This is a genomic window from Nocardia sp. NPDC050175 (assembly GCF_044459885.1).
Taxonomy (GTDB): domain Bacteria; phylum Actinomycetota; class Actinomycetes; order Mycobacteriales; family Mycobacteriaceae; genus Nocardia.
This window is the reverse complement of the sequence record NZ_JBITJI010000001.1, coordinates 402,694-518,036: the sequence shown is the minus strand read 5'-3', so window position 1 is coordinate 518,036 and position 115,343 is coordinate 402,694. Positions and strand designations below refer to the sequence as shown.

Below are 115,343 nucleotides of genomic sequence, written 5' to 3'. Positions count from 1 at the left end.
TCTCGTCGAAAAACCGTTGCAGCTCACCGCTTTCGGGAGCGGTCATGGGCCTCTGCTTTCCTTGCCGAGTGTGCTTCACGAGCCGGTGAATGCCGGTTTCTCTTTGGCCAGGAAGGCCTTTACCGCGGCCGCGTGGTCGGCGGTGCGGCCGAGGTGCCGTTGTGCGGCGAGTTCCCGGTCCAAGGCGTCGGACAGTCCTGCCGCCGACGCGGCGATGAGCGACTTGACCTGGCGGTAGGCCAGTGTCGGCCCGGCTGCGAGTTGCGTGGCGAGATCCGTTGCCGCCGTGCGTACTTCCTCGTTGGCGACCACGCGGTGCACCAGACCCCAGTCGAGGGCTTGCTCGGCCGAGATACGGTCGCCGAGCAGCATCAGCCCGGCTGCCCGGCTGCTGCCGAGGGCCTCGACGAGCGCATAGCTCAGGCCGGAGTCGCTGGCCAGGGCGATGCCGGTGAACGCCGTCGAGAACGTCGTCCGTGTTCCCGCGACGCGAATGTCGCCTGCCAACGCGATACCGAGCCCAGCACCCACACAGGCGCCGGGGATCGCGACGACGACCGGCACCTCCAACGATTTCAGCGCCCGAATGAGCGGGTTGTAGTGCTCGCCAACGGTATCCATCGCAGTCGCCGGATCGGCCTCCAGCGCGGCGACATGCTCGCTCAAATCCTGTCCGACGCAGAAGTTCTTGCCCTCGGCGGTGAGAAGTACCGCGCGCACGTCAGGGTGCTTGGCGGCCGCTGCCACCGCGTCGAGGAACGTCGACTTCGTTGCTACGTCGAGCGCGTTGTGCGCCGACGGCCTGGCCAGCGTAATGGTGGCGAGCCCGTGTGCTATCTCCAGTCGTACTGTCATCGCTTCTCCAGAAAGGCGGTCATGCGCTGGTATTTGTCGTCGGTGTCGAACAGCACCGCCTGCGCGATATCGTCGGCCCACGGGTGCACGCCGGGCGCGTCGACGATCGTTTTGGTCAACCGCAGGGCGAGGGGCGATTGACGGGCGATGCGATCGAGGAGTTGGTGTGCCACCGCGACCGGGTCCTCGACGATGTCGAGAATCAAGCCGGTGCGCAGCGCGGTCTCGGCGTCGAGGGTGCGTCCGCCCAGCAGCAGCTGTTTGGCGACCGACATACCGACCAGTGCTGGCAGCCGGTAGCTGGCCCCGGCGGCGGCCATGATGCCGAGTCCCGGTTCCGGATTGCCGAATACCGCTGTCGGAGAGGCGATTCTGATGTCGCAGGCGTAGGCGAGTTCCGCGCCACCGCCGAGCGCATAACCGTTGACCGCGGCCACGGTGGGCAGCGGCAGTTTGGCGATGCGGTCGAACAGATTTCGGTTGAGGCCCGCGAGCGCGTCATCGCGAGTGCGTGCATGTAGCTGGTCGATGTCGGCGCCACCGGCGAAGTGCTCGCCACGGCCGGTGAGCAACAGCAACTTCGGCGTTCGTTCGATGGCCGCGCAGATGTCGTGCAGCTCGGCGATCATCCGCGCATCGATGGCATTGCGCTGCGTCGGCCGGTCGAGGGTGACCACGAACCGGTCCGGCAATTCTGTGCTGGCGATGCTGCGCACGGTCTGCTCCTGACCCGGGTTGTCCTTCATTAATAACCGAACATTCGGTAGGTTGGCAAGGGTTGATCGGGCCCTTGACTCGGAAGATTTCGTCAGCTGGGAGGATGTGGAGCATGACGAACGCGCGCGTGACTCGCCGGACCGGGCTGCCCGGGCGTCCGGGATACGACCTGGATTCGCTCCTGGCCGTCGCGGTGAAGGTGTTCAACGAGAAGGGTTACGACGGCACCAGCATGGACGCGCTGGCGCGCGGTCTCGGCATCACCAAGTCGTCGATCTATCACCACGTGTCCGGCAAGTCCGAGCTGCTCGAGCTGGCGCTCAACCGGGCACTCAACGCGTTGTTCGCGGTCACCACGGAGGAGCGGGCGGTGACCGGTCCTTATATCGGCCGGCTCGAGTACCTGGTTCGCCGCAGCGTCGAGATACTTTGCGCCGAATTGCCGTACGTCACACTGTTGCTGCGGGTACGCGGGAACACCGCGGTGGAACGCCGTGCGCTGGCCAGGCGGCGCGAGTTCGACGATTTCGTCAGCGGTCTCGTGGTCGAGGCTGCCGCGGAGGGTGACCTGCGGCCCGGTATTGATCCCGCGCTGACGGCACGGCTCGTCTTCGGCACGGTGAACTCGCTGATCGAGTGGTACCGGCCGCGGGCGGGGGCGTCCTCCGCGGATCTGGCCGATGCTGTCGTCGCTCTCGTCTTCGACGGTCTTCGCCGCACCTGAGCCACACCCGCACGGAGTCTGCTGTCGATGTCCGCTGCTTGACAACGATCGCCGCCTGAGGGGATCGTAATTACCTACCGAACGTACGGTGGGATGGAGATCTTGTGAGCAGACTCTTGGCAAGCTATGTGCAGGGCAGCTGGTTCAGCGCGGCCGATGCGGGCACGCCGCTGCTCAGCGCCATCGACGGCGCGGAGGTCGCCCGCATCTCGTCGACGGGGCTCGATCTCGCGGGCGCGGTCGATTACGCGCGCACCGTGGGCGGTCCCGCGCTGGCGGCGCTGACCTTCCATGAGCGCGCGGCCCTGCTCAAGCAGCTGGGTCAGACATTGATGGCGGGGAAGACGGAGTTCTATGAGGTCTCCCGGCTGACCGGTGCGACCAAGCGCGACTCCGGGATCGATATCGACGGTGGCATCGGTACTTTGCTGAGCTATGCGAGCAAGGCGCGTCGCGAATTGCCCAACGACACTGTGTATCTCGACGGCGCGGTCGAGCAACTCGGCAAGGGCGGCACCTTCTTCGGCCAGCACATCTACACCAGTCGCCGTGGGGTGGCGGTGCAGATCAACGCGTTCAACTTTCCGGTCTGGGGTTTCCTCGAGAAGCTCGCGCCCGCGTTCATCGCCGGGATGCCCTCGATTGTCAAGCCCGCCAGTCAAACTGCGTACCTGACTGAGCTCGTGTTCCGGCGCATCATCGAATCCGGTGTGCTGCCAGAAGGTTCGGTGCAGTTGCTGTCCGGCAGCGCCCGTGGCCTGCTCGACCACCTCGGCGGTCAGGACTCGGTCGCCTTCACCGGATCGGCGGACACAGCCGCGACACTGCGCGCACATCCCAGTGTCGTCGGCGCGGGTCTGCACTTCACGGCCGAAGCGGATTCCCTCAACGCCTCGGTACTCGGGCTCGACGTGACGACCGGCGATCCTGAATTCGAGCTCTACGTCAAACAACTCGTCACCGAGATGACCGCCAAGGCCGGGCAGAAATGCACCGCGATCCGTCGCGCATTCGTCCCGGCGGCCCTGGTCGACGCCGTGATCGATGCGACGAAGGCGCAGCTGGCGAAGGTTGTCGTCGGCGATCCGGATGTCGAGGGCGTCACCATGGGCGCGCTGGCCAGCCTGGAGCAGCGCGACGAGGTGGTGAAATCGGTTCGGGGACTGACCAAGTCGGCGGAGATTGTATTCGGTGATCCCGAATCGGTGGATGTCGTCGGAGCGTCCGCGTCGTCGGGCGCCTTCATGTCACCGATTCTGTTGCGTAGCAACGATAAAGCCGCGACCGAGCCGCACGAGATCGAAGCGTTCGGCCCGGTGGCTACGGTGCTCGGTTATGACAATGCCGACGAATTGATCGACCTGGTCGCCCGCGGAAAGGGCAGTCTCGTCGCCTCGGTCGTCACGAAAGATGCGGCCATCGCGCGCCAGATCGTGCTCGGCCTCGCGCCGTACCACGGGCGCATCCTCGTGCTCAACAGCGAGGATGCGCGCGAATCGACCGGTCACGGTTCGCCGCTGCCCGTACTGGTACACGGTGGTCCCGGCCGTGCAGGCGGTGGTGAGGAGCTCGGTGGTATTCGTGGCGTGCTGCACCACATGCAGCGCACCGCGATCCAGGGCACGCCGAATGTGCTTACCGCAGTGGGGAACAAGTGGGTCGACGGCGCGGACCGCAGTACCGGTGACGTCCATCCGTTCCGCAAGAACCTCGGCAAACTCCGGCTCGGCGACACCATCGTCGGCGGTCCACGTCAGGTGAGTCGCGCCGACATCGAGCACTTCGCCGAGTTCACCGGCGACACCTTCTACGCGCACACCGACCCGGTAGCCGCCGCCGCGAACCCACTGTTCGGCGGCATCGTCGCGCACGGATACCTGGTGGTATCCCTCGCCGCCGGACTGTTCGTCGACCCGGCACCCGGCCCGGTCCTGGCGAATTTCGGGGTCGACAACCTGAGATTCCTGACGCCCGTGAAAGCGGACGATTCGCTCACCGTGACGTTGACCGCGAAGCAGATCACGCCACGGCAGAGCGCTGACTACGGTGAAGTGCGTTGGGATGCAGTGGTTGTCAACCAGAACGACGCGGCCGTCGCCACCTACGACGTGCTGACGCTCGTTGCCAAACCGGAGGAATTATGACCTTTCGTATTGCCGTTTGCTACGGCAAGCCGGAGAACCCCGCAGCATTCGACGAGTACTACACCTCCGTGCACATCCCGCTCGCCCGGGCGGTGCCCGGTCTCACCGAATTCACCTGGGGCAAAGTGACTTCCGTCGACGACAGCGAGCCCCCCTGCTACCTGGTGGCGAGCCTGTATTTCACCGACGAGCAAGCGCTGAAGGCAGGCATGTCCTCACCCGAGATGCTGGCCGCAGGCAAAGACCTGCGCAACTTCGCCACCGGCGGCGTCACCATGTTCACCCAGGAAGAACAGTCCGTCAGGTGAGTGAGCACGCCTTGGACAGCGCCAGAGAGATATTCGAAGCCGACGTCGCATCGCGGCTACTGGGCATCGAAATCCTGGCGCTGTCCGCAGGCCACGCTCGAACCACGATGACCGTCACGTCATCGATGCTCAACGGCCACTTCATCACCCACGGCGGCTACATCTTCCTAATCGCCGACACCACCTTCGCCTTGGCCTGCAACAGCCACGGCAAACCGAATGTCGCAGCCCGCGCCGACATCCGCTACCTACGCCCAACAAAGGCCGGCGACATCCTCATCGCAGACGCCGTCGAACGAGCCCGCTTCGGCCGAAACGGAATATACGACGTCACCGTAACCACCGGCAACCAGATCGTCGCCGAATTCCGCGGCGACAGCAGAGCAATCCCCGCCCGCCCCGCCAACAGCAGAATCCGCACCTTAACTCGGGATCGGCACTCGGAATAGGGCCCTATTCCGAGTGCCGATCCCGAGTTAAGGTGCAGATCTTGGGGATACCGGGTTTGGGGAGCACCTCGCGGGTGTGATCGAGCACCGAAACCGCCGCCGCCCGCCCCGCGCTTGTGAAGCAACCACAGCCAGCTCACCACACTCGCTAGCCCCTTGCCCGCAGCACACCCACTTGACGCGCGTTGCATGCTCTTGACGCATGCTGCAACCTACGTCAAGAGCACACTTCGTACGTCAAGTCGCCGGGACGCCGATGGAGTGCACATCCGATGGGGGCTCGCAACGTAACCACAAGCCGATGACCGCCTCGGGAACTGGCCGCCGTGCACCTGGCCTGCGCCTAAGCCGGGTACCCCACCTGACGTGCTCAGCACTACTCACGGGAGGACGTGGATAGGTCTTCAGCTTCTGTGAACTGTCGGCGTGCGGAGTCCTAAGAAGCACTTGCCCGGATAGGTGGACGTTTCCGGTGGTTGGGGATTGGGTGTTTGTTTGTTGGACTACGTATTCGGGATCTAGTTGCTCTTGGTCGCGGTCAGGGCGTACAGAAGTGGAATTCGGGCGTCGGTGGGGGGTAGTTGCCACCAGCCGGTTTGGGGGTCGCGGATCATGCGGTCGAAGCGGGGCCAGGGGAGTTGTTCGGTTTCGCGGAGTTGGGTGATGGTTAGGCCTGCGTTGATGAGGGCGGTGACGACTTCGCCGACGCCGTGGGCCCATTCGTGGACCGGGGCTGCGTCGGCGGGGAGGGCGGGGCCGTCGGTGTAGGTGTGGGTGCTGTCGTGTTCGACGGGGCCGCGGCCTTGGAGGTAGTCGTTGCGTAGCAGCAGCTCCTGCCGGTTCGGGTCCGGCTTCGGGCCCATCGAGGTGAGGATCGGGTGGAATTCCACGATGTAGGCCAGGCCGCCGGGTTTCAGTAGCTCGGCTACTACCGCCGCCCACCGATCGAGGTCCGGCAGGTAACACAGCGAGCCTTTGCCGATGTAGACGATGTCGAATCGGCCGGTGCCGAGGGCCGTCTTCGCTTCGTACACATTGGATTTGACGTAGTTCACGTCGACGCCGTGGTGCTGGGCGATGCGGCGGGCGTGTTCTACGGCCTGGCCGGAGAAGTCTAGGCCGACGGTGCGGGCGCCGCGGCGGGCGAATTCGATTGTCTCGGTGCCGAGGTGGCATTGCAGGTGGACCAGGTCGCGATCGGTCAAGGGCCCCAGGTCATCCCATTCGAATGAGGCGAACCACCATTGCGCCGGGGTGCTGCCGTCCGCGCCGTAGAACTGGGAGGCCGCGTGGATGGGAGTGCGTGCGTCCCAGTTGCGTTCGTTGGCTCGCATCAGTTCGACAGTGCCGGAGTCGAATTCGCTGTCCATCAGTCCCCTTGCCTCGTGCCGCTCCGCCGGGGGCGGCGCAGCTGCTCGCTGCTCTTCGTCCGGATCCGCCCTTCGATTCGAATCACCGTCCGGACAACGGATACCACAGTCGATCTGATCTTCGCCGACCATCGGATCAGTCGGGCGATGCCGAATCCGCCACCGGCTCGGTGACGAGTCCGAAATCGGCGTCGTGGCGTTCTTGGCCCTGCACCACCGCGTTCTCGATGAGCGCCGCGCCGTGTTCCTCGCGCAGGATCATCGGGTCCGAACGCACGCCCTTGTACAGCGCCATGCACAGCAATCCTATGACCAGCATGAACGGCAGTGCGACCACCGTGGTCAGCGCCTGCTCCAATGCATTTGGCGATGGCTGCGCCGAACTGTCACCGATACCAAGCGAATCCACTTCGGTTACGCGATCCGCGTCACGTTGCCGGGGTGGCGTTGTGTTCGAGCGGTGTGGCCAGGATCAGGTCGAGGAGCTCGCCGAGCGTGTCGACCTGGGCGGGGGAGAGTCCGTCGAAGGATCGGTGTTGCGTCTTGCGGACCCGGCGCGCACCTTCGGCGCGGATCTCCTCGCCCTTGGCGGTGAGGCGGTGGCGGACGGCGCGACCGGGACCTGGGACCCGCTCGATGAGGCCGCGGTCGACCATTCGCGTCGCCAGCGTCCCGAAGGACTGGTCGGTCTGAAAGGTCAGCTGTGCCAGGTCATGCAGCGAGGCGTCGGGGTGTTGCTCGAGGTGTCGCAGCGTGTCCCATTGCACCAGCGAAACGCCGAGGTCGGCGAGTTCGGCGGTGAAGGCGCGGTGGTGGCGGTGTTGCACCCGCTTGATCGACAAGGCTACCGATTCGATCGAGGTCATAGTCCGATCCTAGCTCAGCTTGTTTATATCAATATGCTTGTATAAGGTTCTTTATATGAACTCGTCGATCACCCGCACTGTCAACGTCGAACTGCCCGGACTCGGCAGTGTCGCGATCCGCCTCAGCGAGCGAGGGGAGGGGCGCCCGGTTCTGCTGCTGCACGGTGGGGCAGGCTCCGTCTCGGTCACCGCCTTCGCCGATCGCTTCGCCGCGGAGCGGCATGTCCGCGTCTCGACCCCCACTCATCCCGGCTTCGATGGCACCGAGCGACCCGAATCGCTCACTGCCATAGGCGAACTCGCTGCTCTGTATGCTGCACTGTTGGACACCCTGGATCTCACGGATGTCACCGTTGTCGGTAACTCCGTCGGCGGCTGGATCGCGGCCGAACTCGCGCTGCTGCACCCGGATCGGGTGTCCAGCGTGGTTCTCGTCGACGCCGTCGGTATCGAAGTGCCTGATCACCCGATCATCGACTTCTTCGTCCTCGACATCTCCCAGGTCGCGGACTTCAGCTATGCGGATCCCGACACCTATCGGATCGACCCGGCACAGCTCAGTCCGGCTGTGCTGCAGGTGATGGCGGCGAATCGCGGCACGCTTCAGGTTTATGGCGGGTCGATGGTCGACCCGACGCTGCGTGGCCGGCTGCCCGAGATCACCTTGCCGACCCTCGTCATCTGGGGCGACGCCGATCGCGTCACTGAACCGGAGAATGGCCGCGCCTTCGCCGACGCCATCCCCAACGCTGAATTCGTCATCATGAAGGACACCGGGCATCTTCCGCAGATCGAATCCCCGGCGGAGCTCATCCCGCTGCTGTGGGACTTCGCTGACGCACATGCGGTCGGCAAGCCCGTCGCCTGATCCGGTCGGTCTCGCCGCCCGATTCATCCGCCCGCAGGCCGCGAACTACGTCAACTGACGGATTCGAACGCCGGTTGTGCCCACGAGGGGCGGCATCGGCATTGCTCAGATCGCTTGTGCGGTAGGGAGAATGGTGATCTCGGTAAGGTGGACGTGCTTGGGGACCGCGGCGAAGAAAGCGACCGTTTCGGCGACGTCCGCGGACTGGAGCACGTCGATCTGCGCGATGAGGTCGGCCATGAGCTGGCTGGCCCTACCCGCATGGGTGCAACGCACCTAGCCCCAGCCGCCCGTGCCCCTCGGCGCTAGCGGTCCTTCTTGCTCGGCTTGGGCTGGCTGGGAGTGACCTTCGGCCGTGCCGGCATTTGCTTGGTCTGCCCGCCGGACTGAAAGACTGACCCGCGCGACTCCGCGGCGGCAGCCTGCGTTTTCCCGGTGCCTCGGTTGAGATGGATAGTCATGCGGGCTCTCTTTCGTTGAGCTCGGCAGTCAGCGCGCGGAATTGTCGAGTTGGTCGATGGTGGCGTTGGAAGGGCGACGGGTGCGCTGTAGGTCCTTTGCGACGGCTTCGGCGTCGCGGAGGACGCGAACGGTGTTGTGCCAGGTTAGTTTTCCGATGTCGGAGTCGGACCAGCCACGGTCTAGGAGTTCGGCGATCAGGTTCGGGTAACCGGCGACGTTGTCCAGGTGGGAGGGGAGGTAGTTGGTGCCGTCGAAGTCGCTGCCGAGGCCGATGTGGTCGATGCCGACCATCTCGCGCAGGTGATCGATATGGTCGGCGACCATCGCTACGGTCACCTGTGGGCGTGGGTGCGTGGCTTCGAAGGTTTGGCGGCATGCTGTTGCTTCGGGGGACCAGTCCATGCGGTGGAAGCCGTTGGCCTGGGCGTATTCGTCGGCTGCGGCGGCCCAGTCCTTGGCGGCGGGGAGTAGGAAGTAGCCGACGAAGGCGGCCATTGCTACGCCGCCGTTGGCGGGGAGGGTGGCCAGGACGTCGTCGGGGATGTTGCGTGGGTGGTCGCAGAGTGCGCGGGCGCAGGAGTGCGAGAAGATCACGGGGGCTTCGGAAATCGTGATCGCCGCGCGCATGGTGTCGGGGGAGACGTGGGACAGGTCGACGAGCATGCCGACGCGGTTCATCTCCCGGACCACCTCGGCGCCGAATGCGGTGAGCCCGCCCGCTTTTGGTTCGTCGGTGGCCGAATCTGCCCATGGCACATTGTCGTTGTGCGTGAGGGTCATGTACCGCACGCCCAAGCGATGCAGGGCGCGTAGGGTCGCGAGCGAGTTGTTGATGCTGTGGCCGCCCTCGGCACCGATCAGCGACGCGATCCGGCCCTCGGCGCGAGCGGCCTCCATTTCGTCGGCGGTACAAGCCAATTGCAGCTGATCCGGGAACCGGTCGGTCAGCGCCCGGACGAAGTCGATTTGCTCCAGCGTCGCGCTGACGGCGGCATCCCCGGCCAAGTTGCTGGGCACATACACCGACCAGAACTGCGCACCGACCCCACCGGCGCGAAGCCGATCGAGATCGGTGTGCAGCCGTCCGCTCTGATCCGATGCCAGATCGACCGCGTCGAGATCGTAGCCAGCCTCGATCCGCATGGCCCACGGAAGATCGTTGTGCCCGTCTACCACGGGGGTGTCGCGGAGGATGGCGTGCGCACGAGCGAGCAGAGGAGAAGTCACGACTCCGTTCTATACGTGCGCCGCAACCCTGTCGAATGCGTCGGTCGGAGGGGGCCGGATCATTTGTCCCGCAGGCCGATCACCCTTGGGGGCAGGCGTTCGCGCTGTGTGCCGGGCAGATTCGCTCGGTGTTGGTCGTCAGTTGTGTGAAATCCGCCGCGCCCCTGTTCCAGCCGGCCAGCGAGGACTTGAACTCGATCAGTGAACCGCTGCTGAAGCCCTTCTTGGTGTGCATCGAGATGACGAACGTGAGGTCGACGGACTGCTCGCTGCCGGTGCACGCCGGCACCTTCCTGTTGTCGTCGGACTTCCCGTCACCGTTGCTGATCGTTGTGGCGGTGACTTCGATCTAGTTGTCCCGCCCTGCGGCGCACGACCGACCAGGGCAGCTCGAGGAGCGATTCGTTGCCGCCGTGCGCGAGGATTGGTCAGGTCACCGCATCGGCCGCAAAGGAAAGGGATTGCATTGCTTGGCCTTTGGGGTTACCGCTACCGTCGGCTTACTGATTGTCGTAGTGCGGCAACGCTTTCCTATCCGGCTGAAGTCGGCCCGGCCGTCGCCAGTGGAAGGGGCGCGGGGGAGAGCCAGGGCAGCAACCATGCGACGTCGCCGTCTTCGATGTCGGTCTCGCAGGTGGCGCAGTAGCGCCGGTCCTGGCTGATCTGACCGCAGGGTGTGTGCACGGTTTGCGCCATGGTCGCGGGTTTCGTGGGGTTGACGAACTCGCAGGCCCACTCCGACAGGGCCTCGAAGACGGGGCGCAGGGCGACGCCTGCGGGGGTGATGACGTAGTGCTGGCGGGTGCGGTTGCCGTCGAGGTAGGGCTGTTTGGTCAGTAGTCCGGCGTCGATGAGGCGTCCGAGGCGGGCGGACAGGATGTTGTCGGCGATCCCGAGATCGCCGCGGAGCTGGTCGAAGCGGGTCTGGCCGAGCACGGCGTTGCGCATGATCAGCAGCGACCATCGGTCGCCGAGGACGTCGGCCGCGCGCCCGATCGGGCAGGGGCCGGATGACGTGTCTTTGCCGGGCATCGCGCGCCTCCTTCGGTTCTTGGCTTGCTACTTGCAAGTGACAAGTAGCCATGTTAGCGTCCGATATCTGACTTGCAAAGTACAAGTCAGATCATCCGGCCGATCGGCTGTAGAAAGGGAAGCGTTCTCATGACGCACAACATCGACGGTTCCGTCGTCCTCATCACCGGCGCCAACGGGGGACTCGGGCAGGAGTTCGTCGCTCAGGTCTTGGCGCGCGGCGCGAGCAAGGTTTATGCCAGCGCCCGAAAACCACGCGGGTGGAACGACTCTCGCGTTGTGCCGCTCGCCCTCGACGTCACCGACCATGCCTCGGTCGCGGCCGCCGCCGAGATCGCGGCCGACGTCACCATCGTCATCAACAATGCGGGTGCCAGCACGCCGGGCGCGCTGTCCGAAGCCACGATCGACGATGTCCGCGGCCTGTTCGACACCAACTTCTTCGGCGCCCTCGATGTCGCATCTACATTCGCGCCGATACTGCGCCGCAATGGGGGCGGGGTGCTGGTCAATGTGCTGTCCGTGCTCAGCTGGATCGGCATCGGCAACGCCTACAGCGCCTCGAAGGCGGCCCTGTGGTCGGCGACCAACTCGCTTCGCCTCGAACTCGCGCCGCACGGAACGCAGGTTGTCGGACTGCACCTCGGCTACACCGACACTCCGATGACGGCCCGCCTCGACGTACCGAAGAACGACCCGGCCGACATCGTGCGCATCGCGCTCGACGGCGTCGAAGCGGGCGAACTCGAAATCCTCGCCGACGACATCAGCGCGCAGGTGAAGCACAATCTCTCGGCGCCGATCGAAACCATGTACCCACAGCTGGTCGCGGGCTGATCCACTGGTCAACTCCTGCACTTGATGGTTTGCTGTATGTTGCCTGCCACGCTATGAGATGACGCTGTAGCTGGTTTGTTTCCTCCCGGGCCGAGTGCGACGAAGGGACCACGATGAGCACAGAACTTTCTACCGCCAACCCGATCTCGCCGTCATCGGCACGGGTCAGGGCGCTCCCCGCGATCGACCGGGACAGTGAGGCAGGCCGCGCGGCGCGAGCGCGTGCGCCGCGAAGGTCTGCGGGAGAGTGGAATCCGAGTGATCGCACGATGTCGGCACTGGGCAGGTTGCAAGCCCAGGAAGCGGTGCGTGACCCCGAGTTGCTTCCGTTGCGGTACGCCAGGATGTCGTCGTCGGCGTGGGCCTATCTGCGCGGCGCGGCGGCGGTGATGGCCGCGGACCTGGCTACTCGCGAGCATTCCGGATTGACGGTGCAGATGTGCGGGGATGCCCACATCCTCAACTTCGGGTTGTGGGCATCGCCGGAACGGCAATTGCTCTTCGACGCGCGCGATTTCGACGAGACACTGCCCGGCCCGTTCGAGTGGGACCTCAAACGTCTCTGCACGAGTGTGTATGTGCTCGCCGCCACCGAGGGCATCGCGACAGCGACGGCTGACGCTGCGGCCGCGGCGGCGGTCGATGGCTATCGGTCGGCTATGCGCCGTTACGCCGAACTGGGTGAGCTGGAGGTGTGGTACGACCGGATCACCGCGGATGTGCCGTTGCAAAACCTCACCTCACAGTTCGCCAAAGACGCGAAAAAAACAATCGGCAAGGAGAGCAAGAAGCGCTCGCAAGAGGGTACGGCTCGTCAGTTGGTCACCGAAGAGAACGGGCAGCGTCGTATTGCCGAAGACCCGATCAAACGTCGCCACGTCGACCTCACCGATGCGGATGAGATCAGGGTGTACGAACAAATCTTCGAGACCTATCTGGCATCGATCCCACCCCATCTGATTCGGCTCGTCGGGCGATTCTCCCGGCTGGATACGGTCCAGCAGGTGGTCGGGGTCGGGAGCGTCGGCATGCGCGTCTACCTGCATCTCATGGAAGGCGACAGCGGGGAGTTGGTGTTCTTCCAGATGAAGCAGGCCACCGCCTCTGTGTACGAGGAATTCCTCGGCGCGAGCGTGTTCGGCAACCACGGCGAGCGGGTCTCTGTCGGCCAACGGTTGATGCAATCCGCGAGCGACATCTTTCTCGGTCATGTACGCGTGGACGGGATCGATTACTACACTCGACAGTTCCGCGACATGAAGATAATTCCCAGTGGTAGTCAGATCGCGGGCTACTTGCCGCAGTTCGCCGAGACGTGTGGCGCCGCACTGGCAAAATCACACGCCCGCAGCGGCGAGCCCGAGGCGATCGACGCGTATATCGGAAAAGGTGCGGCGTTCGCCGCTGGGATTCTCGACTTCGCCCGAGGGTACGCAGCGCAAACTCATTCCGATCACGCCGATTTGGTGCAGGCTATCGCGGCGGGCGACGTGAAAGCCGCTGAGCGGGGCTGGTGATCGTTGTCGCGTCAGTCTGCTTGGCGCGTAAACCCTTCACCGGTCGAGTGCGGCCGCCATGCGGTCGAGGTCGGCGAGGAATTCTGCGCGACGCTGCGCGGGTACGGCGTCGGCCATGCGCTGATCGATGGCGTAGACGGCGGCGCGTGCCGCGGCGAGGCGGCGGTGGCCCTCGTCGGTGAGGTGGGCGGGCAGTGCGCGACCGTGATCGGTGGTGGCCGGTCGGGTCAGCAGGCCGGAGTCCTGTAGTCCGCGCAGGACGACGTTCATCGACTGCCGGGTAACGAAGGTGCCGCGGGCCAGCTCGGCATTCGACAAGCCGGGGCGCTGGTCGAGGAGTTCGAGGCAGGCGTATTGCGGGACGGTCAGGCTGTATTCGCGCAGTGCGCTGTCCATTGCGCTGCGCAGTGCGGCGGCGGCGCGCTTGAGGCGGTAGCCCATGCGCTCGGTCACGTCATCGGTGCGGGGCCGGTTGGCGAGCGTTCCATCGTGCATGTCAGGAGTTTGACATATGAGCGCGGCGATGCCTACTCTTTCATATGTCAAAGTCCTGACATGCATCACGATCCTAGGGGTACATATGACCGTCAGCGGGCCCGATTTCATCGCTCTGCAGGTACGCAAAGTCGACGCTGCCGCCGCTTTCTACGAGGAACATCTCGGACTGCGCCGGGCACCTGTCTCGCCGCCCGGCGCCGTGGTGTTCGCTACCGAACCGGTTCCGTTCGCCGTCCGTGAGCCGCTGCCGGGAGTCGATCTCGATGCGGTCACCCGGCCCGGCCTCGGTGTCGCCCTGTGGTTCCGGACGACGGACGCGCAGGGACTGCACGACAGGCTGCACGCCGCCGGTATTCCTATCGTCAAGGCGCCCGAGGACGGCCCGTTCGGCCGGATGTTCACCTTCATCGGCCCGGAGGGCTACGCGATCACCACGCACGAAGGCTGACCGAAAGATAGTGCCGTGGACGAATATTCGATCGGATAGTTGCGAATAGTGTTGCCGCCGAAGCCTGCTGGCCTGACCGCTGAATCATCTTCGGCGGCAAGGAAATCAGTCAAGAGGTCGAGTAGTTGCGTGGTGCCGTCCAGCGGAATGATGTGCCCACAGTCGGGGATCACGTGGCCCACAAGGTTATCGGTGATCGGGCGCAGTTGACGCTCGAGGGCGTCGCCGACGGGGTTGGCGCCGATGGCCATGGTGGGGACGGTGAGCCTGCCGGTCGCGACGGCTTGCTCGATCTGGCGGGCGCTGGTTGGCATGGCTCGGTAGTAGGAGAACGCGCAGCGCAGTGCGTCGGATCCGGTGTAGGCGGCGACGAAGGCGTCGCGGATCTGATCGGGTACGCCGCGGCCGTGGGTGCCCGTGGTGAGAAACCAGTCGATGTAGTCGGATTCGTTTCCGGCGAGCACGGTTTCGGCGAGGCCGGGCACGGAATGGAACCCGAACCACCAGGGCGCGCCACCGGCCAGGAAGCCCTCGGCGCCGGGTAGCGCGCCCAGTAGCGATTCCATGAGTGCGAGCCGTCGCACTCGCTCGGGGCGGCGCATGGCCAGTAAGAACGTAGCCGGAGTGCTCGCGTCGATCGCCACGATTGTCGCGGTAGGCTCGTCGAGTGCGTCCAGCAGTCCTTCGACATCGGTCGCCAGGTTGTCCGCGTCATAGCCGTCGGTCGCGCGGGTGGCCGCGCCGAGGCCGCGCAGATCCGGTGCGATGACTCGATGCTGTTGGGCGAGTGGGCCGATCACCTCGCGCCACAGTTGCCAGGTGTGGGGGAATCCGTGCAGTAGCAACACCGCGGGGCCTTCGCCGGCGATCGCGACTTCGGTTCGGATGCCGTTGGTTGCGATGTGCCGCATCGCGATAGCGGGCAGCGTCACTTGATCCTCCTGGGTGGTAACTATCGGTTACCAACTGAGGCTAGGTAACGTGGATTATGGTGCCAAGAAGGCACTTTTACCTCAGGTGGTGAGTTCCAGGTGACTACCCGTTCGGTCGGTGCGCGCGGAGATCTGTTCGATCCGAAGTGTCCGACGCGTCAGCTGCTGGACCGTCTCGGCACCAAGTGGGTGTCGATGGTCGTCAAGCTGCTCGCCGAGGCCGCTCCCGGCGAGGTGCGTTTCGCCGAGCTTCGGCGTCGGATGCCCGGCGTCTCGCAGAAGATGCTGTCGGTGACCTTGCAAGGTCTGACCCAGGACGGTCTCGTCGCCCGGCGGGTGGAGCCGACGGTGCCGCCGCGCGTGCACTATCGGCTCACCGACTTGGGTCTGTCACTCGAGGTGCCACTCGCCGCGCTGCGGGCGTGGGCCGAGACGCATATGGCCGATATCGACCGAGCACTCGCCTCGGAGCCTCCGCCGCGCTGATCTCTGCTTCGTGGAGGCCCGGTCGCGACGCCCAACGGCGCTCGCATGATTGCGTGCTACTCGGACGGGGCGGTGTTCGAGCACATCGAGATCTGAAAACCCTGACGCGCGTTGCGATTCCAGTCGTTTGCCGTGGCGCTGGACAGGGGGCCGGTAGGGGCAGCGAGTCAGCAGCCGACCGGACCCGGATGCCGTACCGTGGAGGGTAGATCCCTGCCTGAAGGGCAGCCGAGTGACGACCCTGCCCGGTGGATGTCGGAGACACCTACTTCGAGACGATGGGCTGAGGCGATAGCGGTGGTCAGAGTGCTCGGCGAGACGCGGCGCGGCAGCGACTCGGCTGGTTCCTGGGAGGCTCAATTGGCCGCCCCGTCGGCAACGTTGGTCGGCATGGTCGAGGGATACGGCGCCTACCACGAGCAGTCGCGGGCACCGGTGGTTCGCCGGGAACTGCCTGAACCCCGCCTGGTGCTGGTGTTGAGTCTCGCGAGCGGGTTGTCGTTGTCGCGCGGCTGTCGGTCGCTGAGCCCGGATGGACCGTCGGCGGCGCTGGTAGGAGTGGGGCAGCAACCCATCGTCGCGCGTCATCACGGTAGTCAGACCGTGCTCGAGGTGCGGCTCAGTCCGCTGTCGGCGGAATGTTTGTTCGGGGTGCCCGCCGGGCAACTGGCAGACCAGGTGGTCGACCTCGCCGAGCTGTGGGGCAAGGGTGCGATCGAGCTGGTCGAGCGGGCCGTGGTGGCCACCGTCGCCGAGCGCTTCGACCTGGTCGACGACGCACTGGCAGCGCACGCCGAGGAAGGTCGGCCGGTGGATCCGGTCATGCAAGGCGTCTGGAATCAGCTCGTCGATGGTCAGGGTGCGGTCACGATGGGGGCGCTGCGCGAGCAAACCGGGTGGAGCGAGCGGCGGCTGGCGTGCATGTTCCGCGAGCAGTCCGGACTGCCGCCGAAGGTGATGTCGCGGCTGGTGCGGTTTCAACATGCCGTCGCCCTGCTGCGCCGACCTGGGCACCGGTCGCTGGCTTCGGTCGCGCTCACCTGCGGCTACTACGACCAGGCCCACCTCAGCCGCGAATTCCGTGAGCTGGCCGACGAAACACCCACGGAGTTCATGGCCGGCTTACGGGCCGACACAGCGGGCGCCGAAATGGCCACCGACGTCGTCGTCGCGCCGCCCGACACAAACGTCCAAGACGGGACGTAGTAGCCGTGCCTACGCTAGAGCTCCACCACTAGGTAGAGGAGCGCCATGGAAGGCGAGCTGACATTCTTCGAAATCGGAGTACTGGATTCCGCCAAGGCCCAGGCTTTCTACACCGGTCTGTTCGGCTGGGAATTCCCGCCGACGGGCGAGGACGATCAGGTGTGGGTCAGGACGCCGTCGATTCGCGCGGGGTTGCACGACCAGGACGCGGAGGCGCGCATCTCGATGTACTTCTCGGTCACCGATATCGAGAAGTCGGTGCAGACCGTGCGTGAATTGGGCGGTACGGCCGAGGATCCGCGACCGGAGGAGCCCGGTTTCGGTCGCTTCACGGCCTGCACCGACGACCAGGGCGTCCATTTCGGACTGCACCAGGCCGCGAGCAGCTGAGCACCTCGAGTCGATTGAGATCATGACCTTCGAGGAATTCCGTGCTTTTGTTCTTTCCCTGCCCGAAACAGTCGAGGCCCAGCATCACGGGAGCCCCGACTTTCGGGTGCGGAACAAGATCATGGCAAACCTGGACGAAACTGCCGGATGCATAACGGTGAAGTTGAGTCTGTCGGACCAGCAGGCGCTGGTCCAGCGCGGTGACGGATCGTTCAGCTTGCCGGGCGGTTGGTCGAAATTCGGTTGGACCACTATCGATCTCAGGACCGCCGCACCCGACGAGATCAAGGAACTCATCGTGGACTCCTGGCGGCGCGTCGCACCGCGAGAGCTGTGGAAACAGCTGGCAGAACACGAAGTCATGGATCTGTCGGACGACCATCCTGCTCGTCCGTAGTCGCGATCCGCAAACCGATGGGTAAGCCCATTCGCTAGCCGATCAATGGCAATTCATTCGACGTCGAGTCGACCTGCCATATCTTTGTGAACTTATTTTCTCCGATCTGGGCGCCCTCGGTGCCTCGATTCGGATGGTTCATCGTGCATCCGCAAGAAAATCAAGAGCTAAAGCGTTGATCTGGAGCACTTCATGCAATATTCCGGCCGTCAGAACTCGGTGATTACTCGAGGCGTGTCCCATGAGTGAAAATGGTGAGATCACCATTCACCAGATAATCGCCGCGCCGGTGGAAGATGTGTGGGATGCGCTCCAGGTGCAATCGTGGCTCGTGCGCGAGGTCGACGATATACGCGACATGCGCGAGCTGAACGTCGATCGCTCGCCGGGCGGCGAGATCGCCGAACGGCTGGTGAGCTGGCAGGTGTGGTTGAAGGGATTCGAGCTCGGCTGGCAAGAACAGCAGCAGCTCGACCCGCGCGCACACCGCATCGACTTCCGGCAGACCGAGGGAATGTTCGCGGTCTACACGGGAAGCTGCGGTGTGCGCGCCCACGCTGACGGATCGGTCGTCGAGCTGCACCTGAACATCGAAACGGGCATCCCGTATTTGGCCGGGATCGTCGATCCCGTGCTGGCGGCGGCCTTCTCGGACCTCGCGCAGGAGTGCCTGCACAGTCTCGGCAAGTCGGTGGTGGCGTCTGCGCAGTGAAAGTTCCTGCGCGACAGATAGTTTCAAATATTCAGCGCCGGAGTGGGTAACCATTATCGGCGCGTTCGAACCATGCTAACGAAGGAATCTCGTGGACGTGCAGGCTCTCAATTTCGAAAAGATCAAGCGACTGATGCTCGGTTTCACCGCGTTTCAAACGCTCGTAGCCGGGTGTCGACTCGGTGTATTCACAACCCTGGCGAAACATCCCGGGTGCGATCGCAAGGAGTTGGCGGCGCACCTGGAACTCTCCGAACATGCGACCCGAGTGCTCCTGCTCGGCTGCTGCACCTACGAACTGGTGACCAAGACCGACGGGCTCTACTACAACTCGAGCATGTCCGAGCAATTCCTGACGGACGAATCGATGTTCCCGATCATCGGCTTCACCGAATATTGCGAGGTCGTTCAGTACAAGCCTTTCCAACTGCTGACCGAGTCTTTGAAGGCTGATACGAACCTCGGCCTGCAACTGCTGCCCGGCACCGGCGAAGGCCTGTACAAGCGATTGGCGGAGAATCCGGAGCTCGAGCGGACCTTCCAGCGGGGGATGGCGCCCAACGATCGGGGGAGCAGGCAACTGCTGTTCGACGCAAAAGAATTCGCCGACGTGCATCGCCTCCTGGATGTCGCCGGCGGGCCGGGGCTCATCGCCGGTCTCCTGAAGGAGGATCACCCGCAACTGGAGATCACCCTCGTCGATCTGCCCTCGGTGTGTGAAGAGGCGAGTGCGGCGTTCGCGAAGTCCGGCAGCACAGACCTGCACGTCCATCCGGGCGATATCTTCGTGGACGATTTTCCGACGGGGATGGATGCGATCATGTTCTCGCATATCCTCGAGGTCTTTGCGGAGGAGAAAATCATCTTCCTGCTGGAGAAGGCCTTCGACGCGTTGCCCGAGGGTGGCAAGATATTTATCTATGGCATGGCCTGTGATGACGACGAGAGCGGCGCCGATATGGCCGCGTGGGGATCGTTGTATTTCATGGTATTGGCCAGCGGGGAAGGCATGATGTATCCGGTTCCCGACTACCGTCGTTGGCTGACGGCCGCCGGATTCTCGGATATCGTGGAAAGAACAAACGATTTCGAGAATATGATTATCATCGCTTCAAAATAATGGCAATTTCCGACGGCGAGCTACGACGCGACGTGGGGATGCTCCTGGATATGCCGCCGGACTGCCTCAGCGATGACGCGGACCTGCTCCTGCTCGGGTTGGATTCGATCCGAGTCATGAGTGTGGTCAATACATTCCAGGCGCGTGGTGTGACGGCCACGTTCGCCGAACTGATGGACGAACCGACCCTCGGCGCCTGGCAGGCGATCACTGCCGCCAGGCGGCCGGGGACGGTCCCCGCAGCCGCGGTGGCCGTCGAGGTGGACGAGGACGCGCCGTTCGAACTCACGCCCATCCAACATGCGTACTGGATCGGCCGGCAGGACGGTCAGCTGCTCGGCGGCGTCGGCTGCCATTTCTATGCCGAGTTCGACGGTCGAGCGGTCGAGCCCGCGCGGCTGGAACGGGCCGTGCTGGCGCTGGTGGCCCGGCATGACCTGCTGCGGGCCCGGTTTGTCGAGGACGGGACGCAGCAGATCATGCCGCACTCCCCATGGCGGGAGCTGCCGGTCCATGACCTCCGGGCGGACGAAGCAGAGGATTCCGCGCTGGCGAAGCTGCGCGCCGAATTGTCGCATCGCCGACTCGAAGTCGAGCGCGGTGCCGTGTTCGACATCGTGCTCTCGCTGCTGCCCGAAGGCAGGACCCGGGTGCACGTCAGCGTGGACCTACTCGTCGCGGACGTCCGCAGCATCCAGATCCTGCTGCACGAACTCGCCGCGATCTACACGCGGCCCGACGCACCCCGTGCGCCGATCGCGTTCAGCTTCGCCAAGTATCGGCACGAACAGCTGATCGCGCGCGAAGATGAGCACCGGCGCGGGCGGACCTACTGGCAGGCCCGGCTCGCGACCTTGCCGGGTGGGCCGCAGTTGCCGCTCGCGACCGAACCGGAACGCGTTCGTCGGCCGGTATTCAGTCGGCGGGACTTCGTGCTGCCGACCACGGACTGGCAGCGATTCGCCGACCGGGCGCGACAGCAAGGCGTCACACCGGCAATGGCGCTGGCGACCGCGTTCACCGAGATCCTGACCGCGTGGAGCGCCGATCCGCGGTTCCTGCTCGGTCTGCCCACCTTCGACCGTCGCGCGTCGCATCCCGCGGTGAACGAGTTGGTCGCCGATTTCACCACGCTGATCCTGCTCGAAGTCGACGGTTGCGGCGAGTATTCGTTCGCGGCGCGGGCGAGCAGGCTGCAGGCTCGGTTCCGCGCGGATCTCGATCACTCGGCGTACTCCGGCGTCGAGGTGTTGCGCGACCTCGACCGCGCTCGCCCGGGTGAAGGGCTTTCCGCCCCAGTTGTTTTCGCCTGCAACCTCGGTGGCGGCGATCTCGTGGGCGCGGACTTCCGGCGGGCCATCGGCGTGCCAGGATGGGGAGTGTCGCAGACCCCGCAGGTCTGGCTCGACCATCAGGTGATGGAGGTCGACGAAGGCCTGTTCCTGAACTGGGATGCGGTCGATGAGTTGTTCCCCGCGGGCCTGGTGGACTGCATGTTCGAGGCCTACCGGCAGTTGCTGACACGACTGTCGTGTTCGGACTGGACGCAACCGATTGGTGACCTGCTGCCCGCCGCGCAGCAGCTCACCCGGGCGGTGGTCAATCGCACGCAGGCGCCCGAGTCCGGGCAGCTGCTGCACGAGGAATTCTTCGCGCGGGCGACTCGCACGCCGGAACGAGTGGCGCTGATCCTGGCCGATGGCCAGCAGTGGATCTATCGGGAACTCGCCGAGTCAGCACACCGGATCGCGGGTCTGCTGACCTCCTGCGGCGTGCGCCCCGGAGACGCGGTCGGCGTGACCCTGCCGAAGGGGCCGGAGCAGATCGCGGCGGTGCTGGGCGTGCTCTGGGCAGGTGGTGTGTATGTGCCGGTCGGCACCGATCAACCCCGCGATCGGTGCACTCGGATCTACGCGAAAGCCGGCGTCCAGGTGGTGCTGACCAACGGCGCGGCGAGCGAATGGTCGCCGACGCTGCGGGTGGTCGACGTGGCCGCCGCCGCGACGCCGCTGACCAATCCCACTCGGGTATCGGTGGATTCGCTGGCGTACGTGATCTTCACTTCCGGATCGAGCGGTGAGCCGAAAGGGGTGGAAATCAGCCACCGCGCCGTCGTCAACACGATCGAGGCGATCAACGTCCGGTTCGACGTCACCGAATCCGATCGTGTGCTTGCGGTGTCGGCCCTCGATTTCGACCTGTCCGTCTACGACATCTTCGGGCTGCTGTCCGTCGGCGGAACGGTGGTACTCATCGAGGACGAAGACCGCCGTGAGGCGCGTCGCTGGCTGGAACTCGTACGCCGCCACGGCGTTACGGTGTGGAATTCGGTACCGGCGCTGCTCGACATGCTGTTGGTCGTCGGCGACGACGGTGATCGCGGCCTGCGGCTGGCACTGGTCTCCGGCGACTGGATCGGCCTCGACCTACCGGGCCGCCTCGTCGAACGCTGGCCGGCCTGCCAGCTGATCGCGCTGGGCGGTGCGACCGAGGCATCGATCTGGTCCAACTACTTCCCAGTCGCCGAGGTAGCGCCCGAATGGAGCTCGATTCCGTACGGATATCCGTTGTCGAATCAGTGTTTTCGCGTGGTCGATGCGCGTGGCCGCGATTGTCCGGACGGGGTGACGGGGGAGCTGTGGATCGGTGGGACCGGGATCGCGCGCGGATACCGCGGTGACCCGGAAATCACTGCGCGGCAATTTGTTCAGGTCGACGGCTGCGGTTGGTATCGCACCGGCGATCTGGGGCGCTACGGGTCCGACGGTGCGCTGGAGTTCCTCGGCCGGATCGACCAGCAGGTCAAGATCCGCGGTCATCGCATCGAACTCGGTGAGATCGAAGCCGCCCTGCAGTGTCATCCATTGATCGACAATGTCGTCGCGGTGGCGACCGGTGAACGGTCGAAGCGGCTGGCGGCGGTGGTCATCACGGCCTCGGTCACGACCGAGCAAGCGCGGGCGTGGCTGGCGGAACGTGTTCCGGCGTATATGGTTCCGGATCGGATCGTGGTCCTGGCCGAGGCGCCGCTCACCGCCAACGGCAAGGTCGATCGCAAGGCCATCCTCGGACTCCTGGCGGCGTCCGCACCGGTCGAACGGCGCACGATAGACCCACCGGACGGCACGGTGGAGACGACAACGGCCGCCGTCTGGTCGGAGCTGCTCGACCTGGAAAAGGTCGGCCGCAACCAGAGCTTCTTCGCCCTCGGTGGCGACAGTCTGCTCGCCACTCGATCGGTCACCCGGCTGCATGCCCTCGGCATACGCGGTGCCGAATTGCGTACTCTCTTCGCCAAACCCGTGCTGGCCGACTTCGCCGCCACGCTGACCGACACCGGGCGAACACGCGCACCGGCGACCGCGCTGCGGGCCGACCCGGCGCAGCGGTATACGCCATTTCCGGCGACGGACATCCAGCGCGCCTACTGGATCGGCCGAACCGAAGCCTTCGTGCTCGGCGGCATCGGCTCGCACTTTTACACCGAATTCGACGGGCCTGACATCGATTTGGCGCGCGTCGAGCAGGCATGGAACGTGCTCATCGACAGGCACGAGATGTTGCGCGCCGTCTTCGATGACGACGGTCACCAACGCATCCTGGCAGCTGTTCCGCGCTTCGTCATCGACACGGTGCACGCCGACGGGCCCGGCGAGAGTGCGCTGAATGCGCTGCGCGACAACATGTCTCATCAGGTGCTCGACCCTGGCCGCTGGCCGCTGTTCGACGTGCGGGCCGTGCGGTACGGCGACGGTCGGGTCCGGATGGGGGTCAGTCTGGACAATCTCATCCTCGACGCGCTCAGCGTCATGATCCTGTACTCGGAACTCGGCAGGCTCTACGAAGAGCTCGACTGCCGGTTGCCGGACATCGAGTTGTCCTTCCGGGATTACGTTGTCTCGGCCGGACCAGAGCCGACGGCCATCGAAGCGTCGCAACAGTATTGGCGAGACCGGCTTGCCGATCTACCACCCGCACCGCAGCTGCCCTTGCGCTCGGATCCGGCGCTGATCTCCCGGCCACGGTTCGTCCGGCACGAGGCCAGTCTGGACGCGGCCAGCTGGCGCGCACTCACCGAGCAGGCCCGGCGGAACGATCTCACGCCGTCCGCGATCCTGCTGACCTGTTACGCGGAGGTGCTGGCGCGGTGGAGCGCGGCACCCGAACTCACCCTCAACCTCACTGTTTTCGATCGACGCGAGGTGCATCCACACATCGACCGGGTCCTCGGCGATTTCACCTCGCTGTTCCTGGTGGCCTATCGGCCGGTGCCCGGCGAGGGCTGGCTCGCGACCGCCCGACGCTTGCAGGAGCAGATGTGGCTCGACCTCGATCATGCTGGGGTGTCCGCCGTTTGGGTGCTGCGGGAGTTGGCCAAACAGCTCGGCGTCAGCGATGTCGCCATGCCGGTGGTGTTCACCAGCGCGTTGGGCATCACCAAGGCGGTGGCACGTCCGCTGGATCTGCCGTTCGCCGAACGGATTTGGGGGATCTCGCAAACCCCGCAGGTATGGCTCGACCATCAGGTGATGGAGATCGACGGCGGGCTGGTACTGAACTGGGACGCGGTCGACGGGCTCTTCCCGCCAGGCATGGTGGACGAGATGCTGGTCGCGTACCGGGAGTTGTTGCAGGCGCGAGCATCGGCGGACTGGTCCGACTCCTCGGCCGCGACGTACGAGTGTGTCGACGGATCGCCGGGTACGGCCGTGTCACGCCGGGGAACCGATGACGGTGGCCTCGGCGAGATCGAGGCTGCCCTGGAACGCCATCCGCTGATCGCCCAGGCCGCCGCGACCATCATTGGTCCGCGTTCGCAGCGGCGCATCGGTGCCGTGCTGCGCTGCGTGCGATCCGCGCAGCCGCCGTCGACGGCGAGCGAGCTGCGAGGCTCGGCCACCGGCCGACTGCGCGAGTCCGCATGTGGGACAACGCCATCGGCCGATGCGGACGAATTCCGGCTCGTCGAATGGGTGCTGGCATGCCTGTTGAACACCGAACTCGGGTTCTCAGGACGAGACCGAGTGCAGTCCGCTGATGAACTGCCTGTCGCCGACGAACTACGGCCCGCATTCGCGACGTGGCTCGACTGGCTGGAGTCGCGCGATGTGCTGGGAGACCGCGAACACATCAGGACCGAGGGCGCCCGTTGGCTCGAGGCCAGCGCGGCACCGAGATTCACCGGTCCGGCCGTCGCTCGCGATCGGTACGAGAAACTCGCGGAGGCCCTGTCCGGCTGCCTGCCGCTGCTCGGCGCCGTCCTGCGTGGCGAACGAGACCCGCTAGTGCTGCTCACCGACGAGGTGCTCGCGCCGGATGCGCTGATCGATGACGATCCGCCCACTGTCTCGAATATCGACGAGATCGCTCGACAGATCGCGGAACTCGCGCGCCTGCTCGGCCGCCCGGTCCGCGTCGCGGAGTTGGGCGCGCGCAGTGGCCGCACCGCAGACCGGCTGCTCGGTGCCCTCCTCCCGCATGAGGTCGAGTACACCCTCCTGGAAACCTCGGCCACGTTGCTCCGAATGGCGCAGCACCGAACCGCTCATCATCCGCACGAGGTCGACGGTGTCCGAATGACCGACGACGGTGTCTCGGCGGAACTGTTCCAGCACTTCGACGTTGTGGTCGCGAACAACGCGCTGCACCGCTTCGATGATGTCGATGCCGGACTCGCGCTGACGCGATTGTTGGTTGCCCCTGGCGGCCTCCTGCTGGCCGTCGAGAGCACGGTCCGCTCACCGCTGGCTTTGCTCAGCGCAGCCCTGCTGACGCACGGGTTCACGGCCGGGGTCGACTCAGCTGATCGGGAGCCGCTGCTCGGTGCTGCGCAGTGGCTCGAAGCGCTACGTCGAACCCGTTGGGACGCAACACATGTCGTGAGTACTGGCTCCTCGGTGCTGCTGCGCGCGGTCCAGCCATTACGGACAGCCGCACCATCGCTCGACGACGTGCGCCGATCGCTGACCGAGCGGCTGCCCGCCCACATGGTCCCCGAACTCCTCGCGGTGGTCGCCGCGGACGACAAACTCGATCGCGACACCGCCCGCCGGCTGTTCGCCGTGCACGACGGTCAGTCGGACGAGGACGGGGACGCGCCGGAGGGCGAGATCGAATGCCTGGTGGCGGCCATCTGGATTGAGCTCCTTGCGGTTTCGCGGGTCGGGCGTCATCAGAGTTTCTTCTCGCTGGGCGGAGACAGCGTCCTGGCTACCCGGCTGGTCGAGCAGACCCGCCGAACGTTGTCGGCCGACCTGTCCCTGCGCCGCCTGTTCACCGCCCCCACTATCGCCGGAATGGCGGTGCTCATCGCCGAGCAACGAGTTCTCGTCGACGTGGGCGCTATCGAAGACGAGGTTCTATGAGTGCCACCGACATCATCGCCGAACTGGAGCGTGCGGGAATCCAGTTGTGGGAGGAGGACGGTCGGCTTCGCTACCGCGCACCCAAGGGCGCGCTCACCGACGCTCGGCGGGCGAACCTGCGGACGCACAAGGTCGACGTGCTCGCCGCCTTGCACGAGCAGTCGGTGACGCCGCTGCTCGTGCCGCGGGCGGACCAGTGGAACGAGCCGTTCCCGCTGACCGACGTACAGTCGGCCTACCTGCTCGGCCGGCACACCGTCTTCGGTTTCGGCGGCGTGGCCTGCCAGATGTATCTGGAGCTCGCCATCGCCGAGCTCGAGCCGGCCCGGCTCGAGCAGGCGTGGAACCGGCTGATCGAGCGGCACGACATGCTGCGCGCGGTCATCGATGAAGACGGCTCGCAGCGGGTCCTCGCGGACGTGCCGACCTATCGGGTCGAGGTTGTCGACCTGCCCGACGACGCCACGAGCGTCATCGAGGGCATCCGCGCCGACATGGGGCACAGCCTGCGCGACCCCGCGGTGTGGCCGCTCTTCGAACTCCGGATCAGCCGGTCCGTCGCGGGCTCGACCCTCCATTTCTCCATCGACTTCCTCATCGCCGACTGGTCGAGTATTCAGTTGCTGCTCAACGAATTAGAGCTGCTCTATCGCCGACCGGCCACCGAACTGGCGACGATCGGGGCAGCGTTTCGCGATTGCGTACTTGCCGAGCGCGCACTACGCGACAGCGCCCGGTTCGAACGCGATCGCGACTGGTGGAACGGGCGGATCGAGGAACTGCCCGGCGCCCCCGAGCTACCGATACTCGATGACGCATCGACCAGCAGTCCGCCGCGATTTCGGCGCTGGACACTCGGCCTCAGCCGGGCCGAATGGTCCGCCCTGCGACAGCAGGCCGCCGCGCGCGGGGTGACCGCGTCGGGCGCGGTGCTGGCGGCCTATGCCGAAGTGATCGGCGTGTGGAGTCGGCACCAGCGATTCACGCTCAACCTGACGCTGCTCAATCGGCCACCGCTGGGCCCGGCCGTGCCGCAGATCGTGGGGGACTTCACGTCGGTGAGCATGCTCGCGGTGGACAACGAGCGCGCCGCGACGTTCGGGGATCGGGCGCGCGAGCTGGGTGCGCAGCTGTTCGAGGATATGGACCATCGGCTCTACTCCGGGGTGGAGGTGCTGCGCGAGATAGCTCGCCGTCGCGGTCGCGACGCCGCCCGGATGCCGATCGTGTTCACCAGTGCCATCGGCCTCGACGAGGCGAATGGTGAAGGGGGCGAACAGGAGTGGGCCGAACTCGGCTACGGGATCACCCAGACACCCCAGGTGTGGATCGATTGCCAGGCGATGACCTGGCATGGCGAACTACGACTCAACTGGGACGTGCGCGACGGCGTGTTCGCCGACGGCGTGATCGACGAGATGTTCGCCAGCTGCGGCGATCTGCTCCGGCGTCTCGGCGCGAACGACGAAACATGGGACGCCGCAGCCCCGGTCGTGCTGCCTGCCGCCCAAGTCCAGCGGCGCCGGCAGCTCAACGACACCAGCGCGCCCGTGCCCGACCACCTCTTGCACGAACCGGTACTCGCGCAGGCGAACCGGACGCCGGAGCGCATCGCGATTCGCACCAGCGGGCAAACCATGACGTACCGGCACCTGGTCGACCGAGCGACCGCGACCGCAGGCGAGCTGCTCGATCGCGGTTGTCGACCGGGCGAGCTGGTCGCGATCGCGATGGACAAGGGGTGGGAGCAGGTTGTCGCGGTGCTCGGCGTGGCACTCGCCGGCGCGGCGTGGCTGCCGATAGACCCGCATCAGCCCGCGATGCGTCGGGAGCAGATGATGCAGGACGCGGATGTGCGCCTGGTCCTCACCCAGTCCTGGCTCGACCAGGGTCCCCGCGACACGATCTCGATCGACACCCTTGCGCCGCAACGGCATTCGGATCTGCTGCAGGACCGCCGGGCCGGCCCCGGCGATCTCGCCTACGTCATCTTCACCTCGGGGTCGACGGGTCGGCCCAAGGGCGTCATGATGACCCACCGCGGTGCGGCCAACACCATCGACGACATCAATCGCCGCTTCGGTATCGGAGCGGACGACCGGGTGCTCGCGCTGGCGAATCTGTCCTTCGACCTGTCCGTCTACGATATCTTCGGGCCGCTGGCCCTCGGTGGCTGCGTGGTGATCCCGGATGCGCCGCGTCGCGCCGATCCGAGCCACTGGGCCGAACTCGTCGTGAATCACGGTGTCACCGTGTGGAACTCGGTTCCGGCGCAACTGCAGATGCTCGACCACCTGCTGGCCGCGGAACCAGATATCGAGCTACCGACCCTGCGTATCGCCTTCCTGTCCGGCGACCGGATTCCGCTCGCGCTACCCACGCAGATCCGCAGCCATGTGCCAGACCTGCGGCTGATCAGCCTCGGCGGCGCTACCGAGGCAGGCATCTGGTCCATCTTCCACCCGATCGAGGACGTGTCCCCGGGCCGGCGCAGCATTCCCTACGGCAAGCCCCTTGCCAATCAGAGCTTCCACGTCTTCGGTGAACGCTGGCGGCACTGCCCGGATCTGACGACCGGCGAGCTCTACATCGGTGGATACGGTGTCGCCAGTGGATACCTCGGTGACCCGGTCAAGACCGCCGAACGCTTCGTGCGGTATCCGGAGACCGGCGAAATGCTGTACCGCACCGGCGATTTGGGCCGATACCTGCCGGACGGCAGCATCGAGTTCCTCGGCCGCGAGGATCTGCAGGTCAAGATTCGCGGTTACCGGATCGAGTTGGGCGAGGTCGAGGCGGCATTGCAGTCGCACCCGGCGGTCGGCGACGTCGTCGTGATCGTGCAGGGCGCGAACGAGTCCCTGCACCAGCTCACGGGTTTCGTGACGAACGCTCGGGCCGACGACCCGGTGGACGTCGCCGAACTGATGAGTCACGCGGCCGATCGGCTGCCCCAGCAGATGCTGCCGCAGCACATCCACGTTATCGACGCGGTGCCACTGACAGACAACGGAAAAGTCGATCGGCGAGCGCTGTCGGACACCGCGCCGGGACTGTCGAATGGCCTGGCCAGCGCCGAGGATCCGCCGAGCACCGACCTGGAGTGCCGACTCGCGCCACTCTGGGCAGAGGTGTTGGGGGTCGCCTGGATCGGTCGCGATCAGGACTTCTTCCGCCTCGGCGGTGACTCGCTGAAAGCGGCGAAACTGGTCGGGAAGATCCGGGAGGAGATACCGGAGGCCGCGGGGCTGTTCTTCGACAGCCTCATGCGCCAGCTCCTCCCGACGCCGACAATCGCCGCCCTGGCAACGCATCTGGACGGACAGCGACAGCAGAGCCCGCGCTCGAACCCGGTGCCCAGCTCGCCACTCGTGCCGCTGGGCGGCAGCGGTACCGGACCGACCTGGGTGCTCGTGCACAACGGCGCGGGCCGCCTCGCACCGCACCGCGACCTCGTCGCACCGCTTGGTGCGTCGGGTGCGGTCGTCGGCTTCGCCGTCAACGAGACGCAGTCGTACCTGCGTTGGGACCCAACGCTGTTCATGGAACGACGGGCGGCGGCGTACGCGCGGCTGCTGGACGCCCACGGCGACCGCAGCCTGCACATCGTCGGCTGTGGCCTCGGCTGGCCGCTCGCCGTCGAGTTGGCCCGCCAGCTCACCGAAAACGGGGTCGAGGTAACCGGACTCACGATCCACCATGGACACTCGGTTCCAGGCGCGACCGATCCCGACCTGATCGATCGGCTCCTGGCCGGGGAACTCGGGGACGCGTGGCCCGAAATCGACCTCATCGACGAGGCGAACGTGCTGCGCGACGTGCTGCGGCAGACACTCGATTCGGCTGTCGCGCACCGGCCTTCGCCGTATCTCGGTGACCTGACCTGGATTCGCGCGATCGACGGCGATACACCGGACCGTGCAAAGCCGTTGTCCCTCGGTGAGTTACGGGTCGTCGAGCTTCCCGACGGGGCAGACCTTGCCGATCTCGTGCTCGATGCCGCGCTGGTGGGACGGGGCGCGGCATCGTGACCGAACCAGTCGTCGGAGTCATGGGCGCCTACGGTGCGGTCGGGCGCACCGTCGCCCACCGCCTGCACGAGAACCATCGCCGACTGCGCCTCGGTGGCCGAAATGCGGAGTCGCTCGGCCGATTCGAGCTCGGCGACGAGGTGGAAACGCACGTGCTCGACCTCACCGACGCGGCGGCGTTGGCCCGGTTCTGTGCCGGTTGTGCCGTCGTGATCAACTGCGCCGGACCCTCACATCGGATCACCGATACCGTCGCCCGCGCCGCAGTGGCGGCGGGTGCGGACTACGTCGACCCCGGTGGCGACGAACGGCTGCTGGCCCAGCTCAGCGCCTTCGCCGAGCACGGGCGCACCGCGATCCTCGCGGCAGGCGTGCTGCCGGGCCTGTCCGCCTTGCTGCCCCGATTCCTCAGCCGCACGCTCGACCGAAGTCGTTGCCTGACTGTGTATCACGGCGTTCGCGACCGGTTCACGGCGTCGGCCGCGGCCGACTTCCTCGCCGGGCTCGACGCCGACGAGTCGCTCGCGTCCTGGGCGGACGGCCGCCGCCGCTCGGGCGGCGTGACGCGGTTGGTGGACATCGAGCTGCCGCTGTTCTCGTCGCGGGTGACCGCGCATCCCTATCTCAGCGCGGAGGGCGAGCGGATCGCCCGCCTGCTCGAGCTCGAAAACGGTAGGTGGTACAACGTTTTCGACGGTCGCCAACTGCTCGCGTCGCTGGATCGGTTCGCCGGTCGCGCCGCCGCGGGCATGGCGTCGAATGATCTGGACGCGACGACGCGGCGGCTGATGCGCGCCGCGGAGCTGGATGTCGTCGGCCTGACTCCGCACCTGACCCTGCTCATCCAGCTGGACGGCGAACGCGGCGGACTGCCCGCGACCCGGTCGCTGGTGCTGCGGGCGAATGCGGCCGCGGGGTTGACCGCCGCGACGGCCGTGTCGGCCACCGAGGCCATCCTCGACGGCACGATCGGTCCTGGCGCGCAATTCGCCGCTGCGGCACTCGATCCCGAGCTCGCCGTGGACCAGCTTCGGGCGGATCCCGCCGTGGTCAGGTTCGACGTGGTCGACGAGCCGCTTGCCCACTTCGAAGAAACGGAAGAGGGGGCATTGTGAGCTCGGCGAACAGAAACGGACGACGCATGCGAGTCGTCGTCTGCGGCACAACCTTTGGCAATATCTATCTGGAAGCCTTTCGCACGCCCGGCTTCCCGTTCGAGCTGACCGGAATCGTGGCGCGCGGTAGCGAGCGCTCCCAGGCCTGCGCCGAACGGCATGGCGTTCCTCTTTTCACCGACGTGGCAGAGGTTCCCGACGACACCGATATCGCCTGTGTGGTCGTCCGCTCGGCCGCCTTCGGTGGCCACGGAACCGATCTGGTCAAGGCGTTCCTGTCCCGGGGAATCCATGTGCTGCAGGAACATCCGGTCCATCACGACGAGCTGGCCGCATGCCTGGCCCTCGCGCGCAAGCATCGGGTGGTGTACCGGCTCAACAGCTTCTATCCCCACCTCGAACCGGTGCGGCATTTCCTCGACGCCGTCAATACCCATTTCGCGCACCAGGTTCCGCTGTTCGTGGACGCGGCGTGCGCTGTTCAGGTGGCCTATCCGTTGTTCGACATGCTCGGGCAGGCCTTGGGCAAAATACGCCCGTTCGAGCTCACGGCGCTACCGCTGCCTGCCGAACCGGCCGAGGGCGGCACGCCGTTTCGCAGCGTGGCGGGCGTGTTCGGCGGTGTGCCGCTGACCCTGCGGGTGCAGAACCAGATCGACGCCGCCGATCCCGACAACGGGCTGCACCTGTTGCACCGCATCACTATCGGTGGTGCGGACGGCGTGCTCACCCTCGCCGACACCCACGGCCCGCTGCTGTGGAGTCCCCGGCTGCGCGTGTCGGCCGCGATGAAGGACACCTTCGATTTCGGCGGTTCCGACGACACGCATCTCGGCCTGGCCACTACCGCGCTGATCGGACCGGTCGTTGGCCCCACGTTCCGGACGATGCTCGGCAAGCTGTGGCCGGACGCCGCCGCGGCCGCGCTCAATGACCTGCGCGCGGCGATTCTGGCCGACGAGGATCCGGCGATTCGCGGGCAGTACCACCTCGCGCTGTGCCAGGTGTGGCAGGACCTGACGGCGCAACTCGGCTATCCGGAGCAGCTGGCCGAGGCCGGTCGGCCGGTCGAGGTCGCGAGCCTGAGATGACTGAGCTGCAGATGATTACGCCGAGCCAAGTGTGGTTTCGCTCCTGGCGACAGGTCCCCGAGGCCGACCTCCGCGTGGCGATCTTCCCGCATGCCGGGGGCAGCGCCAGCTTCTACCGGGGCTGGGCCGACGAGCTGCCGACGGCGGACGTTCGTGTCGTCCAGTATCCGGGCCGTGAGGACCGGATCGAAGACCTCTTCGCTCGCAATCTGCCGGAGTTGGCGGCGCTCATCGCGGCGGCGACGACCGAGTGGACGGATCTCCCGCTCGTGCTCCTCGGGCACAGCATGGGTGCGACGCTCGCGTATGAAGTCGCCCGTTGGCTCGAGCGCGAAGGTGGCCCGCGCATCGAGCACCTGTTCCTCTCCGGGCGCCGAGCACCGGCCTGCCGCCCCGGCGGCTCGGTGCACCTGCGCGACGACGACGGCGTGCTGGCCGAACTCGCGCGGCTCGGCGGCCCTTTGTCGGCGATGCACGAATACCCCGAGCTCCGTGCGCTCGTATTGCCTGCCGTCCGAGACGATTTCCGGCTGATCGAAACCTACCTGCCCGCCGACGGCCCGCCGCTCACCTGCCCGGTGACCGCCTGGGTCGGCGACCGCGACAGCGAGACCACGATCGACGAGGCGCGGGCCTGGTCGACGCTGACCACCGGCACGTTCGAACTCCGCGTCTTCGCCGGCGACCACTTCTTCCTGACCACCAGGCGGACCGAACTCGCCCGTGAACTCCGTGCCGCCGCCGACAGATCAGTACCGAGCGCGGCCCCACCGACAACGGAAATGGAATGACATGACCACGAGAATGACCGGCGCGTCAGCGTTCACGCCCGCCACGGCGGCGACGTTGGAAACCATCAGGAAATTCAACGAGGACGGGAAATGCACCTTCCTCATCTCCAGCAATTACATGCATGCGGACAGCGCGAAACTCGGCTACCTGCTGAGTTCGCTGCTCACCGGCAAGGGTGATGCGGTCGGCGACCATCGCACCTACTTCGTGAACTCCAGTCTCGAGGCGCTGTCCGGGGCGATCAAACTCGCCAGACAGACCTCGGTGCGGGCGGGCAAGGCAGACGGCGGCTGGGTGCTGCTCGTCGACGAGGAGGCGAAGTATGCCCCCTACCTCGACCCGACGAGCCGCGGGGAGGAAGACGGCCTCACCCCGCATGTCCGGTTCGTCAGGTCGATCGCTGAGGCGCAACAGGTGGTGGCCGAGCGGAATTGGTCCGCGCTCGTGCACGTCCGTTATCCCGGTGCCCGCGACGATGCGGCGCAGCTGGTCGGCGCGGCCCGTCGGCGCGGCGCGATGGTGATCGCCTGCGATGCCGAACTGGAATTGGCCGACGCGGAGTTGCTGATACCCGGCTACTCGCCCGACGTGGTGGTGTTCGGCGAGAACCTCGCCGAGCATCAGGTGCCGTTCGGCTGCTTCGTCATGACCGAGCAGGCGTACTCGGTGTGGAACAACGATGTCGACTGCTTCGCGCAGACCTCCACCTTCGGCGGTAATCGATTGTGTGCCGTGGTCGCCCTGGATGCCCTGGATCGCCACGGCTTCGTGTCGGCCGAGCACCGCGTCGTGTTCGATCGCATCGATGCCGGTCACGGCGCGATGATCGCGGAGTGGGGCCGCTACGTGAATCCGGCGATGGCCCGGCTCGGCGGCGTCTTCGGCATGGATCTGGACGTGCGCTCGGCGGTCGGCGGCCGACTGCGCCTCGGCGACGGCCGGGAAATCCTCGACTGCAGCGGCGGTTTCGGGAGCAGCCTGCGCGGCCACAACCCGGCCGACATGGCCGACGTGCTGACCCGTCACGACCCCGACCACGACTACGTCACCGATCTGGAGTCATTGCTGGCGTCGCTGACGAAGTTTCCGCATGCCTTTCCGGCGGTAAGCGGTGGTACCGCAGTGGACATCGCCGCAGCACTGGGCATGTTGTCGAAACCAGGACGCCGGAAGATAGTGACCTTCAAGGGCAACTTCTCCGGAAAGACACTGTTCGCCCTCAATTTCAGCAAGCACGGCCCACAGCTCACCGAATCCGACGCGGACGCCTTCCGCCCGTACTACTCCGAACTCGTCTACGTCGACCCGTTCGCGGAGGGCGCGGCGTCCGAACTGACGCGGATCCTCGGCGGTGGCGATGTCGCGCTGGTGTGGTTCGAGCTGATCCACGGTGGCATGTGCCAGATGCTGCCCGACGAGATCATCGCGGTCATCAACGAGAAGAAGTCGAGCGGCGGATACGTCATCGGCGTGGACGAGGTGCTGACCGGCGGATGGCGCACTGGCGGTAGCTATTTGGCGCATGACAAGGTGATTCCGGAGAGCGACATCGTGGCCATCGGCAAGACGCTCAGCGATATGACCATGCCCATGGCGGCGACCTTGGTCACCGCGGAGGTCTATCAGCGGGCGTGCGAAACCGACGCGACGCACGTCGGACGCTTGGCCATGCGATACCGCAACAACCTCTCGGCAGCGATCGCATTGAACGCGCTGTCGAGCGTGCGCGGCGAAAACGAACTCGCGGCCGTGGTGCGAAATCAACGGGTGATCGACGCCGGGTTGCGGGAGATCATCAGTGGCTCAAAGATTTTCAGTGACCTGCGCGGCGGAGGCGCGTTGCTGCTCCCGGTCATGAACCACAAGTATTTTCCGTTCGGTCACCGGTCCAAGCCGGGCAACCTGCTGGAAATGGCGACTTCGCACCTCATCTTCGAGCGCTGCGGCGTCTTCGTGTTCCTGCTGCGGTTCCTGCAACCGGTGGTGACTACCGACGCGGATGCCCAAGAGATCGTCGATCGACTGCGACGTGGCATCGACGGCATCACCCCGACCATGGTGTACCGGTACGCGTTGAGCCGGATCCTCGCCGAGAAGCTGCCCAGAATGTCCGCGCTGCTCGAAGGGCAGGCGAGGACGGTGGCAAACCGGCCTGCCGTGACGTGATGGCGGATCTGTTCTCGGTCGAAGGCAAGACTGTGCTGGTCACCGGCGGAACCAGGGGGGTGGGCCGGATGATGGCCCGCGGCTTGGTCGAAGCGAACGCGCGCGTCTACATCTGCTCGCGCAACGCCGACGCGTGCCGGCAAACGGCCGCCGAGCTGTCGCTGTGGGGCGATTGCCTGGCGATTCCGGCCGACCTCGCGCGGGCCACCGAATGTGCCCGCCTGGCAACGGAACTCGCCGACCGCGAGCCCAAGTTGCACGTCCTGATCAACAACGCCGGGATCACGGTGGGAGCACCCCTCGACACGTTCGGTGACGAGGAATGGGACCGGGTCCTCGATATCAATGTGAAAGCGCCGTTCCATCTCACCCGGCTCCTGCGGCCGTTACTCGACGCCGCCGCGACCGACAGTGACCCCGCCAGGGTCATCAACGTGGGTTCGGTCGACGGCCTGCACGTGCCCGCGATGGAGAACTACTCCTATTCCGCGAGCAAGGCGGCGCTGCACCACCTCACGAGGCACCTGGCCAAACGTTTGGGGCCATCGATAACGGTGAATGCGATAGCACTGGGGCCGTTCGAATCCGACATGATGAATCCGGAGCTGGGCCGGGAAATGGCCGCCCGTGCGCCATTACGTCGAATCGGCGCTCAGACGGATGCTGCTGGAGTCGCGATCTTTCTCAGTTCGGTAGCGAGCGCGTTCCTGACCGGAGTGGTGCTGCCCGTCGACGGAGGGTTGATCACCACGGCCTGACTGGAACGACTAGATCTCGAGACGACGATAACCCGATCGGAGAATGGTTATGCTGCCTGGCGCGGTTCCGTGGCCGGAAGAATTCGCTGCGCGTTATCGACGGCTGGGATATTGGACTAACCAGACGCTCGGCGAGCTATTGGGTTGCGCGGCAGCCGAATACGGTGCTCGGACGGCGCTGGTGGCGGGGCCTCGGCGCTGGAGTTATGCCGAACTCGATCACCGCGCGACCAGTCTGGCGGCCGGGTTCCTGCGGCTCGGGATCGAGAACCGCGATCGGGTGGTGGTCCAGCTGCCGAACGTGCCCGAGTTCGTCGCGGTGTGTTTCGCGTTGTTCCGCATCGGTGCCGTGCCCGTTCTCGCGCTTCCGGCTCATCGGCGCAGCGAGATCATGCAGTGGTGCGATGCGACGGGCGCGGTGGCCTATATCGTGCCCGATAGGTGGGCGCGCTACGACTATCGCCCGCTTGCCACCGAAGTCGGCGCACGGTGTCGCACGGTCCGGCACACCATCGTCGCCGGAAACCGCGGCCAGCACATCGCGTTGAACAGTCTCTACGCCGAACCCGTTGCGCTGCCGTCCGTGGACGCCGCCGACGTCGCACTCCTGCAGATATCCGGCGGTTCGACCGGTATGCCGAAACTGATCCCGCGCACCCACGACGACTATGGCTATAGCGTGCGGGCCAGCGCCGAAGTGTGTGGTCTGACAGTTGATTCGACCTATTTGGCAGTCCTGCCCTGTGCGCACAATTTCCCGCTGAGCTCACCGGGGATATTGGGCGCCTTGCATGCCGGGGCGAAAGTGGTGCTCGCCGAGAACGGGAGCGCGGACGAAGTGTTTCCCCTCATCGAGCGCGAACAGGTCACGACCGTCGCCGTCGTCCCACCGCTGGCCCTGCTGTGGATGGAGGCCGCGCGGCTGGGTCGGCCCGGCCTGCGCAGCTTGCGCGTCCTTCAGGTGGGTGGTGCCCGGATCAGTGCCGCTGCGGCGCGGCGGGTCGAACCGGTGCTGGGTTGCTCGCTGCAACAGGTATTCGGGATGGCCGAGGGGCTGGTCAACTACACCCGGCCCGACGATCCGCCCGACACGGTGACGAACAGCCAAGGCAGGCCGCTGTCTCCGGCGGATGAAATTCTCGTCGTCGATGACGACGACATCGAAGTCGCCGCTGGTGCGAGGGGTCATCTGCTGACCCGTGGGCCCTACACGATCCGCGGCTATTACGATGCGCCGGAGCACAATTCGCGGGCATTCACGCCGGACGGGTTCTATCGCACCGGCGACATCGTGCGCGTCAGCGATACCGGACACCTCGTCGTCGAGGGGCGAGCCAAAGATGTGATCAACAAGGGCGGGGAGAAGGTCGCCGCCGAAGAGGTGGAGAACCACCTGCTCGAGCATCCGGCCGTACGCGACGCCGCACTGGTGTCCGTGCCGGATGAGGCCCTGGGCGAACGGGTTTGCGCTTTCGTGGTCGCCGGTGCCGATCCGCCCCGGCTCGGTGAGGTCCGAATGTTCTTGGCGGAGCGCGGATTAGCGGCTTTCAAACTCCCGGACCGAATCGAGATCGTCGACGCTTTCCCGAAGACCCGAATAGGGAAGGTGGACAAGAAAATGCTTCGTGCAGCGGCCGCCGAGCGGGTGTCCGCGCACGTCACCACGAGAAATATGGAGTGTGAGCAGTAATGGCTACCAACAACAGTTTTGCGGACACGGTCTGGCCGGATATCGACCACCTGTTTCCGGTGGACGCGGCGACCGAGATCGGCGAGCTCGCCGTGGCCGCCGACCGGGACGGGCAGATGTCGGAAGGCGGACTGAAGGTGTTGCGCGACATCGGATTTCCCGGGCTAGCGGTCCCGAGTAAATTCGGCGGGCTCGGCGCTTCGCTCGTCGAATGCTGCGCAGTGCAACGCAGATTGGGCGCCGCGGATCCCGGCCTGTCGATCGCCTGCGCGATGCATCTCGGATCTGTCGGCGTGTGGGCGGCGCACTATGCGAACAAGCCCGACATGACCTGGGTATTCATGGAGGCGGTGGCGAAAGGCGGGCTCATCGTGGCCTCCGCGGTCGCCGAACCCAGCCTCGGCGGCTCGGTCAACCGGTCCACCCTCCGGGCCAGTCGCGTCGAAGGCGGTTGGGAAGTATCCGGCCGCAAGGCGCCGCTGTCCTTCGCGGCCAGTGCGGACCTGATCTCGCTTCAGCTGCAGAGCGAGGCGACCTCGGATGGTCCCTCCGAGGTATTGGTGGCACTGATTCCCCGTACCCTTCCCGGCATCTCCACCCAGTCCACCTGGGACGTCCTCGGTATGCGCGGTGCGTGTGCGGACACGCTGGTGCTGGATCACTGCGTGATTCCCGATGCACTGATCTTGTATCAAGGTGTTCCGGGACTGGCGGACGACGACGACATGATCGTCGGCATCATCTGGTTCTGCCTCATCTTGACCGCCAGCTATCTCGGCGTGGCGGCCGCCGCGCTCGGCACGGCACGAGAACTGCTCGGGCGCTTGCGAATTGCCCACCTCGACTCTTCGCGCGCCGAACTGCCCAGCTTCCACGGACCGGTGGGGCAGCAGGTGGCGGCCCTGTTGAGCTTGGAGCTGGCGTGTGCGGGCCTGGCAAGTGAGATGGACAAGCGCAACAATGCGCCGGAGCTGCTGGCCGGCGCGCTGGCGTTGAAGCAGCACGCGATTCGGGTCGTACCCGAGGTGCTCGGCGTGCTCGCCGAGGTATGCGGTGGCGCCGCGTACGCCCGCGCGTTGCCGCTGGAGCGGTTCTGGCGCGACGCGCAGGCCATTCGCTTCCATCCACCGACCCCGGCGATCGTGGCGCAGTACCTCGGGCGGCTCGCCCTCGGGATACCCGCCACGCTCGACCTCGACGAATCCGCCCCCGGTCTACGACATCAGGAGTGAACGGACGGCCTTTCGCCGCCGAGACGGTTTCTGTTTCAGATATGAGGACAAGCAATGCCAGGTATCCCGACGATCACTCCCTATCCCATGCCGACCGCCGACGAGCTTCCGGTGAATACCGCCGACTGGGCCTTGGATCCGGAGCGTGCGGTGTTGCTGGTGCACGACATGCAGCGCTATTTCCTGCGCTCGCTCCCCGTCGAGCTCAGGCACCAGCTCATCGGCAACGTCACTTTGCTGCGCGAATATGCTGTGGCCCAAGGGATTCCGGTGGCCTACACGCTGCAGCCCGGTGGCATGACCGTCGAGCAGCGGGGACTGCTCAACGATTTCTGGGGGCCTGGCATGCGGGGGGAGGCGGCCGACCGAGAGGTCGTCCGGCCGCTCGCGCCCGGCACCGACGACTGGGTACTGACCAAATGGCGCTATAGCGCGTTCTTCAATTCGAATCTCCTCGCGCGAATGCGCGCGGCCGGCCGCGACCAACTCCTCCTCTGCGGTGTCTATGCCCACGTCGGTGTATTGACCACTGCGATCGAGGCATTCAGCAACGACATCCAAGCGTTCCTCGTCGCTGACGCCGTCGGCGACTTTTCGCCCGAGTGTCATCGGCTGGCCCTCGAATACGCGGCGAAGCGTTGTGCGGTCGTGGTCGCGGTCGAGACTGTGCTCGCTCAGCGGCCAACCCCGGTGGCGGCAGTGCGGTGACAGGCGAACTCGGCGGCAAGGTCGCTTTGGTGACCGGTGCCGGGCGGGGCATCGGAGGCGCCGTGGCCACGCTGTTCGCCGAGCAGGGCGCACACGTCGCGGCCGTCGACGTATGCGATGTGCACGGGGACAGATCGGTGCGCGGCTATCGAGCCGATGTGACCGATGCGAAAGCGGTGGAGCGGATCGTCGCGCAGGTCGAGGCCGAACTCGGCCCGATCGAGATTCTGGTCAACGTGGCAGGCATTCTGCGCGTGGCCGAGGTCGTCGACACGACCGACGAGGACTGGCGCGCCGTCTTCGCCGTCAATACCGATGGGGTGTTCCACATGTCGAGGGCGGTCGCCCGGCGGATGCGGCCGCGGCGCCGGGGCGTGGTCGTCACCGTCGGCTCCAACGCGGCCGGTGTGCCCCGCATCGGCATGGCCGCCTACGCGGCATCCAAGGCGGCCACGGTGATGTTCACCCGTTGTCTCGGCCTCGAATTGGCCTCCTATGGTATCCGCTGCAATGTGGTGTCACCCGGTTCGACGGACACCGGCATGCTGCGGGGCATGTGGGCCGATGCCGACGGCGAACGCCTCGTGATCGACGGTTCTCAGCGGGCTTTTCGGGTGGGCATTCCGCTGGGCCGGATCGCGGAGCCGGTCGACGTCGCGGAGGCCGTGTTGTTCCTGGCGTCCGAGCGAGCTCGGCACATCACCATGCAGCACCTTTATGTGGACGGTGGGGCTTCGCTGCACGCTTGATCGACGACCACGGGGGGAAACCTCGGTCGCTTATTGGAATTCGTCACTGGTCATCGGTGTCGGCTCATCGGTTGATGCGCGAACACCGAGTTGCCGACGTGACCAAGGTTTGGAGCAAACTTGAACGTCGCCTCGCCCCCCGTTGCGCTGCAGCAGCCTCAGTGGGGGGACCCGACACAGGTCGAGCAGATCCGGGGTGCGTTGGCTGCCCTTCCGCCGCTCGTGCAGGCCGGGTCGCTGAGCAGGCTCCGCGGGTTGCTCGCCAGGGTCGCCGCCGGGCAGGCACAGGTGGTGCAGGCGGGTGACTGCGCCGAGGATCCCGCGGAATGCACTGCGGGCGCTGTGCGGCGGAAGGTGTGGCTCATCAACCTGCTCGCCTGCGTCATGCGGGCGAGCACCCATCAGCCGGTAGTGCGGGTCGGCCGGATCGCGGGACAGTATGCCAAGCCTCGGTCGTCAGACACCGAATGGGTTGGTGGCGTGGAGATTCCGGTGTATCGCGGGCACATGGTGAACGGTCCCGAGCCGGACCCGCGAGCTCGGCGGCCCGATCCGCAGCGCCTGTTGGCGGGTTACTGGGCGGCGAGCCAGATCATGGCCCAGCTCGGCCCGACGCCAAGGGCGCGCATCGAGTCGGTCGTGTGGACGAGTCATGAAGCGCTGCTGCTCGATTACGAGGTTCCGATGCTGCGTCAAGGCCGGGACGGTCGGGTCGCGCTCACGTCCACGCACTGGCCGTGGATCGGCGAGCGAACCCGCCAGCTCGCGGGAGCTCACGTCGCACTGCTGACCGATGTGGTCAACCCGGTCGCGTGCAAGGTCGGGCCGCGGATGACAGTTGCCGAGCTGCTCGGATTGTGTGCGCGGCTCGACCCGGAACAGGAGCCGGGACGACTCACCTTGATCGCCCGGATGGGTGCCGACACGACCATGGATCTGCTGCCGCCGTTGGTCCGGGCCGTGCGCGCCGCCGGACACCCGGTGATCTGGCTGGTCGACCCGATGCACGGCAACACGGTGACCACCGCTGAGGGACGCAAGACCCGGGTCGTGGAGACGATGGTCCGGGAGGTGCTGGCGTTCCAGTTCGCCGTGCGCACCGCCGGCGGCATGCCGGGCGGGATACATCTGGAGACCACGCCCGACCCAGTGACCGAATGCCTCGACACCCCATACGGCACCGACCGCATCGGCGAGAACTACACGACGTTATGCGACCCGCGACTCAACCCCGGCCAGGCCGTATCGGTGATCTCGGCCTGGCAGACGGACTCTCGCGAGTGGTACCGCTTCAGCGCTTCACCAGCGGCCGCGCTGTCGCATGGTCTGTGGGGTTGACCGCAGGCTGGTTCGTTTGCGCCCACAGTGCCCGACGACGTTGCTGCGCTGCGGGTTCGGCGACCGGCACCGCCAGCAGCAGGCGTTGGGTGTAGGGCGATTCAGGTGCGGTCAGCACCTGTGCGGTCGGACCTTGTTCGACGATGGCACCATCGCGCAGGACGACGACGTGGTCGGCGAGTTGCTGGACGATGGCGAAATCGTGCGTGATGAACACCGCCGCGAATCCGTGTTTGGACTGGAGTCGCCGGATCAGCGCCAGGACCGACGCTTGGACGGCCGCATCGAGGGCGCTCGTCGGCTCGTCCATCACCAGGACATCGGGTTGGACGGCCAGCGCGCGGGCGATCGCGACGCGCTGGCGCTGTCCGCCGGAGAGCTGGCGCGGGTAGCGCGTGATCAAGTCGGGGTCGAGCGAGACCTCGTCGAGGAGTTCCTCGGCCCGTTCGCGTCGTTGGCTGCTGTCGAGCGCAGTGTGTACGCGTAGCGGTAGTTCCACCGATTGCAGCACCGTGTGCTGCGGATTCAATGAGGACATCGGGTCTTGGAACACCACGCCGAGCTGTTTGCCGAGGGCGCGGCGACTCCGCTTCTGTAGCAACGGAATCGGCTCACCGTTCAGGGTGACCCGGCCCGCGGCGGGGGTGACCAGCCCGCACAAGGCGCGACCCAGCGTCGACTTTCCGGCACCGGACTCACCGACGAGTGCCACGATCTGATGTTCGCGGACCACGAGATTCGCGTCCCGCAAGGCGGTGAACTTGGCACCTGCCTTGCGGTAGTCGACGGTGAGGTTTTCGACTTCGATGACCGGCTTCGCCTGCTCGACAACAGAACTCGAGGCCGACGCCGGCGGCTCGAGCTGCAACACCGCGGCCAGTAGCGTTTTCGTGTAGTCCTGCTGCGGTGCGGTGAGCACCTGCCGAGTCGGCCCCGTTTCGACGGGGCTGCCGTTGCGGAGCACAACGACGTCATCGGCGAGGTCGGCGACAACGCCCATGTCGTGGGTGATCAACAGAATGGCGATGTCATTGTCCTGCTGCAGCTCTCGAAAGAGCTGCAGCACCTCGGCCTGCACATTCGCATCGAGCGCGGTAGTCGGTTCGTCGGCGATGATCAGTTGGGGCGCCCGGGAAATCGCCATCGCGATCATGGCGCGCTGCAGCTGCCCACCGGAGATCTCATGCGGATAGCTGGCCGCCACCCGCTCCGGATCACTGATCTTGACTCGGTCAAAAAGTTCGAGCACCAACGAATTAGCCTGCTGCTTAGCGTATTTGCCGTTGGTGCGGATCACCTCGCGCAGTTGCTGCCCGATCCGATACACCGGATCGAACGCGGCCGCCGGGTCCTGGAACACCACCCCCACATCGCTCCTGCGCACCTGTCGGAGCGCTTCGGGCTTCATCCCGAACAGGCTCTTTCCCGACAGCGTCACGGTGCCGGACGTGGTCGACCCCGGCGGCAGCAAGCCGAGCACCGACAGGGCGGTGAGCGACTTGCCGGAGCCGGATTCGCCAACCAGCGCAAGGGTTTTGCCACGTTCGATCTCGAAACCGAGGCCGCTCACCAGGGTTTGGCCGTTGATCGCGATGCCGAGATCGTGGACTGCCAGGACCGGCGGTGTTGTCATTGCGCGAGTGACACTTTGAAGTACACCGGGTAGGCCGGGAACGGCGGCACGTAGAAGTTGCGGACGTCACTGCCGTAGATGAAGGTGTTCACCGAGTTGATCAGCGGAACGTTCGCGACCTCACCGGTGACGATCCGGTCGACCTCCAGCCACAGATCACCGGCCCGCTTCGGGTCGACCTCGGCGGTGGCGCGGGCGATCAGGTCATCGACCTTCGGATTGCTGTAGCGCGAGATGTTGAAGCCGCCGTTGCCGATCTCCGAGGTACCGAAGCTGGGCTGCAACATCGAAGCGGCACTGGGGAAGTCGGCCTGCCAGCTGGACAGCACCAGGTCGTAGCCGGAGCCGTCCTTGTGCTGGGTGATGTCGTCGTAGCTGGCGTTGTCGAGCGCCTGAATCGTGACGCGGATACCCGCGCGGCGCAAACCGGCCTCGATGGCCTGACCGCCCGCGGAGTTCGTCGCGTCGTTCTTGGTCACCAGCACCAGGTCGATACCGTTGGGGTGTCCCGCTTCGGCGAGGAGTTGCTTGGCCTTCTCGACGTCACCCGTCGGCTGGGTCGGGAAAGCATCGAACTTCTGGTAACCCGGGATCGCCGGCGGAATGTTGGTGGTCGCGTAGTCGCCGCGGGACTCACCGCCGAGCGAGGTGCGAAACGCCTGCTTATCCGTCGCGTAGACGATGGCCTGACGAACCTTGGGATCGTTGAGCGGCGACTTGCTGACGTTGACCTGTAGTTGATAGAGCGAGCCGCCACCGGCCTCGGCTATCCGGTTCTTCGCCGAAGGGTTGGACCGAACCAGCGGCAGCTGCGAGGCGGGGACGAATGAGGCGGAAAACGCTGATTTCGCCGTTCCGGTGTCGGCGATCAGCTCCTGACTGATCGTCGTCTGCTGCATACCGAGCTGGAAAATCACCCGGTCCGGACCGGCCGTGCGGGCGGGATCGGTCTTCGGATCCCAGTTCGGATTACGCACCAGGACAACCTCGGACGCCTTGTCGAACTTCTCGACCTGGTAGGGGCCCGATGCGACGGGTGCCTGGAAGTACGTTGCCGGATTGTCCTTCGCCTTGGGCACCGGCGTGAAGGCCGGTTGCGATGCGATCCAAGGGAAGTCGCCGAACGGCTTGTTGAGGTGGAAGATCACCGTCTTCGCGTCGGGCGTTTCGATGGAGTCGAGCGACTTGCCGTTGTAAGGACCGTCATACGCTTCGCCACCTTGCAGCAGCGTGCGATGGTAGGTGAAACCACCCGACAGCAAGGGCGCGAACGAACGTTCCAGACCGTACTTGATATCGGCCGAGGTGATCGGCGAACCGTCCTGGAATTTCAGGTCGTCCTTGAGGGTGTACTTCCAGGTGCGACCGGCATCGGTGGTCGTTCCGGTGTCGGTGGCGAGATCCGGGATCGGCTTCATCTCTTTGCCCGGTTCGGCCTGCCAGGTGGTGAGCCGGCGCGCGACGAAACTGAGCGAGGTGATCGCCAAGTTCGTCGACTTGGCCGGATCGAAGTTGAAGTCGGTGGTCGTCGACATGATCCGCAACGTCCCGCCCTTTTGCGGCGGGACCGATTGGGTGGTGTCCCTGGCGCCGTCGGTGGGGTTGGCATTGCAGGACGTTACCGACAACGCCACGGCCAGCGCGGCGGCGGCGAGCGCCGACTTCGATTGTTTCTTCATCACTTCACCCTGGGATCGAGCAGTCCGAGAACCGCGTCTATGAGGAAATTGGCGACCAGAACGATCGCGGCAGAGAAGATGGTGATCCCGACGATTACCGGGAGATCGACGGTATGGACCGCATCGATCAGGAGTCGGCCGAGGCCGGGCATGCCGAAGACCTGTTCGGTGATGACCGCCCCGCCCAGTAGCGCGCCGAGGTCGACCGCGAACAACGTCAGAATCGGCGCGAGAATATTGCGCACCGCGTGACCGAAGACGATGCGCCGCTCAGTCAGGCCGTTCGCCCGCGCGGTGCGAATGAAGTCCTCGCGGAAGATCTCGATCAGCTGGTTGCGCGAAATCCGGGCGTACATGGCCGCATTCACGAGTGCGAGCACGATCCACGCCGCCACCAGATGCCAGGCCCACTGCACGACGCCCGAACTCAACGGCACATAGCCGCTCACCGGAATGACGTTGAGCGTGAACCCGAACAGCAGCACTACGAGCAGACCGAGCAGATACGTCGGTGTCGACAGGCCGAGCGCGGCCAGCGAGGTGACGACTCGATCGGTCAGTTTGCCCTGCCGACGTGCCGCGACCAATCCCGCACCGACACCGAGGATCAACCACAGCACGCCCGCACCGATCGCGATGGACAACGTGATCGGGAAGCGCTCGAAAATCAGCGAGGCCACCGACTCGTTCTGCTGAAAGGAATAGCCGAAACATGGTGCGGCGCACTGGATCGTCGCCAATCCAGACCCGTAACTGCGACCGACTACGACACCGGCGACGAAGTCGAAGAACTGCTGATACCACGGATGGTCGAGTCCCATGTACAGCTGCGCCTTGAGCAGATTGTCCGGCGTGCAAGGCTTTCCGCACGCGAGCTGAGCCGGATCGGCGGGCAGCAGATAGAACACCGCATAGGTCAAGAACGCGACGATGAGCAGCACGCCGAGCGCCAGCAGCAGCTTCGCCGCCGACGACGACAGTCGACGACTGACGATTGTCCACCTCATCCCGCGCTGAACGCATTCCGTAGACCGTCACCCACGAGGTTGAACCCCAATGTCAGTAGCACCAACGCGATTCCGGGAAAGATCAGGAACCACGGATCTGTTTGCACCCACCCGACGGCATCGCCGATCGACCTACCCCAAGACGGTGTCGGCGCGGGCACCCCTACTCCCAGAAACGACAGCGACGCCTCCGTCGCGATGAGCCCCGGCATGCTCGTGGTGGCGAAAACCACCACCAGCGCCCGCAGATTCGGCAGCACCTCGCGCGCCAGCGCATGCAGCGGCGAAACGCCGATCACCAGCGCGGCCCGGACGAAGTTCCGGTTGCGCAGCGACAAAGCTTGCGCCCGAATCACTCTCGCCATTCCGGGCCAGCCGAAGATGCCCACGATGAATACCACGAGCACCGGGCGCGGGAAGGTCGCGGGTAGTACCGCGCTGAGCGCGATCATGAACAGCAGCGACGGAAATCCGAAGAGCACATTGATCGCTCCGGAAAGCACTCGATCCACCCAACCGCCGGCGAACCCGGCGGTAACGCCGATCACGAGGCCGAGCACCGTCGATATCACCAACGCGCCGAGCGCGATGAACAACGACGTCCGGCTACCGGCAACAACCACCGCCAGCAGATCCCGACCGGTCAACGGCTCGACACCCAACGGATGCGCCGCACTCGCACCACCGAAACTCCCCGACGGCACACTCTGCGCATCCAGGGTCTCCGAATGGAACGTATACGGATCGATATCGAGCAGCCCGTTGATCACCGGCGCGAAAGCCGCGACAATGACGAAGAACCCGACCACGATGAGGCCGAAAACACTCCAGCGATCGCTTGAAAATCGATACCAACGCGAACGCACTAACTCCCCAATTCATCGGATGTCTGCGTCACTGTAGACAAGGGGGAGGGGGAGATCCACAGATTCCCTCAGCCAGATCCTAATCCGACCGCGCCGCGAGAATCACTGCCTACCAGCGTGTTTCGCCGGTCTTGCCCGCAGACGCCAGCACTCGCCGCAGTCCGACCTACCGTGGGACGGGCGTGCGACTCTGGTCTGATCCGGAGGCCTACATCGGGCGTCGCAGGCCGCTCGCAGACGTCGAAGTCGGCTCGCCGCTAGGAATATGAGCTCCAGGGCCGATACCCTCATCGGGTTCGCTGTCTCCACCGGGCGATCCCCGAGCGAGTCCAGCGAAAAGCGCAGGGGCACTTCTCTCCCCGACTTCGCGGAAGGAGTCGAGCATGGCCGACGAGCTGGCTGATCGGCCGCTCGTGCAGAAAATCGGCCAGCGGCTCACCGAGCTGATCGCCGCGCTGTACCCAGACCAGCTCAAACGTCCTGGATATGGGCGGTTGGCGACCGAGATTCGGGAGGCGACGGGCGGCACGATCTCCGGTACCTATCTGTGGGAACTGGCCACCGGGAAGAAGCGCAATCTCACGCTGGGACAGCTGGATATCCTCGCCGAATTCTTCGGGGTTCCGCCCGAGTACTTCTTCAACGACGAGGTAGCCGAGCGCGTCAGCACCCAGCTCGAGCTCGCGACCGCGTTACGTGATGCCAAGATTCGTCGGCTTGTCCTGCGTGCGGACGGACTGTCCGCCGGCGCCTTGGACTCGATCCTCACGATGGTCAACGAGGCCCGCAAACTTCAGGCTCTCACCCCTCGGGACAACCCGGAAGCCATGGACTGATGAGATGGCCGCGGCGCCCAATCCCGGTGTTGCTCTTGGCCAGAGCTTCTAGTGCCCGATTCGGTCAAGCGCTGCCTTCGGGTAACGGTCGCCTGCCACGCCGGACATGGGGACTGCCTCCGCGAGCTGTCGAACCTGGTCGGTAGTGAGCGTCAGCTCGGCCGCGGCGACGTTTTGCTCGAGGTAACGGACCTGTTTGGTGCCGGGGATGGGCACGATGTCGTCGCCTTGGGCCAGCAACCACGCCAGCGCAGCCTGGGCAGGAGTGCAACCGATCGTCGCAGCGACTTGTTTGAGGTTGTGGACCAGGGCGAGGTTCGCGGCGATGTTCTCGGCGGCGAACCGTGGCCAGCGTCGTCGGCCGTCGCTGTCGTCCAGGTCGGCACGGGACGACAGCAGGCCCGCCAGCATGCCTCGCCCGAGCGGCGAGTAGGCAACCACCGCGACGCCGAGTTCTCGGCAGGTTCGCAGCATGTCTCCTTCCACGACATTCCGAGTGAACAGTGAGTATTCCAACTGGATCGCCGCTATGGGGTGGACCGCGTGGGCTCTGCGCAGTGTCTCGACGCTGACCTCCGATAGTCCCAGGTGGGCGACCTTGCCTGCGGACACCAGTGCCGCCATCGCGCCGACAGTGTCCTCGATCGGCACTTCGGGGTCGCGCCGATGGATGTAGTACACATCGATGTAGTCGGTGCCGAGGCGCCGCAGTGACGCATCGCAGGCGACGGGAACATACTCCGGGGAAGTGTCCACGGTAGCGACCATCCCGGTGTCGGGGTCGTGGCGCAGTCCGAACTTCGTGGACACGACGACCTCCTCGCGGCGGGCATGCCGCAGCCATCGTCCGAGCAGGTCCTCGTTGGCACCGCGGTCGTAGGCGTCGGCGGTGTCGAGCAGCGTGATGCCCAGCTCTGCGGCGCGGTCCAGGGTGCGCGGCGATTCACTGCCGTCGGCGCTGGTCATGCCCATGCATCCCAGCCCGACCGCTGATACCCGCGGGTGTCCGGCTCCCAGAGTCGTGTACCTCATGACCTTTTCATCCTCGCTGACGGTGGGACGTTGTCGAATGCGCGTGCAAGGTGTAACAAGCGGGTGATCTCGCTACGGTAGTCGCCGCTGTCGTGCACCATCACCGCCGTATGTCCGAGATGCTGGGCAGGCATCGACCTGGTCTTGGCGTGAATCGCCTCCCGGATATGAGCGGCTGTGTCGGCAGCGCTCGTGGCCGCGTCGTCGGCGAGATACGGGCGTAGCGCACGGTATCCGTCCTGAATCTCGATGACTCGACGGTAGAGCCGGTAACCGAGGCTCCTGAGTGTCAATCTGTCAGCCAGCCAGGAGGCCGGTGGGTCGAGAGCGATCGCCGGGGTAGCTTGATAAACAGCCCGCCACAAGGGATACAGCCTGGCGTACGTGATGTAATCGCGCACCCAGTGCTTGCCCGCCGATAGTCTGGGGCCCCAGGACGGCATGGTGAAACCCGCAGTGATCAAAAGGATTCCGAGCCCGTTGGATATCGGGGTGACGATTTCCCACCGCATCGGGTCCAGTCCGATACGCACTGCGATAGCTACTGACCCGCGGTCGAGGCAATACACCAGATAGACTGCCGCACCCACCATGGTCGTATGCAAACCCCGTCGCAGCCATGGCAATTCGCAGAATTTCGTATAACGTCGGCTCAAGCGGATGATCTCGATCAATTCCACGCCGAACGCGGTCACGTACAGCAGCAGGTAGGCGGTGACCACGGGCCGATGCGCGTTCTGGATCAGGTAATGCTTGGCGTGTTCTCGGTTGTCGGTGGCGGCAACGGCCCAGAGGATGGTCATCGCCACGCCGATCGCACCGGCGAGAGCCACTCGCACCACTGCCTGCAGACGCGCTCGGTCGGGCGGGTAGACCCAGAACACGATAGCCACCAGAAAAGCAGCGCTCGACGCGACGCCACCGGACAGATGGATCCCGAGTGCGCCGATGTCCGGGACTCCGAGCTGTTCATCCACCCAGGCCGACACTGCCGGTGTCGACAGTGTGAATGAGACGCCCTTGCAGAGGAATGCGACCAGTAGCGCCAGCAATGAAGGGTCGTGTCGGCCGAGTCTGAGGTCGAAGGACTTGTACACCAGCGCCAGCGCGCACAGCGCCGCGCCGAGGGGAAACACAACACCCTTGAGGTCGCTCATAATCGGCGCGGTTGAGCCGACGGGGGTAGAGCTTCGATCACTGGTCCCGCCGATGCGGGGCCAAGGATTGATCGATCCTTCGGACAACATCGGAATCGACCGCCAGCGCCTGGGTGGCGCGGCCATGAATCCGTTCCGCGAGCATTGACGCCAGCATCTCTGCCTGAGCTTCCTCATCGTTGTCATATCCGGAGCGCGCCAACACCCGCCGCAAAAACTCGACACGCAAGTCCGGGAACAGTATTCGGCCCAGTTCCTCATCGACCGGACCGAGACTGCCGTGATCGCACAGCATGTGGGCTATCTCGTGCAGGATGATGTGGTCCCGATGGGTCCTTGTCGTATCGGCCTCGTAGAAGATCAAGTCCTCCAGGGCCAGGGCTATCCATAGTCCGCACGGCCCGTCGGCCGGCAGCTCCATCGGCATCAACCGGATCGGCCGCTGCCGCATCGTCCTGACCGCGGCCAGCACTCCATCGACACTACTGATCGCGGGCAGCCGCAGCGTCCGGATCATTCGGCTGCACTCGTGGCGCATCCGCATCAGATCTTTCGTGCTCCGTCGATGGAGATCTCTGTGCATCGATAGATCAGCTCCCGCCGGTCGGGGGCAGGGCGCACAGTTGCCACAGATACCGGCGCGATACCAGCAATGCTGGGTCGATCTCCCTTGGCCGCTCGGTCACCTGGCCGCAATCGAGTCCCGGGTGATCGGGCTCAGTCTCCATAACAGGTCCAGCGTGCCCGCCGACGCCCACCCCCGGACATCAATTCTCCCCACATGCTTCGCGAAAAGTCGCACAGCGGCCAGATATGAACTGTCAGTTGGCCGCCCGTGATCGCGGCAACTGTATCGCCTCGAGAACGCTCGATCAACCTGCTCGCCAGACGCTCGAGCGGACGCCAGGGGTGGTTGGGGCGCACGCCGTCACGGCGGAGAGTGGATCCCGGAGGGGAGGATCCACCCTCCGCCGTGTCCGGCACGAAACGGCAAACTATGTGTTGCCCGGCTGGTCACGCATCGCGTGGATCATTGTGGGTGCCGCGAGCAGTAAAGCGATCCCGCGAAGCCCGCCGGCGGCGAGGTAGGGCGCGCGCAATCCGAGCAGGTGTGCCACCAGTCCGCCGGTCAGCGCGCCGAGCGGAATCAGTCCCCAACCGACCATCTTGTAGACGCTGCTGACCCGTCCGAACAGCTCGGTCGGCACGATTTCCTGTCGGAGGCTGACGACCACGATGTTCCAGAGCGTGACGACGAAGCCGTTGACAGCCAACATGCTGCCCAGCACGAATCCGTTCGGACTCAGCCCGATGCCAACGAAGACAACGACATTCGTGGCAAGCGCGGTGAGCAGCGCGGGAAGGGCGCCGATCATTTCGACGATGCGCGCGTTGATCAGACCGCCGAGCACGCTGCCGACCGCGGCGCTCGCGAGCAGCAGACCATAGTTGGCGGCGTCTACCCGCAACGTCTGAGTCGCGAGCAAGACGAGCACTACGTTGCCGACTTGTCCGCAGAAAGTGTTGACACCGAGCAGGATTGCGAGCGTGCGCAACAGCCGGTTCCGGGCCAACCAGCGCAAGCCATCCGCGATCGGTCGACGCTCGACCGCTGGTCTGCTCCGCCTGGGCAGTGTCCAGAGCAACACGGCGGACACGACGAACGTGGCAGCGTCCAGCCCGAACGGTAGTGCCGCGGCGACGGCGAACAGGAGACTACCCAACGGTGGTCCCAGGAACTGCTTGCCGACCGTTTCCGCCGTCTGCTGATTGCCATTCGCCCTGTGTAGCAACGACTTCGCGACAATGTTCGTCAGGTTGGTCTGTGCCGCGATGCTGAAAACGACATCGCACGCCCCCAACCCGAAGGCGGCGCAGGCCAGCAGATAGATGTCGACGTGGCCGAATGCGACAAGGACCGCGACGGCGCCGACGATCACTGCCTGGATCGCTTGCGAGCGCCACATCAGGCCGACCGGATCGCGCCGGTCTATCAAGGCGCCCGCTTGCAGGGACAACAGCAACCAGGGCAGGTACGTCGCGGCGGCCACGACCGACATGAGTCGAGGGTCGTGGGTGATCGTCACTGTCAGCAGCGGAATCGCTGCGGCGAAGGCGCCATCGCCGGCGTTGCTGATACCCGCCGCCCACCAGGACCGCCAGTAGGCGCGAGACAGGCGTGGCGCAACGTGTGTCCGGGTCATGTCGCGATCGTCTGGTTTCCAGCGCCGTCGCGACACTATGTAGGTCAGTGCTACACACTCGAATGATGATGTTGCGGATCGACTTAGGCGTTGCCGAATTGGCGGCTACGCGCTTCGCGATCTCGCCGCTGTCGGAGACGGTGTCCGGGCTGCAACAACTCGCGGGCTGGCAGCGCAGGACAAGTAACCGGCCTTGGCTGCGATGGGCCGCCGACGAGCTTGCCGGGGATCCACTCGACCTTTCACACACCTGGCCGCTGATCGCGAACGGGCGAGCGAGCTGGCCCGAGTTTCTGGTCCCGGCACCGGTGGGCACCGAGTCATCGATCACCGATGATCTGGCAGCGCTGCAACGCACCAGCGCCGGGCAGGTGCGGGCCAGCCTACGCAACGTGTTCGGCGAGACACTCCCGGAGAGCGTCGCCTCGCTTGCCGTCCGGCCAACCGCCGGGTTGCGTGCTATCGCGGCGGAATTGCTTGCGGCACATGACCGGCTCGTCGCACCGCACTGGTCACGGATCCGGGCTGTCCTCGACGCCGACGTCAGCTATCGCGCCAAACACCTGGTCACCGGTGGTGCTGAGAAGTTGTTCGCCGACCTGCACTCGGATCTGCAGTGGCGTGACGGTCGGCTGCTTCTGCGGCGGCGACGGACCGAACGTCCCGTGCACCTCGGACCGGGTGGGCTCGTCCTGCTCCCGGTCGCTCTCGGCTCTCCCGAAGTGCTGATCAAGAAGAGCACGTCCACCCAGACCACAGTGCGTTATCCAGCAAGGGGGATAGGTGCGCTGTGGACTGCGGGCAAGCAGACGCCCGCGGGCAACACAGTCCGCTTGCTCGGTCGAGTGCGGACCGAACTGCTCGAAACATTGCGATCTCCCGCAATGACCGGCGACTTGGCTCGGACGTTCGGTGTCACGCCCAGCGCAGTATCGCAACATCTCCGCGTCCTGCACGACAGCGGGCTCATCGCGCGGGAACGATCGGGCCGCAACGTCCGGTATGTCACCACCGCCCTTGGTATTCGCCTGCTCGACGTCAGTCGCCCGCGCGAGTGAAGGTGTCGCTATTGGTCAGCACCGCGTGGGCCCACGGGAGGGTGAGTAGTTCCGGTGGAGCGCCGGGGCGTGGGGGTTTGACGGCCTGGTCGGAAACCAGATGCCAAGCGACATGGAGGTTTCCGTCACGCAGCAGGCCGGTGAAGGAGCAGATGGCGGGGATGTCGCCTGCGGCTACGAACGAGAATTGGGCGCAGGGACCGGTGTGCAGTCCTTGAATCGGGACTGCGGAGCCTGCGAAAACACTGTCGCTCAGGGCGGTTTCGAAGGTGCCGGTCAGGGTGCCGCCGGTGTCGTCGGTGATGGTGAGGCGCGTACCGTATTCGTTGCGCCACAGTCCCTTCCAATCGATTTCAGCCATATCCGCAGCATATCCGTGAGGGTCTGCACAGCCGAGTCGGATCGAGCGAGGACGTTGAAAGGCGTTGTCCACCAACGATCCGCTTCGCATCTAGGCTGCTACCTGTGACGGTGTCGATAAATCGCTGCGGACGTCGCACCTACCCGTACAGGTGAACGTTTACTGTTGGGTCATTTGCCAGCACGAAGTCGACCACGCTCCAAAACTCCGGTAAGCGCGCGTGGGCCAGGCCGTCTTCGCGCGAAAGCAGTATGCCGTGGATCTCGCTGCCCGATCCGTCTTGGCACGCCTGGACGAGCGTCGCCGCAGGATTCGGGTCGCCTTCCACCGGCCCCACCCGGCACCCGAATGTCACGTGGTCGTCAGTGGGTTCCCCGCTCCAGGTGCCCAGGATGACATCGATCCATACCTCATGCGCCTGACCGGTGTGGTGGTAGCTATTCGCGAAGTACACCGCGTAGGCGTCACCGTGGCGACGGACGAAATTCCACGTCCGCTCGACAGGCGCACCGCAGCACGTGCACTCATACTGTCTTACCTGGCGCTCATCAAGGTCCATCATCAATTCCACCGCTTGCATACTGATCAGTCTATTTGGACCGAGCTGGACGGAGCAGTCGGGCGTAGTCTTGGCGACAGCGTCTGAGCTCGATCCCGCTGGTGAACGGAGCACCTTGTGACGGCTTCCTCGGCTCGCGGTGGCGTGCTGACTATTGCGGTGATGGCGGCGCTGATGTCGGGATGTTCGGCGAATTCCGCGCCGAACGCGTCACCCGAGCCTGCCAGTAATCCGATGGCGCGTTGCGAGCCGCTGACCGACGAACAGATCACCGAAGCGGTGCATGCCGATACGCTGATCGCGCATCGCACGCCGCCGACGTGTCTGTGGAATTCGACGAACGCCGACGGTGCATTCGATATCACGTTCACCTATGACGAGCACGAGTCACTGCAGCAGTTATGGGACCGCGCGCGCCGCGACGGACTCGGGACCGAACACGTGACGGTTGTGCGGGACGTGCTCGGAACCAAGGTCACCGCGACCGGGTTCTACACGCACAATCCGGCCGATCCCGGCGACTGTGCCGTGTCTGCCCAGGCCAATGCGGCGATCACCTGGCGTATCCAGAACCGCAGCCATATCCCGCGCGCCGATCCGTGCGCCGAAGCGCTCGAATTGACCACGCTCACCGTCGATCTGTCGCCGTAGCTGGCCTGCCGAGTCCGTTCTCGATGGCCTGCGAGGCGCGGGATTGTTTCCGTCTGGCTCGGGATGACCGCGTCGTCGCCGGCAATCTTGCGAATCTGGATGATGTCCCAAATAGCGGCATTTGTCGCATTTCAATGCGCCTTGCAGCGGGTGTGCTTTCGGCTGGAAAGCCTGCCATGAAGTGCAGCGCTCGCGTACCCATGGGTAAGTCGAATCACTCTGTGCAGCAGGGTAATTCGCCACTGTGGTAAGAGTGTGTCCGCTTCGGGGGACGCCGATGACGAACCTGCGTTTGTGTCGCTGCTGCCGGGTGAAGTCGAAAGATAGTCGCGCATAACAATTTAGGGCGCACTGTACGGATAGCTCAAAGATTTCCGGCTCATTCACTGGCTTTCCCCAGTATCGTCGCCAGTCGAGTTGACCGCCGGTATGTGTTTCTACTTGGTAATGAAACCCACACATAAACGGGCGGGAAGAAATACCGCCTTTGCGATAATTGCTGTCGGGGCAATGATCTTCGCGTCTGGCCCTGGTGCCAGTGGAGCGCCACCGGCCAGTCCGTCAGCACCGGCGGGTTCCGATCTTTCCGCTGTGCCGAAAGAAGTAACGACGGATCAGCAAGGCGCCGTCCAGCAGGTGGTCCCCAAGGAGCCGCTCAAGGCGCCCGCGGGCACGGCTGCCGAAGCTCCGGCCGCGGCGCAGGCGCACGCGAGCGGTGTGCAGAAGGCGCTCGGCGGAAATGGTGAAACCGCAGGCAATCTCGTCGTGCAGTCGGTGTTCCGTGTCGGTGAGGGATCCACCGTCCGGTTACGTCAGGAGATCGACAAGGTCCCGGTATTCGGCGCATCGGCGGCGGAATCGCTGACCGCCGACGGTTCGCTCATCTCGGTCACCGGCTCGCTGTCGAAGAAGTCGAAGGGCAAGTTCTCGACGACCACACCGTCGGCACAGGTCCAGCAGACCGCGCTGAAAAAGGTTGCCGAACAGAGCAAATCCGCGCCCGACCGCCTGAGCGTCACCGAGACGAAGGCCTACTGGTACGACTCGAAGCTGGCCGCCAAGGACGAGGCACAGAGCATCGCGGTGCCGGCATTCAAGGTCGACATCAAAGGTGGCAGCGCCGACAAGAAGGGCGAGCCCGCGACGTGGGTGGTGTTTATCGACGCCAACAGCACCGGCAAGGTGCTCGACAGCTGGAGCGAGACCAGGCATCTCAATCGGGTCGTCTGTGACAACGCGAGCCAGCAGATCGACCCCAACAACGCCGGCTGCGGCACGGACAGCATCCAATCCACCAGGGCGGAGGGGGAGGCTCCCAGCGGTATCGAGGATGTCGACAAGATCTACGACTACCTGGGCAACACCGAGAACTTCTACGCCCAGTACACCAAGGTCGCGAACCTGACCAACCTGATCGGCTCCGACACCGGAGACGGCCACGGTCAGGCGCTGCGCGCCACCGTCCGGCTCTGCACCTACGACGAATGCCCGTACCAGAACGCTTTCTGGTCGGGCAGCTACATGGCCTACGGTTCGGGTCTGACCACCGAGGACATCACCGCACACGAGCTCACCCACGGCGTCACCCAGAACACTAACGGCCTGGTCTACCGCAACGAGCCGGGCGCGATCAACGAGTCCATGTCGGACGTGTTCGGTGAGCTCACCTTCCTGGTGGACACCGCGAACCCGTGCAACACTCCGGACAACCGGTGGAAGCTGGGCGCGTGCAGCTCGATAGGTGTGATCCGGGATATGGCGAACCCCAAGGCTCACCAGAATCCCGACACCTACAAGGGGACGTACTGGTATGCCGGTAGCGGCGACAGTGGCGGCGTCCACACCAACAGCGGAGTGGGCAACCGGACCGCGTCGATCATCGTCGACGGCGGCACCCTCAATGGCGTGACCGTCTCCCCGCTCGGTATCGAGAAGACCGCGGCGCTGTACTGGACCACGCAGACCCTGCTGTCGTCCAATTCCAACTATGGTGCGTTGTCCAGCGCGCTGAAGAACGCGTGCAACACCAATGTTCAGAACAACACCGCGGGAACAACGGCCGCTGACTGTGTCCAGGTGGCCAACGCCACCAAGGCGACCAAGCTGCCGCAACTCCAGACTCGCACCTGACCTCGGTCATGCACCGAGTTATCCGGTAGTGAGCGCTTGTACGGCGAAAGGTGCTCTGATCCGCGAAAATTCAACCTACGATGGTTGAATTCGCGGTTCGGAGCACCTTTCTGGTGTCCTCGCCCCGAAGATCGGTGCTACCGGAGGTCAGCTCGGCCAGCGCCGAATCCGAACTCCGGCAGCTGGAACAGGCCCGCGACACGCTGCGGCGACTGTATGTAGCCGCTGGGCTCGTTCGGCCTCGAGCTGGTGGGCTTTGGGCCTATTGTCCGTTAGACGGGTGCTTTGCTGGCCACGACTCGATGGTCGAGAGATCGAGAAGGTCGAGATTATGCAGCGAATTCTGCTTCTGAGCGGTGCCGATAATGGGCTCACTCGGCGTGCGGCCCTAGCGCTGCGCCGAGCTGGGCGGATGGTGCAGGTCGCGGTCGTGGCAAGTGGGCAGGATATGGAGGTCGCGGTCGCGGGCGGCACCTTCGATCTGGTCATCTGCCCGTTTCTGAAAGCCCGGATCCCGGAAGCCATCTATCGAAAATGGACCACCGTGATCATTCATCCCGGCCCGGTCGGTGATCGAGGCGCGCATTCGCTGGATTGGGCGATCAGTGACGCGGCACCGGTGTGGGGTGTGACCGCGATGTCGGCGGTCGAGGAGCTGGATGCCGGGCCGGTCTGGGCGGCAAGAACTTTCGATCTTCCGGCGGAGCGGAAGTCGGCGGTGTACAACACGGTTGTCGCCGACGCGGCGGTGGAATGCGTGCTGGAGACCGCGGACAGGGCGGCCGATTCGGCGTTCGAGCCGGTCGACCAAGCCTCGGTGAAACGGCAGGTAGCCGGTACCGGAGCCCGGCCGAGGATGCGGCAAGGCGATCGGGGATTCGATTGGGCCGCCGATCCGGAGCTGATTCTGCGGCGGATCCGCGCTGCGGATGGCTCGCCCGGGGTGTTGTCGATGATCATGGGCTGTGCCGTCTACCTCTATGACGTCCACCCCGGGCGGACAGGCAGCGTCGATGCCGAACCGGGCACGGTGATCGGTCGCCGCCACCATGGCGTCGAGATCAGTTGCGGGGCGGGGCACAGCGTCTGGATCGGGCATCTGCGCGTCGAACTCGGCGCCGGATGGTCGTGCAAAGCTCCTGCCGCTGCGGCGCTGGCGGCGGCGGGGCTGTCGTTGAATTCGGTCGCGCTCGACCGCAGCGACACGTTCTCCGACATTCGCTACGAGCGCACCGGACATGTCGGCACCGTGACATTCGACGCCTACAACGGAGCTATGACCGCGGATCTGTGCCGCCGGTTGCTGGCCGCCATCGATACGGCGGCTCGCCAAGATACCCGGGTACTGGTCATCCGGGGACGCGGGGGCGCGGTGTTCAGCAATGGCCTGCATATGGGCGCCATCGAGATCTCCGACGATCCACCGGCGACGGCGTGGCGCAATATCAAGGCGCTGAACGCGGTGTGCCGGGCGATCTTGTCGGCGACCTCGCAGGTCACCATCGGTGCGTTCACCGGATCCGCAGGGGCGGGTGGGGTGATGCTTTTGCTGGCGGCCGACGTGGTTGTCGCGACGAATCGCGCATTACTCGATCCGCATTACGCCACCATGGGACTCGGCGGATCCGAGCTGCATACCTATACCCTGCCGCGGCGAGTCGGCACCGAGACCGCGCAACGTTTGCTCACCGAATGCGGGCCGATCGACAGCATGGACGCTCGCGCGATAGGCCTGATCGACCAGATCTGTCCCGACGATGGATTCGACCGCACACTGGCCGACCTGGCTCACCATTACGCACAGCCCGATCAATGGCGTAAGACAACCGATCGCAAACGGGAACGACTCGCGCGCGATCTCACCCGAAAGCCACTCGACGCCTATGAACACGAAGAGCTGGGGGAGATGGCGCGCAACCTTTTCGACGACAGTCTCGGTTTTGCGGCCAAACGCTCGGTGTTCATGAACAAGCCCGCGCGCGGCAACGCTGACCGACAACCAAAGGTACTACCCCACAGTTGATCTCGCCGTGATACCGGCCGGGACGCGCCTAGTTCGCGGTCGTCGACCCGGTATCGAGCGCCGATCCGATAGCGGTCGCCCGGTCGTGCCAGACGGCTTTGGCGCCGCTGTCGCCGATGCGGTAGACCTCGACCACCGAGCCGATCGATACCGTGAGCGCTACGATCGCCACCGCAATGGCGGTGGTCTTGTTCGCGACGGTCTGCTTCGGCCGATCGGCGGGCCACCGCAGTCGGCCACGGATCTGCTCGTTGTGTATGGCCCACCACGTGGCCGACAGCAGAAACACCCCCGCCGACCAGTACAGCATTTGATCACCGAGATGAGCGTGGATTTGGATCAGGGGGTCGCGGGCGGTGTTGTGTTCCAGCCACTCACCGGCGTGCGTGGTCAGCGGCACGAAGACGAGCGTGACGAATGCCGCCATCGGAGTGATGACGCCGAGGCGTCGCCGCGCCGCGGGCCATAGGACTGAGAGCACCAGCAGGAGCGCCGTCAGTGGCACCAGCACCACGACAATGTGAACGAACAGGATGTGGGCAGGAAGCCCGTTGATCACAGTGGGTCCCACAACGGCACAACTCCTCGGTCACGATGCGTGGCAGTCGATCTCGCGCCGAGAGTATCGGCCGGTTCTTCGAAGATTCTGGGAACCGGCACCGCCCGATGCTCAGCGGCCTGCGGCATCAGGCAGGTGGATGGTGAAGGTCGCTCCCCGGCCGAGTGCGCCGTCGACGGAGATGTACCCGTCGTGCGCCTCGACGACCTCGCGGACCAGCGCTAGGCCGATCCCGTGTGCCCTGCTGCCCGCACTGTGCCCGTCACCGTGCGCGAATCGGCGGAACAGCTGTTCGGCGATCAGGGGGTCGAGTCCCGAGCCGGTGTCGGCGACCACGACGCGCGCCTCGGCCTCGGTCCGCGTGACGCTCAACGTGATTGTGCCCCCACGCTTTTCGTGGTTCAAGGCATTGTCGACGAGCGCGAAGACCGCACGTCGTAGCGCCGGGCGGATGCCGTTGACGACGACCGACCCGGACGCGGGATCGGCAATGACATCGACCGCGATATCGCGTGAATTCGCCTCTGTGACAACACTTTCGCGGACTTCTTGGCACAGCTGGATCAGATCGATACGCTCGCGGCGGCTTGGCTCGTGCCGTGCGGACGCGGTCAGCAGGAGGTCGTCGACGACATCGGTGAGCGCGCGGGTGTCCGCGACGAGCCCGCGCAGTTGGGTGCGCAAGGCCGCGTCGAGGTCGGTGCGCCGGGCCAGCATCTGGGCGCGGGTATGCAATACGGTCAGTGGTGCGCGCAGTTCGTGTGAGGCATCGGCGACGAAGTGGCGTTGCAACGCCAGCGCCTCGGCCAACGGCTGGATCGCGCGGCGCGAAAGCGCCACGGCCACACCGGCAGCCGCGGCCAGACCGGCACACTCGGCGGCCAGCAGGGCAAGCAGCAGTCGTTGCCTGCCCTCCTGCCAGGGTGTCAGATCCAGCAGTACCGCGATCTTCTTATCGGGTTGGTCGACCACGAGCACCCGGTAGTCCACCCCGCCGGCGTGCGCGTTTCGGTAGCCGGTCGGTTCGGTCGCCGCAGAGGCGGTCGGCGCCGGCGCGTGCGGGCTGACCGAGATACGGCCGTCCGGCTCGCCGATTGCGATCGCCATTCCCGGCGGCGGGTCGTCGACATCGTCGACGGTGGCGGCCACTTGCGAGAGTTGGTCATCGATCTGGCGGCTTTGGGCGTGTGCGTCGGCGCTGTAGAGCACCACGCCGACGAGGACCAGCACTGCGGCGAGCGTGAGCGCGGACTGCACGGCGGCGGCCCGCGCAGTGCGTCGCAGTACGGTCCGTTCGGTCGGAATCGCGGCGTGTTTGTCACGTCGGCGGGGCTTCATCGACGGCCGAGCTGATAGCCGACCCCGCGCACGGTGTCGATAACCTCACGACCGAGCTTGCGGCGCAGATAGTGCACGTAGGTGTCGACCGTGCCGACGGTGTCGGCCCGATCGAAGACCAGCTCGAGCAATTGCGGCCGGGTGAACACCTGCCGGGGTGACCGGGCCAGGATTGCGAGCAGCCCGCACTCGCGCTTGGACAGTGTCACCTCGTCGTGGCCGCCGCGCGGGTCGGTCACCGTGCGGTTGGCCAGAACCAGCACCCGCGCACCGATCGGAATCGACGCCGCCACAGCGAGATGCCGACGGTGCAGGGCCCGTACCCGCGCGAGGAATTCCGGGATCTCGAACGGTTTGACCAGATAGTCCTCGGCCCCGGCGTCGAGGCCTGCCACTCGATCGGCCACCGCGCTACGAGCCGTGAGAACCAGTACAGGGGTGGTGACAGCGCGTTCGCGGAGTACGCGCAGCAGGTCCAATCCCTCCAGCACCGGCAGTCCACGGTCGATGATCATCACCTCGAACTGCTCGGTCAACCCGTGGTGCAGCCCGCTTTGCCCATCCAAGGCCGTTTCGACCCGGTAGCCCTCTTCGGCCAGCAGCGTCGACACCATCTCGGCGAGTCGGCGGTCATCCTCGACCAGCAACACCCGAGGTCCGGCGACGTCGGTAGTGAGCATGCTGCCAGCGTCTCACCGATTTTCCCGGAACGTTTCTCTTGGCGAGCCCGTGGGGCGAATTCTCAGAGCGTTCCAAGAATAGGTGCGCACGATGGTGTCAAGCCGTCGATGAACATGAGGTGCGCCGTGGCGTTTTCGCAAGGCACGGGCTCGGCTGTCTTGCGCAAGGTGTGTCGATCGGTGCTTGAACCGATGGGCCACGAGCCGTCTGGCATGACCGGATCGGCTCTTGACCGTCACAATGATGATTGGCCGGTGCGGTCATTTCGAACCCAATGGTCGGATTCGACGTAGTAATAGATAGTGCAGTGCGGGAATCCGCGGCGGGAGGGTAGGAATGCCCAGAAACAGCCGACCGTTGCAGGTGGCCCTGTCGGAAATATGCGGCGGCGTCGCAGAGATTGTGGTTTTGTCTCCGCACTTCGACGACGCGGCGCTGGCGGTGGGTGGCCTTATCGCCGAAGGCGTCCGGTCCGGGATTCCGGTCGAGGTGGTGACCGTCTATACCGACGGGCCGCCGGTATCGGTCGAAGGCAAGCGTCGTCGCGCTTTCGCCGATTACGCCGTCCGCCGGGCCGAGGACGATCGCGCGTTGCTGGCGTGGGGTGTGTCCGGGCGACGGCTCGGCTTCCGGGAGCGTCTGTTCCGGGAACCACCGCCCAGGGGGCCGCTGCCGTTGTTTCGTTCTCCCGCCCTGCTGGAGGATCTGTCGTGCGTTGCGGAAATCGAGCAGGTGATCATCGAATTGCTCACTCGCCCAGGTAGTTTAGTGTTCGCGCCGCTCGGCATCGGTCATCACATCGACCATGTCACAGTCGCTGCCGCCGCGATGTGCGCCGCCGCCGCGGTGGCCGATGGCGACGAGCACGTGGCGTACTACGAGGATTTCAACGCACTCTCCGAATGCTGCCGTCGACGCCACCCGGTCGCGCGGAACGCTCGGTTCGGCTGGCGCGAGGCGCCCGGCTGGGCCCGGCCCGGCAGCGGAATCACCCTCGAAGCGATGTCGCTGCTCGTGCGCGGGCCCGCCGCGGACGAACTCGTCGAGCGGTCGGGCCGAACCGGCGCGGCGCGTTGGCGCGCCGTCGCCGTCGCGCTGACCAAGGAGGTAGAGGACATCAAGATCGACGCGGTTCGTCAGTATCGGTCGCAGACCGCGGTGCTCGGCGGGGAGCGCGCCATTGTTTCGATGATCCGTCGTAGCCACCGGCGCCGCGGCGGTGAACTGATCTGGCGTCGGAATTCGTCTGTCGGGCAGCGCACCTCGTGACAGGCTGGCCGCGCCTACTCACCGCAGTGATGTTCGGTGCGGCATTTGTCGCGGCATCGGCCGGATTCGGCCACTCCGGGCCGTTCGAAGCGCGGATCGCGCGGGTCCAGGCCGTCACCGACCGGTGGCTACAGGTGTACGTCGATTCGCCGGCGATGGGTCGCGAACTGCAGGTGGACGTGCTGCTCCCCGCAGATCGAACGCGGCCGCATCCCACGGTGTATCTGCTCGAGGGCGGCGACAACCTCAGGCCAGGCGAAAACGATTGGACCGCACAGGGCGGTGCCGTCGAATTCTTCGCCGACAAGGATGTCACCGTTGTCCTGCCCGTGGGCGGCGCGGGCAGCTTCTACACCGACTGGCACAACGACGACCCGGTGCATGGACGCCAGAAATGGGAAACGCTGCTCACGCGCGAATTGCCACCACTGCTGGACGAAGCCTTCGGCGGCAACGGTGCCAACGCGATCGTCGGGCCGTCGATGGGCGCACACGCCGCGCTGGCGCTGGCCGAGCGCTCCGGTCCGTTGTACCGCGCGGTGGGCGCCTTCAGTGGCTGCTACCAAACGAGCGACCAGTTGGGCCAGACCGCGACGCGCTATATCGTCGAGTCCAAGCGCGGCGATGCCGAGAACATGTGGGGACCGCCCGACGATGCGGACTGGGTGGCGCATGACGTCGTGGTGCATGCGCCCGCGCTCCGCGGCAAGACGGTGTATCTGTCGGCGGGCTCGGGCCTTTCGGGCCCGCACGAAACCCTCGATACCCCGAACCTGCCGGATGTCGCCATCAATGGTGGACTTCTCGAAGCAGTGACCGCTCAGTGCACGCGGACGCTGCAAGCCCGCCTGCGAGAGGCCGGAATCGTGGCCACCTACGACTACACCCCGCAGGGCACCCACAGTTGGCCGTACTGGGTAGACCAGCTCGCAGCAAGCTGGCCGACCGTGTGGGGCGCGCTGGCGCCACCTCGCTAGCCAACTCAGTCATCGGACGAAAGAGTAAGTGTGCGTGTACTATTCGTCGCCACCCCGCTGATCGGTCACGCGTTTCCCATGATGCCGCTCGCGCTGCATCTGCAATCGACCGGCCACGAGGTGCTGTTGGCTACCGGCGGTGACGCCGCCACCGTGTTGCGGACGGAACTCGCCGTCGAGTCGGTGGCACCCGCGGTGAATCTGGCTCGGTCGTCGGTGCGCGCCTACCTTGTGCATCCGCATGCCGCACTGCGTTCATTGTCGGGCATGGCCGACGCCCGCGCGGGCGCTCGATTGTTCGCCCACATCAACCGCCCGATGAGTGCCGCGCTGATCGCGCTCGCCCGCCGCTACCGGCCGGACCTGGTGATCCACGAACCCTTCGCCGCCTCGGGCGCCATCGCCGCCGCCGCGGTCGGCGCGCCGACGGTGCTGCACAACATCGCGCTCGACCGTGGCGAGGACATCGTGCGTGAAACTCTGAAAGCGCTGAGCGCCAACGTAGGTGGGCATGCCGCAGTACTGTCGGTCGCGCCGCCGAGTTTGGTGGCGGTACCCGGATGGCCGATGCGCTACGTGCCGTACTCCCTGCCCGCACCGGACCCCGTGGACTGGTTGTACACCAGGCCGACCCGTCCGCGTATCCTCGTCACCCGCAGCACCATGCTGGGTGACGGGCCCGACGCGATGTTGACGTCGCTGATCCGCGCGGCACCGCGGGTCGATGCCGAATTCGTCGTCGTCCGGCCCAATCGCCCACTCGAACGTGCTCGCCGGCTGCCTGACAACGTACGCACCGTCGGCTGGACAGTCCTGAGCGATGTGCTCCCGTACTGTTCCGGCATGCTCAATCACGGTGGCGCAGGCTCCATCTACGCGGCTCTTGTCGCTGGCATCCCGCAGATCGCGACTCCCGCTCCCGGCGATCGAACATGGAACGCGACTCTGCTGGCCACGAGCCGCACCGGACTCGCGATCCCCGCCAAGCGCATCACCCACCAGCACCTGACCACCCTCGTCACCGATACCACCCTCACCGCCAACGCAAAGCTCGTCGCCGCCGAAATCGCGGCGATGCCAACCCCCGCTGCGATCGCCACCCGGCTGCCAGGTCTCCTCGGACACTGACGACCACCTGCGGGATGTCCTCGGGGATGAGGAGATTCGCGGATATGTCAGCTCAGCGCAGCCCTGTAGTTCGTGGCGCCGACTTGTCCGTATTGTCGATTCCTGTTTGACTGCGGCGGGCGAGTGGCGTTTGCGCTAGCCGGATCAGCCGAGGATTTCGAGCACGATGAAGTCGACCGCAGAACTGTCACTATTGTCCGGCGCATTGCCGTGGACGCTATCCGTACTCGGTTTCGCTGGAGCGTGGTGGCTACTCGGTGGCGGCGGCCGATCTCTCGGTCGCGCCGGGGTGCGGGCGTCCTGGCTGGCGATGTCGGCGGCGCTGGCGGTGTATGTCGTGGTGGAGCGTTGGTGGCGCCCGTTTCCGGACGCGATGCCGAGACCGGTCTACCTGTGGTTCGGGCTCGCGGTGTGGGCGATCGCCTTGTTGCCGAGGCGGATCCGGGACGCACGCTTATGGGTGGCAAAGACGTTGTCGGTCGTCGCGGCGGCCGCGCTGGTGGTGGCGTCGGCCGTTCAGGTCAATCTCGTATTCGCCGCGTATCCCACCGTCGAGGACGCGCTCGGATTGGGCGCGGACAATCGCATCAGTTTCACGGCCGTACCTTCCGGACAGGCAGCGCCGGTAACGGGGTGGCCGTTGGATTCGGTGTGGTTTCCGCCGGCCGGTCTGCCGGCCAATGGTCGAGTGTTGCGCGCCGTAGTGCCGGGCGCGGTCTCCCGATTCATCGCGCGGCCTGCCGAGATATACCTACCCCCAGCATATTTCGGCACGCCACGGCCGTTGCTTCCGGTGCTGGTCCTGCTGTCCGGACAGCCTGGCAGCCCGATCGACTGGTTCAACGGTGGCCGCCTGAGCCAAACGATGGATGCCTATGCCGCGACGCACGGCGGTCTCGCGCCCGTCGTCGTCGTGGCCGACGCGACGGGCGGTACCTGGAGCAACCCGCTGTGCCTGGACTCCCGACTCGGCAATGTCGCCACCTACCTGGCCGTCGATCTACGAACCTGGGTAATCGGGAAGCTCCAGGTGGACCCTGATCCACGGCGATGGGCGATCGGCGGAATATCGTACGGCGGAACCTGTGCCCTGCAGATGGCCACCAATTATCCCGGCGCCTACCCGACATTCCTCGGATTGTCCGGCGATGCGGAACCCACGCTCGGCGATCGCCACCAAACGGTCAAAGCCGCTTTCGGCGCCGATATCGCCGCCTTCGACCGAGTCACTCCGATCCAGCTGCTCCGCACTCGCCGATACCCGGATTCGGCCGGCGTATTGATCACCGGTGCCGGGGACAACGCGGCCCGATCGGCACAGGCCACGGTCGCCGCGGCGGCTGCTGCGGCGGGCATGCAGATTCGCGCCCGAGAGCTACCCGGCGAACACAGTTGGGCCGTGTGGTCGGCGGGGTTGCGGACCGAAATGGATTGGCTCGCCGCGCGGATGGGAGTTTCTTCGTAACTCGGCCGTTCCGATGGCGTCCATGCTGGATGTTTCGTCGGCAGGAGCTATTGGCGCAGGCCGAATGGGCGAATAGTCATGTGACATAGATCACAATCGAGAAGATGGTTGCCGAGCCGGACAATCCGCGAGCTCACTCGACGCGACTACTACTCGACATCATCGACGCAAGGGGAGAGGACTCGGCAGTGGACATCGATACCCCGCGCACGCTGGAAACCGAACCGGTAGCGCGTATTCGGGCAATCATCGGACGCCAGTATCGAGTGGACGACTATTACGAGGTCGGCCGCGAGAAGATCCGTGAATACGCCCGCGCAGTGCAGGATCAGCACCCGGTCCACCGGGACGTGGCTACCGCGGTCGACTTCGGCTACCCGGACCTGGTTGCGCCATCTGCCTTCATCTGCCTGCTCGGCGGTACCGTGCAGAAGATCTTGACCGACGTCCTCGACGGCTACAACCTGACCACGGCGATCCAAACCGATCAGACGATCGACTTCGCCCGTCCCATCGTCGCCGGTGATCGACTGACCAGTAACCTCTCGCTGCAGTCGTTCCGGCAAGCCTTCGGCGGCGATCTCATGGTGGTGCGCAATACGGTCACCGATCAGCACGGTGTGCGGATTCTGGTCGCGGACACCGGCCTCGTCGCCCGCTCGGCCCCCACCGAACGCGACCGCGCCATCGCCGGTGCTTTGACCGCGTTGGTGCGTGGTGATGTCGTCTCGGCCGCCGGGCCGATGAGTACCTACACCCCGATCAGCGAAATGTGCTGGGTACGAGCGGAACCGCATCGAAGCCAGCACACACTCCCGCTCGCCGCAGCGCAGGTCGGCACGGAACTGCCGCCCCGCTACGTCGATGTCTCCCTCGGTGATCTGGTCAACTACGCAGGCGTTTCCGGTGATCCGAATCCGATCCACTGGCACGCGGACGCCGCCAGGATGGTCGGGCTCGAGCATGGCGTCATCGCACACGGCATGCTCTCCATGGCCTTCGGCGCCGGATTCGTCACCTCATGGCTCGGTGATCCCGGCGCGATCCGGCACTACAGTGTCCGGATGACCAGCCCGGTCCGGCTGGTGGACAACGCCACGGCCCGCATCGAATTCCGTGGCCGGATCAAGTCGGTCGACGCCGAGTCACGTACCGCCGTAGTCGCACTCACCGCGTCGCAGGGCGGATCCAAGATCTTCGGCCGGGCCACCGCGACAGTCCAACTGTGCTGACCGCGCGATCGGGTATCACGGTAAGCCGAAGGCCAGCAACACATTTCCCGGCATGCCGGTGGTAATCGGATGTGCGTAACCGGAATTCGTGTACAGCATGCCGTTCGCGACGACAGCACCGTTGCCGTTGAGGCCGCCGCCGATTCCCGGCACGCCGTTCACGGTGTGGAATAGCCGGTGGGTGTTGTACTCCCAGAGGATGGCGCCGGTATCGGCGGAGAAGACCCGCATCTTCCCGTCCAGGCTGCCCTCATAGACCAGGCCGGGTGACGAGGAGACCGCATTGGGCATGGACTCCTGGCACAGCGGGTCCATCGGCACGGGCGGCAGATCGATCAGGCAGCCATCGGCCGGATTGGGTGTGCGCCACAGGAGGTGACCGTCGCCGGGGTCCAGCGCGAACAGGGTGCCGGGGATCGCCCCATAGGTCGCCACATACAGTCGATTGCCGTCATAGCTTGCACCCCACTGGATTCCGGCCAGCGACTCGGCGCCTTCGATGGGCAGCGGCGAGGTCGGAACCGACAGTTGGGTCTGCCAGACAATGGAGCCGTCGGCGGCGTCGAGCAGATGGTAGATGCCGGTCTTCTGGCCCGCGCCGACGACCTTGCGGCCACCGATCTCGAAGACGTTGGCGTGGGCGCCGAAATCGAAATCACGTCCGGGGATGGGGCAGGCCCCGCCTGCCGGTGGGATGACGCAGCGCACGTTCCAGGTGTCGTTGGGAGTCAGTGAGTTCACCCAGCGACGCGTGCCGGTGTCGACATCGATCGCGCCGATCGATTCCAGATCGTCGGGCGTGCCCGTGTAGGGGTTGCCGGAGGTGTAATACAGGGTGCGAGTTGCCGGGTCGATGGTCGGTGACGACCAGACCGCCCCGCCGCTGGGACTCAGCGACGGACCAGGGGGACCTGTTCGCGTCGTCGGCTGCGCCAGCGTCGAGTACTTCCACTGCACCGCGCCGCTCGCCGCGTCGACCGAAACCACGCTGCCGCGGAAGGAGCAGCACGGGTAGAGCGGATCGAGCAGGCCGCCGCCCTCCTCCTGACTCGACACACCGAGGTAGACGTGGTTCTCGAAGACCAACGGCGAACTGGTGATGATCGAGAGGGGATGGTTGTCCAGGCGGGTATGCCACAGCTCATGGCCGGTGCCGGCGTCGACGGCCCAGAGGTTGGCCGCGTTGTCGCCGAAGTAGACCCGCCCGCCTGCCACCGCCGGTCCGTCCCGCAGCCCGTAAGCCGGAATGTGTTCGAGCGCCGTACCGGTGTCGAAGACCCATCTGGTGGCGCCGGTCCGGGCGTCGAGCGCATACATCTTTCCGTCGCGTCCGCCGGAATAGAGGACGCCGTCGACTACCGCGGGCTGACTGGACTGCGCTACGGCGTTAGGGAAGGCGAACGCCCACTTCAGCTGCAGTGACCCTACATTGGCGGGGGTGAGCGCGGTTTCGTTCGGGTTGTACCGCGATCCCTTGGCATCGAATTGCCACATCGGCCAATCCGCGTTCGGGGCCGGATCCGCAGTGGTGATACCGGTCGACAGCAGCAGTATCGCGACCGCCAGCATCGGCATGCGTAAGGACCGGAGGAAGGTGTTCCCGTTCATGGTGGAGGTAGCTTCGCACCGTCAGCGCCTGCCCGTGGCAATGTAAACGTGCAGTGCCAAAGTGTGATTCAAGCGATATCTGCACCGACGGTCGGGCTTCACCTCATGGGATCTGGGTAGCGGAAGTGGCGTTCGAACGCTTCCTCGCACGCCGCGATTGCCTGGTTGAGCCGTTCTTGTGGGGGGCCGGTCAGGCGGATCCAGGCGACGCCGCGCTCGTTGAGCCTGCGTTCGAAGAGGTCGGTCATCCATTCGCGTAGCTGCTCGCCGTCGCGCCAGCCGTCCTGTTCGAACGGCACATCGTGGTGGTCGGTCAGCAGGTAGAGCGCGGGTTTGCGATGTCCCACCGCCTCGGCGACGGCGGGGTGGGGGTAGCTCAGGTAGCGTTCGCACCAGACGGTCGCGGCCCAGGGGTCGTTGTCGCACATTAGGATTGGACCGGCGCCGGCCTCTTCGTCCTCGGCGCGAGCTTGTCGCGTGGCGATGTCCACGAAGTCGCCGACTGTCCACACCAGATCCTCGAGGCCGACTCGCTCGCCGAACGATTGTGCGGCACAGAGCTTCTCCTCGGTGTGTAAGCGGCCGTGCTCGGGGACCCACGGCGCACGGTAATGTGCGGCAAGGGCTTTCGACAGTGTGGTGGTCCCGGTGGATTCCGCGCCGACGACGACAATCCGGGCCGCCAGGCCTGCGCGGGTCACCGGCGCCAAATCCGGCCAGTGTTCTCGTGCGTCGGCGCGGATCGCGGTGCCGGAGATGGGATGTGAGACGCGGCCCAGGTCGACGAGAACATGCTGTGCGCCAAGGCGTTTGGCCAGTTCGTCGCCATACTCCTCGGACGTGAACACGGCATCCACCGCGGCGGCCGAAGGATCGGCGTCGCGGATCGCGCGTCGGCACAGTACCGCCCGGAAGATGGCGACGTGCGCCGCCCAGATCGCGTCGTCGGCATAGTCGATGGGATGGTCGTCGACATCGCCGAGCACGACAACGCCTGCGTCGTCGCGGTGTTCGGCGGCCATCCAGGAGACCCTGTCGCGCAAGGGAATCGACTCGACACTGGACGCGAGCACCGCGACCGTGGTCCGTTCGCTCGCTGCTGCGGCGGCGCGGACCAGGTAATGATGCCCGGCATGCGGCGGATAGAATTTGCCGACAACGAGAGCGTGCCGGAACTGTTTCACGCCGCCACCCGCGCCCGCGTCCGTAGGTCTGCACGCCAGTTGCGCAATCCGAGCACACACAGCGCGAGGAATATGCCGTAGAGGATCGCGGTGAGCCACAACTCTTTGTAGGCGTAGAGCGGAATGTAGATGACGTCCGCCGTGATCCACAGCCACCAGGACTCCAGCTTCTTGCGCGCCTGCCCCCAGGTCGCGAGCAAGGACAAGACGGTCGTGACGGCGTCCGAGAACGGCACCGTGGAATCTGTCCAGGTGACCAGGACCCAGGTCAGCAACACGGTCGCGGCGACGCCCGCGCCGAACAACGCCGACCATTGCCGCCGGGTTGTCCGGCCGACCGGAAGCGTCGTATGCGCCCGGCCGCCGCGCAGCCACGACCACCAGCCGTACACCGCCAACGTTACGTACACGACCTGCAACCAGCCGTCCGCGTACAGCCCGCTGGCGAAGAACAGCGCGAGGAACGCGAGGTTGTTCAGGATCCCGATCGGCCAATTCCAGACGTTCTGCTGGGCCACCAGCCAGACGCAGAGTGCGCCGGTGACGAAGCTGATGATCTCGCCCCAGCTCGTGGCGGCCCCGGCCAGCGTGATCGCCGGCGTGTGGAACGGGACCAGAATGGTGTCCAACAGTGACATGGCCCGATTTTGTCAGATAGACCAGAACTGGAAACGAGCAGCGGTGAACCTAGGGGGAGCGAACATCGTTCATCTGTATTGAACGCCCTGAGACCGATAACTGAGTGATGTCTGGCGCGGCCCGATGGTCGTCAGTCTCGGTCGCGTGACAGGGAATTCAGGGGATGGCATGGTCATAATTGCTCCAGACATGGACAGGTTGGCCCGCGACCTACGCGGGCTGGTGGCGCACGCGGTAGGACCGGACGATCTAGGTGCGGCAATTGCCGAGACGTTGCGTTCCTGCGTGGCTTTCGACGCGGTTCGGCTGGTAGCCACCAATCCGGCGGCAGAACTAGGGCTCGGCTCGTTCAGCTGCTGGCATCGCTATGATTCCGGACTGCTCTCGGCGCTCGTTCTCGACCGATATCTGGGCGGTGATCCCTGTCGGCCCGAGGACTTGAACCGGCTATCGGTGCCGGCGGCCGTGGTCGGCGTCGACGGCGAGCACGGGGCCCGCGGGCGCCGCACGGCACGACTGCTGTCCGACAATGGCGCGAGCGGTGAACTGCGTGCGCTGTTACGGGATCGCCGGGGAGTGTGGGGGTTTCTCGGACTGTTACGAGCCGAGGACGCCCGGCCGTTCGACCGCGCGGATCTGAACCGAGTCGCCGAGCTCGGACCTGCGTGCAACGCGGCCATCCGTGAATTCGCGCGGGGTCGGCCGTTGCCGATCGCGCCCGTTCCGATCGCGCCCGGGATCATTACGGTCGGATCCGACCATGCCGTCAAGGGGATCAGCGACGAGGCGCATTACTGGCTCGAGCAGCTCTGGACGCCGGGCCGCAGCGGTGCGGCCGAGTGGGTGGTAGCGCCGTTTGCTCCCGAAGTATATTGCCGGGCAAGGGAATTAATGCGCCAGGGCATCGCTCCGAAGCCGCTGATCTGTGCTTCGGCGGCCGGTTCCGGCCGCTGGATCGCGATTCACGGCCGGGCGCTGGCCGGTGATGACGGCGAGGTCGCCATCGTCATTCAGGCCGCCCGAGGCGATCTGCTGTTGCCGTCGTTCTGCCACTGGCATGAGCTCACTGCTCGCCAGCGAGCCATTCTCGAACAGCTCTGCACCGGGGATCCGCCGCGAACTATCGCCAAGACCCTTGCGGTGTCCACACATACGGTCAACGCCCATCTAAAAGCCGTGTACCACAAGACCGGAGCCGACGGCCGTGATGAGCTCATGGCCGCCTTGGCTTGCTGAAGATACCCAAATTTAGGGATATCGACCGCTGTCGACACCGTCATAGTCTGCGAGAACAGCTATTTCGACCCGCAAGGGGTGTATTACGGTGGCGGACAATCTTTTTCGCTATATGTATCCGCGTGGACAGACCGTTCACGAACTCTTCGAGGCGTGGGTGGATCGGGCACCGGAGGCGCCGGCCGTGCGCTATGGCGACGTCGCATTGTCCTACCGGGAACTCGACATTCGGGCCAATCGACTCGGGCACTACCTGCGCCGATCGGGGATCGCCGCAGAGGCGCGCGTCGGCCTGTGTGTGCGGGACGAGAACTGGGTCATCGGCGCCTTGGCGACATTGAAAGCGGGCGGTGCCTATGTGCCGCTCGACCCGTCGTACCCGCCCGAACGGCTGGACCACATGTGCCGGGATGCCGGTGTCCAGGTGGTGCTGCGGACGCATGGTGAAACCATGAAACTGCCTGGGAGACAGGTATTTCTGGATACTCTCGAGACCGATTGTGAGCCGCCCGGTCGGCTCGGCGTTTCGGTCGGGCCGCAGTCGCTGGCCTACGTCATGTACACCTCCGGCTCCACCGGCACCCCTAAAGGGGTCGCGGTCGGGCACCGAAATATCGTCCGGCTGGTCCGCAGCCGGGACTCGATCACCGTGCGGCACAACGATACTGCCGTACAGGCGGCCAACATCTCGTTCGACGCGGCCACGCTCGAAACATGGGGTGCGCTGCTCAACGGGGCTCGGCTGGTCGGGCTCGGCCTCGACGAGGTGCTAGTGCCCGAGCGGCTCGGACAGGCACTGCGGGCGCACGGCGTCGACGTCTTGTTCCTGCCGACCGCCCTGCTCCGGCAGCTGGCGCTCGAGGATCCGGGTACGTTCCGCACCGTACGGCAGCTGTCGTTCGGCGGCGAGAAGGCCGACGTCCGCGCGGTCACCGCGCTGTTGCGGCACTGCCCGGACACCGAACTCGTAAACCTTTACGGTCCAACGGAAATCACTACCTACGCGACCGCGTACCGCTGCAACGGCCTGTCCGGTGACGAGTCGATCGTGCCGATCGGCCGGGCCGCCGCGAGCAGCAGCGCGTACGTGCTCGACGACAACCTGCGGCCGGTGCCCGCCGAGCGGCCCGGCGAACTGTACCTCGGTGGTGACGGCGTGGCCCGAGGCTATCTCGGCAGGCCGGGGGCGACCGCGCAACGATTCGTGGCCGACCCCTTCACTACTGAACCGGGTGCTCGCATGTACCGCACCGGCGATCTCGTGCGTCGGCGCGCCGACGGCGAGCTCGAGTTTCTCGGTCGGGTGGACCGCCAGGTCAAGGTGCGCGGACATCGTGTCGAACCGGCCGAGGTCGAGGACGCGCTCGGCGAATTTCCCGGACTTTCCGAGGTCGTCGTGCTGGCCGGCCGGGACGCGGGCGGGGACACACAGTTGATCGCCTACGTCGTGCTGCGGCCCGGCGTTGGTGTCGACGGCCTCCGCGCCTATCTCACGGGGCGGATACCGCACCATCTGATACCGGCCGTGTTCGTGGCGATGGCCAGGTTGCCGTTGAACCCGAACGGCAAGGTCGATACGGCAGCCTTGCCTGCCCCCGGCGCGGTAGACCCTGGCGATCCGCCGGAGGTGGCCGCGACGCCGACTGAGCAAGTGGTACAGGCTATTTGGCAGGACGTGCTCGGTGTCGCCGTCACAAGGACGGATGCTGATTTCTTCGAACTCGGCGGGCATTCGCTGGCCGCCGCTCGGGTGCGGTCGCGGCTGTCGACGGTTCTCGGTGCGCACGTTCCGTTGCGAATCGTCTTCGAGCACACCACGATCGGCGCGCTGGCCCGTGCGGTCGAGGGTCTCCCGCGCGCACTTCCGGCTGCGGCCCCGGCCCCGCCGACAGTCCGGCTGAGCGTGGCCGACCTGCTGGCCGAATTCGAGATCTGAGGGATTCGATGACAACGCCTGATCTGGCGCAGCGTCTGCATGCGCTCCCCGTCGACCGTAAGGCTGAGTTCCTGCAAGCCCTACGCCGCCAGCACGAACGCTACGACCTCCATCCGCTGACCGCCGCACAGCGCCGGATGTGGCTGCACGACCGGCTCCGGCCCGGCAGCCCGATGTACCGGGTCACTTTCCGGATCGATCTGCACGGTGCACTCGAAATCCCCGCATTGACAGCGGCTTTCGACCAGGTGCTGGCGCGACACCAGGCGCTTCGCACGCTGTTCGTCGAGATCGACGGCGAGCCTTGGCAACTGGTGCTGCCCGAGCCCCCGGCGGTGACGCGGCTGCGGGTGAGTGATGTTGCCGCGCGGCTGCCGTTCGACCTCGACGGCGCACCGCCGGTGCGGGCGACGCTCACCGCGGCCGGTCTCGATCGGTGGGTGCTTGTCCTCGAGCTGCACCACATCGTCTGCGACGGCTGGAGTATGGGACTGATCTTCGACGATCTTTCCCGGTGCTATGCCGGTGCGGACGTCGGCCCTGCCCCGCGTCACGTCGATATGGCGGCCGGTCCGCTGGATGGGGAGCTCGTCCGGTTCTGGTTGTCCGAACTCGAGGGTGCACCACCCACGATCACGCTCCCGCTGGACCGGCCTCGCCCGGCGCTCGTCGACGAGGACGGCGACGAGTTCGCCTTCACCTGGCCTGCCGAGGTCGCGCACGGGATCACCACGCTGGCGGCCGAGCTCAGTGCAACACCGTTCATGGTGCTGCTGGCGGCCTGGGAGGCCGTGCTCCGCCGGTACGGGCCGGACGCGGACTTCGTGGTGGCGACCCCCGTCGCGGGCCGGACCGAACAGTCCGCCGAAGGCGTCGTCGGCCTGTTCGTCAACACGCTCGCGCTGCGCGCCGAGGTGGATCCCGCAACCACGTTCCGCGCGCTGGTGCGACAGGTCCGGGATCGGGCGGTCGCCGCGTTCGAGCATCAGGACCTGCCGTTCGACACCCTGGTCGACCGGTTGCGCCAGGAGCGCGACCCGAGTCGCACGCCGGTGGCACAGGTGATGTTCGCGGTCGAGGACGGCTGGGCGGACCGGCTCAGGTTGCCCGGGATAGCCGTCCGCTGTGTCGAATTGCCCACCGGCACCGCCACTTACGACCTCACCCTGACGCTGACCCCACGACAACGGGAGATCAGCGGGCGACTGGAGTATCGGACCGCCCTGTTCGACCGCGCTACCGCCGAGCGCATGGCCGGACACGTCTACACGCTGCTCACCGCCGCGCTCGCCGAGCCGCAACGGCAGGTCGGGGAGCTACCGTTGCTGGCGGATTCGGAACGCCGGACGATCACCGCCTGGGGCACAGCGAAGCCGGCACGGTCCGATGAGCGGCCGGTGCACGAGCTGATCGCCGCGATCGCACCCGAACGCATCGCAGTGGTCTGCGGCGGCCAGCGCGTCACCTACGGCGAACTCGTCGCGCGCGCCGACCAGATCGCAATTCTGTTGCATCGCAACGGGATCACCGCCGAACGGCCGATCGGCGTCTGCCTGCCGACGTGTCCCGACGCCGTGGCGGCATTTCTCGGAGTGCTGGGCGCGGGCGGAATATATGTCCCGCTCAACCCCGAACTGCCGGCCGAGCGGATCCACTACCTCATCGATAACGCCGGGGTCGATGTCGTCCTTGCCCACACGGAGACCGCGATCCTGTTGCCGCACAGAATAACTGCGCTGGCATTGGACGAGCTGACCATCGAGCCGGGCCGACCACCGAAGGTCGCGATCCCGCCTGCGGCGGCTGCCTACCTGATCTATACCTCCGGATCCACCGGGCGGCCGAAGGGCGTGGTGAACACGCACCGCGGGCTGACCAATCTTGCTGCGGCAATGCGGGATCTGCTCGCTATCGGGCCGGATGATCGGATCCTGCAATTCCATTCGACCGGTTTCGATGTCATGGTCTCCGACCTGGTGACCACGCTGTGCGCCGGGGCTGAACTGCACCTCGTGCCGCGACAGGATCGAGTCCCCGGCCCGGATCTGGTCCGCACCCTGCGCGAGAACCGGATCACCGTGGCGGATCTCGCGCCGGTCGCTTTGCAGGCGATGGACCCGGCCGCAGTACCCGAGCTTCGCGTGCTGACCGTCGGCGGCGAGGCTTGCCCGGCCGACGTCGCGCGAGCCTGGGCGTCCGGTCGCGAGTTCTACAACTCGTACGGCCCGACCGAAGCGTCGGTGACGGCGACCAGCGGCCGCTACCTCGACGGCCCGACCGTTCCCATCGGACGGCCGGTGACAGGCAGTCGGATCCACCTGCTGGACGATCGGCTACGACCGGTCCCGGCCGGGGTCGCCGGCGAGCTGTACATCGGCGGCGCGGGCGTAGGCCGCGGTTACCTGGGTCGCTCGGCGATGACCGCGGCCGCGTTCGTGCCAGACCCGTGCGCCGACGCGGGGCAGCGCATGTATCGCACCGGCGACCTCGCTCGGTGGCTGCCGGACGGGTCGCTGGACTACCTCGGCCGGGCCGACGCCCAGGTGCAGATCCGTGGGCACCGAGTCGAGCCCGGCGAGGCCGAGGCGCGCCTGCGCGAGTGCGCCGGAGTCGCCCGCTGCGCGGTCGTCGTGCGCGAGGATCGGCCGGGCGACAAGCGGCTCGTCGGCTACATCGTCGCCGAGCCGCATGCCGACCGGCCGAATACTGACGCGTTGCGCGCCGAGCTCTTGCGCACCCTGCCGGACTACTTGGTACCGACCGCATTCGTCGCGGTGCCCCGACTTCCGTTGACTCCCAACGGAAAACTCGATCACCGCGCGCTGCCCGCACCGAGCGCGCGCCGCCCCCGGCTCGGCACCGCGTTCCGTCCGCCGCGCGGCGAAGCGGAGCGGACGGTAGCCGCGGTGTGGCGAGAAGTGCTCGGGCTGAACAGGATCGGCGCGGACGACAACTTCTTCGATCTGGGCGGGAATTCGATGCTGCTGGTGCCGGTCCATGCCGGGCTCGAAGCGGCGACGGGAGTCAAGGTGCCCGCTGTCGAGTTGTTCCGCTACCCGACGGTGGCACAGCTGGCTCGGTTCCTGGCCGATGGCGAGTCCAATGCCGAATCGACGACCACCGGGCACCGACGTGCCGCGGCGATGCGCGCCCGTCGGGTGCGCGTAGGACAGGGGGAAAAATGACCGAGAATTCGGGGTTGGACATCGCGATCGTCGGCCTGGCCGGCCGGTTCCCCGGTGCTGCCGACATCGACGGCCTCTGGCAGCGCATCCTGCGCGGGGAACCGACGGTGTCGCGGTTCACGCCGGAAGAATTGGCCGAATCCGGTGTGCCCGCGCAGGAGTACAGCAGACCCGACTACGTGCCCGTCTACGGCGTGCTGGACGACGTCGACCGATTCGACGCCGAGTTCTTCGGCTACACACCGCGCGACGCCCGGTTGATCGACCCGCAGCAACGGCTCTTCCTGGAATGCGCGTGGCAGGCGCTGGAGTCGTCCGGACACCTCGCGCGGACGGACGACGAGCTGGTCGGCGTCTATGCCGCCACCGCCATGAGCACCTACCTGCTGAAGAACCTGCTCGCCGCGGGCGAGGCCGCGGGGTCCGAATATGAGCTGTTGCTGGGCAACGACAAGGACGGGGTCGCCACCCGGGTGGCCTATCACCTGGGTTTGCGCGGCCCGGCCTGCACGATCCAGACGGCCTGCTCGTCGTCCCTGGTCGCGGTGCACGTGGCCGGCCAGGCCCTGCTCACCGGGGAATGCGACGTCGCGCTGGCCGGTGCCGCGCACCTCCGGCTGCCGATGCGGTCCGGCTATCGCTACGAACCCGGTGGGATCATGGCCGCCGACGGCGTCTGTCGCCCGTTCGATGCGTCGGCGACCGGGGCGGTCGGCGGCAATGGCGCGGCAATCGTGGTGCTGCGTCGCCTGGAGGACGCCGAAGCCGACGGCGACACGATCTACGCGGTGATCAAGGGTTCGGCGGTCAACAATGACGGCCGAGCCAAAGTCGGCTATACCGCGCCGAGTGTGGATGGCCAGATCGCGGTCATCCGGGCCGCTCAGCAAGCCGCCGGGGTCGACCCGGCAACCATCGGTTATGTCGAGGCGCACGGCACCGGGACCGCGCTCGGCGACCAGATCGAGTTCGCCGCCCTGCACCGGGCTTTCGGTCCGGCGGGACGCCGCGCGCTCGGCTCGGTCAAGGCGGTCACCGGGCACCTGGATGTCGCCGCCGGAGTGACCGGACTGATCAAGGCCTGTCTCGCGGTGCACCACGGGGTGGTCCCGCCCAGCCCGTATTTCACTGCGCCGCATCCTGATCTGCCGATGGCGGGCAGTTCGTTCTACGTCAACCCCGAACCCGAGCCATGGCCGGTGACCGGCTCACCCCGGCGGGCTGCGGTGAGCTCGTTCGGCATCGGCGGCACCAACGCGCACGTTGTCCTTGAACAAGCCCGCGCGGTCGCCACCACCGAATCCGTTGGGACCGAACACGTTCTGGTGCTTTCGGCGCGTTCCCGCGCGGCCTTGATCGAGGCGCGTGATCGGTTGCGCGAGCACCTGATCCGGACGGCCGACCCGCTGGCCGATGTGGCGTACACGCTGCAGACAACCCGCCGCCGGTTCGAGCACCGGCTCGCGGTGGCCTGCCACGATCGGGTCGAGGCGATTGCCCGGCTGGCGGATGGGCTCGACAGCAGCTCCGAGGCTGAAACCGACGGTTCGGTCGCTTTTCTCTTCCCGGGCCAGGGCACCCAGTACCCGGGCATGGGCGATGAGCTCTATCGGACCGAGCCGGTCTTCCGCGAGTCGATGGACGCCGGCGCGGCGGCGCTGCGCGGGCACCTCGGCCTCGACCTGCGCGACGTGCTCTACCGGGACCGCGACAACGAGTTGCTGCGACAGACCCGGATCACCCAGCCCGCGCTGTTCGTTGTCGAGTACGCGCTCGCGCGGCTCTGGCAGCACCGGGGCATTCGCCCTGCGGCGATGGTCGGGCACAGCGTCGGGGAGTATGTCGCCGCTTGTCTCGCAGGGGTTTTCGACTTCGAGGACGCGCTGGCGATCGTGGCCGCCAGGGGCGCGCGGATGCAGTCGATGCCGCCGGGCGCGATGCTCTCCGTCGCGCTGCCCCGGCTCGAGTTGGCCGAGCGACTGCCGCACGGGGTCGAGATTGCCGCAGCCAATGCGCCTCGGCTATGCGTGGTGGCCGGCGAAGCGCGCCGGATCGCCGCGTTCGCGCAGTCACTGCGTGCGGACGGGGTGAAGTGCACGGAATTGCACACATCGCACGCCTTCCACACGTCGATGATGGAACCGGTCGTCGCCGAATTCGCCGAGTACGTCAGCGGATTCACGCTCCATACGCCAGAGATCCCGGTGCTGTCCAACGTCACCGGAGACTGGCTCGACGACGCCGATGCGCGTGACCCGAAATACTGGGCGCGCCAGCTGCGCGAACCGGTCCGCTTCGCCGACTGCGCCCGGCGGCTGCTCGACCAGCCGCACGCGCTACTGGAGGTCGGGCCGGGCACGACCCTGACCACGCTGGTCCGCCAGCACCCGGACGCTTACGCGCGCAGCACCCCCTCGCTGGGCGAGTCGAAAGTTCCGCAACCGGAGCGGCTCGCCATGGCGAGCGCACTGGGCAGACTGTGGCTGGCCGGGGTCGAGGTCGACTGGACGGCCGATGGCGAGCGCCGTCGCCGAGTGCCGCTACCGACGTATCCGTTTCAGCGAGAACGGTATTGGATCGACCGGGGGAGCCCGGTCGTACCCGATGCCCCGGCGCCGCGCCCGAGGTTGTCGCCGCGGGAGGCGATCCGCGATATCTGGGCGAATCTGCTCGGCATCCCGGACGTGTGTGACGATCAGGACTTCTTTCAGCTGGGCGGCCATTCGCTGCTCGGCACTCAGGTCATCGCGCGCATCCGCGAAGCGCTCGGCGTCGACCTGCCGGCGAGCGCGCTGTTCGACACGCCGACGATCGCCACCCTTGCCGAATCCGTCGAAGAACTCCTTGCCGCACAACGGCAACCACGACAGGAGTCCGGCTCGCTGCCGGACCTGATGGCCGAGATCCGCGCGATGTCGCCTGCGGAACTGCAGGCCCGGCTCGCCGAGCTGCGGCGCGAGGACTCGTAATGATTGAGGACACCGAATCCATGACCTATGACCTTTCGCCGGAGCTCGCCGAGCTGACCTCGGATCAGCGGGAGCTGCTGCTCCGGCTCGCTGAGGCGACCATCCACCCCGCACGTCCCGAGCGGATTCCGTTGTCCTTCACCCAGGAACAGCTGTGGTTCCTCGACCGCATGGACCCCGGCACTGCGCTCTACAACATCCCGTTCGCTTTGCGGCTGCGCGGACCACTCGACACCGGCGCATTGCGCGCGGCTCTCAATGCGGTGGTGGCACGGCAGGAAGCCCTGCGAATCGTGTTCGGCGAGAACGAGACCGGGCCATACCAGCTCGTCCGCGCCGCGTTCGAGATCGACCTGCCGGTCGTCGACCTGCGGTACCTGCCCGTCGACGAGCGGGCGGCGGCGGCAACCAGGGAGGCGACCGAGCAGGGGCGAGTCTCGTTCGACCTGTCCAGCGGCCCGCTGCTGGATACCAGGCTGGTGGTGCTCGACGACGAGGAGCATCTGCTGCTGACCACCGTGCATCACATCGCCTTCGACGCGTCGTCCGGTGAGATCTTCATGGCGGAGCTGGTCGAGTATTACCGCCAATTCGCTTGCGGCACTGCCGCCGATCGCCCGGCGTTGCCCGGCAGCTTCGGCGACTTCGCGTGGCAGGGGCGCGAACAGGCCGCGTGCGCCGCCGTGGACGCGCAGCTGACGCACTGGCGCGCCAAGCTCGCCGACGCCCCGGCAACGTCCACCCTGCGTCCGGACCTGCCGCGTCCGGTAGTGCAAACCCATCGCGGCGGCCGGTGCGCCAGGGTGCTCCCCGGCGAGCTGACCACGGCGATGACCAGGCTGGCGCGCGACTGCGGTGCCACGCTCAATGCGGTTGCGCTGGCCGGGTTTTCGGCGGCGCTGCACCAGTTGACCGGCCAGGCCGACCTGCTCCTCGGCATGCCGTCCGCCGGTCGCTCGCGCGTCGAGCTGGAGCAGCTGATCGGTCCGTTCGCCAACATGCTGGTGCTGCGGATGGACCTCGGCGGCGATCCCACGGTGCGGACGCTGGTCGAGCGGGCGCACCGGACGGTAGGCGAGGCGTACCGGCATTCGGATGCGCCGTATGCGCGAGTCGTCGAAACGGTTGCCCCGCCCCGCGATCCGGGGATAAACCCGATGTTCCAGATCCTGTTCACGGTGGCCGAGCCCGGCAGCGGCGCGCGCTCGGCGGCCGGGGTCGAGTTCGCGCCGGTGCCGGTGGACAACCAGCTGACCGACTTCGATCTCTTCGTCACGCTCACCCCGGGCGACGACGCCGGTGAACTGGTGGTGGACTACAACGTCGATCTCTACCTGGCCGAGACGATCGAGCTGCTCACCGAGCGGGTCATCGCGGTGCTCACCGGGATGGTCCAGGCGCCCGACGCCCCACTCGGCTCGGTGCCCGCGCTGCGCCGGGAGGTGGTCGCGCTCGCCGGGACCTTCGTGGTCGACCTCGCCGCCGCACCGCTGCAGTTCTGGCTGGACTTCTGCCGTGCTCCCGCGTCGGTCGAGGCCGTCCCCTACGGGCAGCTGGTCCAGCACCTGCTGACCGGCGGCGACAACGCGGCCACCGTCGGGCTGCTGCGTTGGGAGGACTGGCTGTGGCAGTCGGCATCGGAGGCCGAGCCGGGGGCCGTGCTCGACCAGGCCATGCGTGCATTCGAGACGGCCGTCGTCACCTACCGCCGGCGCACGGACGCGCCGCTGATCCTGGTCCGGTGCCCGAGCTCGTCGCGGGACGGCGAGACGCGGCTGTTCGCCCGGCTCGACGATCGTCTCGCCCTGCTGCGAGAGCGGATTCCGAACGTGCAGGTGGAATGGGCTGAGGAGAACCCGAAGGCCCAGGGACACGACCACGTGCGGTACACCCCAGAGTATTTCGCCGCACTCGCCACGCTGGCCGCCCGGTGGCTACCCACCCCGGAACCGGGACCGGAGCGCACCGCATACCGCGCCGAATATCTCGCCGACCCGGCCGCGGTGGCCGAGCGGGTCGCGGTGCGGACCGCGCAGGCCCCGGCGAGCTCAGCGCCGATCGTCGAGCCGAGCACGCCTACCGAAAAGCGGATCGCCGCCGTCTGGCGGGCGGTCCTCAGCATCGATGCGGTCGGGACGAACTCCAATTTCTTTGCGCTCGGCGGACATTCGCTGCTGGTGATCCAGCTCCTGTCCGGACTCCAGCGGGAGTTCGACCGAGCGGTCTCGCTGCCGACCCTGTTCACCAACCCGACCATCGCGCAGCTCGCCGCGATCCTCGAGGAGACCGAAGGACCGGCCGAGGCGCCGGTCGAACCGATGCCACGCGAAGCCGAGCCCGTAGCGTCCTCGATTCAGCAAAGGCTGTGGGCGACAGGCCAGCTCGATAGCGCGGACGCGCGCCACAACACGATGTTCGCCGCGACCCTGCGTGGCGCGCTCGACATCGTGGCGTTGGAGCGCGCGGTGGGGGAGATCGTGCGCAGGCACGACGTATTGCGGACCACCTTCACCGCACATCGCGGCCGTCCGAAACCAGTCGTGCACCCGCGGCTGTCGGCATGGTGTGTGCCGGTAGACCTTTCGGAGGTGCCGGACGACCAGCGCGCGGCGCTGGTGGCCGACTACCTCGACAAGCACAGCGGATATCCCTACGACCTCGCCGTCGGCCCGCTGCTGCGCGTCCAGGTGATCCGCGTCGGTACCGACGAGCAGCACCTGCTGATCGGGATGCACCACATCATCTGCGACAACACGTCCTGGAGCATATTTCTCGACGAGCTCGTCACCCTGTACGACGCCTACTCCGCCGGACGGCCCTCGACACTGCCCCAACCTAGGTTGCAGTTCGGCGATTTCGCCTACGACCAGCAGAACTGGCTCGGCGGCAGTGCTGTCGAACCACACATCGCCTACTGGCGCGAGAACCTGCGTGGCGCGCCCGCACCGCTCGAACTTCCGGGCGACCGGCCGGATCCGGACGGGGACGACGAGGTGGTCGGGCGCGCGGTGCGGCTGCTCCCGGTCGCCGTCGGCCGGGCGGTCCGGGCGCTCGCCCGCGCCGAGAGCGTGACGCCGTACAGCGTGCTCCTGGCCGCCTTCAGCGTATTGCTGTACCGCGAGAGCGGGCAGCCCGACCTGGTCATCGGAATGCCGACGTCCGGGCGTGATCGGCCCGAGCTGGCCGGCGTCATCGGCTGCTTCGCGGATCTGCTCCCGTTGCGGCTGGATATCACCGGCAGGCCGACCTTCCGCCGACTCGTCCGCCGGGTGCACTCGACGGTGCGGGACGCGATAGCACACCAGCGACTGCCGTTCCCGGCAATCATGGAACCGCTTCGGCTGCCGCGTGATTCATCCCGCCATCCGCTCAAGTGCGTGCTCAACTACGTCGACCTGCCCGATGAGGAACTGTCGCTGTCCGGCCTCGAGGTCGTGCCGCTGCCCACCGGAGCCGCAGGCGCCGACTTCGACGCGCTGTTCACCCTGGACTGGCACGACGAGCAACTTCAGGCCGACCTCACCTACGCCACCGATCTGTTCAGTACGAACCACGCGGTCCGACTGGTCGAGCGGTTCGGCGAACTGCTGGCCGAGTTGGTTCAGCGCGCGGACGCGGTGATCGGCACGCTCGCAACACAATTCACCGATCCTGTCGAGTCGTGCGCGGCGATCGGGTTGGCCGCGTCGTTCCCGCTCGGTCCGGTCGAGCCGACGCTGCGGTTCTGGTCGGACCTGCTCGGCGAATCGCCGCTCGCCGTCACCTCGGCGCCCGCCGGGCAGGTGTTGCGGCCGCTGCTCGACTCGAACGGGCCGTTCCGCGGACACGCGCTGAACGTTGTCCTGCTGCGGTGGGAGGACTGGCTCACCGACGCGAATCCCGCTGTCCCCGTGGCGGTTACCACACTGGAAGAGGTTCTCGCCGAGCTTTGTGCGGCGATAGCGCGCTACCGTGCGCGGACCGATGCGGAACTCGTGCTCGGCAGCTGCCCGGCGTCGCCGCGTTTCCAGGACGACCGGTGGGCCGGGATCTTCGGCGGTCTCGACCAGCGGCTGCGGGCGTTCGCCGCGGAACAGCCTGCGGTGCGGGTGGTTCCGATGAACCGGTGGGCCGAGCGCTACGGTGTCGAGAATCCCGGCCGGGGCCGCGACGGGTTCCCGTATTCCGCGGAATTCGAGACGGTGGTGGCGACCATGCTCGCCCGCTGGGCGCATTGCCGGACCCATCCGCCGGTCTCGGCCCTCGTGCTGGACCCGGCGGAATTCTCCGCGCAGGCCGAGCTGATCCGTGTGGTGCGCGATCAGCTCGCACACGGCCGCGGCATCGTGCTGACCAGGCCGCCGGCCGCGCCGGAACTGGCCGCACTGGTCGCCGTCGGGTCGGTTGCGGTGGGCGAGGCATCCGAGTCGAGCCTGAGCCTGAGCTCGGCGACGGCTACCGATGGCGCGACCGTCGGGAGCGCGCCTGCGGGGGAGGGGCTGGCGACCTTCGTCGCGCACGTCTGGTCGCTCGATGGGTCGACTATCGGATCGGTTGCGCCGCAACCTATCCCAGTGGACCTGGTGGTCGACATCGCCACCGAGCTGAATACCGCCGAGCGGATCACGGTGGCGGTGCGGTCCGGGGTCCGCCGTCCCGCGCGGCGGTTGTCGACTCAGCCGAGGACGGGCCGCGAACGCGCGATAGCCCGGATCTGGGCCGAGGTACTCAATCTGGCCGAGGTCGGCATCCACGACGACTTCTACGAACTGGGCGGCGACTCACTGCTGGCGATCACGGTCGCTTTTCACGCCGCGGAGGCGGGCATCAACCTGTCCGCGCGGCAGCTCACCGAGCGTCGGACCATCGCCGAGCTGGACTTGGACACGACCGAGGTGGTCACGCGGGCCGCGCCCGAGATCGTCGAGGGCGAAGTGCCGCTCGCCCCCGCGCAACTGTGGTGGTTCGAGACCGTGGCGACGACGATGGAGAACCCGGCTTGGTTCAATCACCCCTATTACCTAGAGCTGCGTCGGCCGATCGCGGTCGCGCACCTGGTCGAGGCCGTCCGATTGCTTGCCGCCCACCACGACTCACTCCGGCTGCGATTCCGCAGGGACGACACCGGAACGCTGTGGCAGCACCACGCCGACGTTGCCACCGCCGTGCCGTTCACCAGTCATGACCTGACGGAGCTACCCGCCGCCGCACTGGCGGACGCCATGCTTTCCCTGGCCGGTGCGGAACAGCTGAAACTGCACCTCACCGACGGCCCGACCTGCCGGGTGCTGCACCTCGCCACCGGCGGCCGTGGCCGGGATCGATTGCTCATCGTGGCGCACCACCTGGTGGTGGACGCGATCTCGCGCGAACTGTTGCTGAACGATCTGCAGACCCTGTGTGCGCAGCTCGAGCGCGGCGACACGACCCGTCTGCCTGCCAAGACAACGGCCTACAGCGCGTGGGCCAGAAGGCTTTCCACTGCGGACATGACGGCCGAAATCCCGTTCTGGCTCGCCCAATTACCGCACGAGGACACGGCGCCGCCGCCGGATCGGCCGGGCACTGTCACGACCCTCGCGACCGGTCGAATGATGAACACCGTTCTGTCGGCCGAGGAAACCGCGGGCCTGCAGGAGGCCACCCGGCGGCTGCGAGCCACTATGCGCGACCTCATCGTCTGGGGTGTCGCGGAGGCCGTCGCGGTACGCACCGGTGGCCGCGAGTGCGTGGTGGCGACCACCGGACATGGACGCGAAGACCTGTTCGCCGACATAGACCTGAGCCGGACCACCGGCTGGTTCCAGGTGATGTATCCGATTCGGGTGCGGCTGCCCGAGACCGCGGGTGCCGCGGCCGTCTCGGCCACAGCCGTCGCCGAACAGCTCGCCATGGTGCCGAACAACGGGATCGGGTACGGGATGCTCGCGTTCTTCGGCCAGGACCCGGCACTGCGAAAACGGCTCGCCGCCATCGGCGAACCGCGCATCGCGGTCAACTACATGGGCAACTTCGGTTTCGACGAGGTGTCGCAGGTCGAGGAGCTCTTCGACGTGTGCTCGGCCCCCTACGGCGACACCGAGGACGGCACCGGTGTCTGGCCCTACGACCTCGAGGTGAGCGGCACGCTCAGCGGCGGCCGACTTCGGCTCGACCTCGGATACGGCGCCGATGTCTACCTGGCAGAGACCGCCGCCGCGTTCCTCGACGACGTGCGGGCCCGTCTGCTCAGCCTCCTCGGCTGAGGCGAGCACCGAGATTTCCTTCGAAAGGACTACCCGACAATGCGACGACAACAATCCGGATTCGCCACGTTCACCGTGGTGTGGCTAGGCCAACTGCTCTCCGTGGTCGGCACCCGAATGACCAACTTCGCGATCAGCATCTGGGTGTGGGATGCCACCGGCAGCGCGACCCAGTTCGCGAGCGTACTGCTGGCGTCCTTTGCCGCGACGGTGATATTCAGCCCGATAGTCGGTGTGTTCATCGACCGGTGGAACCGGCGGCTGACGATGATGATGAGCGACCTCGGCTCGGCGGCGGCCACCGGCGTGCTGCTGATCTTCTTCATGACCGGCTCGGTGCAGATGTGGCAGTTGTACCTGGTCAACTTCGCCACGGGCGCGTTCCTGGCCTTCCAGGTCCCGGTCTTCTCCTCGACCATCACCTTGCTGATGGAGCGTGGGCAGTACCCGCGGGCGAACGCGATGATGTTCGTGGCGCGGTCCGGGCCAGGGCTCTTCGCACCCGCCGCGGCCGCCGCGCTGCTCGCCTCGACGAACATCCAGGCGATCCTGTTGGTAGACACCGTCTCCTACGGCGTCGCCATCGCCGCGGTGCTGGCGGTGGGGATTCCGCAGACGCCACAGCAACCCGGCACCCCGCCGGCGAAGATGTGGCAGGACTGCCTGTTCGGCTTCAAGTACATCCTCCGCAGCCCATCGTTCCGCAACCTGCAGGCGATGTTGATCGTGATCAACATCCTGGCTTCGCTCGGCTTCGTGCTGCTGCGCCCGCTCGTGCTCACCAGGACCGGCAACAGTGTGGGCGCGCTCAGCGTGGTGATGACCACCGGGGCGTTCGGCGGCGTACTCGGTGCCGTGCTGCTCGGCGCAACGAAGGCCCCGCGCGACAAGATGCTGCGCGTGCTCGGCGCGATCCTCATCTTCAGCATCCTCGGCCGGCTGATGTACGGGCTCGCCGATATCGTTGCCCTCCTTGCGATTTCGCTCATGTTCGTGTCGTTCACCATTCCGATCATCGACGGCTACACGAACAGCATCTGGCAGGAGAAGGTCGAACCGCGGTTTCAGGGCCGCGTTTTCGCCGCTCGGCAGTTCACCGAGGAGCTCACCGTTCCGATCGCAACGCTCATCGCGGGCCCGCTCGTCGACAACGTGCTGACGCCGTGGATGCAGCCGGATGCCGCGGGCGCCCACCTGTTCGGCAGCCTGTTCGGGACCGGGCAGGCCGGCGGCATCGGACTTATCTTCGCGGTGATCGGCGTGCTCGGCGTCGGGGTCGCCATTGCCGGGTTCCGCATGCCGAGCGTCCGGCGAATCGAAACACTGCTGCCCGACCATGAATCGCTGAAGTCGGTCGAGGGGGCAACGGCATGAGTACCACGCTGCTGCGGATCGGTGTGCTTGCCGACTACCCCCTCGACCCGCTCGTTCCCCATCTCGACATGGCGCTGCGCATCGCCGGTCTGTCGGCAACCTGCCACACCGGCCTGCTCGGCCAGCTTCGACGGGGGCTCGACGCTACCGGCGAAACATCCTGCAGTGCAGTGGATGTGCTGATTGTGGCACCCCAGTTCGATGAGCTCGGTCCGGCGGATCTGCTGGACCTCGCGGATTCCGCAGCAGGCACCGTCGGCCGCACGAGTGGATCCCTGCTGTTCGTTCTTCCCCCGATGCCGGAGGGCCGAGCATTCGGCGTCGGCGACATCGGAGCGCTCGCCGGAGTGGCGGCGGAGGCGACGCGCGTCCGGGAAGCTTTGCGCACCAAGCTCATTGCGTTGCCCAACGTGTACCTGGCCGACGCCGAAGATGCGGTGCGGGCCGTGGGTGCCCGCCTGTCCTACCATCCGGCGGCCGCGCGGCCCAGGCGCTATACCGACGATCTGTTCGCCTGTCTCGCAACGCAACTCGCCCGAATCCTCGGAACGCGATACGGAACATCCTGTCAGGCCGTGGTATTCGATGCGGACAGTGTGTTCGGCGCTGGCACCGCAACGCTGCGCGAGCCGGTCCGCGAACTGCGGCGGGCCGGGATCCGGCTCGCCGTGCGCGGCGCGGGCAAACCGTCCGGCGTGTGGGCCTCGGTGGCGTCCGCGTGCCCGGAGCTCGTGGCAGGTGCCGAAACGTCTGTCGTGGACGGACGCCCGGTCGCCGAGCAGCTCGCGGTGATCGCCGCCGCGCTGGACGTGCCGACGTCGCGCACCGTGCTGGTCACGGCCGACCCCGAACTGGCCGACCTGGGTCTGCTACTCGGTGACCGGCACGAGTCCTGGCCGGGCCGGTTACGCGATGGTGGGCTGTTCGACCGCCCAGCCCCGCTCGCGACCACGATCGGACCGGTGCTGCTCGCCGAAACACCAGCACCGCGAACAGATTTCGTGGCTCGCCGGTCCGGCGCGGCCGACGCGGTACCCGTGCCGGACGAATCCGGGCCGTCCGCCCCGGCCGTCCGGTTCGGCATCGTCGCCTTCGGGAAATCGTTGCCGGAGCCGTCCGAAGTAGCCGGTGCCGCAGCGGATTACACCGCGGAACTCGACCGGGTCCGCGGCTGGGGATACCGGCGGTTCCACCGGGCGCCCGACGGCGTCGGACTCACCGACCTCGCCGTCGCGGCCGGGACCGAGGCACTCGCCGCGGCCGGTGTCGCAGCGAGCGACGTCGATCTGGTCGTGCTCGCGATCGCGGACCTCGCCGAATACCTGTACTGGGACCCGGCGGCGGCGACCCAGGCCCGGCTGGGCGCACACCACGCCGAGGCGGTGTTGATCAACCAGGCGTGCGGCGGCGGCGTCGCGGCGTTCGACCTGGTGGCGGGCAAGTTCGCCGCACACCCCGGCTATCGCACGGCGTTGCTGATCGGCGCGAATCGGGTATGCGAACCGTACTGGAATCGGATGGAGATCAACACCAGCATCTACTCCGACGGCGCCGCGGCCGCCGTGCTCCGGCGTGACCACGGTGCCTGCCGGTGGCAGGCCACCGAATTCATCACCGACGGCACCTACGCGGACTTCATGCGGATGGATGTCGGCGCCGCCGCGCATCCATTCACCCCGGAGACGGCCGGCCGGCCGCGAGTGCGAAGTCCGCAGGACCGGTTGGACGAGTTCTTCGCCGGTGACGTCCGCAAGATGTTCGCCTTCCTGTCGACCCTCCGGGCCCGCAGTCGCGAGGTGGTCGACGCCGCCTGCACCCGGGTCGGCAGCACCCGCGCCGACCTGCGCCGAGTGATCCATTTCAACGACAACGCCCGCCAACTCGCCGAACTCGCAACCGAACTCGGCATCCCGACGGCACGGACGAATGTGGACATCGCACTCGACCACGGGCACGTCGGCTGCGCCGACCAGCTGCTCACCCTGCAGCACCTGCTGGCCGAGGGGGACCTCACCGCCGGCGACCTGGTGGCACTGACCAGCACGAGCAGCGGCATGCACTGGATCTGCACGCTGCTGCGGGTATGAGAAATGAGAGAACTGTGCACGACACCCAAGACATCCTGACCCGAATCCGAGCGGCCCGGAACCCGGACGCGGCACCGGATCCCACCCTGCTCGACGCGCTCGGCTCATTGCTGGACCTGAATCTACCTACCGTGCAACGGGATGCGGGCCGCCTGCTGGCCGATGTCCCCACCGCGCGCATCGTGGCCGAGGGCCGCACCCTGCGACCCCTGCGGATCGCGATCGCCGGTACCTTCACCGCCGAGTATGTCGCGCCGATGCTGCGCGTCGAACTGTTGCACAGTGGGATCGAGCCGCGGATCCAGGTCGCCGGATTCGACCAGCTGCTCGCGCAATTGAGCGATCCGGACTCGGACCTGTCCCGGTTCGACCCGGACGTCACGCTGTGCCTACTGCACGACCACGCGCTGCTGCCACAGCGGTGGGATCCAGCCGGGCTGCCCGAGCTCGCCGAGCAGCTCACGGCCCGCTCCGCCCTCATCGAACAGGCGGTGGCCGGTTTCGCCGCGCGGTCGGCGAGTGCCGTTGTGCTGCACACGGTTCCGCTCTCCCGACCGGAGCAGCGCACCGTGATCGGCTTCGCCGGGCGGGCCGAACTCGGGCGCCGATGGCGCGAGCTGAACGGACGGCTGCTCGGGCTGGCCGAGCGGCATCCCTCGGTGTACGTCCTCGACTTCGAAGCGCTGCTCATCGACCATCCCGGCCCCGTGCGCGACGATCGCCTCTACCAATTCGCCGGGATGGCATGGACTCCCGCCGTGGAACTGGCCTATGCACGGGAGGCGGCGGCGTTCTGCCGGGCGACCGCCGGACTCGCCAAGAAGCTGCTCGTCGTCGACCTGGACAACACGCTGTGGGGTGGCGTCCTCGGCGACGACGGCCCCGAGGGGATCCAGATCGGTGGGCGCTACCCCGGCAACTGCTACACCCAGCTGCAACAGGCGTTGGCGGCCCTCCGCAGCCAGGGCGTACTGCTCGCGGTGTGCAGCAAGAACGAGCAGACGGCGGTCGATAGCGTGTTGGCCTCCCATCCCGAGTTGGTCCTGCGACCGGACGACTTCGTCGCGCGAGTGGCCAACTGGGGCAGGAAGGATCACAACATCCGCCAGATCGTGCAGACCCTCAACATCGGGCTGGACAGCGTGGTGTTCGCCGACGACAGTCCGTTCGAATGCGATCTGGTCCGCGAGCAGATTCCCGAGATCGAAGTCGTACACCTGGACGGCGACCCGGCGCGGTACTGCTCGGCTGTGCTGGAGCCCCAGTTCTTCGGTGCCCTCGCGACGGTGTCCGCCGATCGGGAGCGCACGTCGTTGTATCGGTCGCGGGCGGGGCGCGAGGAGTTCGCCGCGTCGTTCGCCTCCGCCGAGGACTATCTGGGCGGGCTCGACCTGCGTGTCCGGGTCGCACCCGCCGACGAGTTCAGCCTGCCGCGGCTGATCCAGCTCGGACTGCGCACCAACCAGTTCAACCTCAACCCGCGCGCTCACACCGAGAGCCGTACCCGCGAGATGGCCGACGCCGCCGCATATCTCGTGCTCGGCTTCGAGGTCGAGGATCGATTCGGCCGGGAGGGGCTGGTCGGCGCGGTGTGGGTGGCAAAGAGTCCGAGCCACTGGCTCATCGAGAACTTCGTGATGAGCTGCCGGGTGTTCTCCCGAGGCATCGAACACGCCGTGCTGTCCGATCTCATCGACACTGCGCGGCGCGAAGGAGTTCGCGAGCTGCAGGCGCTGTACCGGCGTGGCGATCGCAATCAAGCGGCGGGCGGGCTCGTCACCGAATTCGGCCTGCTCGAAGAGACCGATGGAATCGCGCGGTACGGGCTCGACCTGACCGCTACGCGTTTCCGCAAACCACCCTGGATCACCCTGAACCGAAACGAGGAACCCGCCGATGTCTGATATCACCGTCGACCTTGTCGAACTTGTCGAACGGGTCACCGAGAACCCCGGCATCACGACTGCGCGGAAGTTCGAGAGCCTGGACAACTGGACCAGCCTCGTCGCACTGCGCCTGCTGACCGATATCGAGGACGCCTTCGGCGTACAGCTGGATCTGCGGGCCTATCTCGCGGTCACCGACGTCGGCCAACTGTCCGCGTTGGTCTCCGACACACTGGCCGTCCGATGATCCGCCGCATCGATCACATCGGCCTGGTCGCGCGGGACCTAGACGCCGCCGCGACCGGCCTGCGCATGTTGACCATGCGCCCGGACGCGACGGACGTGGTGCAGACCTACGGCGTCGCCTGCCAGTTCTGGCATTGCGCAGGCGATCGCGTCGCGCTCGAGGTCGTCGCACCGGAGGAGCCGGGCGACCAGGTGAGCGGACATCTCCGTCGCCAGGGGCCGGGCCTGCACCACATCGCCTTCGAGGTCGACGACCTCGACGCGGCGCTGCGTGCGCTCCGAGGCCGAGGTGCCGTGCTGGTGGACAGCGAGCCGAGGCCGGGCGGGCAGGACGGGTTGCGGATCGCCTTTGTCCATCTGGGCCCGGCGACCGGCCTGCTCGTCGAGCTCGTCGAATATTCGAACCAGCAGTAGGACCGCACCATGAACGAAGTCAACACTGCCGCACCACGCGCTCGGCGACTGTGGCGGATCATCGCGATACTGGCCGGTGCGGTCGGCGCGCTTCTCGCGGTGTCGGTTCCGCTACTGCCGGTGAACCAGGAACAGGCTTCGTTCTCCTGGCCATCGGCGCAATTGGCGAATGTCACTGCCCCGCTGCTGTCGTACTCGCCGCTGCGGGTGGACGCGCAGGTCCCGTGCGCGGCAATCAGGACCCAGGGGCCCCAGGGCGGGACGCTGCTGTCCACGGTGCCGCCCGCATCCGGTGCCGCGCGCCGCTACGGCTTGGATGTCGCAGTGACGCAAGGGAATCGGCTACAGGTGGGGCTGCGTGATCGCACGCTGATCGATACCGCGGTCGCTGACCTGCCGCCGGACTGCCGACTGCTGATCTCGTCGGACAGTGCCCGCACCACCGTCGATCTCGGCGGCAATCCGGTTGTGCTGGAAGGCGATTACCGGCCACAGCTGGTGGGGTTGTTCACCGATCTGACCGGCGCGGCGCCGTCGGGCATGCAGGTGCGGGTGCTGATCGATTCGCGGTTCACCACCTCGCCGACGGTATTGAAACTGTGTGCGATTGTCGGTGCGCTGGTGGCCACCGCGTTGGCGCTGGTGGCAGTACATCGGCTCGACCGCCTGGACGGCCGCCGACGCCGTCGGGTGTCGCGGTGGCGCAGGTGGCGGCCGCGGCCGATCGATGGTGTGGTCGTCGGGATTCTAGTGCTGTGGTATTTCATCGGCGGGGGCACCACCGATGACGGCTACGTATACGGAATGGTCCGCGCCCTCGGGCATGCGGGCTATCTGGCGAACTACTTCACGTACTTCGGGGTCCCCGAGTCTCCGATGGGGCTCCCGTATTACAACCTGTTCGAGCTGTTGGCCCGGGCCTCGACCGCGAGCATCGTGCTGCGGTTGCCCGAGCTCATCGCGGGTGTGCTGTGCTGGCTGCTGATCAGCCGCGAAGTCGTGCCGCGACTTGGCATTGCCGCACGGACCGAGCGGGCCGCGCTCTGGACCGGTGCGGGGGCGCTGCTGGCTTTCTGGCTCCCCTACAACAATGGTCTTCGGCCGGAACCACCTGTCGCCCTTGGGGTTTTGCTGACCTGGGTGCTGATGGAGCGGGCGCTGGCCACCCGGCGACTGACGCCCGCGGTCGTCGCGCTGATCCCGGCCGCCCTGTCCGTGGTGACCAACCCGGCGGGATTGATCTGTCTCGCGGCGCTGCTGGCCGGCGCTCGACCGCTGGCGCAGCTCGTCGTCGCGCGCGCCAGGACATCGGGCTACGCGGCGGTGCTTGCGCCTGCCGCGGCGGCGGGCCTGGTCGTCCTGACGATCGTGTTCGGCGGACTACCGGTGTCCGAAGTGGCGACGATGTGGCAGGCGCACACCGTCGTAGGGCCCGAGTTCCATTGGTACGACGAGTATTTCAGGTACCGGCTGCTGTTCCAGTCGACCCCGGACGGGTCGGTGGCGCGGCGGTTCGCGATGCTGTTCATGTTCCTCGCCCTTGCCGTCGCGGTGTCGGCGTTGCTGTACCGGAAGGGCCGGATTCCGGGGCTCGCGGCCGGGCCTGCGCGGCGGATCGTCGGCACCACCCTCGGCGCTGTCGCGTTGATGTCGTTCACGCCGACCAAATTCACCCACCATTTCGGTGTGTTCGCCGGGCTCGCCGGTGCCGTTGCGGTGGTCGCGGTGGTTGCCGTTGGGCCGCGATCAATGCGATCGGCACGTAACAGAACGATGGTCGCCGCCGCAGTCGTCGCGGTGCTTGCCCTCGCGCTGGCGAGCGAGAACGGTTGGTGGTATGTGGCCGGTTACGGTGTGCCTTGGTGGGACAAACCTGTTGCGGTGCACGGTATTTCGGCGGGCACGGCGGCGTTGGCCGTAGCCATGGTGCTGGCGCTGATCGCGGGCTGGTCCCACATTCGTGAACCGTTCCGCCGGACGCCACGTCGCACGCGACAACGGATACCCGTGCTGGCCGTCGCTGTGGCGCTGATGATCGCCTTCGAGGTGATCTCGTTCGGCTATGCCGCCGTGCGGCGCTATCCCGCGTATTCGCCTGCGACATCGAACGTTTCGGCACTGGTCGGCAAACCGTGTGGACTGGCCGACGCCGTCCTCGTCGAACCGGATCCGAATGTAGGTCTGCTACAACCGCTCTCGGGCAACCCGAGTACCGCGCTCGGCGCGGGCGCCGATGCCGGATTCACCCCCGACGGTGTCGACCTCGACGACTTGACCCCCGATCCCTCCGACGCCGCGACCGGAACGGTCGGGAAAACCGTGGCAGGCGCGAACAGCTCCGCATCCGGCACCGGTGGTTCCAGCAAGCCCGGGAAGCCCGGTATCAACGGCAGCACAATCCCGTTGCCCTACACCCTGGATCCGGCGACGACTCCCATTCTCGGCAGCTACGGCGGCCCGGCGGCGCCGACGAAAAAGCTGATCTCCGACTGGTATCGGCTGCCGACCCCGGACCCGAGCGGCAGCCGCGGCGAACTCGTCACCATCACCGCTGCCGGGCGCATCGCCTCGACCGATGTCGACAACGTCGCCGTCGGCGGCGCGAACGTGCGCCTGGAATACGGTGTCACCGGCGGCGGCGGCGTTCGAGCGCTCGGCGCGATCGCCCCCGACGATGTGAGTGGGCTTCCGCCGTCTTGGCGGAATCTGCGGATCCCCTTGCCGCGCTTGCCTTCCACAGCAGACGTGGTGCGCATCGTCGCCCTGGTCGACAGTTCCGATCCCACCCAGTGGGTGGCCGTGACGCCACCGCGCGTGCCGCAGCTGCGCACCCTCGACGCGCTCGTCGGCCACACCGACCCCGTCCTGCTGGATTGGCTTGTCGGCCTGCACTTCCCGTGCCAACAACCGTTCCGGCATCGGGACGGCGTCGCCGAAATACCCGAATACCGCATTACCCCGGACTATTCGGGCGCCGGCGTGACCGGTAACTGGGAAGCGCACGACGCCGGAGGCATCCTCGGCTACACCCAACTGCTGACCCGATCCGACACGCTGCCGTCCTATCTGAAGGACGACTGGAAACGCGACTGGGGCAGCATCTACCGGCTTGTCCCGCTCGATGCGGCTGCGACACCGGCACATCTCGACATCACCACCATCCGTCGCCCGGGATGGTGGAGCCCCGGACCGTTGAACCTCGGCATCCGATGAGGTCGGCTTCACGTGGTGTGATCGAGGGCGCGAATGGCGGCGTCGACCAGTGTGGTGGCGGTACGGGCGCACAGGTCGACGGCACGTTCCGGTGGCAGCGCGCGGATATCGATGAGGACCATGAAGGCTTCCCAGCCGACGACCGTCGCTACGGCGGAAACGAGTTCGTCGAAGTCCGGTGCCGTCATCCGATCGCGGATCGGTGCCAAGGCCCATTCGATCCAGCGAACTCGACGGTAGCCGCGGCGGGGTGTGTCCGGGGCCGGTGGCGCGGCTTCGATGGTGAGTTTCACCAATCGTCTTCCCAGCGGGAGTGATTCGACGATGTTGACACCCAGCGCGTGGGTCAGCGCGGCTACTCGGACGCGGGGGTCGGTGGAGGTGACGTGGTCGAGGATCGCGTCGGTATCGGAGCTGAGCAGGCCGAGGGTCGCATCGAGCATGAGCTGGTCGAGGCTGGGGAAGTGTAGATAGACCGTGCGTCGCGATACCTCGGCGGCGACGGCGATGTCGTTGACGGATGGTTCGCCGCCCTCGCTGATCAATGCCATCGTCGCCTCGACGATGGCATTGCGGGTGCGGCGCCGTTGGGCGGCGCGGCCCGGCCCGTCTGCTGCGGAGGTAGCTCGGGTCATCGGTTCCGGTGCCTCAGTTCTATGTCTTGACAGAGGGTGCTGTGTAGTCAATATACTCAACTGCATTAAGTGCACAGATGTGAATTGAGTGCACTGGGAGGAATTCGAGCACCGGCCGGGGGCTGATCACCTGGACGGCTCGGCGGGCCATGGTCCGCATGGCCGGACCTACAGGTGTGCCCTGGCGCGGGACGGAGGGCGGCGGAAATGACGTATCTCGTTGTGGATCAGCGGATTCGGGACGTGCGGCGGTGGGTGCGGGCCTACGCAGCGGGCTCCGAGCATCGACGTGCGACGGGTCCAGAGGTGGTATTGCTGCTCGCCGACTCGATGAGCGTGCGCATGTTCGACCGTGCCTCGATCGCCGCCCAACTCGGCGCGACAGCGGCGGCCTAGCTCCAGGTATTCAGTGCTCTGACCGAAGGCGTGGGGTGCGCGTCGGCGGAGCGGCGGGCCGCCGGTTTCCGGACGGCTCGGCGCCGACCGTTTCGACTGTCGAAGTGGTTGGCGGACAACTTATTCAACGAGCACGATGCGCCGGGCGGTGGGCGTCGACTGCGGACTCGAAACGGCGGACGGATGGTTCGTCGAGAGTGGGAGACGACGTGATGATCGAGCGGACGGCGGGAGAGCCGGTTCGGCGTACGTGCCGCGGACCAGGCAGCGCCGAAGTGCACATCCTCGGCCCGGTGCGTGTGCTGAACGACGGCCGAAATCTCGGTGTCGACCGACCGCTGGAGCAGGCCGCGCTGGTCCGGCTGGCACTGGCCCGCGGCGTGTCCGTTCCGGACGGGCGACTGGTGGCCGATCTGTGGGGTGACGAGGACCTGCCTCGCCCGATTGAGCGTCTGCGCGTGTTGATTTCGCGGCTACGGGCGGCCCTGGGTGAACACAGCGTCACGGTGACCCGGTCGCCGTCTGGATACCAGACCACCATCGCCGTAGCCGATCTGATTGCCGCCGAGGCGGCCGCGGACCGGATGCACGCGGCGCAGCGCGCCGGACAGCATGCCGCGGTGCGTTCGGCCGCCGAAGACGCCTTGCGCTGGTGGCGTGGCCCCACCCTGGTCGATTTGACGTCTACGCCGTTCGCCACCGCGGAATCGACCCGATTCGAACAGTGGCGGCTCGGTTTGGCCGTGGCCAGGTTGGACGCGACGCTGCATCTCGGTTCGGGTGCCGAAATCGCCATGGAGCTGGCCACATTGGTGCGCGAGCATCCACTGCACGAACCACTCGCCCGGTTGTATGCGCTCACCTTGTATCGGACCGGCAGCCAGGCCGACGCCCTCGATCGGTTGCACCGACTACGCCGAGCCTTGTCCGACGAGCTCGGCGTCGATCCCACCCCGGAAACGGCCGAGCTGGAGCTGCGGATACTGCGCCACGATCCCTCGCTGCAACCGCCGCGGGCGACCCACGTCCTCGACATCGCCGAAAGTTCAACGGATATAGCGTTTCCGACGCCCGCGGACGCCTTCGTCGGCAGACGTCACGAGCTGGCGGCAGTGCTGGAAAGCCTGCGGCAGCCGGCCGTGGTGACGCTGCTCGGCGGGCCGGGCAGCGGCAAAACCCGGCTCGCGCTCGAGGCCGCGCGCAAGGCCGCCGCCGCCGGCCGGTCCGTCGTGTTCGTCGAGTTGGCGTCACTGCAGCGCAGCGACACCATTGATCAGGCGATCGCCGTAGCCGTCGACGCGGCCCCAGAGGCCGTCTGCCCCGCCCTGATCGGAGCGGTGCTTGTGCTCGACAGCGCTGAGCACGTCACCGCGGAAGTCAGGGCGATCGTCGAGGCCCTTGCGGTGCGGGTGCCCGGGTTGACCTGCCTGATCACCTCCCAGTCGGCGCTCGAGTTGCCGAGGGAGGTCGTGCTCCGGATCGGGGCGCTGGACCGCCCGGCCGGGCTCGAGTTGTTCGCCGAGCGGGCGATGTGCCCGGTCACAGCGGCCGATCGGGTCGATGTGGTCGCGGTGTGCACGGCGGTCGACTGGCTGCCGCTCGGCATCGAACTGGCCGCCGGCCTGACCCGGACATTCACGATTTCCCAACTCGCCCAACGGATCGAAGGACGTATCCGGCTGCGCATGGGCAGTCGCCGCGGCATCGGTGGTGGCCGGCACAGCAGTTTGCGCGCGGCGTTGGACTGGAGTCATGAACTGCTCGACCCGACGGAACAGGCTGTGCTGCGCCGGATTTCGGTGTTCGCCGGTGGGTTCGGGCTCGAAGCCGCCGAGCGGGTGGTGCCCTGCGGAATACTCGAAACAGCAGACATCGCACCGGCATTGGCGGGTCTGGTGGACCGTGGACTGGCCATGGTCCTGGTCGACGGCGGGGACCGTCGTTTCGTGCTCTTGGAGACGGTACGCGATTACGCGTCGACCAAGTTGGTCGCTGCGGGGGAGGCGCCGCTCGTCCAGCAGCGACACGTGGCGTGGTGCCAGAGCCTGACATCAAGAGGCGAGCCTGCACTGCTGGACCGGTTCAACGAATCAGCGCGCCTGCCGGCCTCGGCCGACCGAGCCGCCGACGGCCTCGGGGACCACCTGCCGTCCCTCGGTATCCGGCAGCACCGCGGCGCCGTCGACATCGAACGCGGTCAGTTCGGCGCTGCCGTAGCAGCACTGAGCGATCCACCTCGGCACAGTGCCTTTGACGAAGTGCTGGTCCATTCATCGAACCGTCAGTGAGCCGGATCTGCTTCTGGTCCGTACACGCGTGAGGACAGTTCGGGTACGCACAGCCGAGGGCGCGATGATAACGAAAATGGCAGATCCAGAGCAGTTTTCGCGCGAGCTGAGCGCGGCGGTGCACGGTGTCGGACCCGATGGGTTCGGGCAGATGATCGCCGATGCGGTCAGCAAGTGGGTGGCCTTCGACGCGGTGCGCCTGGTGTGTACCAATCCGGCGGCCGTGCTGGCGCTCGGCTCGTTCAGCTGCTGGCATCGTTACGACCGTGATCTGCTCGAGGCACTGGTGCTGGATCGGTTTCGGGGCGGCGATCCATGCCGCCCAGAGGATTTGGTAGGCAGGCAATCCCCGGTCGGCATCGTCGACGCCGCAGACGAGCGTGGGTCACGGGCACGGTGCACGGGCGAGCTCCTCGCGGCGCACGGTGTGCATTGCGAGTTGCGGGCGTTGCTGCGCGACCGTAGCGGAGTATGGGGGTTTCTCGGGCTGGCCCGTGCATACGGTGCCCGGCCGTTCGACCACCAAGACGTCGAACGGGTTACCCAGCTCGGCCCGATCCTGGCCAAGGCGATCCGCGAGTTCGCGCGGGATTGTTCACTCGTCCCCGCCGCACCCGCACTCCGCCCTGGCGTGTTCACCATCGGGCCCGATCACCACGTCCGCGGGATCACCTCGGACGCTCAGGCCTGGTTCGCACGGCTGTGGATGCCCGAGGAGCGGGGTGTCTTGGATTGGGTAGCAACGCCGTTCGCGGAGGAACTGTCGATGCGAATCCGTGCCAGAGTGGATGCCGGCCGCGAAGACAAGCCATTGATCTGTGCGTCCGTGGCGGGTGCGGGGCGCTGGATCGCGGTACACGGGCAACTACTAGACAGCGCCGGAGCCGACGATATCGCGGTAGTGATCGAAGCCGCGCGCGGCGATGTCCTGTTACCGTCGTTCTGCCACTGGTACGGCATCACCGCACGAGAGCGATCGGTACTCGAACTACTCTGCCGCGGAGAATCGCCAAGAATGATCGCCAAAGCCCTCGACCTGTCGGCACACACGGTCAACGACCACCTCAAATCGATATACCGCAAAACGGCCGCCGACGGCCGCGACGAGCTACTCGCCGCAGTCACGACGTGAACGTGTGTTGGCGTTAGCGTGCGGGCCGAGCCTCGTCAGCCGCGATTGTGGACTCAGATGTAGGTCCGGTGGGTCCCAACTCGGCAATGGCGCGGTCGAAGGTCGCCTCGACCGCGGATCGATTGGTCGGCAGCACTGTTTCGGATGCCGTGAACAGGGCAGGTCCTGACCGACGCTCAGGCGACACGGGTGGGGCCGAATGACTCGGGTCGGACTGCCATAGGGCCCTATGACCGGCGGCACGAGGCGGAAAGACTGGGCACTGGGCACACGTTCCGAAGTGACGCAATGAATCTCGCCAGCGATCCGGAAACCCATGACCGACATTCATGGACCGGGCCAGGTGTGAATCATTTTTGCAGGATCGGCGAGCCCAGACAACCGGTTCGATCCGCGCACCCGGCGGAATCGGGGCGACACCTGGTCGCCCGGTTCGTGACCGGCAGGCCGAGTCGGAAGACCGTCCGAGAGGAGACACGTCATTGGGAACACCAATCGGCTACTGATGTCGGCGGAGAGAGTCGCATCCTCGAACAAATCGCAGTCAATCGTTGCGAGCTGCTGCGAAGTCTGTAGTGGCACAGATCAATCCGAGAGGCACATGTCATGAGGAACATCAATCGGCTGCTGGTGCTGGCAGCGGGAGTCGGCGGGCTGTTGGCCGCGGTGATCGGTCCGGCCGCCGCCATGATCTCGATCAATCATTGCGAGCCATTGCGAACCCTGTAGTGGCGCAATTCAATCCGAGAGGGCACATGTCATGAGGAGTATCAATCGGCTGCTGGTGTTGGCAGCGGGAGTCGGCGGGCTGTTGGCTGCGGTGATCGGTCCGGCCGCCGCCGTGATCTCGGTCAATCATTGCGAACCGTTGCGAACCCTGTAGGGCGCAATTCAATCCGAGAGGGCACATGTCATGAGGAGTATCAATCGGCTGGTGGTGTCGGCGGTGGGAGTCGGCGGGCTATTGACCGCAGTGTTCGGTCCCGCCGTCGCCGGCATCGTTGAACGAATTGGTGCCAATCACTGTGAGCCGGTACGGATCCGATAGTGATGTCGATCCGGTATCGGTGGCGGGCGGGGTGTACCCGGCGACGGTTGCAGCTCGCCCGCTACTGGCAGTCGAAAGGTGATCTCGACGAGGCGGTCGGGCACGGCCGCCGCGCGCTGCGGCTGGCCAGGGCGACTGCGCCGGGACTCGCACTGCTGGACGCCGAGGCGGCGCTGGTGGTGGCCGGGATCGAGCTGGACCGCGCCGAATACCCGGTCGCGAAAGCGCATCTGGTCGACGCCGCGCGGTGGCTCGAACAGGTACCAGAGACCACCGAGCGAGACGGGCTGCTCGCCCGCGTCCTGGTGGCTCTGGCCGATTGCCATCGCCGCACTGGCGACTACCGGCAGGCCGAGCATGCGCTCGGCCGGGCACTGCCGTTGGCCGATGCTGCTGGCGGTGCGTTGCCGGCCGCTGTGCTCACTCAGCTCGGTATCACCGCCAAGGAGCTGGGTGCCTTCGACCGAGCGGCACATCACTATGCCCGGCTCCGGCGGCTCTATGACGAAACAAGTGCCACTCCAGCCGAATTCGCCGCTCTGTGGCACAATCTGGCGGGACTCGCCCATGCCCGTGGTGACTACCTGGCCGCTGAAACCCATGCCCGCCGCGCGGTCGACACCCGCCACAGTGGACCGCATACCAACCCGGTCGATCTCGCCCAAGACCTCGCCGTCCTCGCCGCCGCCCTGGCGGGCCAGGACCGCCACGGAGAGGCCCGCACGCTGCTGCGCGAGGCTCTGGCCATTTGCCGGACCGCACGTCCACCGCGCCACTACGAGATCGCCGTCCAGCTCCACAACCTCGCGGCCATCGAACAGACACTCGGCGACACCGACACCGCCGAGCGCCACTACCGGCAAGCCCTGGCCATCAAGGAACGACTCCTCGGGAGCGACCATCCCGAAATCGCGCTGCTCACCAACAATCTCGCTACCCTTCTACACCAGCAAGAACGTCACGGTGAAGCTGTCGCGTACCACCGCCGCGCCCTGTCCATCGCGACCCGCACCTTCCCACCCGAGCATCCCGTCGTCGTCGCCATCCGCCACAACCTCGCCCGCACCGATGCCGACCATGTGATCCAGCAAACCTCCACCTTGGCCCCACCACCCCCACGCGACTGAACCATCAGCGGCGCTCGACTGTTTCACACAGCGCGACAACCTTTTTGGCACCACGTTGCCGATGCGTCGATCGGCGACAGTCGAGTTGGGTCGCCGTGAGGATGGACACGGCACAACCAGCCAAGGGCACGCCCCACCAGGTCGGTGACGCCACGATCTGGACCCATACCTACGACGACAGACCAGGTGCCTGCTATGCAGACGTCGCTGTCGATGACCGTCGAGCGCTCACGTTCATCGCCAGCGCCAACGGCGATTCCATGGGAAACGGCCCGAAGGGCGATCTGTGCGCGACAGCACTGAAGCTCGCCACAGCCGCCCTCCCGCACCTGTCCGAACGCAATCTACGAGCGAATTCGCAACGCGCACATATGAACTCGCGGCTGGCCATACACGACCCGTGCGCCATACTCGGCACGCTCGGACAGGGGCACCACCCAGCTCTGCAGGCGCCCGAATCGAACCTGCCAATCGCCGCCATGGCGGCTGCGTCCCCTCTCGACACGGTGAAAGCCGAATTCCCTCGCAAAGCAAGGGAATTCGGCCTCTGTCTCGATCGCTCGTATCCACGGTCGATTCGATCCGACGAGGTTCACCATCTGAATGCCGAAAGCGTGTCAGAACAGCGATGGGCCGACCTACCGAAGCGATGATCACCGCGGTGGTCGGGTGACCGCGGTGAGGACGGCCTTCAGTTGGTCCTGCGAGGTCCTGAGGAAAGGGAGCTCAGAGACGGCCGTTTCGCGACCAGTGCCGAAGATAGTGCCCGCGCGGGGGCGCCTTCACGACGTGGCGTGTCTGCCGAAGCAATGCTGGAGTTCGTCGAGGCGGTAGAAGGTGCTGTCGGGTTGAATTGGCGCGCAACCGGGCTGGAAGGCGGTCTGTTTCTCGTTGTAGAGCATGCGCACGATGTAGTCGCTGCCGCGCTGGTACATGTCCCATTGGATGTTCGCCGCCATAGGGGCGACAAGCGCTCCGCGCCAGGGGTTGTCGGCTTGGGTGAACAGTTGTTCCCGCGGCGTCGGTTGGGTGCTGCCGGGTAGCTTCATTCGCGCGGCGAGCGGAATGATCTCCTCGGCGTGAGTGAAACGGAACTCGGCGCCCAGATTGCTTGTGCCTGCGCGTTTCTCCTCGAGTTTGGCGAAGAGATCGTCGAGCAGGACATCGGCCATGCGATAGGTGATGTCGTCGCCAGCGAACGCGGGGCCCTTTCGGTAGAACTCTTCGGCGTCCGACAGGTAGCCGAGCCACTGCGCGTTCTCGCCGTCGATAACGCGGTCGAATTGCCAGGTGCCTTCGCTGCTCATCGAGGGGGTGATGGCGTAGAGATCGTAGATCACTCGTGCGGCTTGGACCTCGTCGGTGACGTGTGTGCCGTCGGTGGCGACGAAGTCGTAGTTACCGGCGGCCAGCCGATCGACGAAGGGCGGCGCGAAGATTCGGCGTAAGACACTGTTGGCTACTTGGTGCGTGCGGGGTTGATCGACTATACGGCGCAGCGCCTCCGCGAGGCGCGGGTCGTTGTCCAGATAGTTCTGGTACTGCGCATTGTTCTTATGGAAGTACAGCAGGTCCCGGTCTGTCCTCGCCGGCTCGATCGAGGCGGCGACAGCGGGATCGGCCTTGGCCAGGGCCTGGGCGAACACGCGGCCACTGTCGACCGCACGATCTTTGCCGGAGGTCACCACGGCGATGTGCTCCTTGCCCGCCGAGATCTGATCGAACAGTTCCGGAAGCCGTTGGTACACACGGGTTGCCAACCCCTGGTGCTCCTGAACGCCGCGGCGGGTGAGGTTGCCGTAGCCGAGGGTGTTCGTGACGGCGCGCAGCGACCGGACGTCGTCGCCGACTTGCTGCCCCAGCGTCGTCAACGCGTTCTCGCTCGCCGCTTGATCCCACATGCGCAGGGCGAGTTCGTCGTACTTGCTGCTGGACAGTGCGCGCGAGCCATGCCGGGAAACGTGTTGGGTGAACACCGGCCGGAATCCCGCAGGAGGCGGCTGGTAAGTCGCCGGATCCTGTTGCTGGGCATAGGGTTGCTTGGTTCCGTAGGTGAGGGATGACACGTCGCCGGGAGGAGTCTCTGCCGCTGCTAGGCCGGGGAGGGCTGCGACAAGCACTACTATCGTCGAGACGACCTTCGTCCATGTAGTGATCACGAATCAATGGTCGGTGGGGAGAATGAACAGCCGGGGGCGGCCTGCTGTCCGTGCCGTGTCGCCCATGGATCATCATCTCCTAATCGGTTGTGGGCCAGTAGGTTTCGAATGGGAGCGAGCCAATCTGGCTAGATGACGCTGGCCACGCCTCAGCGGGGCCCGCCGTGGGCTCAGTGTCCCGCGGCGGTGAGCTGGTGATCCGCTTCGAGCAGCATCCAGCCGCTCAGCTGTACCGAGAGATCGCGGCTCAGGTTCGCCGACGGAGTGGACGAGTACGCAAGCTGGGGAAAGGTTCCGGGTGGCGCTGGCACCGTGACCGGGCGGGTCCAGTCCATACCGAACAGTGGTAGCCCGTCCACCTCGGCGCGGTTGCTCCAGGCCGCCCGCGCGGAAGTGTGCACGATATTCGCGGCGGTGGTGTCGCCCAGGGACAGTGCGGCTTCCGCGAGATATCTGGCGAGGATACCCATGAACAGCCCGGAGTCGTCCCCGGCGGCCGCGGCGATCACCCCTTCGTCCGTGACCCCGTCCCCGGCTGCGGAAATGAGGTCTGCGACACGCTTGTGATGGCCCAATTTGCCTGTGCGCAAGGCTAACTCGGTCTCCAGTCCGATGGTCACGCCCTGGCAGTAGGTGTGGACGGTCCGCTCTACTCGTCCGCCGGGCTCATGGACACCGTCGAGGATCAGGCCGCTGTCGGTGTCGCGTAATCGTGTGTACAGGAAATCGGCAAGCTCTCCGGCGCGGGACAGCTCACCCAACCGCGCCATAGCGATTCCGGTCGGACCGATCGCGGGGGTGTTGTAGTACTCGTCGCCTGCGCGCCAGGGCACCGCACCGACGGCCGGGTTCCAGCCGTCGATCAAGTCGGCCTTCAGGTCGCCGACAGCGTCGCCGAACCGGATACCGAGCAGCCGGTCGGCGCGTTCGAGCGCCAGCACCAGCCACGACATGTCGTCGTAGTACCGGTTGGTCCAGCCGGTGAGGTTGCGGGTCCGAATACCGCGTGCGAGGGCGATGACCCGGTCTATGCGTTCGGGGGTGCGGGCGCGGTGCGCGGCGTCCACCGCACAGTCGAGAAGGTGGGCTTGCCACCAGTAACACCATCGCATGTTGGACCGCCCGGGCAATGGACAGTCCTCGACACCACCGTTCTGGACGGTCACCGCTTCCAGCGACGCCGCAGGAGTCCACACCGCGGTGCAAGCGCTCCGCGACGGCCTACCAGGAGTCGAGCCATTCGAGACGGTGGTCCTCGGCGGCAACGCGCTCGGATCCGGGGTCAGCGTGCTCGAGGCGGCCACCTACCACGATGTCGACGGTGTGCTACTCACCGGATACTCACACTCGATCGATCCACTCGTCGCGCTCGACTCGGCCAAAACATTTCGCCACGCCCCCGACGATCCCGCGTTCCGGGGGGGGGGGGGGGGGCGCCATCGACGAGTGCGAGAGCAAGCGCGATCGCGACCTCGAGATCTACCGGCAGCAGATACAGCAGCTGAAAGCCCACGCAGACGAGGAACTGGCCGGATACCGCGCCGAACAAGCCGCCGCCGCAGCCGCCCTTCGCGAGGAAGGCCAAAGCGACGACGACGTCGCGGAGCTGCTCGAAATCACACCGAGGCAAGCACGGCGACTGATCTCTGCTGCCCGAAATGCTGACGATGACTTGCCAGGCCGGACTGAACGATGACGTGCACGGCGCCAGCCGATGATCCGATGGCGAGTTATGGCTTCTGCCTACAGGTTCCGATGGCGTCAGCAATCCATCCCGGTCAAGCCGGCCTAGCGGCACGTCGAGTCAAGCGGGTGCACCCGTTGGCAGGCGTCTGGTCGCAGGGGCTCGCGGCGCGGATGAGCAGATGCGTACGCCCGCACTGTGCTGAGGGAGCGTGCCGAAGCGTCGACCTCAGTACGCGTCGTCGTCGCCCAAATTGGCCACCTACCAATGCGCGAACGCCGCCGACCCGCGCATTCCTGTTGGCAGGCTGGCCAACTACGTCGCTAACCGTCGCGATCGCCCACGGCCTGATGGCCTGCTCGCCGCACCGTGTCCCAGCACTGCTCCTCGGTCGGAAGGATCTGCAGCACTCGCGCTGTCGAGCCGCCATGCTCCATGGTGGGGCTCTGCGTCCTTGATTCCTGTCGAATCCCGACGCCTGGCATGGATCCGGCCAGCCGGAACAACTCGACCTCGAATGTCCGGGAACCGTTGGCACTTTGCCAGCGTATGGGCGCGCCGCGACCAGTGGCTCTGTTCGGGAAGAAATACCGTCACGTCGTCAACACCGCTCGCTTCGGACACTCGCGGAACCGGCCTGTCGAACGGCAACTACAGATTTGGTGCATATTGGTGCCGCCGAACGCAAGGCTGCCGCGGTGATCGCGATCACCGCGGCAGCTGCGAGCACAAGGACGCTGGTTCGGCGGGACGGATGGGACAGTGATGAGTTAGTTGATCGGCTGAGAGCCCTTCGACCACCAGGGTGCGACCTGATGGCTACCAAGACCTGTTGTGGTGTTGAGGAACTCGAACAGTTCGTACTCCCTCCCCGGATCGTATGAGTTAGGCGAGGAGGGTACGAGATGATCGATCTCGACATACCCGCCCCGCAGGTCGGCCTCCGGGATGGGGGTGTTTGCAGTGGCAATCGCGCTGAGGTGTGTCGCCGATCGGTTGGGCGTCGACACCCCGGGTACGACTCGCATCGCGGGAAGTAAGTATTTCCAACCGAATCGCTCGATCGCACTGCGGTCGCGCGCGAGTCCAGTGCCGGGCATCATCCCCGGGTCGTAGCAGATCGTGTCGATGCGCTGGGGAGCACGCCTGGCGAGTTCGTGTACCCAGTACAAGGTTCCGAGTTTGCTGGTGGAGTAGGCGCGGATGCCGTCGCCGGCCCTAGGCCTAGCCAGCACCTCGGGCGCCTCCCAACGTGGGGCTGCGACCATGCCATAGGAGCGCCGGAACTTGCCGTAGTGAGTTCCCGATCCGATGCACGTGATCCGGATCGGTGCGGTCAAGGCATCGCTCAGCAACCCGACCAGCAGATGCGGTCCGACGAGGTTGGTACCGAAGGTTAGTTCGTAGCCGTCGACTGTCGCAGAGTCGGTGGAACCGGTCTGGATACCGGCATTCAGGACTAGGCTACGCAATGGCGGAATCGACTGTGCCGCAACGAGCTCCTTGATCCTGCTACCTGCGTCATGCACGCTTTCGAGGTCTGCTTGATCGCAGACTACATAGTGGAAGTTGGCCGGATCGCCGACGAGCGCGCGAAGCTGCTCGGCGCGCGCCTGGGAGCGTGCGGTGGCGATGACTGTCCAGTTGGGGGTAGCGGCGAGCATATGGGCCATTGACAGTCCCAGGCCGGATGTAGCTCCGGTCAGCAACATTGTGGCGCCATTAGTTGTCGGGTCCAATTTGTTCCCCTTCATATTTCTTCCCCTTCATATTTGTTGCCTCGCCCAAGTCTGGGCGTTCGAATTCTAGCGAGAGGTGCGGTGCTTCTTGGTAGTCTGCACAGTTCGCGTTCGCGAGCTTCTATGACCTGAATCACATTGCGATTCTTTAATTCGGCATCCTAGACTCAGGGCAAGATGGGGCGGGGAGGCTCCCGGGGGTTTCATAGTTTTCAACTCCTCATCGCTTGTGTGCACATCGACGTGCCAGCGGTATAAATTCGTTCTGCTATTCCGCATCTTCATGGCTGGAATTGCTGCGTAGGGGGATGTTGTAATGTTCAACTGTTTTGATTCAGGCAATCCGTGCACTCTGGTCGAATTGATAAACTATCGTGCCGATCGAGATCCTGATCGTATTGCGTATAGATTTTTGGAACCTTGCGGTGACGGTACATTCGACTCCGCTGAGGTGACTTTCCAGCAACTGCGTGCGCGGGTGCAGGCGGCGGCGGCGGTCATTGCCGACCGCAGCAACCTCGGGGACCGGGTTGTGCTGCTCGCGGCCCCCGGTCTCGACTATATTGTATCTTTCTTTGGGTGCATATATGCAGGTAGAGTACCTGTTCCGGCGTATCCTCCGACGTCGGCGCGGCACCTTCCTCGGCTGTTCGCGGTAGTACGATCGGCGAGAGCGCACCTGTTGATCTGCGACCAACTCTTCTACGAAAACCGTGCAGTGATGTTTGCCGATAAGTCGGTTGCGGATATTGGCTGGCTGTCGGTGACCGAATTCGGCGCGCAGAAGGAGTCGGCCGAGGTGTCGGAGCATGCACCGATACCGACGTCGGCCGCGTTCCTGCAGTACACGTCCGGATCGACTTCCGATCCGAAGGGTGTCATCATTACCCATGAGAACATCCTGGCTAATGCGAAAATGGCGGTCGAATGTTTTGGCGTCACCGCAGAAAGCGTTTGCGTTTCTTGGCTTCCGCCATACCATGATATGGGCTTAATTGGCGGAATTATCTTTCCGCTTTTCGTAGGGATTTCATCGAACCTGCTGTCTCCGCTCACTTTCGTGCGCAGCCCCGAAGCTTGGCTTCAGGTCATCTCGCAATACCGCGCAACCCACAGTCCCGGCCCGAACTTTGCATACAAGATGTGTACGGATCGCATTTCTCCAGAAATTGCAGAATCATTGGACCTATCGAGTTGGACCCACGCATTGTGCGGTGCTGAACCAGTTGACGCTACAGTGCTCAATGATTTCGCGGACAGATTCACCGCGCAGGGGTTCGATGGCGACAGTTTCTACCCCTGCTACGGCATGGCCGAAACGACGCTCGTCATCTCGGGTGGTCGTGACCGGCACGAGCCGACATCACGCCTCGTCTCGGTGAACTCGCTGGCAGAGGGGCTAATTTCCACGCCTCGTGACGCGCGTGACGCTCGCTCGCTGGTGAGTTCTGGCTGGATACCAGCTGGCACCGAGGCCGTCGTGGTCAACCAGACAACCGGTGCCGCCGCTGCTCAGAATGCCATCGGCGAACTCTGGGTTCGCGGGCCAAGCGTTGCCGCGGGCTATTTCGAGCTTCCCGAGGCAACCGCGAAAGCGTTTTCGCGGTTCCTCCCAGACGGGCGCGGACCGTTTCTCGGGACGGGCGACCTCGGTGTGATCCTTGACGGCAACGTCTACATCACCGGCCGGGCAAGCGACCTGATGATCATCCGGGGCCGCAACGTCTATCCACAGGATATCGAATCATCAAGTGCAACAGCCCATGTAGGCGTGTACGGTGGCCGTTCGGCTGCATTCACCATCGACGATGATTCGGGCATCGTGTTGGTTCAGGAAGTATCCGATCGAGAAGCAACTCCAGCAAGACTGTCGGAAATCGCGACTGCGATTCGGACCCGAATCTCGGAGGAACACAGTCTGGCGATCGCGACGGTCGTTCTCCTTACCGTTCGTCGACTGCCGCTCACCTCAAGCGGAAAAGTCCGTCGCAAGTCTGCGCGCGCCATGTTCCTTGCTGACGAATTGCCCGATGTGCTAGCTGTTTTCGGTGCGGAAAGCGTAGGCCCGCCCGCCACGCGGGCTGTGCGGCCCGACGTGGCGGTGAGCCGCGCCGATATTGTTGCCGCGATCGCGGCGGCGCTGGTTCGCCAGCTCGGCTGCCCGCCCGGATCCATCGACACCCGCGAACCCTTCGCCGCGCTCGGCCTGGATTCAGTGAAGAGCGTGCAGGTCGCCCAGGACATCGCTGCGGCCACCGGTTTCGACATCGCGCCGACGCTGATGTGGGAACATCCGACTGTCGAGGCGCTGGCCGACGAGCTGTTCGGAAATGACGCCATGGCAGCCGGAGAGCGCGACGCGGCTGTCGACGAACCCGTGGCCGTGATCGGCATGGGATGTCGATTCCCAGGCGGTGTCGCGGGAGTCGACGAATTCTGGGAATTGTTGGTGTCGGGCGGTTCCGGGATCAGCGTGGTTCCTGCTGATCGATGGTCGATCGAGGATGTGTTCGATGCCGATCCCGCGACACCTGGTCGGACGTACTCGCGCCACGGTGGGTTCGTGGCAGGCGTGGGCGAGTTCGACGCGGCGCTGTTCGGGATAGCGCCTCGCGAGGCGGCGGCGATGGACCCGCAGCATCGGTTGATTTTGGAAGTCGCGTGGGAGGCATTGGAGCACTCGGGAATTGCCCCGGACTCGCTTCGCGGTTCGGCAACCGGTGTGTTCGTCGGGATGGGCGCGGGCGACTATGCGCAGATGGGGTTGGTTTCAGGCGGATTAGCCGGCGTCGATGCCTACGCCGCGACAGGCAACGCGTCGAACTTCGGCGCGAACCGATTGTCCTACGCGCTGGGCCTGGAAGGCCCCAGCGTGGTCGTCGATACGGCATGCTCGTCGTCACTGGTCGCGCTGCACCTTGGCTGCGCGAGCATCCGGTCGGGCGAGTCGAGCACGGTGCTCGTCGGCGGTGTGAGCGTCATGGCCTCCCCGACGACAACAGTCGCTCTATCGAAGGGGCGCATGCTGTCTCCGTCGGGAGAGTGCCGCACCTTCGATGCCACTGCGGATGGCTATGTGCGTGGTGAAGGTTGCGGGGTCGTCGTGTTGAAACGGCTGTCGGCCGCCATCGCCGACGGTGATCGTGTGTTGGCGGTGATCAGGGGTACTGCGGTCAACCAAGACGGCCGTAGCAATGGCTTGACCGCACCGAACGGTCGGGCTCAGCAGAATGTCGTCCGTGCCGCCTTGCGCGCAGCTGACGTCAAGGGGCCTGAGGTCGGGTATGTCGAGGCGCACGGAACGGGAACCCCGCTGGGCGATCCCATCGAGGTCCGGGCTCTGGCTGCAACCCTGGGCAATGATCGCGCCGAGGATTCCCCGTTGGTGATCGGCTCGGTCAAGACCAACATCGGCCACCTGGAGGCAGCTGCCGGGATCGCCGGGCTGATCAAAACGGTGCTGGTCATGGAGCGTGGCGTAATCCCGCCACACCGCAACCTCATCGAGATGAACCCGCACGTCGACTGGTCGTCCATGCCTGTGAGGGTCGCCACCGAAGTGACCGCGTGGTCGGGAGCAGGGCGCGTTGCAGGGGTGTCGTCCTTCGGATTCGGCGGAACGAACGCCCATGCGATCGTGGGCGCGGCGCCGGAGCGGGAACGTTCTGGCATGACGCATGAATCGGGCAGTGTCGCGGTCAAGGTGTCGGGCAACACTGTCGAAGCGATTCGTGAGTCGGCCGGATCGCTGGCCGACTTCCTGGCCCGCCGACCTCAGATAGATCTAGTGCAAGTGGCGTGGGCCGCCGACGTCGGACGCGCGGATCTAGCTGAACGCGCCGCAGTGGTAGGCGCGACGCGGACGGAGTTGCTGGACGGATTGCGGGCACTCGCTGTCGGCGGAGTGAACGCCGCCGTCCTCGCACCGACCCGTGCAGCGGGCGCACCGCCGAAGGTCGCCTTCGTGGTCCCTGGGCACGGAGCGGGCATTGCGGGAGTGCTGCACGGGATCTACGGCACCGATCCTGTTGTCACCGACGTGATCGACGAAATTGTCACTGTGACAGGACTTTCTCTATCGATACTGACCACCGCGTCGGCCGAATCCCGGGACGCTCTACGGGATACGCGGGTCGCGCAGCCTGCGTTGTATGCGGCTGCGGTGGCGTTGGGCATGTGGTGGCGCGCCCGCGGAGTCGAACCTGAAATGATCGTCGGCCACAGTGTCGGCGCCTACGCGGCTGCCGCCCTGGCCGGAGTGTTCTCGGCGACCGACGGTGCCCGGATCATCACCGAACGCGCCCGCCTGGTCGATGAACTCACCGCGCCTGGTCGCATGGCGGTCGTCAAATGCGCACGCCTCCAACTGGATCAACTCCCACAAGTGCTCGACGGCACGCTCGCCGTCGCCGTTGTGAACGGGCCTGACCATCATGTGGTGTCGGGCTCGATTGACGCGGTCGCGTCAGCGTGCGAATTCCTGACAGCTCAGGGAATCGAGGTCATCGAGTTGCCGGTGACGCGCGCTTTCCATTCCAGCCATATGGACCAGGTATCCACAGCCTTGCCCGAGGTCATCAGCCGATTCGTCCTCTCGCCGCCGTCCATCGTGATGATCTCCGATACATCCGGTGAGCCGGTCGGTCCCGCGGCCGGCGAACCGACGTATTGGGGCGCGCACACGCGGCTGCCGGTGGATTTCGCGGCAGCGCTGAACACGATAATCGGGCGTGGCGTCGATATCGTTGTCGAGCTGGGGCCAGGCGGTTTGCTGCCGCATGTGGAGCGGGCGGCGGGGGACCGGTCGGTGCTGTGTATTGCCGCCGTCGCGAAGAGTCTGCCCCAGCGTGCGTTGACCCGTGCGCTCGGATTGCTGTGGACCCGCGGAGTTCGGATCGACTGGCGCGCGTGTGGGCCGCGACCCGCCACCCCGATCACTGTGCCCACCTACCCATTCCAACGTCAGCGGTACTGGATCAGTGAACCGCTCGAACCCGATGTCGTAAAACCAGAACCCGTCCCTGCCCCCGAACCGCGACGCCGGGCGATGGAACAGCATCCGCTGGTGGACGTCGCGGCCCGGGAGCGGATGCAGCAGCTCCTGTCTCGGCAACTGGCTGAGTTGATGGGGGTGACCGAAAACCTCAGCCCCACGGCTGGGTTGTTCGACCTCGGTCTGACCTCGGCGATGGTTGTCGGGTTGCGCAACCAACTGGAGTCGATCACCGGCCGTACGATTCCGAGCACCGCGGTGTTTGATCATCCGACCATCGAACGACTCGCCGACTATCTCGTCGACCTCACCTCCGACAACCCGCAGCCGATCGTGAGCGCGCGTGCCGCCGACGCACCGACCGAGCAGACCGCCGGCCACGAGCCCATCGCCATCATCGGATTGGGCTGTCGTTTCCCGGGTGGCGCGAATGATCCGGAGGCGTACTGGCGCCTACTGTGCGAGGGCCGTGACGCGACCTCCGAGGTTCCGCAACAGCGTTGGCGCATAGACGATTACGCATCCATCGACCCACAAGCCGACATCACCGCCCATCCGATCCGGGCTGGATTCCTTGACATGGCCGTCGATGGATTCGACGCCGACGCGTTCGGTATCGCCCCCAACGAAGCCCGCAGCATGGACCCACAGCAGCGGTTGCTGCTCGAGGTAGCCAACGAGGCGCTCGACGACGCCGGGTACGGCCGCGATCAGCTCGCCGATAGTGCCACCGGCGTATTCATCGGTATCAACACCTCCGACTACATGCAGCGGGCGACGGCTGCTGGAGTAGCGATCGACCCGTATCTGGCCACCGGCAATACCTTCAGCGTCGCCGCGGGGCGGCTCTCCTACCAGCTCGGTATTCGCGGACCGAGCATGGCGATCGACACTGCCTGCTCGTCGTCGCTGGTCGCGCTGCACCTGGCCGTGCGCAGTCTGCGCTCGGGGGAGGCCGACGCCGCGCTGGTGGGTGGCGTCAACCTGATGCTCTCGCCCGCGACAACGGTGAGTTTGTCCAAGCTCAACGCGCTGTCGCCGGACGGGCGGTGCAAGCCGTTCTCCGCCGCGGCCGACGGTTACGGTCGCGGCGAAGGCTGCGGTGTCGTCGTCCTGAAGCGGCTGTCCGATGCGCAGGCCGATCGTGATCGGATCTGGGCGGTTGTACGTGGTTCCGCGGTCAATCAGGACGGTCGCAGCGCTGGGCTGACGGTGCCGCACGGGCCGAGCCAGCACGCTGTTATCACCGAGGCGCTGCGCGACGGCCACGTGACCGCTGATGCGGTCGGCTATGTCGAGGCGCATGGCACAGGAACCCCACTCGGGGACCCGATCGAGATGAATGCTCTCACCTCGGCGCTTCGTCCGCACGGCGGTCAGTCGACGCAGTTGTTGGTCGGTTCGGCGAAGTCGAACCTCGGTCACCTCGAGGCTGCGGCAGGTATCGCCGGACTGATCAAGGTCGCGCTGATGGCCCATCACCGCCAGGTCCCAGCCACGCTGCACTACGACCAACCGAGCGTTCACATCGACTGGTCGAGTATCGGTGCGCGGGTAGCAACGGAACTGACCGACTGGCCCGCGCGACGGCCGTTGGTTTCGGGCCTGAGCTCGTTCGGGTTCAGCGGCACCAATGCCCACGTCGTCATCGAGGAGGCACCGGCCAGGGCGCCGGGAAACCATGTTTCGACCGATGGGGTCTCGCCCGGGCTGCTGGTGCTGTCCGGCCGAACCGACAACGCGCTGCGGGCGACGGCAGAAACGTACCGATCCTGGCTGCGTGGTCCTGACCTGGCGGATCAGTGGGCCAGTATCACCCGTACCGCGGCGACCTACCGCCCGCATCACCAAGCGCGCCTGGCCTTGGTCGCGCGGTCGGCGTCGGAGGCTGCGGACCGCCTCGACGAGATCGTGCACACCGATTCCTTCGCCGAAATGTCTGCAATGGTGAAGCCGGACCAGTCGCCACGCCTCATCTTCGTGTTCGGCGGACAGGGTGCCCAATGGCCCGGGATGGGCGCTTCGCTGCTATCCGATGGCACCGCCCGGGAAACCCTGCTGCGATGCGAGGCGGTAATTCGTGAGGTCGCGGGTTGGTCGCTCATCGAGCAGGTCACCGCGGACGCCTCACATTCCCTGTTGGACCGCACCGAGATCGCCCAACCAGCGATCGTTGCGGTACAGATCGCATTGGCCGAGATGTGGCGTGGCTGGGGTGTCGAGCCCGACGCGGTGGTTGGTCACAGCATCGGTGAGATCGCCGCCGCCTACTGCAGTGGAGCGCTCACCTTGCAGGCGGCGTTGGAGATCGCTGTGCGCCGCGGTCGGGTGATGCAGGAATCCTTCGGGCACGGGGCGATGCTGGTCATTGGCGCCTCCCGGACTGCCGCTGCGGAGCTGAGCGCCGACTTCGTGGACACCATTACGCTCGCGGCGGCGAACAGCCCGGTCAACACTGTGCTGGCCGGAGCCAAGGCGAGTGTCGAACAAGTGGAG

The 115,343-nt window shown here is 66.0% G+C and carries 87 protein-coding genes (2 of these 87 only partly in view); 56 read left to right on the top strand and 31 right to left on the bottom strand.

The annotated features are described in order from the left end of the window. The 3 genes in view from paaA to ACIBK2_RS02190 are tightly spaced (at most 29 nt apart) and all read right to left on the bottom strand, a layout consistent with a single transcriptional unit that may run on beyond the window. On the bottom strand, positions 1–46 hold the 5' end (the start) of the coding sequence (gene paaA / locus ACIBK2_RS02200) for a 1,2-phenylacetyl-CoA epoxidase subunit PaaA (RefSeq protein WP_396962692.1). Its footprint begins 893 nt before the window's first position; the window shows 46 of its 939 coding nt (coding positions 1–46); it begins with the start codon at positions 44–46; its stop codon lies beyond the left edge, outside the window. A gap of 29 nt (positions 47–75) precedes the next feature. Beyond that, positions 76–855: an enoyl-CoA hydratase/isomerase family protein gene (locus tag ACIBK2_RS02195; RefSeq protein WP_396962690.1), complete on the bottom strand. Its 780-nt coding sequence runs from the start codon at positions 853–855 to the stop codon at positions 76–78. After that, a complete protein-coding gene (locus ACIBK2_RS02190; RefSeq protein ID WP_396962688.1) occupies positions 852–1,601 on the bottom strand; it encodes an enoyl-CoA hydratase/isomerase family protein in 750 nt (249 codons plus the stop codon). The genes ACIBK2_RS02195 and ACIBK2_RS02190 overlap by 4 nt, the downstream gene beginning before the upstream one ends. A gap of 83 nt (positions 1,602–1,684) precedes the next feature. On the opposite strand from ACIBK2_RS02190, the gene ACIBK2_RS02185 reads away from it, so the two are divergent. The 4 genes from ACIBK2_RS02185 (at position 1,685) to paaI (ending at position 5,197) form a co-directional block, all read left to right on the top strand. After that, complete coding sequence (locus tag ACIBK2_RS02185) at positions 1,685–2,296, top strand: TetR/AcrR family transcriptional regulator (RefSeq protein ID WP_396962686.1); 612 nt, start codon at positions 1,685–1,687, stop codon at positions 2,294–2,296. Positions 2,297–2,400: 104 nt separating this feature from the next. Next, positions 2,401–4,440: a phenylacetic acid degradation bifunctional protein PaaZ gene (gene paaZ, locus ACIBK2_RS02180; protein WP_396962684.1), complete on the top strand. Its 2,040-nt coding sequence runs from the start codon at positions 2,401–2,403 to the stop codon at positions 4,438–4,440. Then, positions 4,437–4,748 (top strand): EthD family reductase, encoded by a 312-nt coding sequence (locus ACIBK2_RS02175; RefSeq protein ID WP_396962682.1) that lies wholly within the window; start codon positions 4,437–4,439, stop codon positions 4,746–4,748. Before paaZ ends, ACIBK2_RS02175 begins: the two co-directional genes overlap by 4 nt. Further along, positions 4,745–5,197, top strand: a complete 453-nt coding sequence (paaI, locus tag ACIBK2_RS02170; protein WP_396962680.1) for a hydroxyphenylacetyl-CoA thioesterase PaaI — start codon at positions 4,745–4,747, stop codon at positions 5,195–5,197. Before ACIBK2_RS02175 ends, paaI begins: the two co-directional genes overlap by 4 nt. 518 nt (positions 5,198–5,715) lie before the next feature. On the opposite strand, the gene ACIBK2_RS02165 is transcribed toward paaI, so the two are convergent. The 3 genes from ACIBK2_RS02165 to ACIBK2_RS02155 all read right to left on the bottom strand — a co-directional run bounded on the left by ACIBK2_RS02165 (position 5,716) and on the right by ACIBK2_RS02155 (position 7,433). Then, entirely contained in the window at positions 5,716–6,567 is an 852-nt protein-coding gene (locus tag ACIBK2_RS02165; protein WP_396962678.1) for a class I SAM-dependent methyltransferase, read from the bottom strand. 136 nt (positions 6,568–6,703) lie between these two features. Continuing rightward, entirely contained in the window at positions 6,704–6,976 is a 273-nt protein-coding gene (locus ACIBK2_RS02160) for a hypothetical protein (protein ID WP_396962676.1), read from the bottom strand. Between the two features lie 19 nt (positions 6,977–6,995). Continuing rightward, complete coding sequence (locus ACIBK2_RS02155; protein WP_396962674.1) at positions 6,996–7,433, bottom strand: MarR family winged helix-turn-helix transcriptional regulator; 438 nt, start codon at positions 7,431–7,433, stop codon at positions 6,996–6,998. Positions 7,434–7,488: 55 nt separating this feature from the next. Here ACIBK2_RS02155 and ACIBK2_RS02150 point away from each other — a divergent pair, with 55 nt between their 5' ends. Beyond that, complete coding sequence (locus ACIBK2_RS02150) at positions 7,489–8,301, top strand: alpha/beta fold hydrolase (RefSeq protein WP_396962671.1); 813 nt, start codon at positions 7,489–7,491, stop codon at positions 8,299–8,301. A 105-nt stretch (positions 8,302–8,406) separates the two neighbouring features. On the opposite strand, the gene ACIBK2_RS02145 is transcribed toward ACIBK2_RS02150, so the two are convergent. After that, complete coding sequence (locus ACIBK2_RS02145) at positions 8,407–8,541, bottom strand: hypothetical protein (protein ID WP_396962669.1); 135 nt, start codon at positions 8,539–8,541, stop codon at positions 8,407–8,409. 249 nt (positions 8,542–8,790) lie between these two features. Then, positions 8,791–9,990, bottom strand: a complete 1,200-nt coding sequence (locus ACIBK2_RS02140) for a dipeptidase (protein WP_396962667.1) — start codon at positions 9,988–9,990, stop codon at positions 8,791–8,793. 146 nt (positions 9,991–10,136) lie between these two features. On the opposite strand from ACIBK2_RS02140, the gene ACIBK2_RS02135 reads away from it, so the two are divergent. Then, a complete protein-coding gene (locus ACIBK2_RS02135) occupies positions 10,137–10,343 on the top strand; it encodes a hypothetical protein (protein ID WP_396962665.1) in 207 nt (68 codons plus the stop codon). Between the two features lie 178 nt (positions 10,344–10,521). Here the strand turns inward: ACIBK2_RS02135 and ACIBK2_RS02130 are convergent, their stop codons facing one another. After that, positions 10,522–11,022 (bottom strand): winged helix-turn-helix transcriptional regulator, encoded by a 501-nt coding sequence (locus ACIBK2_RS02130; protein WP_396962663.1) that lies wholly within the window; start codon positions 11,020–11,022, stop codon positions 10,522–10,524. A 129-nt stretch (positions 11,023–11,151) separates the two neighbouring features. On the opposite strand from ACIBK2_RS02130, the gene ACIBK2_RS02125 reads away from it, so the two are divergent. After that, a complete protein-coding gene (locus ACIBK2_RS02125; protein ID WP_396962661.1) occupies positions 11,152–11,859 on the top strand; it encodes an SDR family oxidoreductase in 708 nt (235 codons plus the stop codon). A 113-nt stretch (positions 11,860–11,972) separates the two neighbouring features. After that, complete coding sequence (locus tag ACIBK2_RS02120) at positions 11,973–13,376, top strand: DUF2252 domain-containing protein (protein ID WP_396962659.1); 1,404 nt, start codon at positions 11,973–11,975, stop codon at positions 13,374–13,376. A gap of 36 nt (positions 13,377–13,412) precedes the next feature. On the opposite strand, the gene ACIBK2_RS02115 is transcribed toward ACIBK2_RS02120, so the two are convergent. After that, on the bottom strand, positions 13,413–13,871 hold the full coding sequence (locus ACIBK2_RS02115; protein ID WP_396962657.1) for a MarR family winged helix-turn-helix transcriptional regulator: 459 nt from the start codon (positions 13,869–13,871) through the stop codon (positions 13,413–13,415). Between the two features lie 85 nt (positions 13,872–13,956). Between ACIBK2_RS02115 and ACIBK2_RS02110 the strand changes: the two genes are divergently transcribed. After that, positions 13,957–14,322, top strand: a complete 366-nt coding sequence (locus ACIBK2_RS02110) for a VOC family protein (protein ID WP_396962655.1) — start codon at positions 13,957–13,959, stop codon at positions 14,320–14,322. Here the strand turns inward: ACIBK2_RS02110 and ACIBK2_RS02105 are convergent. Beyond that, positions 14,295–15,254 carry an alpha/beta fold hydrolase gene (locus tag ACIBK2_RS02105; protein ID WP_396962653.1) on the bottom strand — a complete coding sequence of 320 codons (960 nt, stop codon included), beginning with the start codon at positions 15,252–15,254 and terminating at the stop codon, positions 14,295–14,297. The two genes, ACIBK2_RS02110 and ACIBK2_RS02105, sit on opposite strands and share 28 nt — an antisense overlap. A 99-nt stretch (positions 15,255–15,353) precedes the next feature. Between ACIBK2_RS02105 and ACIBK2_RS02100 the strand changes: the two genes are divergently transcribed. The 18 genes from ACIBK2_RS02100 to ACIBK2_RS02015 all read left to right on the top strand — a co-directional run bounded on the left by ACIBK2_RS02100 (position 15,354) and on the right by ACIBK2_RS02015 (position 41,600). Continuing rightward, entirely contained in the window at positions 15,354–15,740 is a 387-nt protein-coding gene (locus ACIBK2_RS02100; protein ID WP_396962651.1) for a winged helix-turn-helix transcriptional regulator, read from the top strand. 297 nt (positions 15,741–16,037) lie between these two features. Continuing rightward, positions 16,038–16,946, top strand: a complete 909-nt coding sequence (locus ACIBK2_RS02095; RefSeq protein WP_396962649.1) for a helix-turn-helix domain-containing protein — start codon at positions 16,038–16,040, stop codon at positions 16,944–16,946. A gap of 45 nt (positions 16,947–16,991) precedes the next feature. Next, positions 16,992–17,336 carry a VOC family protein gene (locus tag ACIBK2_RS02090; protein ID WP_396962647.1) on the top strand — a complete coding sequence of 115 codons (345 nt, stop codon included), beginning with the start codon at positions 16,992–16,994 and terminating at the stop codon, positions 17,334–17,336. 22 nt (positions 17,337–17,358) lie between these two features. Beyond that, the gene (locus ACIBK2_RS02085) at positions 17,359–17,733 is read left to right on the top strand and encodes an MmcQ/YjbR family DNA-binding protein (RefSeq protein ID WP_396962645.1); all 375 of its coding nucleotides are present in this window, start codon (positions 17,359–17,361) and stop codon (positions 17,731–17,733) included. A 241-nt stretch (positions 17,734–17,974) separates the two neighbouring features. After that, positions 17,975–18,445, top strand: coding sequence for an SRPBCC family protein (locus tag ACIBK2_RS02080; RefSeq protein WP_396962643.1), 471 nt, complete (start codon positions 17,975–17,977; stop codon positions 18,443–18,445). A gap of 91 nt (positions 18,446–18,536) precedes the next feature. Continuing rightward, positions 18,537–19,565, top strand: a complete 1,029-nt coding sequence (locus tag ACIBK2_RS02075) for a methyltransferase (protein ID WP_396962641.1) — start codon at positions 18,537–18,539, stop codon at positions 19,563–19,565. Then, positions 19,565–25,930 (top strand): amino acid adenylation domain-containing protein, encoded by a 6,366-nt coding sequence (locus ACIBK2_RS02070; protein WP_396962639.1) that lies wholly within the window; start codon positions 19,565–19,567, stop codon positions 25,928–25,930. The genes ACIBK2_RS02075 and ACIBK2_RS02070 overlap by 1 nt, the downstream gene beginning before the upstream one ends. After that, a complete protein-coding gene (locus tag ACIBK2_RS02065) occupies positions 25,927–29,961 on the top strand; it encodes an amino acid adenylation domain-containing protein (protein WP_396962637.1) in 4,035 nt (1,344 codons plus the stop codon). The genes ACIBK2_RS02070 and ACIBK2_RS02065 overlap by 4 nt, the downstream gene beginning before the upstream one ends. Further along, the gene (locus tag ACIBK2_RS02060) at positions 29,958–31,076 is read left to right on the top strand and encodes a saccharopine dehydrogenase NADP-binding domain-containing protein (protein ID WP_396962635.1); all 1,119 of its coding nucleotides are present in this window, start codon (positions 29,958–29,960) and stop codon (positions 31,074–31,076) included. Before ACIBK2_RS02065 ends, ACIBK2_RS02060 begins: the two co-directional genes overlap by 4 nt. A gap of 26 nt (positions 31,077–31,102) precedes the next feature. Further along, entirely contained in the window at positions 31,103–32,167 is a 1,065-nt protein-coding gene (locus ACIBK2_RS02055) for a Gfo/Idh/MocA family oxidoreductase (RefSeq protein ID WP_396962633.1), read from the top strand. After that, the gene (locus ACIBK2_RS02050) at positions 32,164–32,958 is read left to right on the top strand and encodes a thioesterase II family protein (RefSeq protein ID WP_396962631.1); all 795 of its coding nucleotides are present in this window, start codon (positions 32,164–32,166) and stop codon (positions 32,956–32,958) included. Before ACIBK2_RS02055 ends, ACIBK2_RS02050 begins: the two co-directional genes overlap by 4 nt. A 1-nt stretch (position 32,959) precedes the next feature. Next, positions 32,960–35,125, top strand: coding sequence for an aminotransferase class III-fold pyridoxal phosphate-dependent enzyme (locus ACIBK2_RS02045; RefSeq protein ID WP_396962629.1), 2,166 nt, complete (start codon positions 32,960–32,962; stop codon positions 35,123–35,125). Then, positions 35,125–35,883 carry an SDR family NAD(P)-dependent oxidoreductase gene (locus ACIBK2_RS02040; protein ID WP_396962627.1) on the top strand — a complete coding sequence of 253 codons (759 nt, stop codon included), beginning with the start codon at positions 35,125–35,127 and terminating at the stop codon, positions 35,881–35,883. The genes ACIBK2_RS02045 and ACIBK2_RS02040 overlap by 1 nt, the downstream gene beginning before the upstream one ends. Before the next feature lie 43 nt (positions 35,884–35,926). Next, on the top strand, positions 35,927–37,573 hold the full coding sequence (locus ACIBK2_RS02035; protein ID WP_396962625.1) for a (2,3-dihydroxybenzoyl)adenylate synthase: 1,647 nt from the start codon (positions 35,927–35,929) through the stop codon (positions 37,571–37,573). After that, entirely contained in the window at positions 37,573–38,805 is a 1,233-nt protein-coding gene (locus tag ACIBK2_RS02030; protein WP_396962622.1) for an acyl-CoA dehydrogenase family protein, read from the top strand. The genes ACIBK2_RS02035 and ACIBK2_RS02030 overlap by 1 nt, the downstream gene beginning before the upstream one ends. 54 nt (positions 38,806–38,859) lie before the next feature. Beyond that, on the top strand, positions 38,860–39,513 hold the full coding sequence (locus ACIBK2_RS02025) for an isochorismatase family protein (RefSeq protein WP_396962620.1): 654 nt from the start codon (positions 38,860–38,862) through the stop codon (positions 39,511–39,513). After that, entirely contained in the window at positions 39,510–40,262 is a 753-nt protein-coding gene (gene dhbA / locus ACIBK2_RS02020) for a 2,3-dihydro-2,3-dihydroxybenzoate dehydrogenase (protein WP_396962618.1), read from the top strand. Before ACIBK2_RS02025 ends, dhbA begins: the two co-directional genes overlap by 4 nt. A gap of 120 nt (positions 40,263–40,382) precedes the next feature. After that, positions 40,383–41,600 (top strand): 3-deoxy-7-phosphoheptulonate synthase, encoded by a 1,218-nt coding sequence (locus ACIBK2_RS02015; protein ID WP_396962616.1) that lies wholly within the window; start codon positions 40,383–40,385, stop codon positions 41,598–41,600. Here ACIBK2_RS02015 and ACIBK2_RS02010 read toward each other — a convergent pair. Genes ACIBK2_RS02010 through ACIBK2_RS01995 form a run of 4 tightly spaced genes read right to left on the bottom strand, consistent with a single transcriptional unit; the run spans position 41,554 to position 46,785 of the window. Continuing rightward, positions 41,554–43,233: a dipeptide ABC transporter ATP-binding protein gene (locus ACIBK2_RS02010; RefSeq protein WP_396962614.1), complete on the bottom strand. Its 1,680-nt coding sequence runs from the start codon at positions 43,231–43,233 to the stop codon at positions 41,554–41,556. The genes ACIBK2_RS02015 and ACIBK2_RS02010 overlap by 47 nt on opposite strands. Beyond that, entirely contained in the window at positions 43,230–44,912 is a 1,683-nt protein-coding gene (locus tag ACIBK2_RS02005; protein WP_396962612.1) for an ABC transporter substrate-binding protein, read from the bottom strand. The genes ACIBK2_RS02010 and ACIBK2_RS02005 overlap by 4 nt, the downstream gene beginning before the upstream one ends. Next, positions 44,912–45,919 carry an ABC transporter permease gene (locus ACIBK2_RS02000; protein WP_396962610.1) on the bottom strand — a complete coding sequence of 336 codons (1,008 nt, stop codon included), beginning with the start codon at positions 45,917–45,919 and terminating at the stop codon, positions 44,912–44,914. Before ACIBK2_RS02000 ends, ACIBK2_RS02005 begins: the two co-directional genes overlap by 1 nt. Next, positions 45,916–46,785 carry an ABC transporter permease gene (locus tag ACIBK2_RS01995; protein WP_379291916.1) on the bottom strand — a complete coding sequence of 290 codons (870 nt, stop codon included), beginning with the start codon at positions 46,783–46,785 and terminating at the stop codon, positions 45,916–45,918. Before ACIBK2_RS01995 ends, ACIBK2_RS02000 begins: the two co-directional genes overlap by 4 nt. Before the next feature lie 383 nt (positions 46,786–47,168). On the opposite strand from ACIBK2_RS01995, the gene ACIBK2_RS01990 reads away from it, so the two are divergent. Continuing rightward, complete coding sequence (locus tag ACIBK2_RS01990) at positions 47,169–47,621, top strand: hypothetical protein (RefSeq protein WP_396962607.1); 453 nt, start codon at positions 47,169–47,171, stop codon at positions 47,619–47,621. 48 nt (positions 47,622–47,669) lie between these two features. On the opposite strand, the gene ACIBK2_RS01985 is transcribed toward ACIBK2_RS01990, so the two are convergent. From ACIBK2_RS01985 to ACIBK2_RS01970, 4 genes are all read right to left on the bottom strand, one after another. Then, positions 47,670–48,653: an aldo/keto reductase gene (locus tag ACIBK2_RS01985; RefSeq protein ID WP_396962605.1), complete on the bottom strand. Its 984-nt coding sequence runs from the start codon at positions 48,651–48,653 to the stop codon at positions 47,670–47,672. Further along, complete coding sequence (locus tag ACIBK2_RS01980) at positions 48,650–49,810, bottom strand: MAB_1171c family putative transporter (protein ID WP_396962603.1); 1,161 nt, start codon at positions 49,808–49,810, stop codon at positions 48,650–48,652. Before ACIBK2_RS01980 ends, ACIBK2_RS01985 begins: the two co-directional genes overlap by 4 nt. 37 nt (positions 49,811–49,847) lie before the next feature. Continuing rightward, a complete protein-coding gene (locus ACIBK2_RS01975) occupies positions 49,848–50,282 on the bottom strand; it encodes a hypothetical protein (protein WP_396962601.1) in 435 nt (144 codons plus the stop codon). 523 nt (positions 50,283–50,805) lie between these two features. Further along, positions 50,806–52,014: an MFS transporter gene (locus ACIBK2_RS01970; RefSeq protein WP_396962599.1), complete on the bottom strand. Its 1,209-nt coding sequence runs from the start codon at positions 52,012–52,014 to the stop codon at positions 50,806–50,808. Positions 52,015–52,079: 65 nt separating this feature from the next. Between ACIBK2_RS01970 and ACIBK2_RS01965 the strand changes: the two genes are divergently transcribed. Then, complete coding sequence (locus ACIBK2_RS01965; protein WP_396962597.1) at positions 52,080–53,072, top strand: ArsR/SmtB family transcription factor; 993 nt, start codon at positions 52,080–52,082, stop codon at positions 53,070–53,072. Here the strand turns inward: ACIBK2_RS01965 and ACIBK2_RS01960 are convergent. Then, the gene (locus tag ACIBK2_RS01960) at positions 53,053–53,433 is read right to left on the bottom strand and encodes an avidin/streptavidin family protein (RefSeq protein WP_396962595.1); all 381 of its coding nucleotides are present in this window, start codon (positions 53,431–53,433) and stop codon (positions 53,053–53,055) included. The genes ACIBK2_RS01965 and ACIBK2_RS01960 overlap by 20 nt on opposite strands. A gap of 139 nt (positions 53,434–53,572) precedes the next feature. Beyond that, positions 53,573–54,013 (bottom strand): hypothetical protein, encoded by a 441-nt coding sequence (locus tag ACIBK2_RS01955; protein ID WP_396962593.1) that lies wholly within the window; start codon positions 54,011–54,013, stop codon positions 53,573–53,575. Between the two features lie 96 nt (positions 54,014–54,109). Between ACIBK2_RS01955 and ACIBK2_RS01950 the strand changes: the two genes are divergently transcribed. The 3 genes from ACIBK2_RS01950 to ACIBK2_RS01940 all read left to right on the top strand — a co-directional run bounded on the left by ACIBK2_RS01950 (position 54,110) and on the right by ACIBK2_RS01940 (position 58,796). Further along, positions 54,110–54,643 carry a DUF3558 family protein gene (locus tag ACIBK2_RS01950; protein WP_396962591.1) on the top strand — a complete coding sequence of 178 codons (534 nt, stop codon included), beginning with the start codon at positions 54,110–54,112 and terminating at the stop codon, positions 54,641–54,643. A 591-nt stretch (positions 54,644–55,234) separates the two neighbouring features. Continuing rightward, positions 55,235–56,773: a M4 family metallopeptidase gene (locus ACIBK2_RS01945; RefSeq protein ID WP_396962589.1), complete on the top strand. Its 1,539-nt coding sequence runs from the start codon at positions 55,235–55,237 to the stop codon at positions 56,771–56,773. Between the two features lie 331 nt (positions 56,774–57,104). Next, complete coding sequence (locus ACIBK2_RS01940) at positions 57,105–58,796, top strand: enoyl-CoA hydratase-related protein (RefSeq protein WP_396962587.1); 1,692 nt, start codon at positions 57,105–57,107, stop codon at positions 58,794–58,796. 28 nt (positions 58,797–58,824) lie between these two features. Here ACIBK2_RS01940 and ACIBK2_RS01935 read toward each other — a convergent pair whose 3' ends face one another. The 3 genes from ACIBK2_RS01935 to ACIBK2_RS01925 all read right to left on the bottom strand — a co-directional run bounded on the left by ACIBK2_RS01935 (position 58,825) and on the right by ACIBK2_RS01925 (position 61,373). Next, positions 58,825–59,367 carry a DUF2231 domain-containing protein gene (locus ACIBK2_RS01935; RefSeq protein ID WP_396962585.1) on the bottom strand — a complete coding sequence of 181 codons (543 nt, stop codon included), beginning with the start codon at positions 59,365–59,367 and terminating at the stop codon, positions 58,825–58,827. Positions 59,368–59,466: 99 nt separating this feature from the next. Then, the gene (locus ACIBK2_RS01930; protein WP_396962583.1) at positions 59,467–60,693 is read right to left on the bottom strand and encodes a sensor histidine kinase; all 1,227 of its coding nucleotides are present in this window, start codon (positions 60,691–60,693) and stop codon (positions 59,467–59,469) included. Then, the gene (locus ACIBK2_RS01925) at positions 60,690–61,373 is read right to left on the bottom strand and encodes a response regulator transcription factor (RefSeq protein WP_396962581.1); all 684 of its coding nucleotides are present in this window, start codon (positions 61,371–61,373) and stop codon (positions 60,690–60,692) included. The genes ACIBK2_RS01930 and ACIBK2_RS01925 overlap by 4 nt, the downstream gene beginning before the upstream one ends. A gap of 409 nt (positions 61,374–61,782) precedes the next feature. Between ACIBK2_RS01925 and ACIBK2_RS01920 the strand changes: the two genes are divergently transcribed. The 5 genes from ACIBK2_RS01920 to ACIBK2_RS01900 all read left to right on the top strand — a co-directional run bounded on the left by ACIBK2_RS01920 (position 61,783) and on the right by ACIBK2_RS01900 (position 67,445). Beyond that, the gene (locus tag ACIBK2_RS01920) at positions 61,783–62,643 is read left to right on the top strand and encodes a PIG-L deacetylase family protein (RefSeq protein ID WP_396962579.1); all 861 of its coding nucleotides are present in this window, start codon (positions 61,783–61,785) and stop codon (positions 62,641–62,643) included. Then, positions 62,640–63,620 carry an alpha/beta hydrolase gene (locus tag ACIBK2_RS01915; RefSeq protein ID WP_396962577.1) on the top strand — a complete coding sequence of 327 codons (981 nt, stop codon included), beginning with the start codon at positions 62,640–62,642 and terminating at the stop codon, positions 63,618–63,620. The genes ACIBK2_RS01920 and ACIBK2_RS01915 overlap by 4 nt, the downstream gene beginning before the upstream one ends. A gap of 30 nt (positions 63,621–63,650) precedes the next feature. Then, entirely contained in the window at positions 63,651–64,748 is a 1,098-nt protein-coding gene (locus ACIBK2_RS01910; protein WP_396962575.1) for a nucleotide disphospho-sugar-binding domain-containing protein, read from the top strand. A 166-nt stretch (positions 64,749–64,914) separates the two neighbouring features. Beyond that, a complete protein-coding gene (locus ACIBK2_RS01905) occupies positions 64,915–66,213 on the top strand; it encodes an alpha/beta hydrolase (protein ID WP_396962573.1) in 1,299 nt (432 codons plus the stop codon). A gap of 104 nt (positions 66,214–66,317) precedes the next feature. After that, positions 66,318–67,445 (top strand): fused (3R)-hydroxyacyl-ACP dehydratase subunits HadA/HadB, encoded by a 1,128-nt coding sequence (locus ACIBK2_RS01900; protein WP_396962571.1) that lies wholly within the window; start codon positions 66,318–66,320, stop codon positions 67,443–67,445. 15 nt (positions 67,446–67,460) lie between these two features. On the opposite strand, the gene ACIBK2_RS01895 is transcribed toward ACIBK2_RS01900, so the two are convergent. From ACIBK2_RS01895 to pnuC, 3 genes are all read right to left on the bottom strand, one after another. After that, complete coding sequence (locus ACIBK2_RS01895) at positions 67,461–69,053, bottom strand: PQQ-binding-like beta-propeller repeat protein (RefSeq protein ID WP_396962569.1); 1,593 nt, start codon at positions 69,051–69,053, stop codon at positions 67,461–67,463. 98 nt (positions 69,054–69,151) lie between these two features. Next, positions 69,152–70,237, bottom strand: a complete 1,086-nt coding sequence (locus ACIBK2_RS01890; RefSeq protein WP_396962567.1) for an AAA family ATPase — start codon at positions 70,235–70,237, stop codon at positions 69,152–69,154. Continuing rightward, positions 70,234–70,875: a nicotinamide riboside transporter PnuC gene (gene pnuC / locus ACIBK2_RS01885; RefSeq protein WP_396962565.1), complete on the bottom strand. Its 642-nt coding sequence runs from the start codon at positions 70,873–70,875 to the stop codon at positions 70,234–70,236. The genes ACIBK2_RS01890 and pnuC overlap by 4 nt, the downstream gene beginning before the upstream one ends. Before the next feature lie 190 nt (positions 70,876–71,065). Here pnuC and ACIBK2_RS01880 point away from each other — a divergent pair, with 190 nt between their 5' ends. The 11 genes from ACIBK2_RS01880 (at position 71,066) to ACIBK2_RS01830 (ending at position 95,646) form a co-directional block, all read left to right on the top strand. Then, positions 71,066–72,112, top strand: coding sequence for a helix-turn-helix transcriptional regulator (locus ACIBK2_RS01880; RefSeq protein ID WP_396962563.1), 1,047 nt, complete (start codon positions 71,066–71,068; stop codon positions 72,110–72,112). Between the two features lie 88 nt (positions 72,113–72,200). Then, positions 72,201–74,048, top strand: a complete 1,848-nt coding sequence (locus ACIBK2_RS01875) for an amino acid adenylation domain-containing protein (protein WP_396962561.1) — start codon at positions 72,201–72,203, stop codon at positions 74,046–74,048. An 8-nt stretch (positions 74,049–74,056) separates the two neighbouring features. After that, positions 74,057–77,233: an amino acid adenylation domain-containing protein gene (locus ACIBK2_RS01870; RefSeq protein WP_396962559.1), complete on the top strand. Its 3,177-nt coding sequence runs from the start codon at positions 74,057–74,059 to the stop codon at positions 77,231–77,233. After that, complete coding sequence (locus ACIBK2_RS01865; RefSeq protein WP_396962557.1) at positions 77,230–80,202, top strand: type I polyketide synthase; 2,973 nt, start codon at positions 77,230–77,232, stop codon at positions 80,200–80,202. The genes ACIBK2_RS01870 and ACIBK2_RS01865 overlap by 4 nt, the downstream gene beginning before the upstream one ends. Next, positions 80,202–86,426: a condensation domain-containing protein gene (locus ACIBK2_RS01860; protein ID WP_396962555.1), complete on the top strand. Its 6,225-nt coding sequence runs from the start codon at positions 80,202–80,204 to the stop codon at positions 86,424–86,426. The genes ACIBK2_RS01865 and ACIBK2_RS01860 overlap by 1 nt, the downstream gene beginning before the upstream one ends. Positions 86,427–86,465: 39 nt before the next feature. Beyond that, entirely contained in the window at positions 86,466–87,800 is a 1,335-nt protein-coding gene (locus ACIBK2_RS01855; protein WP_396962553.1) for an MFS transporter, read from the top strand. Next, positions 87,797–89,887, top strand: a complete 2,091-nt coding sequence (locus ACIBK2_RS01850) for a 3-oxoacyl-ACP synthase III family protein (protein WP_396962551.1) — start codon at positions 87,797–87,799, stop codon at positions 89,885–89,887. Before ACIBK2_RS01855 ends, ACIBK2_RS01850 begins: the two co-directional genes overlap by 4 nt. A 14-nt stretch (positions 89,888–89,901) precedes the next feature. Continuing rightward, complete coding sequence (locus ACIBK2_RS01845; RefSeq protein ID WP_396962549.1) at positions 89,902–91,791, top strand: HAD-IIIC family phosphatase; 1,890 nt, start codon at positions 89,902–89,904, stop codon at positions 91,789–91,791. After that, positions 91,784–92,020: an acyl carrier protein gene (locus ACIBK2_RS01840; protein WP_396962547.1), complete on the top strand. Its 237-nt coding sequence runs from the start codon at positions 91,784–91,786 to the stop codon at positions 92,018–92,020. The genes ACIBK2_RS01845 and ACIBK2_RS01840 overlap by 8 nt, the downstream gene beginning before the upstream one ends. Beyond that, positions 92,017–92,433 (top strand): VOC family protein, encoded by a 417-nt coding sequence (locus tag ACIBK2_RS01835; RefSeq protein ID WP_396962545.1) that lies wholly within the window; start codon positions 92,017–92,019, stop codon positions 92,431–92,433. The genes ACIBK2_RS01840 and ACIBK2_RS01835 overlap by 4 nt, the downstream gene beginning before the upstream one ends. A gap of 9 nt (positions 92,434–92,442) precedes the next feature. Further along, positions 92,443–95,646: an arabinosyltransferase domain-containing protein gene (locus ACIBK2_RS01830; RefSeq protein WP_396962543.1), complete on the top strand. Its 3,204-nt coding sequence runs from the start codon at positions 92,443–92,445 to the stop codon at positions 95,644–95,646. 8 nt (positions 95,647–95,654) lie between these two features. Here the strand turns inward: ACIBK2_RS01830 and ACIBK2_RS01825 are convergent, their stop codons facing one another. Continuing rightward, positions 95,655–96,281, bottom strand: a complete 627-nt coding sequence (locus tag ACIBK2_RS01825) for a TetR/AcrR family transcriptional regulator (RefSeq protein ID WP_396962541.1) — start codon at positions 96,279–96,281, stop codon at positions 95,655–95,657. Positions 96,282–96,488: 207 nt separating this feature from the next. Between ACIBK2_RS01825 and ACIBK2_RS01820 the strand changes: the two genes are divergently transcribed. The 7 genes from ACIBK2_RS01820 (at position 96,489) to ACIBK2_RS01790 (ending at position 102,925) form a co-directional block, all read left to right on the top strand. Continuing rightward, positions 96,489–96,677, top strand: a complete 189-nt coding sequence (locus ACIBK2_RS01820; RefSeq protein ID WP_396962539.1) for a hypothetical protein — start codon at positions 96,489–96,491, stop codon at positions 96,675–96,677. A 293-nt stretch (positions 96,678–96,970) separates the two neighbouring features. Then, positions 96,971–98,965, top strand: coding sequence for a BTAD domain-containing putative transcriptional regulator (locus ACIBK2_RS01815; protein ID WP_396962537.1), 1,995 nt, complete (start codon positions 96,971–96,973; stop codon positions 98,963–98,965). A gap of 76 nt (positions 98,966–99,041) precedes the next feature. Further along, positions 99,042–100,097, top strand: coding sequence for a helix-turn-helix transcriptional regulator (locus tag ACIBK2_RS01810; protein WP_396962535.1), 1,056 nt, complete (start codon positions 99,042–99,044; stop codon positions 100,095–100,097). A 606-nt stretch (positions 100,098–100,703) separates the two neighbouring features. Beyond that, complete coding sequence (locus ACIBK2_RS01805; RefSeq protein WP_396962533.1) at positions 100,704–100,826, top strand: hypothetical protein; 123 nt, start codon at positions 100,704–100,706, stop codon at positions 100,824–100,826. Between the two features lie 31 nt (positions 100,827–100,857). After that, positions 100,858–100,980 carry a hypothetical protein gene (locus ACIBK2_RS01800; RefSeq protein ID WP_396962531.1) on the top strand — a complete coding sequence of 41 codons (123 nt, stop codon included), beginning with the start codon at positions 100,858–100,860 and terminating at the stop codon, positions 100,978–100,980. 167 nt (positions 100,981–101,147) lie between these two features. Next, a complete protein-coding gene (locus tag ACIBK2_RS01795) occupies positions 101,148–102,272 on the top strand; it encodes a tetratricopeptide repeat protein (RefSeq protein WP_396962529.1) in 1,125 nt (374 codons plus the stop codon). A 101-nt stretch (positions 102,273–102,373) separates the two neighbouring features. Continuing rightward, positions 102,374–102,925, top strand: a complete 552-nt coding sequence (locus ACIBK2_RS01790) for a hypothetical protein (RefSeq protein ID WP_396962527.1) — start codon at positions 102,374–102,376, stop codon at positions 102,923–102,925. 129 nt (positions 102,926–103,054) lie between these two features. Here the strand turns inward: ACIBK2_RS01790 and ACIBK2_RS01785 are convergent, their stop codons facing one another. From ACIBK2_RS01785 to ACIBK2_RS01775, 3 genes are all read right to left on the bottom strand, one after another. Further along, a complete protein-coding gene (locus ACIBK2_RS01785) occupies positions 103,055–104,431 on the bottom strand; it encodes a histidine-type phosphatase (protein ID WP_396962525.1) in 1,377 nt (458 codons plus the stop codon). A gap of 170 nt (positions 104,432–104,601) precedes the next feature. Further along, positions 104,602–105,627 carry a glycoside hydrolase family 76 protein gene (locus ACIBK2_RS01780; protein ID WP_396962522.1) on the bottom strand — a complete coding sequence of 342 codons (1,026 nt, stop codon included), beginning with the start codon at positions 105,625–105,627 and terminating at the stop codon, positions 104,602–104,604. A gap of 1,258 nt (positions 105,628–106,885) precedes the next feature. Beyond that, complete coding sequence (locus ACIBK2_RS01775) at positions 106,886–107,827, bottom strand: SDR family NAD(P)-dependent oxidoreductase (protein ID WP_396962520.1); 942 nt, start codon at positions 107,825–107,827, stop codon at positions 106,886–106,888. Between the two features lie 343 nt (positions 107,828–108,170). Between ACIBK2_RS01775 and ACIBK2_RS01770 the strand changes: the two genes are divergently transcribed. Beyond that, positions 108,171–115,343 carry the 5' portion of a beta-ketoacyl synthase N-terminal-like domain-containing protein gene (locus tag ACIBK2_RS01770; RefSeq protein ID WP_396962518.1) on the top strand. Its footprint extends 2,418 nt past the window's final position, so 7,173 of the gene's 9,591 nt are visible here — the first part of the coding sequence; it begins with the start codon at positions 108,171–108,173; its stop codon lies off the right edge, out of view.

Bases quoted from the DNA above. Each gene is read 5' to 3' on its own strand.
- ACIBK2_RS02195 (WP_396962690.1), bottom strand. From the start codon at position 855: ATGACAGTACGACTGGAGATAGCACACGGGCTCGCCACCATTACGCTG.
- ACIBK2_RS02190 (WP_396962688.1), bottom strand. From the start codon at position 1,601: ATGAAGGACAACCCGGGTCAGGAGCAGACCGTGCGCAGCATCGCCAGC.
- ACIBK2_RS02185 (WP_396962686.1), top strand. From the start codon at position 1,685: ATGACGAACGCGCGCGTGACTCGCCGGACCGGGCTGCCCGGGCGTCCG.
- ACIBK2_RS02175 (WP_396962682.1), top strand. From the start codon at position 4,437: ATGACCTTTCGTATTGCCGTTTGCTACGGCAAGCCGGAGAACCCCGCA.
- ACIBK2_RS02165 (WP_396962678.1), bottom strand. From the start codon at position 6,567: ATGGACAGCGAATTCGACTCCGGCACTGTCGAACTGATGCGAGCCAAC.
- ACIBK2_RS02155 (WP_396962674.1), bottom strand. From the start codon at position 7,433: ATGACCTCGATCGAATCGGTAGCCTTGTCGATCAAGCGGGTGCAACAC.
- ACIBK2_RS02150 (WP_396962671.1), top strand. From the start codon at position 7,489: ATGAACTCGTCGATCACCCGCACTGTCAACGTCGAACTGCCCGGACTC.
- ACIBK2_RS02145 (WP_396962669.1), bottom strand. From the start codon at position 8,541: ATGGCCGACCTCATCGCGCAGATCGACGTGCTCCAGTCCGCGGACGTC.
- ACIBK2_RS02130 (WP_396962663.1), bottom strand. From the start codon at position 11,022: ATGCCCGGCAAAGACACGTCATCCGGCCCCTGCCCGATCGGGCGCGCG.
- ACIBK2_RS02125 (WP_396962661.1), top strand. From the start codon at position 11,152: ATGACGCACAACATCGACGGTTCCGTCGTCCTCATCACCGGCGCCAAC.
- ACIBK2_RS02120 (WP_396962659.1), top strand. From the start codon at position 11,973: ATGAGCACAGAACTTTCTACCGCCAACCCGATCTCGCCGTCATCGGCA.
- ACIBK2_RS02115 (WP_396962657.1), bottom strand. From the start codon at position 13,871: ATGCACGATGGAACGCTCGCCAACCGGCCCCGCACCGATGACGTGACC.
- ACIBK2_RS02110 (WP_396962655.1), top strand. From the start codon at position 13,957: ATGACCGTCAGCGGGCCCGATTTCATCGCTCTGCAGGTACGCAAAGTC.
- ACIBK2_RS02090 (WP_396962647.1), top strand. From the start codon at position 16,992: ATGGAAGGCGAGCTGACATTCTTCGAAATCGGAGTACTGGATTCCGCC.
- ACIBK2_RS02085 (WP_396962645.1), top strand. From the start codon at position 17,359: ATGACCTTCGAGGAATTCCGTGCTTTTGTTCTTTCCCTGCCCGAAACA.
- ACIBK2_RS02080 (WP_396962643.1), top strand. From the start codon at position 17,975: ATGAGTGAAAATGGTGAGATCACCATTCACCAGATAATCGCCGCGCCG.
- ACIBK2_RS02070 (WP_396962639.1), top strand. From the start codon at position 19,565: ATGGCAATTTCCGACGGCGAGCTACGACGCGACGTGGGGATGCTCCTG.
- ACIBK2_RS02065 (WP_396962637.1), top strand. From the start codon at position 25,927: ATGAGTGCCACCGACATCATCGCCGAACTGGAGCGTGCGGGAATCCAG.
- ACIBK2_RS02055 (WP_396962633.1), top strand. From the start codon at position 31,103: ATGCGAGTCGTCGTCTGCGGCACAACCTTTGGCAATATCTATCTGGAA.
- ACIBK2_RS02050 (WP_396962631.1), top strand. From the start codon at position 32,164: ATGACTGAGCTGCAGATGATTACGCCGAGCCAAGTGTGGTTTCGCTCC.
- ACIBK2_RS02045 (WP_396962629.1), top strand. From the start codon at position 32,960: ATGACCACGAGAATGACCGGCGCGTCAGCGTTCACGCCCGCCACGGCG.
- ACIBK2_RS02040 (WP_396962627.1), top strand. From the start codon at position 35,125: ATGGCGGATCTGTTCTCGGTCGAAGGCAAGACTGTGCTGGTCACCGGC.
- ACIBK2_RS02035 (WP_396962625.1), top strand. From the start codon at position 35,927: ATGGTTATGCTGCCTGGCGCGGTTCCGTGGCCGGAAGAATTCGCTGCG.
- ACIBK2_RS02030 (WP_396962622.1), top strand. From the start codon at position 37,573: ATGGCTACCAACAACAGTTTTGCGGACACGGTCTGGCCGGATATCGAC.
- ACIBK2_RS02025 (WP_396962620.1), top strand. From the start codon at position 38,860: ATGCCAGGTATCCCGACGATCACTCCCTATCCCATGCCGACCGCCGAC.
- ACIBK2_RS02010 (WP_396962614.1), bottom strand. From the start codon at position 43,233: ATGACAACACCGCCGGTCCTGGCAGTCCACGATCTCGGCATCGCGATC.
- ACIBK2_RS02005 (WP_396962612.1), bottom strand. From the start codon at position 44,912: ATGAAGAAACAATCGAAGTCGGCGCTCGCCGCCGCCGCGCTGGCCGTG.
- ACIBK2_RS02000 (WP_396962610.1), bottom strand. From the start codon at position 45,919: ATGAGGTGGACAATCGTCAGTCGTCGACTGTCGTCGTCGGCGGCGAAG.
- ACIBK2_RS01990 (WP_396962607.1), top strand. From the start codon at position 47,169: ATGGCCGACGAGCTGGCTGATCGGCCGCTCGTGCAGAAAATCGGCCAG.
- ACIBK2_RS01985 (WP_396962605.1), bottom strand. From the start codon at position 48,653: ATGAGGTACACGACTCTGGGAGCCGGACACCCGCGGGTATCAGCGGTC.
- ACIBK2_RS01980 (WP_396962603.1), bottom strand. From the start codon at position 49,810: ATGAGCGACCTCAAGGGTGTTGTGTTTCCCCTCGGCGCGGCGCTGTGC.
- ACIBK2_RS01970 (WP_396962599.1), bottom strand. From the start codon at position 52,014: ATGACCCGGACACACGTTGCGCCACGCCTGTCTCGCGCCTACTGGCGG.
- ACIBK2_RS01965 (WP_396962597.1), top strand. From the start codon at position 52,080: ATGATGTTGCGGATCGACTTAGGCGTTGCCGAATTGGCGGCTACGCGC.
- ACIBK2_RS01960 (WP_396962595.1), bottom strand. From the start codon at position 53,433: ATGGCTGAAATCGATTGGAAGGGACTGTGGCGCAACGAATACGGTACG.
- ACIBK2_RS01955 (WP_396962593.1), bottom strand. From the start codon at position 54,013: ATGCAAGCGGTGGAATTGATGATGGACCTTGATGAGCGCCAGGTAAGA.
- ACIBK2_RS01940 (WP_396962587.1), top strand. From the start codon at position 57,105: ATGCAGCGAATTCTGCTTCTGAGCGGTGCCGATAATGGGCTCACTCGG.
- ACIBK2_RS01930 (WP_396962583.1), bottom strand. From the start codon at position 60,693: ATGAAGCCCCGCCGACGTGACAAACACGCCGCGATTCCGACCGAACGG.
- ACIBK2_RS01925 (WP_396962581.1), bottom strand. From the start codon at position 61,373: ATGCTCACTACCGACGTCGCCGGACCTCGGGTGTTGCTGGTCGAGGAT.
- ACIBK2_RS01905 (WP_396962573.1), top strand. From the start codon at position 64,915: ATGAAGTCGACCGCAGAACTGTCACTATTGTCCGGCGCATTGCCGTGG.
- ACIBK2_RS01900 (WP_396962571.1), top strand. From the start codon at position 66,318: ATGGTTGCCGAGCCGGACAATCCGCGAGCTCACTCGACGCGACTACTA.
- ACIBK2_RS01895 (WP_396962569.1), bottom strand. From the start codon at position 69,053: ATGAACGGGAACACCTTCCTCCGGTCCTTACGCATGCCGATGCTGGCG.
- pnuC (WP_396962565.1), bottom strand. From the start codon at position 70,875: ATGTCACTGTTGGACACCATTCTGGTCCCGTTCCACACGCCGGCGATC.
- ACIBK2_RS01880 (WP_396962563.1), top strand. From the start codon at position 71,066: ATGGACAGGTTGGCCCGCGACCTACGCGGGCTGGTGGCGCACGCGGTA.
- ACIBK2_RS01870 (WP_396962559.1), top strand. From the start codon at position 74,057: ATGACAACGCCTGATCTGGCGCAGCGTCTGCATGCGCTCCCCGTCGAC.
- ACIBK2_RS01865 (WP_396962557.1), top strand. From the start codon at position 77,230: ATGACCGAGAATTCGGGGTTGGACATCGCGATCGTCGGCCTGGCCGGC.
- ACIBK2_RS01860 (WP_396962555.1), top strand. From the start codon at position 80,202: ATGATTGAGGACACCGAATCCATGACCTATGACCTTTCGCCGGAGCTC.
- ACIBK2_RS01855 (WP_396962553.1), top strand. From the start codon at position 86,466: ATGCGACGACAACAATCCGGATTCGCCACGTTCACCGTGGTGTGGCTA.
- ACIBK2_RS01850 (WP_396962551.1), top strand. From the start codon at position 87,797: ATGAGTACCACGCTGCTGCGGATCGGTGTGCTTGCCGACTACCCCCTC.
- ACIBK2_RS01840 (WP_396962547.1), top strand. From the start codon at position 91,784: ATGTCTGATATCACCGTCGACCTTGTCGAACTTGTCGAACGGGTCACC.
- ACIBK2_RS01835 (WP_396962545.1), top strand. From the start codon at position 92,017: ATGATCCGCCGCATCGATCACATCGGCCTGGTCGCGCGGGACCTAGAC.
- ACIBK2_RS01830 (WP_396962543.1), top strand. From the start codon at position 92,443: ATGAACGAAGTCAACACTGCCGCACCACGCGCTCGGCGACTGTGGCGG.
- ACIBK2_RS01825 (WP_396962541.1), bottom strand. From the start codon at position 96,281: ATGACCCGAGCTACCTCCGCAGCAGACGGGCCGGGCCGCGCCGCCCAA.
- ACIBK2_RS01820 (WP_396962539.1), top strand. From the start codon at position 96,489: ATGACGTATCTCGTTGTGGATCAGCGGATTCGGGACGTGCGGCGGTGG.
- ACIBK2_RS01810 (WP_396962535.1), top strand. From the start codon at position 99,042: ATGGCAGATCCAGAGCAGTTTTCGCGCGAGCTGAGCGCGGCGGTGCAC.
- ACIBK2_RS01805 (WP_396962533.1), top strand. From the start codon at position 100,704: ATGAGGAACATCAATCGGCTGCTGGTGCTGGCAGCGGGAGTCGGCGGG.
- ACIBK2_RS01800 (WP_396962531.1), top strand. From the start codon at position 100,858: ATGAGGAGTATCAATCGGCTGCTGGTGTTGGCAGCGGGAGTCGGCGGG.
- ACIBK2_RS01795 (WP_396962529.1), top strand. From the start codon at position 101,148: ATGTCGATCCGGTATCGGTGGCGGGCGGGGTGTACCCGGCGACGGTTG.
- ACIBK2_RS01790 (WP_396962527.1), top strand. From the start codon at position 102,374: ATGGACACGGCACAACCAGCCAAGGGCACGCCCCACCAGGTCGGTGAC.
- ACIBK2_RS01775 (WP_396962520.1), bottom strand. From the start codon at position 107,827: ATGTTGCTGACCGGAGCTACATCCGGCCTGGGACTGTCAATGGCCCAT.